At 37.1% G+C, this 115343-nt stretch carries 78 protein-coding genes, 2 tRNA genes and 2 pseudogenes (1 of these 82 running past the window's edge); 48 read left to right on the top strand and 34 right to left on the bottom strand.

The features are described 5' to 3' along the window. The 29 genes from rpoB to mgtE form a co-directional block, all read left to right on the top strand. A protein-coding gene (rpoB, locus tag ACN0U3_RS06200) for a DNA-directed RNA polymerase subunit beta (RefSeq protein ID WP_299206905.1) crosses the window boundary here: on the top strand, window positions 1–970 show its final stretch. It extends 2843 nt beyond the left edge of the window; the window shows 970 of its 3813 coding nt (coding positions 2844–3813); its start codon lies beyond the left edge, outside the window; it ends in the stop codon at window positions 968–970. Between the two features lie 33 nt (window positions 971–1003). Continuing rightward, window positions 1004–5290: a DNA-directed RNA polymerase subunit beta' gene (gene rpoC / locus ACN0U3_RS06195; protein ID WP_299206907.1), complete on the top strand. Its 4287-nt coding sequence runs from the start codon at window positions 1004–1006 to the stop codon at window positions 5288–5290. A 69-nt stretch (window positions 5291–5359) separates the two neighbouring features. Next, window positions 5360–5674 (top strand): DUF3467 domain-containing protein, encoded by a 315-nt coding sequence (locus ACN0U3_RS06190; protein ID WP_299206909.1) that lies wholly within the window; start codon window positions 5360–5362, stop codon window positions 5672–5674. Window positions 5675–5711: 37 nt separating this feature from the next. Then, window positions 5712–7115: a dihydrolipoyl dehydrogenase gene (lpdA, locus tag ACN0U3_RS06185; protein ID WP_417265555.1), complete on the top strand. Its 1404-nt coding sequence runs from the start codon at window positions 5712–5714 to the stop codon at window positions 7113–7115. Between the two features lie 67 nt (window positions 7116–7182). Beyond that, on the top strand, window positions 7183–8292 hold the full coding sequence (locus ACN0U3_RS06180; protein ID WP_417265554.1) for a glycosyltransferase: 1110 nt from the start codon (window positions 7183–7185) through the stop codon (window positions 8290–8292). Window positions 8293–8346: 54 nt separating this feature from the next. Next, window positions 8347–11790, top strand: coding sequence for a hypothetical protein (locus tag ACN0U3_RS06175; RefSeq protein ID WP_417265553.1), 3444 nt, complete (start codon window positions 8347–8349; stop codon window positions 11788–11790). 165 nt (window positions 11791–11955) lie between these two features. Next, window positions 11956–18396 carry a gliding motility-associated C-terminal domain-containing protein gene (locus ACN0U3_RS06170; protein WP_417265552.1) on the top strand — a complete coding sequence of 2147 codons (6441 nt, stop codon included), beginning with the start codon at window positions 11956–11958 and terminating at the stop codon, window positions 18394–18396. 42 nt (window positions 18397–18438) lie between these two features. Beyond that, on the top strand, window positions 18439–23532 hold the full coding sequence (locus ACN0U3_RS06165; protein ID WP_417265551.1) for an FG-GAP-like repeat-containing protein: 5094 nt from the start codon (window positions 18439–18441) through the stop codon (window positions 23530–23532). Between the two features lie 67 nt (window positions 23533–23599). After that, window positions 23600–25780, top strand: a complete 2181-nt coding sequence (locus tag ACN0U3_RS06160; RefSeq protein WP_417265550.1) for a gliding motility-associated C-terminal domain-containing protein — start codon at window positions 23600–23602, stop codon at window positions 25778–25780. Beyond that, window positions 25773–27173 (top strand): PorP/SprF family type IX secretion system membrane protein, encoded by a 1401-nt coding sequence (locus ACN0U3_RS06155; protein ID WP_417265549.1) that lies wholly within the window; start codon window positions 25773–25775, stop codon window positions 27171–27173. Before ACN0U3_RS06160 ends, ACN0U3_RS06155 begins: the two co-directional genes overlap by 8 nt. Before the next feature lie 18 nt (window positions 27174–27191). Beyond that, on the top strand, window positions 27192–29441 hold the full coding sequence (locus ACN0U3_RS06150) for an FG-GAP-like repeat-containing protein (protein WP_417265548.1): 2250 nt from the start codon (window positions 27192–27194) through the stop codon (window positions 29439–29441). A 433-nt stretch (window positions 29442–29874) separates the two neighbouring features. Beyond that, window positions 29875–30336 carry a division/cell wall cluster transcriptional repressor MraZ gene (mraZ, locus tag ACN0U3_RS06145; protein ID WP_299207161.1) on the top strand — a complete coding sequence of 154 codons (462 nt, stop codon included), beginning with the start codon at window positions 29875–29877 and terminating at the stop codon, window positions 30334–30336. After that, a complete protein-coding gene (gene rsmH, locus ACN0U3_RS06140; RefSeq protein ID WP_417265547.1) occupies window positions 30323–31252 on the top strand; it encodes a 16S rRNA (cytosine(1402)-N(4))-methyltransferase RsmH in 930 nt (309 codons plus the stop codon). The genes mraZ and rsmH overlap by 14 nt, the downstream gene beginning before the upstream one ends. Continuing rightward, a complete protein-coding gene (locus ACN0U3_RS06135; protein WP_299207163.1) occupies window positions 31239–31652 on the top strand; it encodes an FtsL-like putative cell division protein in 414 nt (137 codons plus the stop codon). The genes rsmH and ACN0U3_RS06135 overlap by 14 nt, the downstream gene beginning before the upstream one ends. A 2-nt stretch (window positions 31653–31654) precedes the next feature. Further along, a complete protein-coding gene (locus ACN0U3_RS06130; RefSeq protein WP_417265546.1) occupies window positions 31655–33760 on the top strand; it encodes a penicillin-binding protein in 2106 nt (701 codons plus the stop codon). Window positions 33761–33763: 3 nt separating this feature from the next. Beyond that, the gene (locus tag ACN0U3_RS06125) at window positions 33764–35227 is read left to right on the top strand and encodes a UDP-N-acetylmuramoyl-L-alanyl-D-glutamate--2,6-diaminopimelate ligase (RefSeq protein WP_417265545.1); all 1464 of its coding nucleotides are present in this window, start codon (window positions 33764–33766) and stop codon (window positions 35225–35227) included. Beyond that, window positions 35227–36471, top strand: a complete 1245-nt coding sequence (gene mraY, locus ACN0U3_RS06120) for a phospho-N-acetylmuramoyl-pentapeptide-transferase (RefSeq protein WP_417265544.1) — start codon at window positions 35227–35229, stop codon at window positions 36469–36471. Before ACN0U3_RS06125 ends, mraY begins: the two co-directional genes overlap by 1 nt. Continuing rightward, complete coding sequence (murD, locus tag ACN0U3_RS06115; RefSeq protein ID WP_417265543.1) at window positions 36471–37814, top strand: UDP-N-acetylmuramoyl-L-alanine--D-glutamate ligase; 1344 nt, start codon at window positions 36471–36473, stop codon at window positions 37812–37814. The genes mraY and murD overlap by 1 nt, the downstream gene beginning before the upstream one ends. Window positions 37815–37825: 11 nt before the next feature. Continuing rightward, a complete protein-coding gene (locus tag ACN0U3_RS06110; RefSeq protein WP_417265542.1) occupies window positions 37826–38266 on the top strand; it encodes a hypothetical protein in 441 nt (146 codons plus the stop codon). Window positions 38267–38332: 66 nt separating this feature from the next. Beyond that, window positions 38333–39502 carry an FtsW/RodA/SpoVE family cell cycle protein gene (locus ACN0U3_RS06105; RefSeq protein ID WP_299207170.1) on the top strand — a complete coding sequence of 390 codons (1170 nt, stop codon included), beginning with the start codon at window positions 38333–38335 and terminating at the stop codon, window positions 39500–39502. Between the two features lies 1 nt (window position 39503). Then, window positions 39504–40604, top strand: a complete 1101-nt coding sequence (gene murG, locus ACN0U3_RS06100; RefSeq protein WP_417265541.1) for an undecaprenyldiphospho-muramoylpentapeptide beta-N-acetylglucosaminyltransferase — start codon at window positions 39504–39506, stop codon at window positions 40602–40604. Then, window positions 40604–41962, top strand: a complete 1359-nt coding sequence (murC, locus tag ACN0U3_RS06095) for a UDP-N-acetylmuramate--L-alanine ligase (RefSeq protein WP_417265540.1) — start codon at window positions 40604–40606, stop codon at window positions 41960–41962. The genes murG and murC overlap by 1 nt, the downstream gene beginning before the upstream one ends. Then, entirely contained in the window at window positions 41959–42756 is a 798-nt protein-coding gene (locus tag ACN0U3_RS06090; RefSeq protein ID WP_417265539.1) for a cell division protein FtsQ/DivIB, read from the top strand. The genes murC and ACN0U3_RS06090 overlap by 4 nt, the downstream gene beginning before the upstream one ends. A 1-nt stretch (window position 42757) precedes the next feature. Then, on the top strand, window positions 42758–44029 hold the full coding sequence (gene ftsA, locus ACN0U3_RS06085) for a cell division protein FtsA (RefSeq protein ID WP_299207178.1): 1272 nt from the start codon (window positions 42758–42760) through the stop codon (window positions 44027–44029). Window positions 44030–44058: 29 nt separating this feature from the next. Then, window positions 44059–45639, top strand: coding sequence for a cell division protein FtsZ (ftsZ, locus tag ACN0U3_RS06080; RefSeq protein ID WP_417265538.1), 1581 nt, complete (start codon window positions 44059–44061; stop codon window positions 45637–45639). A 12-nt stretch (window positions 45640–45651) separates the two neighbouring features. Then, window positions 45652–46098, top strand: a complete 447-nt coding sequence (locus ACN0U3_RS06075) for a GatB/YqeY domain-containing protein (protein WP_299207182.1) — start codon at window positions 45652–45654, stop codon at window positions 46096–46098. Window positions 46099–46194: 96 nt separating this feature from the next. Beyond that, the gene (locus ACN0U3_RS06070) at window positions 46195–47115 is read left to right on the top strand and encodes a hypothetical protein (RefSeq protein WP_417265537.1); all 921 of its coding nucleotides are present in this window, start codon (window positions 46195–46197) and stop codon (window positions 47113–47115) included. Between the two features lie 162 nt (window positions 47116–47277). After that, window positions 47278–47961 (top strand): GOLPH3/VPS74 family protein, encoded by a 684-nt coding sequence (locus tag ACN0U3_RS06065; RefSeq protein WP_417265536.1) that lies wholly within the window; start codon window positions 47278–47280, stop codon window positions 47959–47961. A gap of 125 nt (window positions 47962–48086) precedes the next feature. Continuing rightward, window positions 48087–49439 carry a magnesium transporter gene (gene mgtE, locus ACN0U3_RS06060; RefSeq protein ID WP_417265535.1) on the top strand — a complete coding sequence of 451 codons (1353 nt, stop codon included), beginning with the start codon at window positions 48087–48089 and terminating at the stop codon, window positions 49437–49439. A 92-nt stretch (window positions 49440–49531) separates the two neighbouring features. Here the strand turns inward: mgtE and ACN0U3_RS06055 are convergent. From ACN0U3_RS06055 to ACN0U3_RS06035, 5 genes are all read right to left on the bottom strand, one after another. Continuing rightward, window positions 49532–49605: transfer RNA gene (locus ACN0U3_RS06055), tRNA-Asn, on the bottom strand. A 185-nt stretch (window positions 49606–49790) separates the two neighbouring features. Continuing rightward, entirely contained in the window at window positions 49791–50630 is an 840-nt protein-coding gene (locus ACN0U3_RS06050) for a universal stress protein (RefSeq protein ID WP_417265534.1), read from the bottom strand. Between the two features lie 63 nt (window positions 50631–50693). Then, window positions 50694–51035, bottom strand: a complete 342-nt coding sequence (locus ACN0U3_RS06045; protein WP_299207192.1) for a diacylglycerol kinase family protein — start codon at window positions 51033–51035, stop codon at window positions 50694–50696. 8 nt (window positions 51036–51043) lie between these two features. After that, entirely contained in the window at window positions 51044–51310 is a 267-nt protein-coding gene (locus tag ACN0U3_RS06040; RefSeq protein WP_299207194.1) for a NifU family protein, read from the bottom strand. A gap of 9 nt (window positions 51311–51319) precedes the next feature. Beyond that, window positions 51320–52372, bottom strand: a complete 1053-nt coding sequence (locus ACN0U3_RS06035; RefSeq protein WP_299207196.1) for an Mrp/NBP35 family ATP-binding protein — start codon at window positions 52370–52372, stop codon at window positions 51320–51322. 350 nt (window positions 52373–52722) lie between these two features. On the opposite strand from ACN0U3_RS06035, the gene ACN0U3_RS06030 reads away from it, so the two are divergent. The 3 genes from ACN0U3_RS06030 to recQ all read left to right on the top strand — a co-directional run bounded on the left by ACN0U3_RS06030 (window position 52723) and on the right by recQ (window position 58822). Continuing rightward, window positions 52723–55701, top strand: a complete 2979-nt coding sequence (locus ACN0U3_RS06030) for an N-acetylmuramoyl-L-alanine amidase (RefSeq protein ID WP_417265533.1) — start codon at window positions 52723–52725, stop codon at window positions 55699–55701. Further along, a complete protein-coding gene (locus tag ACN0U3_RS06025; RefSeq protein WP_417265532.1) occupies window positions 55701–56342 on the top strand; it encodes a hypothetical protein in 642 nt (213 codons plus the stop codon). Before ACN0U3_RS06030 ends, ACN0U3_RS06025 begins: the two co-directional genes overlap by 1 nt. 287 nt (window positions 56343–56629) lie before the next feature. Further along, window positions 56630–58822: a DNA helicase RecQ gene (gene recQ, locus ACN0U3_RS06020; RefSeq protein ID WP_417265531.1), complete on the top strand. Its 2193-nt coding sequence runs from the start codon at window positions 56630–56632 to the stop codon at window positions 58820–58822. A gap of 1301 nt (window positions 58823–60123) precedes the next feature. Here recQ and ACN0U3_RS06015 read toward each other — a convergent pair. Together ACN0U3_RS06015 and ACN0U3_RS06010 are read right to left on the bottom strand one after the other, a co-directional pair. Beyond that, entirely contained in the window at window positions 60124–62112 is a 1989-nt protein-coding gene (locus ACN0U3_RS06015; RefSeq protein ID WP_417265530.1) for a gliding motility-associated C-terminal domain-containing protein, read from the bottom strand. A gap of 569 nt (window positions 62113–62681) precedes the next feature. Beyond that, entirely contained in the window at window positions 62682–63869 is a 1188-nt protein-coding gene (locus ACN0U3_RS06010; RefSeq protein WP_417265529.1) for a M20 metallopeptidase family protein, read from the bottom strand. Window positions 63870–64066: 197 nt separating this feature from the next. On the opposite strand from ACN0U3_RS06010, the gene ACN0U3_RS06005 reads away from it, so the two are divergent. Then, window positions 64067–64705, top strand: coding sequence for an MBL fold metallo-hydrolase (locus tag ACN0U3_RS06005; RefSeq protein WP_417265528.1), 639 nt, complete (start codon window positions 64067–64069; stop codon window positions 64703–64705). Window positions 64706–64710: 5 nt separating this feature from the next. Here ACN0U3_RS06005 and ACN0U3_RS06000 read toward each other — a convergent pair whose 3' ends face one another. From ACN0U3_RS06000 to ACN0U3_RS05985, 4 genes are all read right to left on the bottom strand, one after another. Further along, a complete protein-coding gene (locus tag ACN0U3_RS06000; protein WP_417265527.1) occupies window positions 64711–66267 on the bottom strand; it encodes a hypothetical protein in 1557 nt (518 codons plus the stop codon). Window positions 66268–66697: 430 nt separating this feature from the next. Next, window positions 66698–66961 (bottom strand): hypothetical protein, encoded by a 264-nt coding sequence (locus tag ACN0U3_RS05995; protein ID WP_417265526.1) that lies wholly within the window; start codon window positions 66959–66961, stop codon window positions 66698–66700. A 51-nt stretch (window positions 66962–67012) separates the two neighbouring features. Continuing rightward, window positions 67013–69934: a ligand-binding sensor domain-containing protein gene (locus ACN0U3_RS05990; RefSeq protein ID WP_417265525.1), complete on the bottom strand. Its 2922-nt coding sequence runs from the start codon at window positions 69932–69934 to the stop codon at window positions 67013–67015. After that, entirely contained in the window at window positions 69931–70710 is a 780-nt protein-coding gene (locus ACN0U3_RS05985) for a LytR/AlgR family response regulator transcription factor (protein ID WP_417265524.1), read from the bottom strand. The genes ACN0U3_RS05990 and ACN0U3_RS05985 overlap by 4 nt, the downstream gene beginning before the upstream one ends. Window positions 70711–71158: 448 nt before the next feature. On the opposite strand from ACN0U3_RS05985, the gene ACN0U3_RS05980 reads away from it, so the two are divergent. Beyond that, window positions 71159–71428: a hypothetical protein gene (locus ACN0U3_RS05980; RefSeq protein WP_417265523.1), complete on the top strand. Its 270-nt coding sequence runs from the start codon at window positions 71159–71161 to the stop codon at window positions 71426–71428. Here the strand turns inward: ACN0U3_RS05980 and ACN0U3_RS05975 are convergent. Both ACN0U3_RS05975 and ACN0U3_RS05970 read right to left on the bottom strand, forming a co-directional pair. Next, entirely contained in the window at window positions 71385–72161 is a 777-nt protein-coding gene (locus ACN0U3_RS05975) for an alpha/beta fold hydrolase (RefSeq protein ID WP_417265522.1), read from the bottom strand. The genes ACN0U3_RS05980 and ACN0U3_RS05975 overlap by 44 nt on opposite strands. Then, window positions 72161–73453 (bottom strand): aminopeptidase P N-terminal domain-containing protein, encoded by a 1293-nt coding sequence (locus tag ACN0U3_RS05970; protein WP_299207264.1) that lies wholly within the window; start codon window positions 73451–73453, stop codon window positions 72161–72163. The genes ACN0U3_RS05975 and ACN0U3_RS05970 overlap by 1 nt, the downstream gene beginning before the upstream one ends. A 165-nt stretch (window positions 73454–73618) precedes the next feature. Between ACN0U3_RS05970 and ACN0U3_RS05965 the strand changes: the two genes are divergently transcribed. Then, on the top strand, window positions 73619–73936 hold the full coding sequence (locus ACN0U3_RS05965) for a hypothetical protein (RefSeq protein WP_299207217.1): 318 nt from the start codon (window positions 73619–73621) through the stop codon (window positions 73934–73936). Here ACN0U3_RS05965 and ACN0U3_RS05960 read toward each other — a convergent pair. Further along, complete coding sequence (locus ACN0U3_RS05960; RefSeq protein WP_417265521.1) at window positions 73933–75378, bottom strand: oligosaccharide flippase family protein; 1446 nt, start codon at window positions 75376–75378, stop codon at window positions 73933–73935. The two genes, ACN0U3_RS05965 and ACN0U3_RS05960, sit on opposite strands and share 4 nt — an antisense overlap. 132 nt (window positions 75379–75510) lie before the next feature. Here ACN0U3_RS05960 and ACN0U3_RS05955 point away from each other — a divergent pair, with 132 nt between their 5' ends. Beyond that, on the top strand, window positions 75511–76887 hold the full coding sequence (locus ACN0U3_RS05955; protein ID WP_417265520.1) for an aldehyde dehydrogenase: 1377 nt from the start codon (window positions 75511–75513) through the stop codon (window positions 76885–76887). Here ACN0U3_RS05955 and ACN0U3_RS05950 read toward each other — a convergent pair whose 3' ends face one another. The 8 genes and pseudogenes from ACN0U3_RS05950 to ACN0U3_RS05915 all read right to left on the bottom strand — a co-directional run bounded on the left by ACN0U3_RS05950 (window position 76888) and on the right by ACN0U3_RS05915 (window position 85088). Further along, the gene (locus ACN0U3_RS05950) at window positions 76888–77298 is read right to left on the bottom strand and encodes a PaaI family thioesterase (RefSeq protein WP_299207223.1); all 411 of its coding nucleotides are present in this window, start codon (window positions 77296–77298) and stop codon (window positions 76888–76890) included. Window positions 77299–77308: 10 nt separating this feature from the next. Next, window positions 77309–77788 carry a hypothetical protein gene (locus ACN0U3_RS05945; protein WP_417265519.1) on the bottom strand — a complete coding sequence of 160 codons (480 nt, stop codon included), beginning with the start codon at window positions 77786–77788 and terminating at the stop codon, window positions 77309–77311. Window positions 77789–77798: 10 nt separating this feature from the next. After that, window positions 77799–78635, bottom strand: coding sequence for a carboxylating nicotinate-nucleotide diphosphorylase (nadC, locus tag ACN0U3_RS05940; RefSeq protein ID WP_417265518.1), 837 nt, complete (start codon window positions 78633–78635; stop codon window positions 77799–77801). Between the two features lie 40 nt (window positions 78636–78675). Continuing rightward, the gene (locus ACN0U3_RS05935; RefSeq protein ID WP_417265517.1) at window positions 78676–79539 is read right to left on the bottom strand and encodes a hypothetical protein; all 864 of its coding nucleotides are present in this window, start codon (window positions 79537–79539) and stop codon (window positions 78676–78678) included. A gap of 65 nt (window positions 79540–79604) precedes the next feature. Next, window positions 79605–80561: pseudogene (locus ACN0U3_RS05930) on the bottom strand (OmpA family protein); the annotation flags it as partial. A gap of 192 nt (window positions 80562–80753) precedes the next feature. Next, a pseudogene (locus ACN0U3_RS05925) lies at window positions 80754–82025 on the bottom strand (DUF5723 family protein); the annotation flags it as partial. 207 nt (window positions 82026–82232) lie between these two features. After that, entirely contained in the window at window positions 82233–84404 is a 2172-nt protein-coding gene (locus tag ACN0U3_RS05920; protein ID WP_417265516.1) for a hypothetical protein, read from the bottom strand. Between the two features lie 114 nt (window positions 84405–84518). Further along, window positions 84519–85088, bottom strand: coding sequence for a ribonuclease HII (locus ACN0U3_RS05915; RefSeq protein WP_417265515.1), 570 nt, complete (start codon window positions 85086–85088; stop codon window positions 84519–84521). A gap of 289 nt (window positions 85089–85377) precedes the next feature. Between ACN0U3_RS05915 and ACN0U3_RS05910 the strand changes: the two genes are divergently transcribed. Next, on the top strand, window positions 85378–85740 hold the full coding sequence (locus ACN0U3_RS05910; RefSeq protein WP_417265514.1) for a hypothetical protein: 363 nt from the start codon (window positions 85378–85380) through the stop codon (window positions 85738–85740). A gap of 61 nt (window positions 85741–85801) precedes the next feature. On the opposite strand, the gene ACN0U3_RS05905 is transcribed toward ACN0U3_RS05910, so the two are convergent. The 3 genes from ACN0U3_RS05905 to ACN0U3_RS05895 are packed head-to-tail and all read right to left on the bottom strand — an operon-like array spanning window position 85802 to window position 89698. Further along, on the bottom strand, window positions 85802–87817 hold the full coding sequence (locus ACN0U3_RS05905; protein WP_417265513.1) for a thioredoxin domain-containing protein: 2016 nt from the start codon (window positions 87815–87817) through the stop codon (window positions 85802–85804). A 6-nt stretch (window positions 87818–87823) separates the two neighbouring features. After that, window positions 87824–88306, bottom strand: a complete 483-nt coding sequence (locus ACN0U3_RS05900) for an LEA type 2 family protein (protein ID WP_417265512.1) — start codon at window positions 88304–88306, stop codon at window positions 87824–87826. A gap of 3 nt (window positions 88307–88309) precedes the next feature. Then, window positions 88310–89698, bottom strand: a complete 1389-nt coding sequence (locus ACN0U3_RS05895) for a dipeptidase (protein WP_299207244.1) — start codon at window positions 89696–89698, stop codon at window positions 88310–88312. Between the two features lie 401 nt (window positions 89699–90099). Here ACN0U3_RS05895 and ACN0U3_RS05890 point away from each other — a divergent pair, with 401 nt between their 5' ends. After that, window positions 90100–92289, top strand: a complete 2190-nt coding sequence (locus ACN0U3_RS05890) for a choice-of-anchor L domain-containing protein (protein ID WP_417265511.1) — start codon at window positions 90100–90102, stop codon at window positions 92287–92289. Window positions 92290–92366: 77 nt separating this feature from the next. Here the strand turns inward: ACN0U3_RS05890 and gpmI are convergent, their stop codons facing one another. The 3 genes from gpmI to ACN0U3_RS05875 are packed head-to-tail and all read right to left on the bottom strand — an operon-like array spanning window position 92367 to window position 96678. Then, window positions 92367–93887, bottom strand: a complete 1521-nt coding sequence (gpmI, locus tag ACN0U3_RS05885) for a 2,3-bisphosphoglycerate-independent phosphoglycerate mutase (protein ID WP_417265510.1) — start codon at window positions 93885–93887, stop codon at window positions 92367–92369. Next, window positions 93874–94770, bottom strand: a complete 897-nt coding sequence (locus ACN0U3_RS05880; protein WP_299207250.1) for a sensor histidine kinase — start codon at window positions 94768–94770, stop codon at window positions 93874–93876. Before ACN0U3_RS05880 ends, gpmI begins: the two co-directional genes overlap by 14 nt. A gap of 3 nt (window positions 94771–94773) precedes the next feature. Beyond that, complete coding sequence (locus ACN0U3_RS05875; protein ID WP_417265509.1) at window positions 94774–96678, bottom strand: amidophosphoribosyltransferase; 1905 nt, start codon at window positions 96676–96678, stop codon at window positions 94774–94776. 189 nt (window positions 96679–96867) lie between these two features. Between ACN0U3_RS05875 and ACN0U3_RS05870 the strand changes: the two genes are divergently transcribed. From ACN0U3_RS05870 to ACN0U3_RS05855, 4 genes are all read left to right on the top strand, one after another. After that, the gene (locus ACN0U3_RS05870) at window positions 96868–100749 is read left to right on the top strand and encodes a gliding motility-associated C-terminal domain-containing protein (protein ID WP_417265508.1); all 3882 of its coding nucleotides are present in this window, start codon (window positions 96868–96870) and stop codon (window positions 100747–100749) included. Window positions 100750–100860: 111 nt separating this feature from the next. Beyond that, the gene (gene kbl / locus ACN0U3_RS05865) at window positions 100861–102057 is read left to right on the top strand and encodes a glycine C-acetyltransferase (RefSeq protein ID WP_417265507.1); all 1197 of its coding nucleotides are present in this window, start codon (window positions 100861–100863) and stop codon (window positions 102055–102057) included. Between the two features lie 93 nt (window positions 102058–102150). Continuing rightward, complete coding sequence (locus tag ACN0U3_RS05860; protein WP_417265506.1) at window positions 102151–103503, top strand: sensor histidine kinase; 1353 nt, start codon at window positions 102151–102153, stop codon at window positions 103501–103503. A 4-nt stretch (window positions 103504–103507) separates the two neighbouring features. Further along, window positions 103508–104200 carry a response regulator transcription factor gene (locus ACN0U3_RS05855; protein ID WP_417265505.1) on the top strand — a complete coding sequence of 231 codons (693 nt, stop codon included), beginning with the start codon at window positions 103508–103510 and terminating at the stop codon, window positions 104198–104200. Here the strand turns inward: ACN0U3_RS05855 and ACN0U3_RS05850 are convergent, their stop codons facing one another. After that, entirely contained in the window at window positions 104201–104890 is a 690-nt protein-coding gene (locus ACN0U3_RS05850) for a hypothetical protein (protein ID WP_417265504.1), read from the bottom strand. It abuts the gene before it with no gap. A gap of 114 nt (window positions 104891–105004) precedes the next feature. Here ACN0U3_RS05850 and ACN0U3_RS05845 point away from each other — a divergent pair. Together ACN0U3_RS05845 and ACN0U3_RS05840 are read left to right on the top strand one after the other, a co-directional pair. After that, window positions 105005–105078 (top strand) — tRNA-Arg (locus ACN0U3_RS05845). Window positions 105079–105350: 272 nt separating this feature from the next. Then, window positions 105351–105695, top strand: a complete 345-nt coding sequence (locus tag ACN0U3_RS05840; protein ID WP_417265503.1) for a hypothetical protein — start codon at window positions 105351–105353, stop codon at window positions 105693–105695. Between the two features lie 118 nt (window positions 105696–105813). Here the strand turns inward: ACN0U3_RS05840 and trxA are convergent, their stop codons facing one another. Both trxA and ACN0U3_RS05830 read right to left on the bottom strand, forming a co-directional pair. Further along, the gene (trxA, locus tag ACN0U3_RS05835) at window positions 105814–106131 is read right to left on the bottom strand and encodes a thioredoxin (RefSeq protein WP_299204850.1); all 318 of its coding nucleotides are present in this window, start codon (window positions 106129–106131) and stop codon (window positions 105814–105816) included. 148 nt (window positions 106132–106279) lie between these two features. Continuing rightward, the gene (locus ACN0U3_RS05830) at window positions 106280–108070 is read right to left on the bottom strand and encodes a MutS-related protein (protein ID WP_417265502.1); all 1791 of its coding nucleotides are present in this window, start codon (window positions 108068–108070) and stop codon (window positions 106280–106282) included. 34 nt (window positions 108071–108104) lie between these two features. Between ACN0U3_RS05830 and ACN0U3_RS05825 the strand changes: the two genes are divergently transcribed. From ACN0U3_RS05825 to ACN0U3_RS05810, 4 genes are all read left to right on the top strand, one after another. Beyond that, complete coding sequence (locus tag ACN0U3_RS05825) at window positions 108105–109019, top strand: DMT family transporter (RefSeq protein WP_417265501.1); 915 nt, start codon at window positions 108105–108107, stop codon at window positions 109017–109019. A 79-nt stretch (window positions 109020–109098) separates the two neighbouring features. Further along, a complete protein-coding gene (locus ACN0U3_RS05820) occupies window positions 109099–109467 on the top strand; it encodes a hypothetical protein (protein WP_417265500.1) in 369 nt (122 codons plus the stop codon). Between the two features lie 140 nt (window positions 109468–109607). Then, a complete protein-coding gene (locus ACN0U3_RS05815) occupies window positions 109608–110408 on the top strand; it encodes a FixH family protein (RefSeq protein WP_417265499.1) in 801 nt (266 codons plus the stop codon). Window positions 110409–110471: 63 nt separating this feature from the next. After that, complete coding sequence (locus ACN0U3_RS05810) at window positions 110472–112475, top strand: TonB-dependent receptor plug domain-containing protein (RefSeq protein ID WP_417265498.1); 2004 nt, start codon at window positions 110472–110474, stop codon at window positions 112473–112475. Between the two features lie 66 nt (window positions 112476–112541). Here ACN0U3_RS05810 and ACN0U3_RS05805 read toward each other — a convergent pair whose 3' ends face one another. The 3 genes from ACN0U3_RS05805 to ACN0U3_RS05795 all read right to left on the bottom strand — a co-directional run. After that, complete coding sequence (locus ACN0U3_RS05805) at window positions 112542–113648, bottom strand: serine hydrolase domain-containing protein (RefSeq protein ID WP_417265497.1); 1107 nt, start codon at window positions 113646–113648, stop codon at window positions 112542–112544. Between the two features lie 108 nt (window positions 113649–113756). Beyond that, entirely contained in the window at window positions 113757–114833 is a 1077-nt protein-coding gene (locus ACN0U3_RS05800; RefSeq protein WP_417265496.1) for a hypothetical protein, read from the bottom strand. Between the two features lie 147 nt (window positions 114834–114980). Then, window positions 114981–115343 (bottom strand): type IX secretion system membrane protein PorP/SprF (locus ACN0U3_RS05795; protein WP_417265495.1); only part of this gene is annotated, 363 nt, incomplete at its 5' end.

The following is a 115343-nucleotide window of genomic DNA, read 5'->3' as shown; positions in this document are numbered from 1 at the left end:
ATCAGCTGGGGTAACAAATAACTTTAGAGAAGAAATCATTAAAAAAGGATCCAAATTCTCTGAAAAAGCACTAAGTATTATCGATTATACAATCGTTAATCCTAGTAAGTGGACAGATGAGGATGACACCAATTCAATGATTCAGCGTGTTATTCACAACTTCACAATTAAAGCAAACGATTTATTAGGTAACTATAAACGTAAAAAATTCCACATTTCTGTTGGTGATGAATTACCTGCAGGTATCGTGAAATTAGCTAAAGTTTACCTAGCGAAGAAAAGAAAGCTTAAAGTTGGTGATAAAATGGCTGGTCGTCACGGAAATAAAGGTATTGTGGCAAACATTGTTCGTCAAGAAGATATGCCATTCCTTGATGATGGAACTCCAGTTGATATTGTGTTGAACCCGTTAGGGGTACCTTCACGTATGAACCTGGGTCAGATTTATGAAACTGTTCTTGGATGGGCAGGTCAGAAATTAAACGTGAAATTCGCAACGCCTATTTTTGATGGTGCTGAACCTTCAGAGGTAGCTGAATACTGTGATAAAGCAGGAATTCCACATGCGGGTAAGACTTACCTTTATGATGGAGGTACTGGAGAACGTTTCCACCAACCAGCAACTGTTGGGGTAATTTACATGTTGAAATTATCACACATGGTTGATGATAAAATGCACTCACGTTCGATCGGACCATACTCGTTGATTACGCAACAACCACTTGGTGGTAAGGCACTCTTTGGAGGTCAGCGTTTTGGTGAGATGGAGGTATGGGCTCTTGAGGCATTCGGGGCATCAAATATCTTACAAGAAATCTTGACTGTTAAATCGGATGATGTTAATGGTAGAGCAAAAGCTTATGAAGCTATTGTAAAAGGTGATAACCTTCCAAAGCCTGGTATTCCAGAATCATTCAATGTTCTTTTACATGAATTGAGAGGATTAGGTTTAAATATCAAGATGGATTAGTAGTCAAAGTTTAATTGAAAACACTTGTTTAAAATGGCGTATAAAAAAGATACTCAAAATACGGTGAAAGATTTTAATAAAATCACCATTTCATTGGCTTCTCCAGAACAAATTCTGGAGCAGTCAAGTGGAGAGGTTTTAAAGCCGGAAACGATAAACTACAGAACTTACAAACCTGAAAGAGATGGTTTGTTCTGTGAGCGTATTTTTGGACCTGTTAAGGACTATGAATGTCACTGTGGAAAATACAAAAGAATCCGTTATAAAGGAATCGTTTGTGACCGTTGTGGGGTTGAAGTTACAGAGAAAAAAGTACGTCGTGAACGTATGGGACACATTCAATTGGTTGTTCCTGTTGCACATATCTGGTATTTCAGATCTTTACCAAATAAAATTGGTTACCTTTTAGGTTTACCAACTAAAAAATTAGATCAAATTATTTACTACGAAAGATACGTAGTAATTCAAGCTGGTGTTGCGAAAAGTGCGGATGGCGAAGAGTTGGAGGTAATGCAATTCCTTACGGAAGAAGAATACCTGGATATCTTAGACGAAATCCCACAGGATAACCAATATCTTGATGATACTGATCCAAATAAATTCATCGCTAAGATGGGGGCTGAAGCTCTATTTGATTTATTGAAAGGATTAGACCTTCATCAATTATCATTTGACCTTAGACACAAAGCTAACAACGAAACTTCAATGCAGCGTAAAAACGAAGCATTGAAACGTTTACAAGTGGTTGAAGCAATGCGTGATTCACAGGATAGAATTGAAAATCGTCCAGAATGGATGATCATTAAAGTTGTTCCTGTTACTCCGCCTGAATTGAGACCTTTGGTGCCGCTCGATGGGGGTCGTTTTGCAACTTCCGACTTAAATGATTTATACAGACGTGTTATTATTCGTAACAACCGTTTGAAAAGATTAATTGAAATTAAAGCTCCTGAAGTAATTCTACGTAACGAAAAACGTATGCTTCAAGAATCTGTTGATTCTTTATTTGACAACTCTAGAAAATCGAGTGCAGTTAAAACTGAATCTAACAGACCTTTAAAATCATTGTCTGACTCATTAAAAGGAAAACAAGGTCGTTTCCGTCAAAACTTGCTAGGTAAACGTGTTGATTATTCTGCACGTTCTGTAATTTCTGTAGGTCCAGACCTTAAACTTCACGAATGTGGTTTACCAAAAGATATGGCTGCTGAGCTTTACAAGCCATTCGTAATAAGAAAACTAATAGAAAGAGGAGTTGTTAAAACGGTTAAATCTGCAAAGAAAATCGTTGATAAAAAAGAGGCAATTGTTTGGGATATTTTAGAAAACGTGATTAAATCTCACCCTGTTCTATTAAACCGTGCCCCTACGCTTCACCGTTTAGGTATTCAAGCATTCCAACCAAAATTAATCGAAGGAAAAGCAATTAGTCTACACCCTTTAGTGTGTACTGCATTTAACGCCGATTTTGATGGTGACCAGATGGCGGTGCATTTACCACTTGGTAATGCAGCTATTTTAGAAGCGCAAATTTTAATGCTTTCTTCTCACAACATCCTAAACCCTGCTAACGGTGCACCTATTGCTGTACCTTCTCAGGATATGGTTTTAGGTCTTTACTATATGACCAAGGGTAGAGTTTCTGATGAGGAAAGAACAATGCGTGGGGAAGGAATGACTTTCTATTCTCCTGAAGAAGTTCAAATTGCTTTAAATGAAGGTCGCGTAGATTTACACGCACATATTAAAGTTAAAACTGAAGTTCTTGATGGAAAAGGAGGGCTAGAACAAAAAATTATCGAAACTACTGTTGGACGTGTATTGTTCAATGAGATGGTGCCGAAAGAAGTTGGTTACATCAACGATGTTTTAACCAAGAAAGCACTACGTGATATTATTGGAGTAGTATTGAAAATTTCGGGTACTTCTCGTACTGTTCAATTCCTTGATGATATCAAAACTGTTGGTTTCGATATGGCCTTTAAAGGTGGATTGTCGTTCAACTTGAATGATATCGTTATTCCAAAAGAAAAAGAAATTTTAGTGGATAAAGCGAAAGCAAATGTCGCAGAGGTTATGGATAACTATAACATGGGACTAATCACTAATAATGAAAGATATAACCAAATTATTGATATTTGGACACGTACCAACTCTCGTTTAACGAACACTTTAATGGAACAGTTGAAAGCCGATAAGCAAGGTTTCAACGCCATTTATATGATGTTTGATTCTGGGGCACGTGGATCTAAAGAGCAGATTCGTCAGCTTTCTGGAATGCGTGGTCTTATGGCGAAACCTCAGAAATCTGGGGCTTCTAGTCAAGAGATTATTGAAAACCCAATTCTTTCGAATTTTAAAGAGGGACTTTCAATTCTTGAGTACTTTATTTCAACTCACGGTGCTCGTAAAGGTCTTGCCGATACAGCATTGAAAACAGCCGATGCTGGTTACTTGACAAGACGTTTAGTGGACGTAGCGCAAGATGTTGTTGTAAATGAAGTAGATTGCGGTACCTTAAGAGGTATTGTAGCAACTCCATTGAAGAAAAACGATGAAATCGTTGAACCATTATACGACAGAATCGTAGGTAGAAGTGCCGTACATGATGTATATGATGATGACGACAACTTAATCGTTGAAGGAGGAGAGTTAATTACTGAAGACGTTGCGAAAGCAATCGATGATGCGGGAATTGACGAAGTAGAAATTCGCTCTGTATTGACTTGTGAGTTAAGAAGAGGAGTTTGTGCTAAATGTTATGGCCGTAACCTTGCAACAAACCGTGAAGCTCAATTAGGAGATTCAATTGGTGTTGTTGCTGCGCAGTCGATTGGTGAACCAGGTACTCAGCTTACACTTCGTACATTCCACGTTGGGGGTACGGCCTCTAATATTGCGGATGAAAGCGACTTGAAAGCTAAAGCAAACGGTAAACTGGAAATCGATGAGTTAAGAACAATTACTAAAGTAGAAAAAGACGGAACGAAAAAAGAAATCGTTGTGGGTCGTTCTGCTGAATTGAAAATCATTGATAAGAAAACTGGTTTAGCAGCAATGACGGCTAACGTACCTTATGGTGCTGAAATGGTTACTGAAACAAATGTGGACATCAAAAAAGGTGATGTAATTTGTAAATGGGACCCTTATAACGCGGTTATTATTTCTGAATACAATGGTATTATCGAATTTGATAATGTTCTTGAAGGTATTACTTACCGTGAAGAGGTCGATGAGCAAACTGGATTTACTGAAAAGGTAATTACGGAAACAAGAGATAAAAAGAAAAACCCAACTATTGTCATTAAAAACAAGAAAGGTGAAGTCTTAAAATCATACCCAATCCCTGTTAATGCTCACGTTTCTGTAAAAGAAGGTGAAGAAATTCAACAAGGATATAGTTTAGTGAAGATTCCTAGAGTAGGTGGTAAAGGAGGGGATATTACAGGAGGTTTACCTCGTATTACTGAGCTTTTCGAAGCACGTAACCCATCTAACCCTGCTGTAGTTTCTGAAATTGACGGTATTGCTAGCTATGGTAAAATCAAACGTGGTAACCGTGAGGTGATCATCGAAGCGAAAACGGGTGAAACTAAGAAGTACTTAGTGCCTCTATCAAAGCACATCCTTGTTCAAGAAAATGACTTTGTTCGTGCTGGACAATCTCTTTCAGATGGTGCAATAACGCCAAAAGATATTTTGAATATTCAAGGGCCAACTGCCGTACAGGAATACCTAGTAAATGAGGTTCAAGAAGTTTACCGTTTACAAGGGGTGAAGATTAACGATAAGCACTTTGAGGTAATTGTTCGCCAAATGATGCTTAAAGTTGAAATTGATGATGCAGGAGATACACGTTTCCTTGAAAATCAAGCAGTGCATAAGGCTGATTTCATGGAGGAAAACGACAGAATCTTTGGTATGAAATACGTTGAAGATGCAGGGGACTCCCAAGAACTTAAAGTAGGACAGATTGTTTCTGCTCGTAGATTGAGGGATGAAAATACGCAGTTGAAACGTGAGGATGCTAAGCTTGTTGTTGCTCGTGATGCAGTAGCTGCTACTTCCAAACCGATGTTGCAAGGAATTACACGTTCTTCGCTTCAAACACAATCATTTATTTCTGCAGCTTCCTTCCAGGAAACTACAAAAGTGTTGAACGAAGCAGCTATTTCTGGTAAGGTTGATCACTTGTTAGGACTTAAAGAAAACGTTATTGTTGGACATAAAATTCCAGCAGGTACTGGTGTTCGTAAGTTCCAAAATTTACAAGTTGCTTCAACTGAAACTTATGAAGAGGCGACCAATAAAGAAGGATAAAACTAACTTCAAATAAATTATAGGCTATCAATTTTATATTGATAGCCTTTTTTTATTACCTTTATTCTTATGGAAAACAATAACAACAAAGACAATAAATTAAACATTGAGCTGCCCGAAGATATTGCTGACGGAGTATATTCTAACCTCGCTGTAATCACTCATTCACAGTCAGAATTTGTTTGCGATTTTGTTCAAATCATGCCTGGAATGCCAAAAGCTAAAGTGAGATCGAGGGTGATTATGACACCCGAAAATGCAAAAAGGCTGCTTCATGCATTACAAGACAATATCAGAAAGTTTGAAGAAAATTTAGGCACTATAAAAGATGGTAATAGTGATTTACCACCAATTAATTTTGGAACACCACCAACCGAAGCTTAAAGCGATTTTAATATAAAAAAATAAATATACATTTATCATGAGTAAATACGATGTAACTATCATTGGATCCGGACCTGGTGGATACGTAGCCGCAATTAGATGCGCACAATTAGGACTGAAAACTGCAATTATTGAGAAATACAATACACTTGGAGGAACTTGCTTAAACGTTGGATGTATCCCGTCTAAAGCACTCTTAGACTCAAGTGAGCATTATCATAATGCCGAAAACTCTTTCGAAGAGCATGGAATCAACCTGAAAGATCTTAAGCCTGACTTTAAGAAGATGGTTGAGCGTAAGAATAAAGTGGTCGACCAAACTTGTAAAGGGATTGATTTCCTTATGGATAAAAACAAAATCGATGTTCATCATGGAGTAGGTTCTTTCGTTGATAAAAACACTGTAAAAGTGATTGATGATAAAGGAAAAGAAAAGGAACTGAAAACAGATAAAGTAATCATCGCTACTGGATCTAAACCAAATTTCTTTAAAGGAATGGAGCCAGATAAAAAGCGTATCATTACTTCTACAGAAGCTCTTTCTTTAAACGAAATCCCTAAATCAATGATTGTTATTGGTGGAGGTGTTATTGGTCTTGAATTAGGTTCTGTTTATGCTCGTCTTGGAACTAAAGTTGAAGTAGTTGAATTCGCCGATTCTATTATCCCTACTATGGATGTAACTATGGGAAAGGAGCTAACGCGTGTGCTTAAAAAGTTGAAAATGAAATTCAACATGAAGCATAAAGTTCAAAATGTTGAAAATACAGGGAAAGGTGTAAAGGTTACTGCATTGGATAAAAAAGATAAAGAGGTTACTTTTGAAGCAGACTACTGTCTTGTTGCTGTGGGAAGAAAACCATATACTGAAGGTTTAGGCCTTGAAAATGTAGGAATCAAAACAACAGATAGAGGACAAATTGATGTCAATGAAAATCTTCAAACTGCAGTTGATAACATTTATGCAATTGGAGATGTTGTTCGAGGTGCAATGCTTGCACATAAAGCTGAAGAAGAAGGTACTTTTGTTGCTGAAAAAATTGCAGGACAAATACCTCATATTAATTACAACCTCATTCCTGGAGTGGTTTATACTTGGCCAGAGGTGGCATCAGTTGGTAAAACTGAACAAGAAATTAAAGCTTCTGGTATAGAATATAAAGTGGGTTCATTCCCCATGAAAGCACTAGGTAGATCTAGGGCTTCTGGAGATATCCAAGGGTTGGTTAAAATCATCACCAATAAAGAAACTGATGAGATTTTAGGTTTTCATATGATTGGCGCGAGAGCTGCCGATTTGATAATGGAAGGTGTTGTAGCTATGGAGTACAGAGCGTCCGCTGAAGACCTCGTGCGTATGTCTCACCCTCATCCTACTTATTCCGAAGCAATTCGTGAAGCAGCAATGGATGCAACAGGTGATAGATCAATTCACGTTTAGAAATAAAAATCAAAATAATATCAATGCCTCAAGTCATATCCTTGAGGCATTGTTTTTCTAAATTAAAATGTCAACTAATAAATGCCATATTGCTTATTTCTGTGCCTCCAAAAGTTGGGGTGGTCTTGAAATGAATCAACTGCGAAATGCGCAATGGATGAGTCAAAGAGGACATAAAGTCTTGATGATTGTACAGGAAAATAGCAAAATTCACCAAGAAGCAATAAATTCTAAATTGTCTATTGCTTTTGTGAATCAACACCGAAAATACTACGATGTTCTTAATGCAGTGCGGCTTTTTAGAATCCTTAAAAAACATAATGTTTCTCATCTTATCGTTAGAGATCCAAAGGACCTAAGTCTTACTGCTATGGTGAAATCCTGGCGTAAAGAAAAACTGTTTTTAGCTTACTTTATGGAAATGCAAATTGGAATCCCTAAAAGAGATCTGTTGCATACACAAAGGTATAAAAAAATTGATTTGTGGTCCTGTCCACTCCCTTGGTTGAAAAATCAAGTTGTCGAACTAACAAATTTCCCTGAAGAAAGAACAGTGATCATTCCTTCAGGCTTAGAATTAGAAAAGTATTTTAACGCTGTTGATCGACACACTGCTAAAGAATTACTTCAGCTGAACCCTTCTAATGACTACATCGGCCTCGTCGGGCGATTTGACATTCAAAAAGGACAGCTACTACTCCTTAATGCTTTCAATCAAATCAAAACTAGTATTCAACATAATCTTGTGTTTTTAGGAGAATCTACTCATGGAGAACAGGACGATTATTTAATGGAACTAAAGCGTTTTGTTAAGAATAATAATTTAGAAGATCGAGTCCACTTTAGACCGTTTAGAAAAGATGTTGAAACCTTTTATGCTGCAATCGACGTTTTTGTGATGGCAACAAAAGCAGAAACTTTTGGAATGGTAACCATTGAAGCAATGGCTTCTGGATGTAGAGTAGTGGGTAGCAATAAAGGGGGGACTGTCGAAATTCTTAACCATGGTGCTTACGGAACTCTCTTCGAATCTGAAGATGTAAATGATTTGGCTAATAATTTATTAAATTCGATACATGACACTGATTTTGAACCGAAAAAAATTATGGAAGCGTCAAAAAAATACGATGCAAATCAGGTATGCGAACTTGTAGAGGAAGCTTTGTCATGTAAATAAAATTATCTGATGGTAAAAGCACCAAATCAAAACTGAATTCGTTATCCCAATGGAATGAAATCTATTACAGGTATAAAATTATTTGTTTTCGCACTGCTTATCGTAGTTGCTGTTCCTGTATTGAGCCAAAATTCCTCACTGAGATGGAAAACTTTACAAGTCTCTAGTGACACCCTAATTCTTGATTCACTAACCATTTATCAAAATAGTCTGCAGGTTTTTTGTGGTGAAAAAAAACTTTCGAGTAGAGACTATTTTTTCAATGGAATTACCCGTGAATTTTATTTCGGAAAAGAATGTGCTGACTCGTTAGAATTGATGTATCGAGTGTTTAGTATTGATTTTCAAAAACCGGTTCAAACTATCGATACAAGTATGATTTATCGTGACGTAGGTGAAGTGCGTGACTATTACTTCAATCCTGTTGATCAACAAACTAATTTCTTCTCTGATGATGGAATCAAGAAGTCAGGAAGCATTTCTAGAGGGATCAGTTTTGGAAATGCACAAGACCTTTCGGTTAACTCCACACTAAATCTTCAATTGTCTGGTGAAATCGCTAATAATATGAATATATTGGCCACTGTTACTGACGATAACTTACCGATTCAGCCTGATGGAAATACCAATCAATTGCAAGAGTTTGATCAAGTGTTTATTCAGTTGTATGGAAAGGAATATAAAATCATTGCAGGTGATTTTTGGTTGAAAAAGCCGAGCGGATATTTTACAAACTATAATAAACGTGCCCAAGGATTGTTTGGACAGTATACTTGGGGAGATGAAAAATCTAAATGGACAGCTCAAGGAGCAGGAGCCTTATCGAAAGGTAAATTCGCTAGAAACACTATTCAAGGTCAAGAGGGAAGCCAAGGACCATACCGATTAAAAGGAAATGAAAACGAACCATTTATTATGGTGCTATCTGGTACTGAAAGTGTTTATTTAGATGGGAAATTACTGGAAAGAGGTCAGGAGTTTGACTATACCATAAACTATAACACTGCAGAAGTCATATTTACTCCTCGGCATCAAATAACAAAAGATGTAAGAATAGTGGTTGAATTTCAGTATACCGACCAAAATTACGCCCGATCCTTATTTCAAGGGAGTGTAGCATACGAAAGTGATAAATTTGATTTTTGGATGAACCTTTATAGTGAACAAGATGCCAAAAATCAATCTCTACAGCAAACCTTGAGTAATAATGATAAACTCTTGTTGGGAAGTATTGGTGACAGTTTACAGCTTGCCCGATCAAACGCCATTGATAGTGTCGGATTTGTTGACAATCAAGTTACTTATAAATTGGTAGATTCGTTGGGTATTGACTCTGTGCTAGTATATTCTGTAAGTCCTGACTCAGCGTTTTATAAAGCCACTTTTACTAATGTTGGAATGGGAAATGGAAATTATGTTTTTGACAAATTTACGGCAGTGGGACGCGTATACAAATGGGTTGCCCCAATTGGAGGTGTTCCACAAGGTGATTTTGAACCTTCTCGTCTGATTATTTCACCCAAGAAAAATGCCTTGATTTCAGTTGGAATAAATTACCGATGGAATAAAAAATGGAGGGTTATGTCAGAATTAAGCACCTCAAATAATGATGTCAATACTTTTTCAAGAATAGACAATGAAGACAATCGAGGGGTCGCAAATAAAACAACTATCGAGGGTGTTTTTAATTTGGGTAAGGACTCCTTGACGCCGTGGGCAATGACAACAGCCTTAGACTTTGAATATCGAACACAATTCTTTCAAGAAATTGAACGCTATCGAGGTGTTGAGTTCGATCGAGATTGGAACGTGCGAAATAAAAACTATTCTGGTCAACAAGTTTTGGCGAACTTGTCTGGAGGTATAAAGCATAGAGATTATGGAAAGGTCGAATTAAAAGGACAAAACTTTACTTTTGGTGGTGATTATCAAGGGAATCGTGCCCAGTTATTAGGAAATTGGAATCAAAATGGGTTTAGTGCGAATGTGAATGGGAGTTACCTGGTAAGCAAAACAGACAATGTAAATTCCTACTTACGCCATACTTTGGCTTTGAGTCAATCGCTTGGTCCGATAAAAATTGGGTTTGAAGATGACCATGAACTCAATCAATTTACTCAAGCAGATACTTTATTAATCACAGATTCTTACCAATGGTATGATTGGAAAGTCTATATCTCCAATGCCGATAGTTTAGAAAATAAATTTACAGTTTTCTACCGTGAAAGGTATGATAGAAAAAGTGATTCACTTAAGTTGGTGGATGTCGCCAAAGGACGAAGTGTAGGTGCAGACTATAATTGGATTACCAACAAAAGTAGCTCCTTGACGACTATGGTAAGTTATCGAATGCTTGAAATTAAGGATGAAAAATTGATTGATCAAACACCTGAAAATTCTTTTTTAGGAAGAGTGGATTATCGACTTAACTTGTGGAAAAATGCCCTTACAGCAAGTACATTTTATGAAGTTGGCTCGGGTTTAGAAGTGAAAAAGGAGTTTCTATACATTGAGGTAAACGCAGGACAAGGAGTTTATACTTGGATTGACTATAACAACGATGGTGTTAAAGACTTAAATGAATTTGAGGTAGCACAATACCAAGACCAAGCAAAGTATATTCGTGTCTTTACGCCAAGTAATGAGTATGTTAGAACTTATTCTAATGAGTTCAACCAAACCTTGTTTTGGAGGCCAGAAAGAATTTGGCAAAGTAAAAATGGGGTCTTAAAATTCTTGTCACGACTTTCCAATCAAACACGTTTTAGAGTCAATAAAAAAATGGGCAGTCAATCTAATGAGACTTATAATCCAATAGCAAGAGATATAGCAGATACCAGCCTGATTAGTTTTAATTCGACCATAAGAAACACACTTTATTTTAATCGTACAAATCCTATCTTTGGTGCTGATTACACATTTTCTGAAACAGCTTCAAAATCTCTGTTGGCCAATGGGTTTGATGCGAGGAAGATGACTTTTAATACGGTGTCGATGCGCTGGAATGTAATCAAAGGATTCACTATGAAATTGAATTCTGAAATAGGGCTAAAAGAATCAACAGCAGATTATACAACAGGTAGAAATTACGCTATTCAATATCACCATTTACAGCCTGAATTCATTTATCAACCCAATACAACTTTTCGTTTATCGGCAAGCGGAAGGTATGAAGAGAAAAGCAATGATAAATCAATGGGAGGAGAGAATGCGTATATTTCTGATGTAGGCCTTTCTTTAAAATGGAATCAGTTAGAGAAAGGAAGTTTAAGTGGGGAAGTGAAAATTGTTATTATTAACTATTCAGGGGTTCAAAATAACGCTTTAGCCTATGAAATGCTCGAATCTTTAAAACCAGGAAGAAATTTTACATGGGGTTTGAATTATCAAAGAAGCTTGTCTAAGAATCTACAAATCAACATCCAATACAATGGTAGGAATTCTGAGAACAGTAAGACCATACATTCTGGGGGGGTTGAAGTGCGTGCTTTTTTCTAAAACAGCTTTGATTCCTGCAAAAAAAAACATATTTTTACCATTGCTAACTCTACAGATTATTCACTTTGTAACAAATTGTTGTTAATAAATTACGGTTTTGGCAACCTTTTTTTAAGGAGCCACGTTTCAATAGTAGACACCGTATTAATCTTATGCACTACGATTATGAAAAATTTCTACCAAAACACATTAGCGTTCTTGTTATTTCTGTTGAGTATTTTTGTTTTTCAACAAGATGCAAAAGCCTCTCACGTGGCAGGAGGATATCTTCAATTTGAATGTACTGGTACACCAGGACAGTATTTAATGCGATTAATATTATACAGAGATTGTTCTGGAGTAAATCTTGGTCAAGGTAATTTAGGCGTTGATTTTACTAATAACTGCGGAGGCGTACCCAATAGACGATTTTTCGCTTCTTATGTTTCACATTCTGAAGTTTCACAAGTTTGTGTTCAACAAGCAGGGAATACGACATGTACTGGTGGTAATCTCCCAGGGTATGAAGAGTTCATTTATGAAGCAATTATTAATCTAGATGATTGTGATACGTGGACCGCTAGCTATAGCTTGTGTTGTAGAAATGGAACCAATAACTTAAATGGGCAACCAACTTTTAATATTACCACTCAGTTGAATACAGCCACTGATGATTGTAATACATCGCCAGTGGTTACTGCTCAACCTGAGCCATATGTATGTAATGGACAGCCAGTATCCTACAACTTAGGTGCTTATGAACCAGATGGTGATTCAATTTCTTATGCTTTAGTTTCTGCTACAAATAATCCAACAACTCCTTCAAATTACTCAGGAGGATTTAGTGGAACAAACCCAATTGCAGGAGTGAATATTGATCCCGTTACTGGAACAGTAACGTTTACACCCACCGTTAACGGACCCTATGTTTTTGTAATTCAAATGACCGAATATGATTCCAATGGAAATGTTGTGACGGTAACCAATTATGAATATCAAACCTATGTGGAGACTTGTAATAATGAATTGCCTCAACCTCCCTCAGCGACTCCTGGTGGTGGTGTTACGAATGTAACAGGTAGCATTGTTCAAACCGGACCCAATAGCTTAACTTTGTGTCAAGGCTTTCAAGGGTGTTTTGACGTGGTCTTTACAGATCCAGATCCGAACGACGTCTTAACAGTGACCTCTAATTTAGCAAACGTTTTACCTGGTGCAACAATTACAGAAACAGGTACTAATCCTTTAACGGTATCTGTTTGTTGGACACCAGTAACAACTTCTGGTACCGTTACGCTTAACTTCCTTGTTGAAGATGATGCTTGTCCTATTACAGGTCAAAATAACTATGGTGCCTCCATTAATGTGGTGAACCCAGGAGTACCAAGTGTTACAACAACAGACGAAACTTGTGGAGGAACTGACGAAGGAACTGCAACTATTACAATGTCAGGCGGTGTTGCACCTTTTACTTATAATATTTCCGGACCTCAAAACAACACGAATACCTCGGGTAACTTTACTAACTTACCGCCAGGTAACTATAACTATACTGTAAATACCGGAGGTGGTTGTGATGTGACAGGAACTTTTACTATTAATCCTGGTCCTCCACTTCCTGTTACCGTAAACTCTACTCCTTTATCTTGTAATGGAGCTGCTGATGGAACTGCTACTGCAACACCTACAGGGGGCTTGGCACCTTATGTTTATGTTTGGAGCCAAGGTGGAACACCTATAGGTCAAAATACACAAACTGCGTCTAACTTAGCTGCTGGTACTTATGATGTATCTGTAACAGACGACAATGGTTGTGTTGTTGTAGAGACAGTCGTTGTAACTGAACCTGATGTGTTAACGGGTACAATAACGCCTACAAATACCCTATGTAATGGTGATGCAACTGGACAAATCGACATATCAGGGGTTACAGGAGGAACACCAACTTATTTTTATAGCTTAAATAATGGTACACCTCAATCAGGAACTAATTTTAGTGGTCTTGCAGCAGGAAACCATCAGGTAGAAATTATAGATGATCAGGGTTGTTCACTTGTTCTAACAACAGTTGTTGGTGAGCCAGCTGTATTGAATTTAGTTTTAGACAATGTAGATGATGCCACTTGTGGTGCTAACTCAGGAGCAATTGATGTCACTGCTAGTGGAGGAGAAGGCCCATATAATTATGCGATAGGAGGTACAACTTCTTCCACAGGATCATTTACAAATATTGCGCCCGGAACTCATACAGTAATTGTTACTGATGATAACGGATGTACAGCAACTGTTACGGCAAACGTAGGTGCTGTGGCTACTCCAACAGCATTTGTGGATAACTTACAAGACTTAAGTTGTTTTGGAGGGAATAATGGAGAAGTTATTATTGGTACTTCTGGAGCTTTAGCACCCGTTTCTTACTCTTTAGATGGTGGTGCTGGACAAGCGAGTAATACTTTTTCAGGATTGTCAGCGGGGAACTACTCGGTTGAAATCACAGATGGGAATGGATGTACTGCCTCTGTAAGTTTTACAATTACCCAACCTCCGGTTTTAACATATACAACAGTTGCAACGCCTGCTTCTTGTGCGGGGAATTGTGATGGAGAAATTACAATTACTGCAACAGGAGGTACTTCTCCATATGAATATTCAAGTAATGCGGGGCTTTCTTTTGGAACTAATCCTACTTTGACCGGCTTATGTGCTGGTAATATTCAGGTGGTTGTGGAAGACAACAACGGATGTTTGTCTAACTCTACAGTTACAATTACTGAACCAACACCATTGACGGCTACCTTTGTAAATACAGACCCAGTGTGTAAGGATGGTTCTGATGGAACTATTGAAGTAAACGCTGCGGGCGGAACACCTACACCTGGATATCAATATAGTGTTAATGGAGGACCTTTACAGCCAAGTAACATACTCACAGGTTTGCCAGCAGGTAATCATGATGTAACTATTCAAGATGGAAATGGATGTGAAATTACTTCTACACAAACATTAATTAACCCTGCAGGTATTGATATTGATACCTTATCAATGACGCCTTCTAATTGTGGATTTAATGATGGAGAACTTGTGTTTACCGCTTCAGGAGCTAATCCTCCTTTCTTATACTCTTTAGACGGTTCGCCAAATCAAGCTTCTGGAACATTCTCAAATCAATTGGCAGGAGCATATCAAATTGTCGTAACAGATTTCTTGGGTTGTCAAGATTCGACGTACTTCGGTATTAACGATATCCAAATGGATGGAGACCTTGTTGGTACGGTAGATGTTTCATGTTATGGAGGAAGTGATGGTGAAGTGGAAGTAATTAACTATGCTGGTGCAGCACCTATTACTTTTGAACTAGACAATAGTGGGACAACGCAAACCAATGGTTCGTTCAATGGAATTTCAGCAGGTAACCATATTGTGACCATTTATGATGCAGGGTACTGTGTTTATACGGTTCCTTTTACAATTACACAACCAGATGAGATTGACTTTACAGCTAACGTTCAAGATGTTTCATGTAATGGTGGCGCAACAGGTGAGATTGAAGTAATTAATGTTACAGGAGGTACCACTGGTACGGGCCTTTATCAATACAGTATTGATGGTGGATTTGTTTTCCAGGCTTCAAACGTGTTTTCAGGTCTGACAGCAGGTACATATACTGTAATTGTGATGGATGATAATAACTGTATGAACTTTAAGACATTCACTATTGATGAAGCTACACCAATTACTTTTACAACAAATGAATTTGATTTAAATTGTAATAATGACAATACAGGGTTGTTACAAATAGTTGCAGCTGGAGGTGCAGGGAATTACTCATACAGTATAGATAATGGGGCAACATTCCAAGCAGGATTAACCTTTACTGGATTGGCCGCTGGAACATATGATATTGTTGTGGAGGATGGATCAGGATGTCAAGTGAACGGAACTGCTACCTTAACAGAACCAGCGCCATTAACAGCAAATTACCTTACCACTGATGCTGATTGTTTTGGAGTGTGTGATGGTGAAATATTGATTACTGCAGCTGGTGGGTCAACTCCATACAGTTACAGCATAGACAATGGTACAACTTTAACAACAAACAATAATATTACTGGAATTTGTGCAAGTACTTTTGATGTAGTTGTTAAAGATGATAATGGATGTTTGATTACTTCTACAGAGACCGTTAATGAACCAACGGAAGTAACTTTCACTTCTGCGGAAACACCATCTACTTGTAGTGATCCTAATGGAGAAATTACTATTACTGCATCTGGAGGTACAATAGGATATACTTATAGTATTGACAATGGAGCAACTTATGTTGGAGGAAATAACTTTACAGGTTTAACTGCGGGAACTTATGACCTTATGGTCTTAGATAACAATGGGTGTCCTGCGTCTGGAATTCAAACAGTGACAGATATGGCTTCTCCAAGCATCACAATGGTGACCAAGACAGACCCTTTATGTAATGGAGATGCCAATGGAGAAATTGTTGTAACAGCTACCGGAGGTACAGGTACTTTATCTTACACTTTAAATGGAGGTACGCCACAAGCAAGTGCTACAATAACCGGAGTGCCTGCAGGAACGCATACCGTGACTGTTACAGACCTAAATGGATGTACAGATACAGAAACTGTAACTTTAACAGAACCTGATCCGCTTGCATTCACATCTGTTCCAACAGACCTTACTTGTTTCGAAAATTCAACAGGGAAAATCAATGTTACTCCTTCGGGAGGTACACCTCCATATCAATATTCTTTTGATAATGGAGTGACTTTTGGAGCTTCACCTTCCAACAACTTTATTGCTGCAGGAACGTATGATATCGTTTTAAGAGACTATAAAGGATGTGAGGTGATGGGTACTGAAACTGTGACTCAACCAACGGAATTGTTAATCGACAATGTTGCAACGACTGATGCTTTATGTAACAGCTCTTGTGATGGTGAAATACAGTTAACAGTTTCTGGTGGATTAACTCCATATACATACAACTGGGTGCAAGGAGTTGCTGGAGCTTCTGATGATTTAGCTACAGGACTTTGCGCTGGGACTTATGACTTCATTGTTGAAGATTATAATGGATGTTTGGTGGATAGCTTTGCTGTTGTTGATGAACCAGATTCTGTTGAGATTACAAGTATAATAAAAGATGACATCACTTGTAATGGAGACTGTGATGGAGAAATTATAGTTAATTCGCCTACCGCAACTGAATATTCTATTGATGGAGGTGCAACCTTCCAAGCAGCTAATGTATTCAATAACTTATGTGCTGGTGACTTTGACATCATTGCTAGGGATATAGATGGATGTACTGTGGAAGCTACTGTAAACTTGTGGGAAGCTTTACCTATGGCGCTAACAATTACAGACGATACAACGGTGTGTCACGCTTATAACTACCAAGTAGTTGGTTCAGCTTCCGGCGGAATTCAACCGTATACATTCCAATGGGGGAATGGTGGTTCTGTTACTGATACACTTGATATTATTGCGACACAAACAGAAACATATTCTTTAGAAGTGTTTGACTATAATGGTTGTACTGTTCCTGCTGAAAGTATGACAGTAACGGTAATTCCTTTAGTTGATATTCTTGTTCTTCAAGACACAACTATTTGTCCTGATGGTACCGCAACATTAACTGCGCAAGGTATTGATGGACTACCCGCCTACGATTATGTATGGAGTAATGGTGAAACCGGAGCAATGATTTCAGTTTCTCCGTCGACAACAACAACTTATACAGCTACAGTTACTGACCAATGTGGAGATCAAGCTTCTGGCGATGTAGTTGTAGATTTACATGGACTTCCAACGGTATTGTTTGAAGGAGATGACCTAACGGGTTGTGTTCCTCATACTGTGAACTTCACAAATCTTACAAATGCTGCTGATGTAGGTGCAAATTGTATATGGACAATTAATGGTCAGACATTTACAGGATGTACAGATTTAGAGTATACATTTAATGCAGAATTCTGCTATGATGTTTCATTGCAAGTTGAATCTCCGTTTGGTTGTGTTAGTGATACCACGTTCCTCGACTATGTTTGTGTTGATGGATACCCTACGGCTGCATTCAGCTTTAATCCTACACACCCAACTTCTGTAAATAACATAGTTGACTTTACGAATACGTCTGTAGGAGGGGAAACCTATAACTGGAGCTTTGAAGGCGAAGGAACAACCAATGAGACAAATCCACGTATAACTTTCAGTAACGTTAATCAAGCAACTGATATTACCGTTTGTTTAGAAGCAATCTCTGAATATGGTTGTGCGGATGAGGTATGTCAGGATATTGAATTTAAAGACGAATTTGCAGTTTATGTTCCAAATACATTTACGCCAGATGACGATCAACATAATCCAACTTTCTATCCAGTATTCCCTACTGATAGTGAAATTCATGATTATCACTTAATCATTTTTAACAGATGGGGAGAAGTGATGTTTGAATCTTATGATTATAGAGTAGGTTGGAATGGAACGTACGGTGTAGGTTCTACAGAAATCGTGAAAGACGGCACCTACGTTTGGAAGATTAAAGTAACTGAAGGTGCGGATAACAAGCAAAGAGAATTTGTTGGACATGTAACTTTATTAAGATAAAACACGTAATTACTATAGGATAAAGAGAACTAAACACTAAATATGAAACTATCACCAATAACCTTAATTGTGCTTTTCTTCGGAATTGCACAATTTTCTATTTCACAAACCACCTGTTTTGAAGCAGATAATAATTTTGTTTTCGAAGGATCAAGCAGCGCAAGAAGCATTGCACAAGGAGATTTTAATAATGATGGAGAGATTGACATTATTATGGGGAATAGCCTTGGGGCTTCGCCAGACCCAACACTTCAGCGTCTCGTGTATATCGAAAGTACTGGAAGTGGAAACTTTGCAGCTCCGGTAAATGTATTAAGCGGTTCTCGTGTTTATGATGTTGAAGCTGCAGATTTAGATGGTGATGGAAACCTAGATGTTGTTCTTGTTAATTTTAACATGAATAGAGCTGCTGTACTCATGGGAAATGGAGATGGAACTTTTCAATCGCCAGTAGCTTATACTACTAATGCTGGACCAACAATCGTGCAGGTTGCAGATATTAATAATGATACTTATTTAGATTTTGCAATAATTACCAATTCAGGTAATGTTGATGTTTTTATAAATGATGGTACTGGAGTCTTCCTACCAAGTATTACCACGACTCTTGCTGGAGGTTCAAACCCTAAAGATTTTGCGTTGATTGATATAAATAACAATGGATTTATTGATGCTGTGACTGCCAACAATGGAAGTGGAAGTGCAACCGTATTGCTAGGGGATGGATCTGGTTCATTTACCGCTGATGCTACCTATACTACTGGTATTGGTGCGTCTGGAATAGTTGTGGATTATTTTAATGGTGATACTTATGCTGATATTGCAGTGGTTAATCAAGATGCTAATAATGTTTCTGTTCTTATAAATGATGGGTCTGGAGCATTCAGTCCTGCTGTCAATTATGTTGTTGACGAAGGTCCTTTAAAAGTGAAAACAGGAGACTTTGATAATGACGGTCTGAGAGATTTGGCAATCATCAACGGGATAAGTAATACCATGTCTACTTTAAAAGGAAATGGCGATGGTACTTTTGCTTCTCATGTTGCTATTTATGCAATGAATTCACCTGGTGATTTAGTGGTTGTTGACTTAGATTCTGATGGAAACGATGATGTTGTTCATTCTTGTCTGGTGGGAGCAGTAATGCCTGTATATTGGGGGTTGGGTGATGGAAGCTTTAAGCTTGGGAACATGGTTGATGTTGGAAATAGCCCAAGAGATATTACAACTGCCGATTTTGATGGTGACGGATTTAAAGATTTTGCTGTTGTAAATTATGATGATAACACAGCTTCGGTTTATATCAATGATGGAACAGGTCATTATTCATTTGGATATGATTTAGCAACAGGAAATAATCCTAGTTCTATAATCTCAGGTGATTTCAATGGGAATACTTTCCAAGATATTATCGTTACCAATTATACTGATGGAACGGCCAGTGTATTTATTAATACAGGAGGAGTTTTTGGAGCACCAACAACCTTGAACGTTGGGTCAGCACCATTGAAAATTAGAAAAGGAGATTTCAACAATGACTCAAATCTAGATTTATTTGTTGTTAATGAAGGAAATGAGGTTACTGTTTTACCGGGTAACGGGTCAGGTGCATTTTTAACTCCAATTGTTAAACCAACTGGAAGTGGAAGCCTCCCTTATGATATTGCTGTTGGTGATATAGACGGTGATGGGAATGATGATTTTGTTGTGTCTTTATCTGGAACCAATAAAGTGAGTATTTTTAAAAGTAGTGGAACAGACTTCGTTAGTACACAAAGAAATACAGGGTCTTCACCCTATGGCGTTGCCTTTGCTGATTTAACTGGGGATGCCCGACCAGAAATTATTGTTGCGAATAATGGTTCTGATAATATTATGGTTTTTTCGAATAATGGAACGGGATTGTTTGGGATGTTTCCTACAACCTATACTTCATCAGATACTAAACCAATTTCTATTACCACAGGCGACTTTAACGGAGATGGTGAAACTGATGTGGCAATCACACATTTAGTTTCTCTAAACTCTACTGGAAATGTTGTTTTTTATGTCGGTGATGGTACAGGATCATTAACTTTTGACAACAGACACCCTGTAGGAAGTAATCCAGTAAGTATTGTAGCAGATGATTTAGATAATAACGGAAGCCAGGATTTGGCTGTTGTGAACGAATCAGGTAATTATGTTTCAATCATGCTAAGTATGAGCAGTACACCTGTAATAACCGCAGGTGGGCCTTTAACATTTTGTGGTTCTGGAAGCGTAACATTAACTTCGTCCTATGCTGCAGAATACCTGTGGTCAAATGGGGAGACAACACAGTCAATTACGGTTTCTGCTGCAGGGAATTACTCTGTAACTACTTCTGCCCCTGGCGGTGGATGTACTGCGGTTTCCAACGTGCTTACAGTGACTCATTTAACCAGTCCTTCGCTTAGCTTTACAGGGAGTGATGAGATTTGCGTTGGTGGTTCAACTTCAATAACAGTTACTGGTGCTGATACTTACCAATGGTCTGACGCCCTCGGTACAAATGCAACCCAAACACTTAGTCCAATAGCTGATAAAACTTATACAGTTGTTGGTGAAATGTCGAATGGCTGTACTGATTCATTAGACATTACCATTACTGTTCACCCATTACCAGATGCCGATTTTAATACTTTGAATCCGCAATATTGTGAGACAAGCGGTGCTATTAATCTAACGCCTAATGTTTCAGGGGGTACTTTTTCAGGGCCAGGAGTTTCAGGCACAATTTTCGATCCTAGTACTGCAGGAGTAGGTACACATTCTATAGTGTATACAATAACAGACGGCAATGGGTGTTCAAATTCTTCTTCTCAGTCAGTAGAGGTGACTGCAGGTGGAGTCGATGCTACTTTTACCTCCTTGGCTTCTCAATATTGTGAAGATGATGCGATCATCACATTGGTCCCAAACACGAGCGGAGGAACTTTCTCAGGTGATGGTGTAACTGGAAATACTTTTGATCCTGGAGATGCAAATATTGGTGTAAATACAATTACTTACACTGTTTCTAGTGGTGGGTGTTCTGGGTCTACTTCTCAAAATGTAACAGTAAATGAAATGCCAGATGCTGATTTTTCAGGTCTTGCAGCAGAATACTGCTTAAATGATGGAGTGGTTGTCTTGAATCCTACAACATCAGGAGGAACTTTTACAGGTCCTGGTATCGCAGGTAATAATTTTAACCCTAGCACAGCATTGGTTGGAAGTCATACGATTGAGTATTCAGTAACTGTTAATGGATGTACATCATCCTCAACTGAGGCAGTCGAAGTGTTGCCTTTACCTAATGCTTCGTTTTCTGGATTAGCTGCAACATACTGTGTTGACGCTTCCTCTGTTGTTTTAAGTCCAGTAGAAGGCGGAGGAACTTTTTCAGGACCAGGAATCTCAGGCAATAATTTTGATCCAAACGCTGCTGGAGCGGGTACACATACGATTACTTATTCTGTAACGGGTGCCAACGGATGTTCTGCAACTGATTCTGAAACAGTAACGGTAAACCCACTTCCAAATGCCACATTCACAATTCCTAATGCTGTATATTGTGAAGATGTAAACACTGTTCCCTTAACACCGGTTCAAAGTGGTGGGTCTTTCTCAGGACCAGGAGTAACTGGCAGTAATTTCAATCCGAATGCTGCAGGGGCAGGCACCCATACTATATCTTATGTTCTTACTGTTGGAGGATGTACCTCAAATTCAACTGAGAGTGTAACCGTAAATGCCACTCCAACTACAAGTTTTAGTGGATTGAATCCTGCTTATTGTGCAGATGCATCAAGCACTACTTTAGTCGGCAGTCCAAGCGGCGGAACTTTTTCAGGACCTGGTGTGACAGGCAACACCTTTGACCCTAACAATGCAGGAGCGGGAACACATACTATTATCTATACCTATACTGATGGTAATGGTTGTCCTGCAACATCATCTCAAAATACGACGGTAAATCCTCTTCCTGTACTGAGCATTGGAGGATTAGCATCTGATTATTGTATCACCTCTTCTAGTGTGACCTTAACAGGGTCGCCAAGTGGTGGAACTTTTTCAGGTCCTGGTATTTCAGGAAATACATTTGATCCAGGTAGTGCTTTAGAAGGGGTTCATTCAATTACTTATGCTTATACAGATGGAAATGGTTGTTCTGCCGTTACCTCTCAAAATGTAGAGGTTAATCTCGAAAGCAATGCTTCGTTTACTGGATTATCTGGTCCCTACTGTTCATCTGATGATACAATTATTGCTTTGGTTCCTGTGGAGTCAGGGGGTGTATTCTCAGGAAATGGTGTAACGGGAAATAACTGGTCTCCTGCTGATGCAGTTATCGGTAATAATACGATTGAATATGAAGTAGGGTCTGGAGGTTGTGTAAATTCATCTAGCGTTGTTGTTGAAGTATTGGCTTCACCAAATCCAAGCTTTACTAATTTAGATGACGTTTATTGTAATAATGAACCTGATGTTACGCTTGTTCCTGTTGAGTCAGGAGGAGTTTTTACGGCAACTTCAGGTTTGACTGCAAATGTATTTCACCCTCAAATTGCGGACTTAGGAATAAATGTTATAACTTATTCAATAAACGATTCTAACGGATGTTCAGCGATGTCAACCGATACAGTAGAAATTGTAGCGGTACCTGTAAGTACATTTTCTGTGATTGATACAGTTTTTAGTGCCGACTTAACCGGAGGTTCTTATACTTATCAATGGATGAACTGTAAAGACAAAACGCCAATTGTAGGAGAGACAGATTCTGTACTGCATGTAGGGTTAAATGGTTCATACGCTCTCGTGACTTCTAATGGAATGTGTAGTGATACTTCTGATTGTGTGATTATTTACTTCGCAAGTTTGGATTCATACTTGGCTGAAAATTCTGTAAAAGTATACCCAAACCCCAATAATGGTCATTTTAAAATCGAAACAAACTTTGATGCTAAGATAGAAATCATTAACTCTGTAGGTCAACTTGTATATTTAGACAATAAAATTAAAGGGCAGACTGAAATAGATTTAGGAAATGAAATTGAATCAGGAATGTATATTGTTAAGTTGACAAGTAAAAATGGTGCTTCTGTTTATAGAAATGTCGTCGTAAGAAATTAAATGAATTAATCATTGTGGAAAATATTTAAAACAATTTATGCTGACACACTACATAAAAATATTGTTCATGTTGATTTTGACGGGCGGGGTCTATGCTCAGGACGCTGCGTTGACATCAGTTATTGGCCCAGCCGACGGTTGCGACCTAGGAAACGAAAGTATTTCTATTGTTGTGCTCAATAACTCCTCCATGCCGAACCCCATTCCAGGTGGAACAATTACTTTACATTATAGTGTAAATGGTGGCCCAACAGTTTCACAACCCTTAGTAGCCATGCTGAATACTGGGGCAACATGGAATTTTACTTTTGATGTTCCATCTGACTTCTCAACATGTAATTATGATTTTAATGTTGTGACTTGGCTAGAGTACGGAGCAGATGTGGATCCAACAAATGATACTTTATCTTGGGTGGTTCGAAATGATTGTACAATTGTGCCAGGACAAGTAGATTCAGATGAGCTCGTGTGTGATGGAATCAATAGCAATACACTGAATTTGAATGGTTGGCAGCATGGAACCATCACTAATTGGATTTACTCTGAAGACAATGGAGCAACTTGGAATTCAATTCCAAATACAACAACTAGTCACGGATTTAATAATTTGACCGACGAAACACAGTTTGCAGTGGAAATTGACGGAGGTCATTGCCCGAACGCTACCTCTGGCTTCGCAACAATTACGATTCAACCTACACCTGTTGGCGGAAGTCTAACAGGACCTGCAGCATTATGTATCTCTAGTGCTAATGGGACCATCGATTTGACAGGAAACTCTGGAGCTGTATTGGATTGGGAAACAAGTATAGATAATGGTACGACTTGGATAGGTATCGGAAATACGACCACACAAGAAAATTTTTCTGGACTCACACAAACAACAATGTATAGGGCTTTGATTGACGGAGGGGTTTGTGCGGATGTTTATTCAAGTATACACGAGGTATATATTGAAGAGGCTACAGTTGCTGGAACATTAGAAACAGATACACTTATTTGTGAAAATCAAGCGGTCAATTTGGTGTTGTCTGGAAATGTTGGTGCTGTTGATGACTGGGAAAGTTCTGTAGATGGAACAAATTGGAGTCCTATTACAAATACAAGTACTACTCACGGCACTGGTCCCTTATCTACTCCAACTTATTATAGAGTAAATGTGACTAATGGAATTTGTCCAGCTGATCAATCCAACCAAGTATTTGTTGACGTACAAGAAAATATTACTCCAGGCACTATTTCAGGAGGTACAGCAACATGTGCAGCGAACGCTTCAGGTGCGTTGACTTTAAATGGAAACAACTCTCCTGTTATTCATTGGGAGCAATCTACGAATCAAGGGGCTAATTGGAATATCATTTCCAATACATCAAACACAGAAAATTATTCCAGCTTATCTCAAACTACTTGGTATCGCGTATTAGTAGACGGAGGCGTTTGTAACGATCAACATTCTGATACGGCATTTATTGTCGTTTCACCAATTAGTGTTGGGGGTACGCTAACAGGAGATACTTCTATTTGTTATGGAGACCCTTTTACCTTATCATTAACAGGAAATGTCGGTGATGTGTCCTTCTGGGAAAGTTCTGCAGACGGTGTTTCATGGACGACAATCAATATTACCGATTCGTCGTATACAATTCCTTCAGTGACATCACCAAACTATTACAGGGTCATCGTAAAAAGCGGAGTCTGTGCAGAAGACACTTCTAACCAAGCCTTCGTTCAGGTGTTGTCTTTACCTGTTGTGGATGCAGGAACGGATGCGAATATCCTTCAAGGAGACTCAGTTGAATTAAATGGTAGTGGTGGAGTGCTAGCGCTGTGGTCTGCTGATTCGACATTAAGCGATACTACTATTTACAATCCTGTTGCGTCACCGTTGGAGACTACGGATTATTACTTAACTGTAATTAGTCTCGATGGTTGTTTTAATTCTGATACGGTAACAGTAAATGTAGGGCCTCCCATTCCACCTCTAGATGTGAAAAATTTGATCACACCAAACAATGATGGATTTAATGATACATGGATTATTGAAGGAATAGAGGCATTCCCTAACATGGCGGTTAAGGTATACAATATTTATGGAGTATTGGTTTTTGAAGATGAAGACTATAAAAATGATTGGGGAGGAATATACGGTAGTAAGTTATTGCCAAATGGAACCTACCTTTATATTGTTATGCCAGGTGGAACGGAGAATGTATTGAAAGGGAATTTAACCATTCTTGGAGATGAATAGAAAGGGCTTCATATCGCTTTTATTTGGTGTGTTTCTGATGTTTTCAGTGAACGCACAACAATTGCCGTTTTATAATCATAATATCATTAATCCGGTAGTGCTTAATCCTGCCTACGCTGGTGCATCTGGAAATTTGAATGCCTACTTGACACGTGGACAACGTTACATGGGGTACGGTTCAGGAGCAATCAATAATACTTTGTCATTGGAAGGTGAATTTGTTATTCCTAAGTCAGGATTTGGTTTATTAATTGGCCAACAGTCAGCTGGTATTCAAACGCAATTGAGTGCTCAGTTAAGTTACTCTTATATGTTGACATTGGCAGATGAACACAAGTTGAGTTTTGGTTTGAGTGGAGGTTACCTAGATAATCGTATCCGAATGGAGGAGGTGAATGTGCTCCATGAGAGCGACCCTTATCTTTATGGGATGAAAGAATATAGACCAACTTATGATTTTAACTTAGGATTGGCTTATTCTTGGGATAAAATGAAAATAGGTTTTTCTGTTCCTCAGTTAATTGGGAATAAAGTCAATTATTCAAAAGAAAATACCAGAGGATATTATGCGCTGGCCAGACACTTTATGTTTACAGCTTCGTATGATCTAAAATTCGCAGCTGACTCTAAATTGACTGTCTCACCTCATGGATTGGTGAGGATTGTTCCTGGTGCGCCAGTGCAATACGATATTACTGCTCATGTGGCATATGAAAATATTGGATGGTTTTCTGCAACCTATAAATCTGATTACGCAGTACAGTTTAATCTAGGATTTCATGTGCTCAAGCAATTGCATGTTGGTTATAGTTATGAATATGTGGTCGGATCTTTTAAAAACTATTACTCTGGTGTGAATCACGAATTCCTGCTGGGGTATACTTTCAAAGGTGGGCGTGGAAAAGATGTTGTTCGTCGTGTTGAAGTTCAAGTTCCTGATCCAGCTCTTCAGCGTGAAAATGAGGACCTGAAAAGGCAACTAAAAGCAAAAGAAGAAGAGCTGGAACGTCGTCTGAAAGAAATGTTAGCGCAACAACTTAAAGATGAGATTCAAGAAGATAAAACCAAAGAAGAACTCTATCGTGAAGCGGAAGATAGAAACGAAGTGCGAGAGGCAACAAATCACCACTTTATTGAAGTTGATGGTTCCGAATCTCCAGCAGGTTATTACGTAATTATTGGGGTGTTTGATGAGGAGAAAAACATAGTGAAGAATACCAACAGAATGAAATCTTATTTCCCAAATACTTATCATGTAATCAATACCTTTAATAATTATGGATACGTTGTGATTCATTATACAAAAGACATGGAAAGTGCTTATAATGCATTGATGAAATATAAAAAGGAGGTTGAGAAAGAGGTTTGGGTCCTTAAGTATAAAATGGAGTAATTCTTAAAGCTTAGTCAAATGAATGTCTTGCGATTGAAAGTGTTGATGCTTTTCCTGTTTATGATGGGGGTTGAAGGGGCTGTTTATTCGCAATTTAACTTTGTTTATAACGATTCCATTGTTGTTATTCATGATGCCGATACACTTCCTGTTGCTTGGGCTGGGGGTATGAGTCACCCTCAATTCTCAACAATTGATTTGGATTTTGATGGTGTAGAAGAACTTGTTGCATTTGAACTCGAAAATGGTATTGTCAATGTTTTCAAAAGGCAGCTACACGAAGGGAATGTTGTATATTCATATTGGCACAATGGAAGTTCGTTGTTCCCTAAAGGCCTGAGGTACAGAATGAAGTTGGTTGACTTCAACGGTGACGGGAAAAAAGATATTTTTACTTACACTTTAGGCGGAATTAAAGTATATAAAAATATCAGTAACTCAACTGATGGTGTTCAATGGGAATTGTATAAGGATCCAATAAAAAGTGTGGTCAACAATAATTTGGTTAGTTTATATGTTTCCTCAAACGACATTCCTGCTTATGTTGATGTAGATGGTGATGGAGATATTGATGTGCTTGCTTTTAATGTGTCTTTTTCACGGGTAGAGTGGCATAAAAACCTTTCTGTGGAGAATTATGGACATGCAGATTCCTTAATTTTTGAATTGGAACAGCCTTGTTGGGGAGACTTTGTTGAGAGTCCAACCGGAAATACCATCGAATTAAATAGTACAATGAGTCCATGTGGTACAACTCTAAATAAAGCTGGAGGTGCTGAAAGACACTCTGGAGGATCAATTTTAGCACTTGATGCAAATGCTTCTGGATTGATGGATTTGATTATTGGCGATATTGACTTTAATAATTTAACCTTGTTGATTAATGGCGGTAGTTCTCCCCACGATAATGCATTAATGGTAAGTTATGATGCGAATTTCCCGAGCGATGATGTTCCGTTGAATTTATCCAATTTCTTAACTGCTTATTACGAGGATTTTGATCTAGATGGAGTCAATGATTTAATAGTTTCTACAACTGTTTCGGGAACCTCTGATAACACAAAAGGAGTTTGGCTGTATAAAAACAATGGCATGAATAATCATCCAGACTTTCAATTTACAAGAGAAGATTTCCTTCAAGGGGATATGATTCAAAACGGAAAGGGAGCTATCCCTATATTCGTAGATGTAAATAACGATGGCTTAACCGACTTGGTTGTTGCCAATCAGTTCAATTATCGAGAAGCCTTGTCTAGTTCTTCAAGAATGAATTACTATATGAATGTTGGTTCTGCATCTGAGCCTACCTTTAAGTTGATAAATGAAAATTGGAATAATTTCGGAAATAGCGGATATAGTGGGCGAGTGAGCCCGGCTTTTGCTGATTTAGATGGAGATGGAGACCAAGATATGATTGTGGGTATAGCTAATGGACGACTTTATTATTATGAAAACTCTGGAGGAAGTGCTCCAATGAATTTTAATATTGCTCAATATCAGTTGTTGGATAATAATGGAGATCCAATCGTGGTTTCAAACAATGCAACTCCAGAACTTTTTGACTTAGATAATGACGGATTAGTTGATTTGGTTATTGGTCAAGGTAATGGTCCCTTAATTTATTATAAAAATATCGGTACAACAACTAGCTATTCTTTCGAATTGATCAATTCGAATTTGGGCCAGGTAGATTTAACTTCCTCTGAGTATATGCAAACTTTTGGTGTTCCTAGATTCGTGCGAAATAATGATACCACTTATCTCTTTGCAGGAAATCGAACGGGTACAATTTCGTTTTATGATGGAGTCGATGGTCAACTAGCTCCAGGGGATGCTTTTAACCTTGTTTCCTCTAAGTTTTTAAATATCGATACCCGAGGAATGTCAGCACCTGCAATAGGACAACTTCGAAACGACAATAGTTATGATTTTTTCGTAGGAACTGAAGTTGGAGGCTTGTGGAGTTATCGCCCAGGAGACACCACCTACCTGAATGTAAATAATGAACAAATACAGCCTGCATTAAAGCTTTTAATTTATCCTAACCCAACAAGAGGAGAGTTTGTGATAGCATTCGATGAACTTAATGGAGAAAGATATAATTTTCGTGTATTGGATCCGTTGGGACGAGAAATCACAGCCCAAAAAAACCTAAGCCAATCTGAGGTTTTTGTTCAGTTAGAAAATCCAACATCTGGAATCTACTTCGTTGAACTAACACTTATTCAAAGCCAAAAAAGAGTCGTTCGCAGGGTGGTAGTGAAGTAACCTCATTCACCATTCAATAAATTTTCAGATGGCCCTATTTGTGGTGAATTTATTTCCTCTTTGTCTTTGATTCTCCCAATATATTCTATTTGTCTAAAGTACATTTGCCACTCTTCTATAGGAGTCGTTTTGATCGTTTTTTTGATCAATAACCTTCTGGTTTTCACTATTTATTTCTCTTCTTCTAATAGTAAAAAAAAGCTATTGTGAATAAACCAATATTTTCATCTATTGTGAATGAATTATCAACAACGATAAAAATCTCCCACATTTTACCACTCTCATAAAAATGCCTATATTTGCTGTTAATGCAAGATTTAGGAGCGAAATTGTGTAACTTTTTGTAATCTTCTGCGTAAATAGTTTTCAACACTTGCATTAAAGTGGTAAAAAGTGGTAAAATTTCCGCTATTTTTACACATTATAAAAGTACATGGCAGGATTAGTAGGAGAATATGAAGTGAAATTGGACGCAAAAGGGCGTTTCTTATTTCCCTCTCACTTGAGAAGGCAACTGTCTCCTGCTGCCCAAGAAAGTTTTATGTTGAACAAAGGTTTTGAAGAGTGCTTGTCGCTTTACCCGATGAATGAATGGGAAAAATTGAGTGAATCACTGAGTAAAATCAATTTGTTCAAACCGAAGAATCGAATGTTTTATCGTTTGTTTCATCAGGGTGCAAAAGATGTATCTCTTGATAAAACAGGACGAATTTTGATTCCTTCGGCGCACATGGAACGCGTCGGTCTGAAAAAAGAAGCAATGTTAATTGCCTATAACGACCGAATTGAAATCTGGGACAAATCCAAATACTTCGAAATGATCGAAGAGAGCATGTCAGATTTTGCTGATTTAGCAGATGAAGTAATGGGTAATATAGGAAATGACGGAGAATAAAGATCAATACGAATACCACGTTCCAGTTATGCTTCAAGAATGTCTTGATGGTTTGGATATTCATCCAGATGGAATTTATGTTGACTTAACTTTTGGAGGTGGTGGACACGCTCGTGAAATATTCAAGAGGCTTTCGAGTAAAGGAAAGTTGATTGTGTTTGACCAAGATGTAGATGCGAAGAAAAACGCATGGACAGCACCAAACTTTCATTTTGTAGCCTCTAACTTTTCATTTTTGAAAAACCAATTACGTATGTTGGGAATTTCAAAAGTGGACGGGATTCTTGCAGATTTAGGGGTGTCATCTCACCAATTCAATGAACCAGAAAGAGGGTTTAGCATTCGGTCGGATGAAAAACTGGATATGAGGATGAATCAGCGAAGTGGTGATTCTGCTTTTGATGTTGTTAATGGGTATGATGAAGAGGAATTGCTGAGTGTTATTGGTAAGTATGGAGAGGTGAAGTCCCCCCGTCGAATTGCTCAAGCCATCTGCTTAAAAAGACAAGGGAATCCGATCGAGACTACAGGTCAATTGATTGAAATCCTAGAGCCGATTGCACCCAAATTCAAAGAAAATAAATTTTATGCCCAAGTTTTTCAAGCCATTCGTATTGAGGTTAATGACGAAATGAACGTCTTGGAAAGAATGCTTGAGCAAACTGCAGAAGTATTGAAGCCAAAAGGAAGGTTGGTGGTGATGTCATATCATTCACTAGAAGATCGATTGGTTAAGAATTATATGAAAAGGGGAAGTTTTGATGGGAAGATTGAAAAAGATTTTTTCGGAAATATTCTTAAGCCTTTTACAGAGGTAACGAGAAAGCCAATTGTGGCAAATGATGATGAATTAGAACAAAATTCTAGAGCAAGAAGTGCAAAGTTAAGAATTGCAGAGCGTAATGAAGGGGAATAATTACATATCGGACAGTAAGAAAGCGGCGAGGGTAAAGACGAAAAAGAAAAAAAGTCGTCTCGCTCAGGTCAGTAGAAAGCAATCTCAGTCATTGGTGCAAATCATGAATGGAGACTTTCTGACGAAAGGCTTTGTGTTGAATAACCTTAGCTATATTTTCTTCGTGATTTTCTTGATGATCTTGATGGTTTCTAAGGGATACTATGTGCATTCTTTGGCCAATGATATTTCAAAAGCAGAAAAAGAAGTCGGTGATATTACCGCGGATTATGTTGAAACAAAAGCAAAGTTAGAAGAGCTTACGAGAAGGACTCAAATGATTGAAAAACTCGCGCCTTATGGATTGAAGGAAACGATAAATCCGACAAAGGTGATTCGTGTTAAAAAAGAAGAGAAGTAAAAATGAAAATGCCCAAAGCAGTCATAATACGTACGTATTTGATCTACTTCATAGTAGTCATTGCAATGTTGGTGGTAATTGGTAAAACCTTTACCATTATTATTGATGGGCGAAATAATATCTTTACCTCATCGTCTGACAAGTTACAACAACGCTCTGCTAATGTTGAGCCCCGACGTGGAGAAATATTAGATGCGCGCTTAAATCCTTTGGTGACTTCGGTGGCTTTTTATGATATCTATATGGATCCTGTGACTGTTGAAGAGTCTGTTTGGAAAAAAGGAATCGGAGGGTTGTCAGTTGGGCTTTCAGAATTATTCCCAGAAAAATCCGCACGTGAATACGAAGAGTATTTAAGGCAGGCCCGTGCTCAAAAAAGACGTTATGTTTTGATACAGAAAAAAGTGACTAATGAAGTGAGGAAGAAGGTTCGTGAATTGCCGATTTTTGAAAAGGGGCGTTTTAAAGGTGGAATCATCGATAACAAGGCGACCATCATTAGAAAGCGACCTAACGATGATTTGTTGGCCCGTACTTTAGGGTATGTTAAATTCAATAATAAAGACACCCTGTATGTTGGGTTAGAAGGGGCTTACAATTCCTATTTGGCTGGGCAAAATGGAGTGATCATTGAGCAAAAAATATCCCATTCATGGAAACCAACAGGTACGGTTGTTCGTGAAGCGATCAATGGATATGATGTGGTGACTTCAATTGATAAAGACATCCAAGAAGTTGCGCATACAGAGTTGGAAAACCAATTGAAAATCAAAGGAGGTCGATACGGTTGTGCCATAGTTATGGATGTGAAGACAGGTTTTGTAAAAGCCATGGTGAATTTACAAAGAACCAAAGAGGGAGATTATGGTGAGATCTATAATCATGCGATCGGAACTAGAGAGGTGCCTGGTTCAACTATGAAATTAGCTTCCCTAATGGCAGCATTGGAAGATGGGAAAATTAAAATGACAGATACTGTGAATGCAGTAGGACGTTATGAATTTTATGATAGAAGTCTAAGGGATTCACGTCCGTGGGGATATGGAAAGGTTACCATCAAAGAGGCATTCGAGTATTCTTCAAACGTAATTTCGAAAGTGATTTTTGATAATTATAGAAAAGAACCTGGAAGATACATTGATCGGATGCATCAATTTGGGTTGACTCAGAAAACAGGAGTAAACTTACAAGGGGAAGTGGAACCGAATTTTTCTAAACCTGGAAGTTCACAATGGTGGGGAGGTTCTTTAGCATGGATGTCTATTGGTTATGAGTTCCAGTTGTCTCCTCTCGAATTATTGGCTTTTTATAATGCTGTCGCGAATGATGGAAAGTATATGAAGCCTCAATTTGTGACGAAAGTTCTTAACAATAGGAAGGTTGTTGAAGAGTTTGAGCCTGTCGTGAGGTACGAAAAAATTGCTAGTCAGTCAACCATTGATGTGATGAAAGAAGCCCTCGAAGGAGTGATGATTAATGGTACGGGTCGAAATCTAAAATCGACTTTCTTTAAAACTGCTGGTAAAACAGGAACTGCTCAGATAGCCAATAGGAATGAAGGGTATGGAGCCGAGGGAGAGAAAAAGTATATTGCATCTTTTGCTGGTTACTTTCCTGCTGATGATCCTATTTACTCTTGTATTGTTGTTATTGCTGCACCTACGGATGATATCTATGGAGCTTCTGTTTCTGGAACGGTCTTCTCTGCAATCGCCAATAAGGTTTATGCCTCTAGTTACAATTATCACAAGGCAGTAAATGAAAAGCCTTCGATTGCTTCGATTCCACATGTTCAAAATGGAAGTAGATACGATGTCAATACGGTTTTAAATCGTTTTGAAATCAAAAAAGAATTCAATGGGAATCAAGCCTGGGTAAAGGCTTCTGCTGTTGGTAATCAAAAAATATCTCTCGCCGATTTCCATATTGAAAAAGAAAAGGTTCCTGATGTTAGAGGAATGGGATTGAGTGATGCAATGTATTTGTTGGAAAAACAAGGAATGGTCGTTCGCTCTGATGGCTATGGAAACGTAGTGTGGCAGTCTATTGCTGCTGGAGCTCGATCGGTACAAGGTGGAGTGATTAAATTGAAATTAAAACCGAATTAAGAAGTGAAGAATGTACGCGACATATTATACGGAAGTTCAATTAAAGAGGTAGTTGGAACAACGGCTGTGGATATCAATGCTTTAGTGTTTGATTCTAGAGCGGTTATGCCGAATGACTTGTTTGTTGCCATTAAAGGGGCTGTTGTTGATGGACATGATTTTATTGATAAAGCCATAGCGAATGGTGCATCTGTCATCGTCTGTGAGGATAAACCTAAAGAATTGAATGGAAAAGTCAATTATGTTGTGGTTGATGATGCACATAAAACGCTTTCCGTTTTAGCCAATAACTTCTATGATCAACCTTCAAAAAAGTTAAAGTTGGTTGGGGTAACTGGAACCAACGGGAAAACGACAACTACAACATTGTTGTACAACTTGTTTATGAAGATGGGAATTCCTGTTGGATTGATTTCAACAGTTGTGAATCGCATCAATGATGTGGCTATTCCTACTGAAAGAACAACTCCTGACGCGGTAAGCTTGAATAAGCTTCTTGCAGAGATGGTTGAAGCTGGATGTGAATACTGCTTTATGGAGGTGAGTTCACATGCAATTCACCAAAACAGAACAGGAAGTCTACATTTCGCTGCAGGTGCGTTTACAAATATTACCCACGAACATTTAGACTACCATAAAACCTTCAAAGAATATATTCATGTAAAGAAAAAATTCTTTGATCAATTGCCTGCGGAAGCTTTTGCAATTACCAATGCAGATGATAAAAATGGAGAGGTTATGCTTCAAAATACAAAGGCAAGCAAGACCACTTATGGTTTAAAAAATGTAGCGGAGTATAAAGCAAAAGTTTTGGAAAATAACTTCTCTGGATTGGTGTTGTCCATCAATGGTACAGAGTTGTACACTCAGTTAATTGGAGATTTTAACGCTTACAATATCTTGCTGGTTTATGCTATTGCTGATCGATTAGTAGGAGATCCTTTGGAAATTCTAAGGGTTATCTCCGAGTTGAAGTCCGTAGAAGGTCGTTTTGAATATTATAAAAGTGAAACAGGGGTAATTGGAATCGTGGATTACGCCCATACTCCCGACGCATTAGAAAATGTGCTGAAAACCATAAAGAATATTCGCACAGGAAACGAAACTGTTTTTTCACTTGTTGGTTGTGGCGGTGATCGTGATAAAACAAAACGTCCAACAATGGCTGCTATCGGTTGTGAATATAGTGATAAGCTGATCCTTACTTCTGATAATCCACGGACTGAAGATCCGGAAAAAATCATTGAAGAAATGATGACGGGTGTGGGTGGTGAACACTTTAAAAAAACCATCAGCATCACCAATAGAAAAGAAGCGATAAAAACAGCGTGCAGTATGGCTGAGCCTGGAGATATTATTCTAATTGCAGGAAAGGGTCACGAGACTTACCAAGAAATTAACGGGGTTAAACACGACTTCGATGATCTGGAAATATTGAAAGATTTACTCATCAAATTCGAGAAATAATGTTGTATTACTTATTTAATTATTTAGACAGTTTTGACATCCCAGGTGCGGGTGTGTTCCACTATATCTCCTTCAGATCGGGAATGGCTTTAATCGTTTCTTTGATTATCTCGGTGCTTTTTGGAAATAAGTTGATAGGCATGTTGCGTAAAATGCAAATGGGTGAACAGGTGAGAGATCTAGGTCTTGAAGGTCAAAAAGAAAAAGAAGGTACGCCAACTATGGGGGGACTCATTATTTTGGGCGCTATCCTTGTGCCAACTTTGCTTTTTGCCAAGCTGACCAACGTTTACGTAATTACCATGATTATTGCTACGGTGTGGCTAGGTGTTATCGGATTTCTTGATGATTTCTTGAAAATGAGAAAGAAAAATAAAGACGGCTTAGCGGGTCGTTTTAAAATTGTTGGGCAAATTGGAGTGGGGGTAATCGTAGGGGCAATGCTCTATTTTCATCCAGATGTAAAAGTACATAAAGAAGTAGCCAGTACTTATGAGTTAAAACAAGGGGAGAGATTTGTTACTGATTCGCACAAGCAAAATCCGAATGAGGATGTGAAGTGGATTGAAACTCGCGACATGACCACAACAATTCCATTTGTGAAAAACAATGAAATCAACTACAATTGGTTCTTGGGTGAAAATTCAACAAGCTGGGGATGGTTAATCTTTATTCCAATTGTCATCTTTATTGTGATCGCAGTTTCTAATGGTGCAAACATGACGGACGGACTCGATGGTTTGGCTACAGGGACCTCTGCAATTATCGGAATTGCCCTGGCTGTACTGGCCTATGTGAGTGCTCACGTGCAATTTGCAGATTATCTCGATGTGATGTACATTCCTCATGCTGAAGAACTCGTGGTTTTTATTTCTGCCTTTGTAGGAGCGTGTATCGGTTTTCTGTGGTACAACTCTTATCCTGCAAAAGTTTTTATGGGAGATACCGGAAGTTTAGCCATTGGTGGGATAATCGCAGTATTTGCTATTGCCATTCGTAAAGAACTTTTGATTCCTGTTTTATGTGGTGTATTCTTGATTGAAAACCTCTCGGTAATTCTTCAAGTAGGTTATTTTAAATTAACGAAAAAACGAACGGGAGAAGGTAAGCGTATATTCTTGATGGCTCCGCTTCATCACCATTATCAGAAAAAAGGACTCCATGAAGCCAAAATTGTTACGCGATTCTGGATTGTAGGAATTCTTTTAGCTGTAATTACCATTGTTACTTTGAAATTGAGATAGTGAACACGTCAATTCAACATATCGTAATATTGGGCGCTGGCGAAAGTGGTGTCGGAGCTGCACTTTTGGCAAAAGCTAAAGGCTATTCTGTTTTTGTGAGTGATGCTGGAGAGATTAAAGATAAGTATAAGGCAGAATTGAACGAAAACGCAATTGAGTGGGAAGAAGGTGGACATACTATGTCGCGTATTTTAAACGCTGATGAGGTGATTAAAAGTCCTGGTATTCCAAACAGCAGTGCTTTGATAAAGAAAATCAGAAAAGCTGGCTTAAGACCTATTTGTGATATTGAATTTGCTGCACGATACACTAATGCAAAGTTAATCGCAATCACTGGGAGCAATGGGAAAACGACCACCACGCATTTGGTACATCATGTTTTGGAAACGGATGGAATGGTGGTGGAAAAAGCAGGGAATGTTGGAGTGAGTCTCGCGCGTAGCATTATCGAAGATAAAGCGGAATGTTATGTGATCGAATTGAGCTCTTTTCAATTGGAGGATATGTATGATTTCAAAGCAGATATTGCTGTATTGTTAAATATTACACCCGACCATTTAGACCGATATAACGATAGTATACTAGAATACGGTAAAGCAAAAATGAGAATCATTCAGAATCAAACAGAGGACGATGTATTCATTTATAATGCCGACGATCCGCAAATAAATAAGCAATTAGAAACGCATAAAATGAATGCGAAAAGTTACCCCTTCTCACTTGTTGATCAAACAGTAGAGGGTGGATTTTATAATAAAGAAGAACAAACAATAACCATAAAAAATAAGTTAACTATGTCGATCCATGATTTGGCCCTAAAAGGCAAGCACAATGTTCAAAACTCTCTTGTAGCTGGTATCGCAGGGAGATTAGTAGATATTAGAAAAGAGAGCATTCGTGAAAGTTTAGCCGACTTCACCAATGTTGAACACCGTTTAGAGTTCGTTGCTAAAGTCAACGGAATAGAATTCATTAATGACTCTAAAGCAACAAACATCAATGCCACTTGGTATGCTTTGGAAAGCATGACTAACCCAACAGTTTGGGTTGTTGGAGGAGTGGATAAAGGAAATGATTACGAAGAGTTGATTCCTTTGGTGCAAGAAAAAGTGAAAGCAATTATCTGTCTTGGAAAAGATAATTCTAAAATCATTGAAGCGTTTTCAGGTGTCGTTGATACCATTGTTGAAACTCAATCTCCTGTTGAAGCGGTTGGGTTTGGATATCAATTGGCGAAAAAAGATGAAACGGTATTGTTATCACCTGCTTGTGCAAGTTTTGACCTTTTTGAAAATTATGAAGACCGTGGTCAGCAGTTTAAGAACGCTGTTCGTTCACTTTAATTTTTAGAAAAATGGCAAAATCAATTGAAGACTTAATCAGGAATGCTCGAAGTTCCGCAGTTGAGGATTTTAAAAAGCGATTTAAACAAAAGTGGTTCAATGATGTACCTTGTTTTCACTGGAAAGAACTTGAAATTTCAGATGAACTTAAACCAATAGTACTCACTGATCATCCTTCGGTTTGGTTGTTTTCCTTAGATGACTCAAAGCAGTTCGATGATATTCAATGGGAGAAAAATGATGTGTATAGTATTCTTTATTTTGATTGGTTGAGCAAAGAACTTCCTGGAATTGAAGAGGAAAGAAAAGAAAATTGGTTTCAATACAATATTTCTCAAGGTTTGGGAATGTTGAATTATGGAGGTAAAGAACTTATTCTTTGTTATAACGAAGGTACAGAGTCATTCGCAAATGAATGGAAAATACATTTTGAAAAACACTTGAAAGTGTAGTTGATTACTTTGTGATCAGAAAAGTGTGCATTAATGCAAAGCAGCAACATTATTAAATTGATATAAGTGCAAAATATTTTTAAATACCTTAAAGGGGATAGCGTAATCTGGATTGTGACCATTTTATTTTTGGGGCTTTCTATGTTAAGTGTCTATAGCTTCGTGCCTATTCTGGTAAAAACAGAGGGGGGAAGTCCGTTTGGGTATTTGTTTAAACATGTTATTTATATTGGAATTGGCTTTGCCGCTATGTTTTGGGTTCATCGACAGAATCCTGTCTACATAGAGAAGCTGTCCAAGTTTATTTTTATCCTGGCCATTGCACTTCTTGTATTTACCTTCTTTTTTGGAGTGAGGGTGAATGACGCCTCGCGGTGGGTTCGTGTGCCTATTATTGGACTCACCTTTCAAAGTTCTGACTTTGCAAAACTAGCTTTGGTGATTTTCTTGTCTCGACGTTTGGTGAGTGGACGTGAATACTTTGATACCTGGAAAAAAAGTTTTACAGGTGTTATTATTCCTATTCTATTTATTTGTGCTCTTATTGCGAAGGACAACTTCTCTACTGCTGCCATTTTATTCCTTGTTTCCTTATTGTTATTGTTTGTGGGGAAATATCCAATATCGAAAATATTGGGAATCATCGGAACGGGAATTGTTGGAGTAGGTGTGATTGTATTGTTGCATCTGGCACTACCTGCAATGAATCTTCTTCCGCGCTTCGATACTTGGATGAGTCGTTTTTTTAAAGCCTATGGTGAGGGAAGTGGGTCGGTTGAGAATATGCAAGCCATTAATGCGCAGTTGGCTATTCATAATGGTGGTTATACTGGTGTTGGTGTTGGTGATGGTGATTTGAAACACTATACACCCGAAGCATACGCTGATTTCTTTTACTCTTCTTTTGTTGAAGAGTTTGGGTTGATTAGTGCAGTTGGGTTGATTTTTTTATACTTAATTCTCTTCTATCGCATTTTGAGAATTGGGCTGAATTCTAAAAATTTGTTTGAAACTTATTTGTCTATCGGGATAGGTTTGCTCCTATTGACACAAGCTATGGTGAATATGTTTGTTTGTACTGGACTTATGCCTGTAACTGGGCAAAACATGCCTTTCCTAGCAATGGGAGGTTCGGCAATGGTGATGAGCTGTGTGTCACTGGGAATTGTGCTAAGTATTGCCAGAAAAAACAATCCAGAAGGTGAATCTTTAAACACAATAAATAAAACGAAATAATATGAGCATAGAAAGAGTCATTATTTCAGGAGGAGGTACAGGAGGTCATATCTTTCCAGCCATTGCTATTGCTAATCGGATCAAGAAAGAATATCCTAAGGTTGATATTTTATTTATTGGTGCCGAAGGGAAAATGGAAATGAAAAAAGTTCCCGAAGCTGGATATAAAATTGAAGGTTTATGGATCAGCGGTCTACAGCGTAGGTTAACAGTGAAGAACTTGACTCTGCCTTTTAAATTGCTTTCTTCTTTAATGAAGGCGAGGAGCATTATTAAGAAGTTTAATCCCGATGTTGTTATCGGTGTAGGTGGGTATGCTAGCGCACCAACTTTAAGGATAGCCAGTATGCTGAAAATCCCTACTATCGTTCAAGAACAAAATTCTTTTCCTGGAAAAACCAACAAAATTCTTTCTAAAACAGTGACAAAAGTTTGTGTTGCTTATGAAAATTTAGAGCGCTTTTTTCCTGCTGAGAAAATTGAGCTAACTGGAAATCCTGTTCGGAAAAAGGTGGTCGAAATCGATGGGTTAAGAGAAAAAGGATTTGAATTCTTTGGTCTCCATTCAAACCAAAAAACCATCTTGGTTGTAGGAGGGAGTCTGGGCGCCAAAACACTCAATGAAAGTTTTGTAAATAGACTCAAAGAGTTGCAGGATAAAAATGTACAACTGATTTGGCAATGTGGAAGCTATCAATTCGAAGAAATGAAAGCCCTAACTGCAGAATTGGACATGAATGGTATCGTGTTAACTCAATTTATTAATGAAATGGAGTTGGCTTATGCTGCTGCAGATGTAATTATTTCTCGTGCTGGTGCAATTGCAATTTCTGAATTGTGCATCATCGGTAAACCAATGATTTTAGTGCCTTCACCTAATGTCGCAGAAGATCATCAAACGAAGAATGCAATGGCTTTAGTCAAAGATGAAGCTGCTGTTTTGGTAAAAGATAATGAGGCAAGAGAAAAATTGGTTCCGCGTGTACTGGAGTTGCTAGAAGATGACACTGAGCAAAAGAAGTTGTCAGAAAACATTTTGAAAAAAGCAATTGCTAATGCAGATGAACGCATTGTAAATGTTGTGAAAAGTATTGTTTCGTAATGAACTTGAAATATTCAAATATCTATTTTATTGGGATCGGTGGTATCGGTATGTCTGCACTTGCTCGTTATTTTAATCAAAAAGGGATAGCTGTTGCAGGATACGATAAAACAGAAACACGACTAACTCAACAATTAGTACAAGAAGGAATTTCAATCCATTATGAAGATCTAGGTGCAAAAGTAGGTGACTTAGTCGGTGATGTAACTTCGACATTAGTGGTTATAACACCAGCAGTTCCTCAGTCGATGAAGGAATTAATATTCTTGCAAAACTCAGCTTACGTGATTAAAAAGCGGGCAGAAGTTTTAGGGATTATTACGGCGGGATATAAAACCTTAGCAATTGCAGGAACTCATGGTAAAACAACGACCTCTACCATGTTAGCACATGTTTTGTCTTCGACCGAAGCAAAATGTAATGCTTTTTTAGGGGGTATTAGCGCTAATTTCAATTCAAACTTATTGATTGAAGAGTCAAGTCCATGGATGGTGGTTGAAGCAGATGAATACGACAGAAGTTTTCTTCAATTGAAGCCTTATTCATCCATCATTACATCGACTGATGCAGACCATTTGGATATTTATAAAAGCAAGGAAACATTGGTTCAGGCTTTTGAAGAGTATGGACAGCTGACCTCTCCAGATGGAAAGCTAATTCTTCATGATTCTGTTGATGTTTGCAAAGAGTTACCTCATTTTACTTATGGTATCGGAGAAAATATAGATGTCGATTACAAAGGGCAAAACCTTAGAGTGGAAAACGGCCATTTTATGATGGATGTTCGAACACCGACCCAATTTCATGAAAATATTATCTTGGGCCTACCAGGAATTCACAATGCTGAAAACGCACTTTCTGTAATTGCGCTGTGTGAATCGATGGGTGTTGATTTGGAGGAAATTCGTACTGCCTTTGGTAGTTTTAGAGGGGTGAAAAGGCGTTTTGAATTGGTGGCAAGGAATGAAAACATCATTTATATTGATGATTATGCACACCATCCTACGGCTATAAATGTCTTATTGGATTCTATTCGTTTAATTTATGAGGATACGCCAATTTACGTTGTTTTTCAACCCCATTTGTTTTCACGAACAAAAGACTTTATGCAGGAATTTGCAAGATCTTTAGACAAAGCAAATGAAGTGATTTTAATGCCGATCTATCCAGCTCGTGAAGAACCGATAGAAGGAGTGACAAGTGAAGCATTAAGCAAGTTAATGCAAACAAAAGTAAGTGTTCAGCAACCTGAAACAGTGCTCCAATCACTAAAGAAAATAAATTCAGGAATCATCCTTACGGTCGGAGCAGGAAATATTGATCGACTTGTTGAACCCATTAAAACAATGCTGTTATGAAGAAAATTCTCAAAATAGTAGTTTTGGTGGTCATTTTTGGTGGAACGGTATTCTTGTTGATTGCTGCAAACCAAAAGGTAAATCAACAGTCAATGAAGTCTCCTGTGATTGATTTAACTGTTCAAGATGGGATTTCTTTGCTGACAGAAAAAGAGCTTTTAAATGAGTTGTATACCTTGCGTTTGTTTCGTGATGGACTCAAAAAGAATGAGTTAAAGATTCAAGAAATTGAAGCCTATTTAGAAAATATGAATGAGGTTTTAACCGCAGATGTTTACACCAATTTAGATGACCAATGGCACATCGATGTTAAAACCAGAAGACCTATTGCTAGGGTTATAGCCAATGGTGTGGATGATTTTTATATTGATAATGAATTTCAGTTGATGCGTTTATCACCTTATGCTAAACCAAAAATACTTGCATTCACCGGGTTAGAGCAACTCATTAGTGTTGAGATGGGTTACGATGAAATAATTAACAATGATAGTTTGAAAACTAAATCAAAGATGGATCAAATCTATCGTATTTCGAGCTATGTTTGTAATGATGCATTTTATAATGCGCAAATTGTACAGGTTCATTACACAAAAAAAGACGGTTTTGTGTTGATTCCTAGAGTGGGAGAGCACAGAATTATTTTTGGAGCAGCGGAATCAGATGAAATGGTGGAAGACAAGTTTAGAAAGTTATCCACTTTTTATGATGAAGTGATCCCCTACGAAGGATGGAATAGATATGAATCAATCAATTTGAGGTTTAAAGATCAAATTGTAGCAAAGAAAAAAGAATAAGATGTCGGATATTATTGTAGGACTTGATATTGGAACAACAAAGATTGCTTGCTTTGTTGGACGTAAAAATGAACATGGAAAGATCGAAATTCTTTCGATGGGAAAAACAGAATCTCATGGGGTAACTCGTGGGATGGTTTCTAATATTGAAAAAACAGTGAACTCAATTAGAGAAGCTGTTAGGCAGGCGCAAGAAAATGTTGAGGGAGATCTGACAATTGGTGTAGTGAATGTTGGAATTGCTGGACAACACATTAAAAGTTTACAACATCGCGGAATTTATACCCGTAATTCTAATCAAGATGAGATTTCACAAGCAGATATCGATGCATTGATTGATGATATGTACAAGCTGGTCATGGAACCAGGGGAAGAAATTATTCACGTTTTACCACAAGAATACATTGTTGATGGTGAAAAAGGAATCATTGATCCGATTGGTATGTCTGGTGTAAGAATGGAAGCTAACTTCCACATTATTGCAGGGAGAATTGCAGCAGCAAAGAATATCCAAAAATGCATCAATAAAGCAGAACTAGAGGTTGAAGAAACCATTCTTGAACCATTGGCAAGTGCTGCAGCCGTTCTTTCAGATGAAGAAAAAGAAGCTGGTGTTGTCTTGGTAGATATTGGTGGTGGAACAACTGATATTGCTATTTTCCATGAAGGTATTATCCGCCACACTGCCGTTATCCCATTTGGAGGGAACGTAATTACAGATGACATCAAAGAAGGATGTACTATTCTTCAACGTCAAGCTGAAGCTTTGAAAGTGAAATTTGGAAGCGCTTTGGCAAGTGAAAGTCAAGAAAATGAAGTGGTGTGCATCCCTGGATTAAGGGGGCGTGAACCTAAAGAGATTTCTATTAAGGCATTGTCTGGGATCATTCAGGCACGTATGGAGGAAATCATCGAACACATCTATTACGAAATTAAAAATTCAGGATATGAGAAGAGACTCATTGGTGGAATTGTCGTAACAGGTGGTGGTGCAGAATTGAAAAATATTAATCAATTGTTTGAGTTTGTAACAGGTATGAACTCACGTATTGGTTACCCGAACGAACATTTGGGGCAGTCTGCAACCAATGAAATATTAACAAGTCCAATGTTCGCAACGGGTGTAGGACTTGTGTTAAAAGGTTTTGAGAGCAATGATCGTCAAAAACGTTCTATTGCAGCGGTGAAATCGCACTCAAAACGTACAAAAGGATCCTTCTTTGATAAGCTGCTTGAAAAAGGAAAGAGCTGGTTTGAAGAAGACGTAGAATAATTAATTTACAACCATAAATAACAAAGAATATGGAATTTGATATCCCAAAAGACCAATCGTCAATCATCAAAGTAATTGGTGTTGGTGGTGGTGGAAGCAACGCCGTAAATCACATGTACAACCAAGGGTTTGATGGAGTAGACTTTATCGTATGTAATACAGATAGACAAGCTCTTGATATTTCTCCTGTACCTTATAAAATTCAACTTGGACCTTCATTAACTGAAGGACGAGGAGCAGGTTCTATTCCTGAAATTGGGATGAATGCGGCGATTGAAAACATAGAAGACATTAAAGAATTACTCGCTAATAACACTAAAATGGTTTTTGTTACTGCCGGAATGGGTGGTGGAACAGGAACTGGAGCTGCCCCTGTAGTGGCAAGAGTGGCAAGAGAGCTAGGAATATTAACGGTTGGAATCGTTACAGTGCCTTTTAATTTTGAAGGTAGAAAACGTCGTCAACAAGCTGAAGAAGGCTTGGAGAATATGCGTGAAGCGGTAGATACTTTGTTGGTGATCAACAACGAACGTTTGCGCGAGATTTCAGGTAACCTTACTCTAGGAAATGCATTTGCCCAAGCAGATGATGTATTGTCTACCGCCGCTAAGGGAATCGCTGATGTGATTTCTGTTACAGGTGCAATTAATGTCGATTTTAACGATGTGAATACTGTAATGAAGAATAGTGGTGTTGCCGTAATGGGATCTGCAATTGCTGAAGGTGATAACCGTGCAATTGAAGCAGTTCAGTCGGCATTGAGCTCGCCATTGTTGAATGATAACGATATTTCTGGTGCAGAGTATGTGTTGTTGAACATTACTTATGGTACCAACGAAGTGTTGATGGATGAAATTTCTGATATTACAGATTATATCCAAGATGCTGCAGGTTCAACTGCCGATGTTATTTGGGGGCATGGTTATGACGAGACTTTAAATGAATCCCTTAGCGTTACGATTATTGCAACTGGATTTAACCAGTCTCAATCACCTGTAACGGGTTTTGAAAAGGCGCCTGAAAAAAAGGTGCAAGTTTTAGAAGAAGAGAAAAAACAAGAAATTACAACTCCGTTGACAAGTGCTATTGCTCAGAATCAATATAAAGAACCGGAGGAAATAGAACCTTACATCAAATCTAATGATACGTCAAATGACGAGGTAGATGAGGAGTCTTCTGCTTCAACAATGAACTGGGAGGTAAAAACTGTTGTTCCTAACGAAGAAGTAAAAAAAGAAGAAACAACAACTTCTACTTCTGGAGAAAAGAAAGAAGAGGTGAAACGCTTTTTCTTAGATGATGAAATGGATGAAGACACTTCTTTTGAGGGAAACGTTAAGTCTAATGAATTGACCATTGAAGAACAGCAAAGACGTACGCAAGAACGCATGGAACGTATTCGTAATTATACGTCTCACTTGAATAGTGCCGAAGGGTTGAGTGAGCTGGAAAGAGAGCCTGCATTCAAACGTAGAAAGATTGATTTGGATGATCATGTGCGTTCTTCAGATGATAATACATCGCGCTACGAAGTTACTGACCCAAAGAAAAATGACAATAATACCACTCTTCGTGGTACAAATTCATTCCTACATGATAATGTAGATTAAAATAGAAATTCAATGAGTTTAACAGAAAAAATAAGCCAAGATATTAAAGAAGCAATGCGCGCCAAAGACAAAGAGAAATTGGGTGCACTTCGTGATATCAAAGCCAAACTTTTGAATGAAGCAACTTCTGGACAAGGAGAGGTGGATGAAACAAAAGAGAACAAAGTCATAATAAAACTGCATAAACAACGTATGGATTCATACAATGTTTATGTGGAACAAGGAAGAGAAGACTTAGCAGAAACTGAATTGTTTGAAGCGAAAATTATTGAAGCTTATATGCCGAAAATGATGAGTGAAGAAGAAATCAGATCAAAAGTGATTGAAACAATAGCTCAAGTTGGTGCTTCTGGACCGCAAGACATGGGGAAAGTAATGGGAAATCTTACTAAAGCCCTAGCAGGAAAAGCGGATGGAAAAATAATTTCAACTCTTGTAAAAGAAGAGTTAAATAAATAGCCAGAATTTTATTTGTTAATTAAATCGGTTATAAAAAGACCTCTGCGTTTACCTCGGCAGAGGTCTTTTTTCTTTAAAAAATAAAATTGAACGAAAATGCAATTTCGATTTAAGTCTTTTACAATAGTTTTTCTCTTGTTCTGTAATGCTCAGATAAGTAGTGCACAGTTGCTCGATAATTCCTCAGGAAAAGCATTTACAGACCAACCTTATTTTAATGAGAAAATCATTAAAAAAAATAAAATAAAAACCATTTCAGGAGGATTTATCCATTATAAACTTGGAGATATATTAAGGGAAACCGATTACTTTCGTCAGTATACTTTTAATGAGAATGGGCAGCTGATAAAACAACTGGAAAGTCGCCAGGTAGCTAAAGGTCAAGATACTTTAGTGAGTATTTATGAGTATGATGAAAAGGGGAACTTAACCGCTTTAAGACAGCGTGACCAGTATGGCTTCTATGCCTACATATACGAATATGATGATGAAGGACGTGTTGTTAATGAAGAATACCGAAGAAACATAAATAGAAACACTACTAGTGTCACCAATTTTAAATTGGGAAGAGAGTTTACTGTGTCCTCTGAACGTTCGTCATATGCTAATTATGAAGGTCAGCAAAAACGTACAATCTATAATAGCTACGATATTCCATATAAAGATGTTTTCACCTACTATGATGAAACAGGACTAGTTACTCAAGAGGTTGAACGCTTGCACAGGACTTCGGGTACCAAAACAACGACTTATTCGTACAATGAGAAAAATCTATTGGATAGTATATCAGTGCGCTCGAATACACCCGGTGTTCAAAATAGAACTTTTGTTTTTGGCTACGATGAGTTTGATAACCTTGTGAAGAAACAGGAATACAAGAATGACGAGTATATTACTCAATACCAAGTGATTTATCACGACGAAACGATGTTAATTAATGATGTGCTGATTCAAAACATCGCAACGAACTTTATAATGGTGCTTGAACTGAGAAATTACACGTTTTTTGACGAGTAATTTGTGGTTAGATTTTTCAGTTATCCTTGTTTTTTTACTCCGAATTTAATCGGATTTAGATCCCGTTTTTGTTTTTAGGAATTCCATAATAGCTTCAAATTGTGACTGTTATGTTGTTTGTGGTTCGGTATTTTTGTTTTATCTTGTTGTAAAATTGCAAATATGGAACTCACTACCACCGAAAAATTCCTTTTATTGGCCCATCATCCTCGCAAGAAGGGGTTTGTCTCACCTTTTAATTATATTAAGCTGGGTTATGCTGCATGTGTTTATATGGAATTGGCCCTCTTAGACAAGATTAGTATCAAGAAACGTCGGATTTTTGTGAAAAGAAATGATGTTGAAGTCAAACACCCTTTTCTGAAAGAATTGTTGGAGGAGGTGAGTAATAAGAAGAACCCCAAAGTCCTTAAAAGTCGATTGTTGAGTATTTATAGAAAACGGTCTTCTAAATTATGGGAGCATTTGGAGGAAATGGAAGGTAAGTCTTTGGTCCGTGTTGAGCACAAACGATTTTTAGGTCTGTTTCCATATAGAAAAAGTGTCTTGACCAATACGCTAGCACAGCAAATCCTTATTTCTGAATACAGAACTAAACTAAAGTATCTGGATGATTTAGATAATGAGGACAGGGGGTTGATTGGATTGATTGATGTTTGTAAACTTTACCCTACAATATGTCGTAAAAAGAAGGAGCGTAAGGAATTTGAAAAAAACGCAAAAGAAATAGTTCAAAATTGGCCTGTAAAAGAAAGTATTGGTGATGCAGTGAATCAAGTTTGTAAAATTACTACGGCTACAATGTTTCTAACGGTATATTACGTATATGGAAGATCTACGGTTTGATGCTCTATATTTATTTGACTGTTGCTATGATTTTTAATGACTTCCTTATTTGTAGGTTTTTGTGTAATCAATCTGTTTTAGTTTAATATCTTAGACACTGTGTAAAATGTTATTGATAACCGTATATGGACCAAGCAATAGATGAATTGAAATCAGATTTGATTTCTTTGATTAGAATTAAAGAATGGAAGACTTTAAAGTATGAACTTGAAAAGCTTGAAGCTGTTAGTGTTGCTGAGCTTTTTAAAGATTTCTCTGAACGCGATAAAATCATTATTTTTAGACTGCTAGATAAGCAGCAAACAAAAGAGGTATTTAAACTTCTTTCGCACACAAAACAACAAGAGATCATTAATGGATTGGCAGTGAATGCAGCAAAAATTGCGCGACTGCTAAATGATTTGGAGCCAGATGATAGGACCGCTTTTTTGGGTGAGCTCCCAGGAGAAGTTACGCAAAAACTAATTAAAGAGTTGTCTCCTGAGCAAAGAGAAATCACCAATCAATTATTGGGTTATCCGAAGGACAGTATCGGTCGACTGATGACAACTCAATATGTTGCGGTTAGGCCTGAATTCACAGTTGCACAAACCTTCCAACATATCCGTGAATATGGTCAAGATGCTGAAACCCTCAATGTAATTTATATTGTAGATGCAGATTGGAATTTGATCGATGATTTAAAAATTAAAGACCTTATTTTGGCCAATCCAGAACAAACAATGGAGGAGCTAATCGATTATCAATTTGTTTCTCTTAGTGCTTCCGAAGATCAAGAGGAAGCTATTAAGGTTTTTAAAGATTACGATAGGGTGGCTTTGCCTGTTGTTGGTCGAGACGGTGTATTGCTTGGAATTGTAACTTTTGACGATATCATGGATGTTGTCGATGAGGAATCTTCAGAAGATTTCCAAAAGTTTGGTGCGTTTCAGAGTGCAGTAAATAATCCACTTAAAGCACGTGTTTTTGATTTGTATAAAAATAGAGTGGTTTGGTTGGTGGCCTTAGTGTTCATGAATTTATTTTCTGGCGCAGCTTTGGCCAGTTTTGAGAACGTTATACAATCTGTGGTTGCTTTGGTGTTTTTTCTACCGCTATTGATTGATAGTGGTGGGAATGCTGGTTCTCAAACTGCGACTTTAATGATACGTTCTTTGGCCATGGGGGACGTTAAACTGTCGGATTGGTATAAATTAATCGGAAAAGAGCTTTTGGTTTCTTTGTCTTTAGGAATTACAATGGCTGTAGGGGTGTCTTTGGTGGCCAGTTATCGCGCTCCCGAAGTTGTTATTGTAGTTTCCCTTACAATGATTCTTACCGTGCTGATGGGAAGTGTTGTTGGTCTGTTATTGCCTTTTATTTTTACCCGACTTAAACTTGATCCTGCAACAGCAAGTGCTCCTTTAATTACCTCTATTGCTGATATTAGCGGAGTGTTGATCTACTTCAGCATTGCTAGTTGGTGGTTTGGTTTCTAAAAGTATCCAATAAGCTTAATCCCCAAATTTTCAACTTCAAATGTTCATTAAAAGCAAAAAGAGCTTGCCGTAAAACGACAAGCTCAATTTTGCTCCCCCTCTAGGACTTGAACCTAGGACCCTCTGATTAACAGTCAGATGCTCTAACCAACTGAGCTAAGGAGGAATATATTCTTTAAAAAGATATTCTATTTCATTTTGCGGTTGAGATTTTTTATTCGTTTATAAAAGTCATTTTCTCGACTGCGACTGCAAATATAGTCAATTAATTTCTTTTGAAGCAAGCCTTAGGCGAAAAAAATTCAAAAAAAAAATCAACTTTTTTGCAATGTTCAGAATATCAAGTGAATATTATCTTTGAGCACGGATGGTAAGTATTGGTAAGGTGCTTGATTTCATAAGATCGCTCGTTACAGAACCGTTAAAAAGTCGAGCCAACCCTCTTCGCCCATGAGTTACTGTTGTAACTAAATCTGCATTTACACGATGAGCAAATTCGTTTATTCCAATTTGGACAGACTCGGCTGCGTATACGTGACAATCGTAATTAACCAAGCCATTTTCTTTAGCAAATGATTCCATTGAATCTAACATCGGTCCAGAGAAAAAGAAATCATCACGTGTTATGATTCTCACTAAGTCGACTTTTGCTTGTAGAAGTTCAGCAATTTCAGCGATTTTTCTAAAAGATGTAACCACGCCATCTCCAAAATCACTTGCAAAAACAAGTCGCTCAAATTTCGGGTCCAGAACTTCATCTCTCGTAGTTAAAACTGGTGTTTTGGAAAGTCGAACAATTTTATCTGTGTTACTTCCGATAAAAAAGTCGTTAACATACCCCGAAGAACCATGTGTTCCCATTACAATTAAATCAATATCATTCTCTTTTGCCTGTTTAACGATAGACTCATAAACTCCATCATATTGAATTGCTTTAGCTACGTTTACTCCTTCTAGAAAGTCTTGACTTAATAATTCTTGAAAATCCATTTTCACTTTCTTTAGAATAAATAAACCTTCTGCAATATCTTGTTGTGATTGACCAGGAATAATCCCTGTTTCATACACAGGCATAGAAACCACATGGAGAAAGTATATTCGGGCGTCAAATTTCTTGGCTAGGTTAGCTGCTAGTTTAGCAGCATTTAATGCATATTCAGAAAAGTCCGTAGGTACAAGTATCTTTTTCATAATCTTAATTTTCTAACAAGATAATGAATTTTTATTAAGTAACCCAGAGCGTTTTATCTGACTTTAATCATTAAATAAATAGGAATAAAAAATCACTGCACCTATAATGGCTGAAAATATTGAGGCAAGCAAAACTGCTCCAGCACATAGGTCCTTGATGAGTTTAATTTGAGGATGTTCTTTTTTTGAAATGAGATCACAGGTTTTTTCTATTGCAGAATTGATTGTTTCGAGCGAGAGGACCAATCCACTGCACAACAAAATAACCAACCAATGGATGTTTGAAATGTCTAAATATAGACCTGTTGCTATTACTAATAGAAATACAGCAAATTGAATTCTGAAATTACGTTCCGAACGGAACATTTGAGATAAACCACGAAATGCATGATTGAAACCAAGCATGTCGTGGTTTATTTAGATATTTCTTCTGTTTGATCAACAGCTTCTACACGAAGTACTTCTGGAGCAGCTTTTTTTATGGCCTCTTCTAAACCAGCCTTTAATGTCATAACGCTCATAGAGCAATCACGACAAGCACCAAGTAAACGGACGCGTACAACTTTCTCTTCGGTGATTTCAACCAATTCCATGTCGCCTCCATCTTGTTCTAAAAACGGACGCAATTGCTCTAATGCATCATTCACTGTTTTCTTTAATGCTTCCATTCCTTCGGTCATGTTAAATGTTTACTTTGTTATCTCTACAAACTTACGAACTAATTCGTCAAAAGCCTCAGAAACAACTGTGTTTTGTTGCATTACCGCCGGTCTTCCAATATCTCCAGCCTCTCGAACACTTTGAACTAAGGGAATATGACCTAGGAAACGTTGATTCATCCCCTTGGCTAAATTCTTCACTCCATCTCTACCGAAAATGAAATATTTGTTTTCTGGAAGTTCTTCTGGTGTGAACCAAGCCATGTTTTCAATCAACCCTACGATTGGAACCTTTATGGTGTCCAGCTGGAACATGTTTACTCCTTTTCTGGCATCTGCAAGTGCAACCTCTTGTGGTGTTGATACAATAATGGCCCCGTCTAGTGGAATGTTTTGTACTAAGGATAAATGAATATCTCCTGTCCCTGGGGGTAGGTCAATTAATAAATAATCCAACTCGCCCCAATGGGTGTCTGTGAACATTTGAGTAAGTGCCTTTGATGCCATTGGCCCCCTCCATACTACTGCGTCGTCTTGCTCCGTAAAGAACCCGATTGACATAATAGAGATTCCATAAGATAGAACAGGCGCCATTTTTGTCTCGCCTTCTACATTGATGGAGGCAGGACGGTCTCCAACCACATCAAACATCGTTGGCATAGATGGACCATAAATGTCAGCATCTACTATACCTACTTTATATCCTGCTTTGGCTAAGCCACCTGCTAGATTTGCTGTAACTGTTGATTTACCAACTCCACCTTTTCCAGATGCAATGGCAATAATGTGTTTAACCTCTGGTAGAACTTTTCTGCGCGAACCTTTTGCTTCAGCAGACATTCCTTTTACATTGGTTTCTACTTCAATCTCATCTCCTAAAATTCGCTTTAAAGTAAAAGAAACTGCTTCTTGCATTCTTTTTCTTGCATGCATTGCAGGATTGACAACGTTTACATTGAGTGATATTTTGTTGCCTTCGATTTGTAAATCTTCAATTAAATTTTGTGAAACTATATCCTTTTTAAGGTCGGGTTCTATTACATTTCCCAACGCTTCTAAAACTTTATCTCTTGTGATTTCCATAACTCGTTATTTGTACATCAAAATTAGAGTTTTATTCTTGTTTTACACCTAAATGTCCGAATAAAATTAATTCCTTCTAAGAAAGTCCAACTTCAATTGAAATGCTTATTTGAAGCTTTCTTTTACACCAACCAATTAAACCGTTTTTGAGTAGCATTATGAAAATTATAAAGAATGAAGTAATCCTAATTTATAATTATATGCTTGAATAAGATTAAATGATATAATAAATTCCTCTGGCTGGAATGAAATAAGAAAATTAACTAAAAAAGAGATTTAAGTGAAATTTTAACACGATTATTAAATTATGTTTTTTAAATTTATCCCACTAAACTAATATTAATACTACAATGAAAATCAGTACGCTACTATTGCTGTTTTTTGCTCCATTTTTAATCTTAGGGCAAAATTTATCTTTTAATCAAGCTTATATAGATCATCCAAACGTTCCTGAAGGAGTTTTAGAAACAGTTTCTTGGACAAGAACCCATATGCAAAATATTGATGAAACTTATGCACCGTCGTGTACAGGTATGCCTAGTCCTTATGGTGTGATGGGTGTTTTTGATGATGGTGCTAACTATTATAAGCAAAATGGAAAATTAATTGCCCAACTTTCAAACATTACTGTCAGTCAACAAAAAGCAGATGTTGACCTTCAGATTAAAGCCTATGCTGCTGCATTTGAACACATATACCTTCAGCATGCTGGTTTGCCAGCTGATCAAAGGATTTATAATACATTAATTAAACTCTCTGAAATTCCTGATTCAGGAAGAGTAAATCTTTATGCAAGAGATGCACAGGTTTTTGAAATTATGCGTTACCTAAAAGATGTTGATTTTGCACAGACCCATGGTTTTGCACCACATAACTTAAATCTAGAACAGGTGTTTGGAGCAAGCAATTATCAAGTGCTTTCTGCACCTCAAGTTAATTTTACCCCAACTGGAATTGAAATAGAATCAGGGTTATCCTATATGCCTAATTCAGGATCAACGAATAAATCTGTAGGATATGGTCCTGCTTTATGGGTGCCAACTCCATCTTGTAATTATAATTCTAGAAATGGTACGGTTGTTCAGGCAATTACCATCCATACGATTCAAGGGTCTTATGCAGGGGCTATTTCTTGGGCTCAAAACTGTTCTGCAAATGTTTCTTATCATTATGTCATTAGATCTAGTGATGGTCAAATAACCCAAATGTTAGAGGAGTATAAAAGAGGGTGGCATGTTGGAAACTCAAACTCTATTGCAATTGGCTATGAGCATGAAGGCTGGGTGAACGACCCTAGTTGGTATACCAATGCCATGTATCAAAGTTCTGCTGCTTTAAGTAGACATATTACAACAAAGAATCATGACGCAAATTTAAAACCTGTAAGAACATATTTTGGTAATTCAACTTCAGGAATTAATACCCTTGGTGCATGTACACGTATTAAGGGACACCAACACTTCCCCAGCCAGTCGCACACAGATCCTGGTATCCATTGGAATTGGGAAAAGTATTATAAGTTGGTCAATGCCAATCCAAGTATCACTACAATTACCAATACAAGCGGTAACTTTTATGATTCTGGAGGAGCGTCAGGAAACTATGGAGATGATGAAAGAAAATTATGGTTGTTTGCTCCCAATGATGTGAGTTCCTTAACAATGAACTTTACTAGTTTTGATTTGGAAACCAATTGGGATTACCTTTTTGTTTATGACGGTACAACAACTAATGCTCCTCTGATTGGAAAGTACACAGGAACAAGTGGTCCTGGATCAGTAACTTCCAACAATGGAACGCTCTTGTTTGAGTTTAGATCAGATTGTGCAACTGGAAAGCCAGGCTGGTCAGCAACTTACTCTTCTGTTCCGGTGACACCCCCAGATCATATTTCACCGAGTACAGCAATCAATATTTCTAACGGTTGGAAGACAAGTAATTTTCAAGCTGATTTCGTGGATGAAGATGATGTAGATGGAGCTGGTGTTGAAAAATCGCTGTATCATGTAGGGTATTTATCGAACGGACACTGGACGGCAAACCATGAAAGAGGATTTATTTATGATGGGTTTGACGGAACATCGCTAAATTCAGATTGGACAGTGGAAGCTGGAAGCTGGGGGATGAGCAACGGTAAACTAGTGCAAACAGATGCAAGTTTACACAACAATAATGTTTACATTCCTTTGAACCAGAGTTTGTCGAATAACTACCTCTATCATTGGAAAGGTAAGTTTGGAGGTGCTGTCGGAAACAGAAGAGGAGGACTTTATATTTTATGTAGTGATCCTACTGGAATTGAAAGAGGTGACTCTTATTTTATTTGGTTTAGAGTAGATGATAACGCAGTGCAATTCTATAAAGTTGAAAACAATGTTTTTGGACCTCCATTGATTAATGTTTCACATACAATTGATGCCAACACAGAGTATGATTTTAAACTTAGTTTTGATCGAATCTCTGGTAAAATGCAAGTGTATATTGACGATGAACTGATTGGAACTTATGTTGATCCCGACCCTGTAGGAACGGGTGATTTTGTTTCTTTCCGCTCTGGAAATGCAACTATGGAGGTGGATGATTTCACTGTTTACCGCTCTCGATATCCTTCCGTTGATGTTCATGTGGGACCAACAGTAGGCGATGACATAAGAATGGAGAATCCAAATCCAAACACGAGTTCGGGCCGGGTAATGTCTATAATAAAAGACAATGCTTACAATGTTTCAAATATACACACCGAGTTGGTGGATGTAGATTGGACAGCTCCTGTAGACTTAGTCATTAATGATGGTACGAGTACCGATATCGATACAACTTATACTCCGGTTATTGATGCCAACTGGGGTACAGCTAACGATCCGAATTCTGGAATCGTTGAGTTTGAAGTTGCGATTGGAACAACTGCTGGAGATGATGATGTCGTAGCATGGTCAAGCAACGGATTGAATACTACAATATCACACTTGCTCGCAAATCCTATTTATAATCAAGTGTATTATGTCTCTGTTAAAGCTGAAAATGGAGCCGGATTAATTGCAGATTCGTCTAGTAACGGGCAAAGGTATTTAGATAATTTAAGTGTTCCTTTGTATGGGCCAGAAAAGGTTTCTATTTATCCGAATCCAGCGACTGAATACATTCTTTTTAAAGATGTTAAACAGGATATGAGTGTTGCGATTTACGATATGAAAGGACAGCTTGTATTGCGCTCCATGATTGGACCAAATGAAAATCAAATTGAAATTGGGGATTTCTCACAAGGAGTTTATAATTTAGTATTAACTTTAGGGAATCAGTTAGTCGTTAAAAAATTAATTAAGAAATAATGAGAAAAATTTGGATGTTAGTCCTTCTTGTTGGTTTGTTTTCGTGTGAAAATAAAGATGCAGAACAAGAAGTTGAACCGGTTGAAAAAGTGAAAGAAGAAGTTGTTATTGGAGAAGCGGAGGAAGAAGAAGTTTCTTACCACTTTGACGATGAAGTCGCTTTTGCTAGAATGGCATATAAAGAAATGAGTGAAGGTCGTTATGATTTATTGACGCGATATACTTCAGGTAAAATTCTTTTCTCACCTTATGCTTACATCGATACAGCTACTGCTAGAGAAGTGACTATCGAAGAGATAAAGGCAGGAACAGATGAGGTGCACTTTTGGGGTGTCCAAGATGGAAGTGGGGACTCTTTATTGATGTCAACTCCTGAGTATCTTAATCAATACATTTTTGGAGTGGATATTCTTGGAGCAGAAGAGTTGAGTATTCAAACTTATGAAGGAGAAGCGCCTAAGGCTTATGGAAGTGAACTTCATAATGTACATCAACTTTATCCAGAAGCTACTTTTGTAGAATTTTATATCGCTCCATCAGAGGAGGGGTACTTGGACTGGAAAGCTTTAATATTTGTTGTAGAAAAACAAGGTGAAGATTATTTGCTCAAGGCAATTATTCACAACCAATGGACAACATAGGAGCTTTAATTAGTGTTTGATTTAATATTTCTAGAGGTGATCCCATTGATTTGGTGTTCACCTCTTTTTTTTGACCTTAAACCTCATTATTTAAGCATTTAACTACAATGGTAGATGGTTAAGTTTTTCTTAATACCACAAGTTTTCAAACGATTAGTCTTTGAAAATCACGCTTTCATCCCCCTGATAATGTCTTATGGCGATAGACTTTGAGAAGTATTTACTTATTTCTTAAATTCGTATTGCCTTTTTTTTGTATATTTAAGAGAAGAAAAATCAGTTATATTATGTCTGTTGCAGAAGTTTCGGAGTTAAATCTTGCCTTGCGTAAGTATTTTGGATATGATCAGTTTCGTGGTGATCAAGAATCAATCATTAATAGTATTCTAGACAAAAAGAATACTTTTGTCATCATGCCTACCGGGGGTGGGAAGTCAATGTGCTATCAATTGCCCGCTTTATTGTCAGAGGGAACAGCTATTATCGTTTCACCTTTGATTGCTTTGATGAAAAATCAAGTCGATGCCATTCGCAATGTCAGCGAGGACGATTCTGTAGCACATGTTCTCAATAGCTCCCTATCAAAGACGGAGGCAAATAAAGTTAAAGAGGACATTAAAGCAGGGAAAACAAAATTACTTTATGTTGCACCTGAATCTTTAACCAAGCAAGCGAATATAGATTTTTTTACTTCTGTAAAGATTTCATTCTTTGCTATTGATGAAGCCCACTGTATTTCTGAATGGGGTCATGATTTTAGACCTGAATACAGAAGACTACGTGAGATTTTTGAAGCCATTTCTGATGTTCCTATTATAGCGTTAACTGCAACAGCGACGCCAAAGGTTCAGCAGGATATTCAAAAGAACTTGAACATGGTGGATGCCGATGTGTTTAAAGCTTCTTTTAATCGAGATAATTTATATTATGAAGTTCGACCCAAGAAAGACGTCGAAAAAGAAATTATTAAGTACATCAGAAAGAGAAAGGGTAAATCTGGAATTATTTATTGCCTTTCACGAAAAAAGGTAGAACAACTTTCTGAAGTTTTACGTGTCAATGGAATTAATGCATTGGGGTATCATGCCGGAATGGATGCTGCCACACGTGCAAAACATCAAGACGCTTTCCTGATGGAAGATTGCGATGTAATCGTTGCTACAATTGCCTTTGGAATGGGAATCGATAAACCAGATGTTCGTTTTGTGATTCACCATGATATTCCTAAGTCTTTAGAAAGTTACTACCAAGAAACTGGTCGTGCCGGAAGAGATGGTGGAGTGGGCGAATGTGTAGCTTTTTACGCCTATAAAGACATTGAGAAATTAGAAAAATTCCTCCAAGGAAAACCTGTTGCTGAACAAGAAATAGGAAGACAGTTGTTGTTTGAAATTGTATCCTACGCCGAAACCTCTATTTGTAGAAGAAAATATTTACTTCATTACTTTGGTGAAGAATATGATGATTCGAAGTGTTCTGAAATGTGCGATAATTGTCGAAACCCGAAAGAAAGAACAGAAGGAAAAGAAGATGTGTTGAAATTGCTTAACGCTGTAATTGAACTGAAAGAAATGCAAAGGGCAAATCATATATGTTCTTTCCTATATGGAGAAAATACAACAGAAATAAAATCCTATAAACACGACTTGTTGCCTTCGTTTGCCGCAGGAAAAGACAAAGATAAAGTGTTTTGGAATGCTGTGATTAGACAATCGCTTGTTGCAGGTTTAATTTCTAAAGATATTGAAACCTATGGCGTGATTAAAATGACAGAACGTGGACATGATTTCATAAAAAAACCGCATTCCTTCATACTTGTTAAAGAACATGATTATTCCCTTGATGAAGACGAAGGTGATATTGTAAGCGGTGGCGGAATGAAAGATGCTTTTGATGAGGTGTTGTATCAAGGTCTGCTTGACTTGCGTAAGCAAATTTCGCGGGATAAAAACATTCCACCGTTTGTGATCTTCCAGGAGTCCAGCTTGAAGGATATGTCCTTCCAATACCCAATTACAAAGGAAGAACTGGTTAATATTCAAGGTGTTGGTCAAGGAAAAGCACGTAGATATGGTGCCCCCTTTCTAGCTTTGATTAAAGAGCATGTGGAAAGCAACGATATTGAACGTCCACAAGATTTAGTGGTGAAGTCTTTAGTGAATAAATCTGGATTGAAAGTACAGTTAATTCAAAATATCGACAGAAAACTTCCTTTGGAAGACATTAGTTCTTCACAAGGTAAATCAATGGATGAAATTATCGATGAAATTGAAATGATCGTTAACTCTGGAACCCGTGTAAACATTAATTATTATCTGGACGAAATTTTAGATGAAGATAATCAAGAGGAGATTTATGATTATTTCTCTGAAGCTGAAACAGACTCTTTGAAAGAAGCTTACGACGAATTCGATGGTGATTACACAGAAGAAGAATTGCGTTTGATGCGCATTAAGTTTATGTCAGAAATGGGGAACTAATTTACTGTTTGATCTATAGTTAGTTTAGTAAGTGGTAAAAGTATTGGAGTAAGTTGTTAGAGTGAAATAATTTGCGTTCCATTCAGAGATACCTTCAGGCCTTGTGGTTCTTAATTTATTCCCCTAAACTACACAAATCCTTCTTTACTTATTTCATAGTAAGGTACACACGACCTAGAATGGGTCAACTATTTTTAACCCCGTGTAAGCGAAGGGCGATTTGGGGTTATGAACTCAATCGATGACTCCAGTAGTGAAACCACTTAAGCTCTATTCCTTGACAAATGGTTTGCGCTGTATTGGGACGCCGATGACACGGATGCTTTGGGCTTACGCAGCAGAACTGAAAGCAACGCGGATAATCACGGATTTTCACCTTAGGTGAATTCGGATAATCACGGATTTCTTGCGTCATGGATCCTAAATATTGTCATATCTTGAAATTAATAATATACCATATTTCATAAAGCTCTGTTTTGATGGAGGATTGAAGTTTAACTCTAAATTTACTGGTAAAGTATTGGATACGCATTTAATTTTAATTAACTTAAAATCAGTCTCTAAACATGTAAAACTGCACACGACCCAGAACGGGTCAACTGTTGATAACCCCGTGTAAGCGAAGTGCAACTCTGGGTTATGAACTCAATCGATGATTCTGTTAGTGAAACCACTTAAGCTCTATTCCTTGACAAATGGTTTGCGCTGTATTGGAACGCCGATGACACGGATGCTTTGGGTTTACGCAGCAGAACTGAAAGCAACGCGGATAATCACGGATTTTCACCTCAGGTGAATTTGGATAATCACGGATTTCTTACGTCATGGATCCTAAATATTGTCATATCTTGAAATTAATAATATACCATATTTCATAAAGCTCTGTTTTGATGGAGGATTGAAGTTTAACTCTAAAATTACTGGTAAAATATCGGATACGCATTTAATTTTAATTATATGAAAATCAATCTGCTGGTCATATAAAACTACACACGACCCAGAATGGGTCAACTGTTGATAACCCCGTGTAAGCGAAGGGCGATTTGGGGTTATGAACTCAATCGGTAATTCTGTTTTGGCGGCATTTTTATCGCGAAGCAATATAAAAATGATGACAAAACAATTGTAAGCAGAGAGACTGTAAAGAATTTTGTGTTTTTAAAAACAAAAGAGCTGAAATATGCCAATTTAATCATTCGTAACTGATTAAAGACAACCCACGCTACTGCGAGAAAGGTGGGAGAGCTTGCGATGCATTGAGCTGGTTGAAATATCGAATCCTATCTCGTAGTATGAAATTATTATTTCCCAAAAACCTGAACAAATCCATCCTTCCGCACCTCACATTCCGTAACCTCACAATCCACAGTCTGCTTATCCAAGGCAAAAGAAATGGTATAAAAATAAGTGCCATCTGTGACAAAGTCTCCATTTTCAGCTGTTCCATCCCACAGTTTGTGCGTTCCTTCAACAAGCTCACCCTCATTTTCAAAAACCACATTTCCCCAGCGGTTCAAGATGCTTAATTTATAACTTACAGGAAGATTCACTTTAACATTGAAAAAGTCGTTGGTGCCGTCATTGTTGGGAGTAAAAACATTGGGTAGTTGTGCTACTAAACTATCGTAAACAATAATTGTAAATGAGGTGGTGTCTGCACAAATACTATCGTTTCTCCATGCAATAAGTGCTATATCATAAACGCCTGAAGTGTCAGTGTAAAACCCAGAAAAAGCATTGCCTTGGTATTCTCCATTCAACCACCAACTGTAATCTGTGGCGTTTTGTGATTGATTGCTTAAATTGATTTGTATAGGCGCTGTTCCAGATTTTGGATAAGCATTAAACTGTGCAACGGTGCTTATAATTGGCTCAACATAGATTAATGTATCATTACTGCAACCAAATTCATCAATATAAAAAACGGTATAATCTCCAGCGGATAGACCTGTAAAATCATTGCTCGAATTAGGACTTAAGGTATCTCCGTTGGGGTTTACCGCTCCTAACTGAAAGAGGTTGTTTGGCAAATCTTCTAAAACAATTTTACCGGTTGAAAAACTACAAATCGACCGAAACATTTTAGCATTTAACTCTTGCGGTCGAGAGACACCGATACGAACAGGTTTGACTACCGAACAGCTATCAGAGTTCCATATTCTTACGGTGTAAACTTGACTTTTGTCTCCTGTGAAAACTGGATTAGGACAATCTGTGCAACTTAAGTCGTCAATAGCAGCAGAATCTGAAATGGCTGTCCATTCGTAACCTGTGTTTGACCCTGACGAAACCCCGCCTGTAGCTTGAAGTTGTAGCGTTTCCCCATAGCAGATGGTAGTGTCGGGGGTGAGAGTGGTGGAGAAAGTGTCGCAGGGGGAGGTGTAGGTGAGGAAGAGTTGGTTAATTACATTTGTTCTTGGACCCTGAGTTGATTGATACTCGAATTTTACTTCAATAGGCGCATTGACTATATAGTCTTTTATATTAGCTATGACATCTGAACCAATCATTAAGGAGTCTGAAGTATCGTCAGTTAATCCATGTAAAACATTGTTTTCATAATAAAAATTGCCTGAAGGACTTGAGCAGAAAACAGGAGGGGAGTTAAATTCATTCCCCCCAATAAGACCTATTGGAAATGAATTGACATAAACAAAGCTTCCATCTCCTACTGTATCACAAATAGCTCCTGTATTTAATGCTAATGCAACATCCTTTGATAAATCAATTTCATTTGACGGTGTTATTGTATAGTTAATAATTGCTTTACAATCTTGATCGTTGATAAAAATATCTAGTGCAGTTTCCTGCATGGTGTTATTTTGATACAGTATAAGGATGTAATACTCCCAATATACTGGAAAACCAATTTGATGTGGTGGGGCAATATTAATAACCGATTGATTTTGAATGGAGTTTAAGTCTGAAATATCTTTTACCAAGGTTACATAGTCCGCATCTGAATTAGGTATTCCTTCAGATTCAATAAATTTATTTTGAAGTGAATAACTTGTGTCTAAAAAAACAGTAGTTCCGTTTATTAATAATGGAAGCTCTCCTGGAAAGTTTGGCTGATTGCTCCATTTTGTTGCTGAATAAAAAAGAAATGCTTTTCTGATTATTGAACCTGATGGTATGTTCAAAAGTATAGTTCCAGTGTTCTGAGAAAATGTGGGATTGTACCCTCCACCTGTCACTCCACCATAAAAATTATCAGAATAGTAGTGAATTTGTTGAGAGAAACAACTTAGATTTATTGTAAAGAATAAAAATAGTAGAATTCTATTCATGCTATTTATTTTTCGGAAGAGCTTTGTTGAATGATTATTCTGCTATCCACAAGTTTTCTTAGGTACTTAATTTCCTCTTTCATTTGATTAATTATTTCCTCATTAGACTCTCGATGCGTACTTTTATTACTCGAAATAATAAGTAGTAAGTTACAATAATATAAAATTAAAATCAAAATGAACGTTAAAATAGTTTTGTTGTAAACAAGCCCAATTGATCCAACTAAAATTTCGAAGGCAAGCTAACGAGAAAGGTGTAAGTAATAAAAAAACGATTGAGTTTTAATTGAATGATAGCCAGCCTGCTGGTCATAAAAAACTGCACACGACCCAGAATGGGTCAACTGTTGATAACCCCGTGTAAGCGAAGCGCAACTCGGGGTTATGAACTCAATCGATAATTCCGTTTTGGCGGCATTTTTATCGCGAAGCAAAATAAAAATGATGACAAAGCAATTGTAAGCTTAAGCGTTGCTTACCCACATAGCGTATGTCCGAAGCTTACTATTCTTAGAACTTGAGACTCATCAGCTCAGAATCTCTAAGCTTATTTAATCATGTGTAATGGATTAAAGACACGCCATCACCATCATTTGCATTCCAACTTTTAATGCTTCGTGGTCGATGTCGAATCTAGCGTTATGAACGCCATGAACAATTCCTTTTTCTTCATTGCGAACTCCAATTCTAAAAAAACACGTAGGAATTTCTTGTGCATAAAATGAGAAATCCTCTGCTGTTAAGCGAATAGGTAGGTCATGTACATTCTCTTTTCCCAACCAAGCATTTGCTTTGACGACAAATTTCCGTGTTAAATCCACATCATTTTCTAAAAATGGATAGCCTTTACTGATTTCTACAATCGCTTTTGCACCATGGGCTTCAGCAATGAGCTCTGCTTGTTTTATTATTTGCTTTAAAGCTTTTGCCCGCCATTCTTCATTCATTGTTCTGAATGTTCCTTTAATGTGAACTTTTTCTGGAACAACATTAGTTGTGCCCAATCCTTCGAAGTGTCCAAAGTTGAGCACGCAAGGGATTTTCGGATCACATTTTCTACTCACAATCTGTTGAAGTGAAGTAATGATTTCAGCACCGACTAAAATACTATCTATCGTTTCATGTGGCGTGGCACCATGTCCACTTTTACCAATGATGTCAATGTAAACCTCATCACAGGAAGCCATGTACAATCCTTCTTTTGTTCCTACTTGTCCAACAGGTAAATCAGGGAAAACATGTAAGGCATACATTTCCTTAACCTTAGGATTGTCTAAACAACCTGCTTTGATCATTAAGCTTGCTCCGCCTGGATTTTTCTCTTCTCCTGGTTGAAAAATCAACTTTACAGGATCTTTTAATTCATCTTTTAGTTGAAAAAGAATCTCAGCGGCGCCTAATAAAACTGAAGTATGAACATCGTGTCCACAAGCATGCATCACTCCTTTGTTGGTCGAAGCATAAGGAACATCATTCATTTCTAAAATTGGAAGAGCATCAATATCTGCACGTAAACCTATACATTCTTGGTCTTTCGAATGGTGATTGCCCCTGATTATTGCGACAATTCCAGTATCCGCAATTTTGGTTTCGTGGGGAATACCAATTTGAGTGAGTTGTTTTGAAATGTATTCCATGGTATTGTACTCCTCGTACGATAGCTCGGGATGCATGTGTAAATGCTTTCTGTATCCAACTACTTTATTAAATAGAAGTTCTGTTTGTTGGGTGACGTATTGCTGCTTGCTCTGATTCATCTTTTCAATGTTTGTATGCAAATTTCTAGGTCTAATGTCAAATAAAATTATTCCCAAGACTAAAATAAGAAGCATTCTATAATAGAAAATGCTTTTTTACGAATTTAATGTTTATTTGAGCAACAAAGATGCTAATTTTGAGATGAAATTATGAATAAAGTAAAACATCGCTTTTATTTACATTAAAGATTTATAAAATGAAAATTGTAAAGTTTACCTTCAATCCAATTCAAGAAAATACTTACCTCGCAATAGATGATGAGAAAAACGTGGTGATTATTGATCCTGGCTGCTACTTTGAAGAAGAGCGTCAGTTGCTAAGAGACTATATTAGCAAAAATGAATTGAAGGTTTTGGCTTTGTTGAATACGCATGGACACTTAGACCATATTATGGGGAATGCATTCGTGAAACGTGAATATGGCGTTGATTTGTATTTACATGAAACAGATGTGGTTACATTGCAAATGGGTGGAAGAAGTGCTCAACTTTATGGTTTGAATCTTTTTGAAGACTCTCCAATGCCTGATGTTTTTATCAAGGAAGGTGAAATCTTGCAATTTGGAAAAATGTCTTTCCATGTTATTTTTGGCCCAGGTCATGCGCCAGGTCATGTTGCTTTTTACAGTCCGGAAAACAAGTTGATTATTAATGGCGACATTCTATTTAAAGGCAGTTACGGTCGTGTAGATCTTCCGGGAGGTGATTTTAATCAACTGAAACACACCATTACCCAAAAACTCTTTACCTTACCAGATGACACACTTGTGTATACAGGGCATGGTGAGGAAACAACAATAGGGGAAGAGAAAAAAAACAACCCAATATTGTGGTAAATCCATTACGCCGACTTTGCTAAAAAAGCTTCTCTTTTGACCAGATGAAATGGTTTGTTTTTTACTTTCGAGGTCAGCCAAACATGGAAGTCAAAATATTCAAATGCAACAGATTCAAAAGGGTCGTTTTTCAGCGCTTCGATTTCACTTTCAATGTTTTGTAAAAGCTGTTCTATCTCGTATTTATCTTGAGCGTTCGAAATTTTTGTTAAGTGCTTTAAGAAAATTGTTTCGAATTTAAAAGTTCTCTTACGCTTAGATAAAAAACGTTTAGTGTTCTTAATGGCATAGGGTAGAAGTATGTTGTTTTTAAGTTCAAAATGTAGGAGTAGATTAACCAAGTGTGCAAATGAAACAATGTCTTCTTTTTGATCCAATTCCTTGCTGTTTAAAATGAGGTTTATCCATTTCAAACTTTGATTAAATTCATCTTTACCAAAATAGGCAATCGACATGTTGAATGCCAAATAGGCTTTTCTTGAAGGGGTTAATTCTGCGTTGTATTGTTCCATTCCTTTTTTAATTTCTGGAGCGAGTGCAATGGCTTTGTCAAAATTTCCTTCATGGTTCAGTATTTTTAATTCTATACTGTTGATACTAGAAAATAACTTGATCGCTAGGTCCTCAGTTAGGCTAGATTTTAATGCGTTGGGTAAAGCTTTAAGTTCATTGAGGTAGGTGTGAATGGCTTTGTTGTTACCGTTTTTTGCCTCTAAATGAATGATATTTGTAAGAATTGAAAAGTATTGATTTGGATACTTTTTAAATTGACCATTGTTATTCTTGAAATGAGATAAATTTTCTTTCAGCATATTTAAAGAGTTTTCATGCTCTAAAATGGCGAAATAATAAGCACTTTTAAAGTGATAAATGAGGTATTGGTTTTCAAAAGATATGTTTTTTGGTTGCTTAATAGCTTTATAGGCATCATAGATTTTTTCATATTCGAAAACATCTTCTTTCGATCGTACTTGACCTGTTTGATTTAAAAGAACAAACAACTGACTTTTTACAAGCCATAGGTTGTTGTAGAAATCTTGTTGATTGGTTAAATCTATGCTTTCTTCAGCGTGCAATTTTAAGGTTTCATAGTTTGCATTTTGATAACCACGAGTTTCTATAATTCGCTTTTCTTCATTTGCAATTTGTAAAAGAATTGCAATTTTGTTGTGTTTCTTAGCGAGTCTTTTGGTCTTTTTTATTTCTCTATTGGCATGGTCATAAAGTCCTTTGCTGTAAAGAATTTTAATGGCATGCAGCATCGTATATAGTTGAGCGTCTATGTCATTTTTCGCGTGAAAGGCATCTAGAGCACTGATGATTTGTTCGTAGAGTCTGTTTTTGGTAATTGGAAATTGATTCAGAAAAGCCTCTCCTTTAAAATGAGTGTACAAAGCTTCTTCATCGAATTCTTCTTGTTGATCAATAAAATCAAAAATTCTAATTCCATTGTTCACTTCTCCAATGGTATGTCGGGAAGCGTAAATTTTGAAATACCTTTTTTCGCTCTTAGTAAGGCTCTTAATGAGCTCGTATAATGCGGGTGAAGCTGTTTTTGACATTGTGTTCCAGTATTAGTTCTTTATCAATATAGCTTATATAATCATGTGATTTTTAATTAGATGGTGAAGTGAAGGTTTTATTGATTGACCTGTATATATATTCGAGTTTAAGAATCTTGTTTGTTTTTGTTTCCAAGGTTGAAAACAAATGAGTGTAAACAGTTTTACATAACTTTGTATTTCAGCACAATATACTTCTGTAAAATTGATTCCTCCTTGCACTCCCCGATAAAACCTGACCTGGTAAAAAATAAAAGTAACCATTGATAGAGGTGCCGTCCAGACTTTCGACTGAATCTGTTTTTGACCTGTGCCTTAAGGTGCAAAGAATTGGCCTTCAACCTGTAACTATAGAAGGTTTGAGGAAAAATTAATCATAAAAAAAAGCTATCCGAATAGATAGCTTTTGGTATGTTTAAAGGTGTAAACCTTATTTTTTCTTTATTTTACGATCGTCGTCTTCGTCTCTATTAGGATCTGTAATTGTAAAAGTAGAATCGCTTCTTACACCATCACCAAAAGATCCACGAGTGTTAGACTTGTTTGTATAATCGTTATCATCTCCAAAATCTTTAGTTAATTGAAAGTCTTCAGACAATTGATTATTGTTCATGTTTGGACGAATTTCTTCTTTCTTACAACTTGAAATTGTGAAGAGTGTAAAGCCAATAAAAATGTAAATGTATTTTTTCATGACGACGGGTTTTTAGTAAATCGTATTATCAAATATATAATAATTAGTCAGTTATCCCAAATATTGTTTCATTATTTTGAATGTAACGACAGTTCCATTGAGTAAACGGTTATTTTCTTTGATTTGGTGGGGACCTATCATCTCTATCGAGCGTTCAGAAATTTTTTGAAGTAATTCTATTCGACCTTTAGCTATAATCATTCCTTGTGACCTGTGGTTGTCAAGGTCTTCTTTCTTGTTGGTTTGCGAGTTTTCTATTCCTACACCATTGTCTTTAATTTCAATGCGAATATGGTCGAAGTGGTCTGAAATAATAATTTCAATTTTTCCTTTTCTGTCTTTTAATGGTAAGACACCATGAATAATACTGTTCTCAACAAAAGGTTGAAGAAACATGGCTGGTACCTTTAATACTTCCGTTTCTACTCCGTCTTCAATTTCAATAGCATAATCAAAGCGATCTATAAACCGCATACTTTCCAAATCTAAATAGAGCTTTAATCGCTCTATTTCATCCGATAGAGCTACCATACCGTCTTCATGGTATGAGCTGTCTAGGTTTTTACGAATGAGCTTCGCGAATCTAGAAAGGTATTTATTGGCTGATTTTGTGTCTGAGGTGTTAATGTAATATTGTATCGAATTTAGCGCATTGAAAATAAAGTGTCTATTCATACTTGCATTCAAAGATTGCTGTTCGAGTTTAGAAAGTTTGTTCTGAAACTCTAATCGCATTTGATAATTCTTATTGTCAAGGCGTTTTGTTCGTGCCCTATCTATGGTTAAAATGATGAAGATAATGACTCCTCCTACAATAGCAAAGAACCACCAAGTGAGGTAAAATGGAGGAAGCACTTCAATAGGAAGTTTGAAAACCGAGAAGGTTTGATTGTTACCGTTGCTTACTTTGAATTTAAAGGTGTATTGACCTGGAGGGAGATTAGTGAAACTGGCATTGGGGTTTTTAGTTGCTCTTGTCCATTCGCTGGAAAATCCTTCTAAGAAGTAACTGTACCTTAAACTACCTGGATTGGTCATGTATATTCCATCAAACTTAAAAGAAAGGTTTTTATCTGCATATTTGATGCTTAGTTTTTCATCGTTATTTTTTTGACTTAATGTGTAAACGCGTTTATTACTGAGCTCTTTATTGTTCACAATAATTGAGGTTAATTGTAATTTCGGCAAGGTGTTCTTGATGAGCGATGATCGAATACTGAGATCCATTTTCATTAATCCTGAAGCTGTTCCAAACCACAGGTATCTGTTTTTTTCTAAAAAATTTGAATTTAAGTTCGTCTCTAAATCGATTAGACCAGCAGTGATTCCATAACGATAAATAGTGTGATTGTAGATATTTATTTCATAGAGTCCGTTATTGGTTCCAACGAACATAATAGAATCGTATTTTTGCAAAAAGTTTACAAACTCTAAACCTTCTTCCTTTTCTAGATAGAAGCGTTCAAACTCTCCTTTATTTTCAATAAATAAACCACTTTCTGTACCGACCCATAAACTTCCTTTGTCGTCAAGTTCGATACAGTTAATTCCGGAATCAAACTGTTTGCGCCGAATACTATCTCCAATTAACTTGTAGATTCCACTAGGTGCAGCCGCATAAAAAGACTTTTCATCGTTTTCAAAGTCTCTTAGGTTTGGAGCTTTATTGAGGGGGTGAAAAGCGTTGATCGTTTTGTTTTTAGCTTTGTCAAATAGAATTCCTCCTTCTGTAGTACTGATTAAAAACGTAGAATCATCAATAGAATGTATTCCTCGAATCCTATTGGAGGGCAGATTATCTTCTTCTATGTAAAAACTACTAAATTTCTTGTAGTTGTAAGAAATCAAACCATAGTTTGAAGCAAATAGAACGAGATCTTTATCGCTGGCAATTTGCCACACAGGGCTGGTGATAAAATCAATCTTTTCAATTTTCCCTTGCGGGTTGACTTTAAACACCCCTTGATCTATAGTAGAAATCCATTTATTGTTATAGGAATCTATCTCCATGGCAATGATGATATCACTAGGATATCCACTGCTGCTATTATAGTAGGTGAATATTTCATCAGTAAAACGAATTAAACCTTTACCGTTTGTTCCTATCCAGATATTATTTTCAGCATCTTCAAAAATAACATCTATATCATTCGAAGGTAAACCTAATTCCTCGGTGATAGTTAATGTATCCGTTTCTTTGAGTACTAATATGCCATTTCGTGAATTGATCCATTTGGATCCGTTGTGGTCAACAATTACATTTCTAAATAAAAAATAATGGTCTTCAATCAGTGGACTTATTTTTCCTTTTGTTAAGTCAACATTGTAAAATGTTCTGTTGAATGATGTGGCCAAAAGCCTTCCATTGTATTGGGTAACTCCCGAAAAAGAGATGTCGTTGGAGTGGTCTATTAATTGCGATTTTTCACCGTCAAATGAATACAATCCTGTACGCGTTGCTAAGTATATCTTTTCATTTACTTTCGTGAGACTTCGTATTCTTAGCGGACTTCCTTTTATGTGTTCTAAGGTGTTTTTTTTGGCGTTCAAGACAAATAATCCAGCTCCATTGGTGCCTATATATAGGGTTGAATCAATTTCGGCAAATCCTGAAACATCCTCTAATATATTAGGATCAGAATAGGGGATTGAAGTAAAGGAATTGTCATTTTTTTTTATAGAAATACCTTGTGGATGACCTATGTATAGAACTCCATTGATGAATTGGAGTTTAGTTATTCTATTGTTGAGTAAGCCGTTGTTTCGACCAAAGTTTTTAAAATTTTCACCATCAAAACGTGCTAATCCACCATAGGTTCCTATCCATAAATAACCCGCATCATCTTGTGCAATAGTGTTGACTTGTGATTGAGGTAATCCTTTACTGGTGTTGTACTGGATGAATGAAAATCTTTGGGCCAGTACTGTTCCTGAGAAAAAAAGTAGAACAATTAAAACTAGAATTAACCTCATGCTTTACCTTTAATGGTTTTTAAAAAGGCACTTACTCTATTGCGAGCAACAGGGAGTTCAACATCGTTCTTTAACAAAACTGAATATCCGTTTTCACTGATGTATTCTTTGATCATATCCAAGTTGATGATATAGGATTTGTGGATTCGGTAAAACTTTAGGGAGTTTAAAATCTCTTCGTACACTTTTAATGTTCTGGTATCTAGGTAACGTGTACCATCTTTAAAGTAAATCATGGAACAATTCCCACTAGCTTCGAGATAGGCAATATTATCATCTTCAACAATTTTCACTCCTTTAGTATGGGAAATAGCAATGCGGTTGGTTGCTTTATTGTGTATTAAACGATCGGCCAAATTTTGAAGCGCGTTGAAGTAATTATCGTAGTTTTCAGGGTGCTTTGTGAATGTCTCTTTGGTAGCAATGAGCTTGTCAACAGCTGTTCTTAAATCATCTTCGTCTATGGGTTTTAAAATGTAATGTACAGCATTGGTTTGAAAAGCACGAATGGCATAATCTTTAAAAGCAGTAACGAAAACAACTAAGAAATTTCTGTTCTCCAATCGCTCCAAAAGGTCAAATCCTTCTGAACCACTGGGCATTCTAATGTCCAAAAAAACAACATCTGGCTGTGCGCTTTTAATGATACTTTCAGCTTCATCTATATCACCTGCTTCGCCTATTACATCAATTTCAGGACAATAATTTTCTAGCATGATTGCCAGGTTCTTTCTTGCTAAGTCTTCATCATCTACAATAATTGCGCGTAGTTCCATTTTTCGTTTGTTTTGAACTAAAATAAGAATAATTTAAGATTAAATAATTGATAAGAAATTTTTTCTCATGTAAAGTAAGTGTAAGATGAATGCATTTGATGCAATTTTCACTTTACATGTTTCCGTTGGTTTGCTGAAATAATCCGTTGAATCAATGGTTAGGTGTGTTAAGGTTTTTGAATCTGAAGATTAGTTCTTAAAGCTTATATTGATAATGAATTCTTAAAATTATAGTTATGAAAAATCAATACAAAAATCAGATGAGCGTAGATCTTTGGGTGTTTAATGATAATGGCAATTAATGTGCCGAAATTTCAACGAATTGAATTACAGTGGAGAAATAGAGGTTTTCGTCTTTAACAATTGGAGGTTCGTCTAATAATTGGAGCTTTAGTTCTTTATAATAAAAGCACCTGTTACTTTTGTTATAGAACCAAACTTAAAACTGATGCTAGTTCCTAATGTGAATTCACCAGATGCACCAAAGGTAAAATTGATCTCCAATAAGTTGATTATTGAGACATCAATTAATTCGAAATTTAATTATGCCCTTTCTAAACCCGATGGTTCTGTTCTTCAAAAAGGAATTTTTGAAGAAGAGGTTGAATTAAATATCGAAGCGTTAGAAGCAACCAATTGTATGCAATTAGATCTATTCGACGGAAACCAACATTTCACTTATAACTTTGTTGTTCCAAAATCTGATTCAAAAGAGTAACTACTTCATCAGTTGATTCATCATGACCCATATGGCCAATATCTGTGATGAGTCTATAATTAACCCCTGTTTTTTCTGCTGTTTTCAGCATGTCTCCTGCGTCAATTAATGGATCAAATTCACCTTGAATTACATGTGCCTTTTTTCCTAATATTTTCAAAACTTCTGTTTTATCTTCACGGTCCCGCATGGCATATAAGGTCTGAACAATTGCTTCTTCATCCATGTTGTAAGCGTCTTCGATGAGGTGATTGATTTGTGTTTCAAATCGTTCAGGTTTATGATAAAGACGAGGAATTGCTTCTTTTAAAAATAAAATCTTACTGTACTGTACAATTTTAGCGACTCTATTTCTATCGGATTTCTTAGCAAGTGGGTCTGCCCATGGATGAGAATGCAGTAAAACAACTTGGTTCAGTTTTAGATGCTCATCTTCTGCAAGGTGCAGCGCTGTGTAGCCTCCCAACGAATGACCAACTATTGAAAATTTCTCGATGCCTATATGTTCCAGGGTGATCTTTACCCACTGGGTAATGAGTTCCAGACTTAAATCTTCTTTGGGAAGTATTGATTCTCCATGACCTGGAAGTTCAATGCAAATGGCTTTAATGTTTGGTAAGCCCTGAATTACCTTGCGCCACATGGCGTTGCTTTCCAAAAAGCCATGCAAAAAAACAACAGGATAGCCTTCCCCGACTATCCTGTAATTTAATGTGTTTAAATTCTTATTCATTAGCTATTCATGTAGTCTTCAACTTCATCTGCTTCTAAAGGTAAACCTGGCATCATGTTGATGGGGGCTCCTTTTTCTTGAACAATTAAGTCATCCTCTAAACGTATTCCTAAACCTTCTTCCGGAATGTAGATTCCTGGTTCACATGTAAATACCATTCCTGCTTGGATGGGTTTGTGGTATAACCCTGAATCATGAGTGTCTAACCCAATAAAGTGAGATGTTCCGTGCATAAAGTATTTTTTATATGCAGGCCAGTTTGGATCCTGATTTTTAATGTCAGTTTTATCGATTAATTTAAGTTTTAGCAATTGTTCTTGCATCAACAATCCTACTTCTTTATGATATTCTGGAATTAAAGTTCCTGGAACAAGTAGTTTTTCCGCTTCTTTTTTTACATGAAGAACAGCATTGTAAACTTCTTTTTGACGCGGTGTGTATTTACCGTTTACGGGTACAGAACGCGTTTGATCTGCTGCGTAATTAGCATATTTTGCACCAAAGTCCATTAGAATCACCTCTCCATCTTTACATTCTTGATTGTTTTCAATGTAATGTAAAACACAAGCGTTTTTCCCAGATGCAATAATTGGGGTATATGCAAATCCGTTGGAGCGATTTCTAATGAATTCGTGGATGATCTCTGCTTCAATTTCATGTTCCCATACTCCTGGTTTGATGAACTTTAATACACGCTTGTAGGCTTTTTCTGTAATATCACAAGCAGTCTGCATTAAATCTAATTCGATGTCCTCCTTAACACTGCGGATTTCATGTAAAATAGGTGCGCTTTTATGTACTTGATGTGCTGGATAACGTTTTTTACATTCAATGATGAATCGGTCTTCTCGTGTTTGCGTTTCAGTGTTTGCGCGTAAATGTTCGTTGGTATTGAAATAAATCCCTTCAGCTTCCGCCATCATGCTATTGAAAATCGTATCAAATTGATCTAACCAATATACCGTTTTTATTCCAGCGGTTTCAAATGCTGCCTCTTTGGTTAACTTCTCACCCTCCCAAACGGCTATGTGATCGTTTGTTTCTTTTAAGAATAAAACTTCACGGTGCTTTTCATCTGATGCGTTAGGAAACAATACTAAAATGCTTTCTTCTTGATCAACTCCCGATAAATAAAAAATATCTCTGTGTTGCTCAAATGGCATTGTGCTATCTGCACTTATTGGGTATATGTCGTTAGAGTTAAATACCGCAACCGTATTTTCCTTCATTCTTTTTGTGAATTTTGCGCGGTTTCTCTCAAATAATCTTTTGTCTATTCTTTCGTATTTCATTGGTTTGTATTTTTTACTTATTGCTAATGTTAAGCGCATTTGTATTGTGTTTGGGCAAGATATAAAATCTAGTGGGGAATTTAAAGAAATGTGGTCTTTTTATCACTACGTAAATAGATTACGTTCTGTACTTGTAAGTTTGTCATGTAATTAAAAACAAGAGATATGAAAAATGCTTTTAGAAATATGACGATTCAGCACATTCAAATTGAAGAACGTACACAGTTGGCCGAGGTTGAAGTTCAATTTGTTCAAGATAAAGTGTTTATTGAAACAGTATTGGTTTTAGGCCCTACAGAATTAAACCAACTTTTCGCAAAATTAAATAGTCAAGGTGTTTCCATTGATCTAAGCGAAGATTTTGAGTATTATTCAACACCTCAAGGAATGTTGTATACTTTAAACTTCAGTAAACGAAATTGGGACCAAATTGAAATTGAATACTTTTCACCAAAGCAACCGGTGAGACAAATCAGAGCTTAGGCTTCTGCCTTAGATTTCAGTAATCCTAAAATGTCTTTAATATTAATTAGTTTGAGGAGGAAGAGTAGAAGTACGCCGATAATAATCGTTGTAATTAAACTCCAAAGCACTCCAAACTTTTCGTTTAGGATGAATGCGGTGAAAGTATAGATTCCGGCCAGAATACAAACCCGAATGATGGTTGGCCAATGAATAGAAAATTGAAAAACTTTCATCACTAATCCTAGTTGCAATAAAGCAGTTGCAGATTGCGTAATTACGGTTGCAATTGCAGCACCCTCAGCCTCCATTCTTGGAATTAAAATAAGGTTTAGACCGATGTTTACTCCAATTCCAATAAGTGCCATCCTATTGAGTAAACGTAAACTATTGTTTGCTGTTAAAAGTGTTCCAAAAACATGAGAAAGTGAAAGGGGAATGAAACTCAGAATTAGCCATATAAAGACCTGGCTTGAAGCATCTATATTGTTTTTGTAGATCAGCGAAATGGTCAGCTCGGAATTGATGGCTAACCCTACACCGACCACAATAGCAACCCCGGTCAATAGTTTTCCCGCCATTTGAAGAATAGGTTGAATGATAACTTTTTCACTAATCATGCGAGAAAACATTGGAAGTAGAATTCCTGCCACTAAAAAGGCAAACATATTTACGGCATCTAATAACCTAAAACCTTGGGCGTAAATTCCTGCTTGTTCTTTTCCATTGGGCAGCATTCTTTCAATCATCACTGAATCCATTCGTGTATAGAGCATCATAAGTAGAATCAGAATGGCAAACGGTGTGCTTTTTTTTAGAATGGCAATCGAGAATACTTTGTTGGCTTTTATTCGGATTTTTCCAATTTTCACCCAAGTCAATAATAATCCAACGATCAAAGTTGATGCATAAGCAAAGGTTTGAGCGTAAATGAACCATTCTATTCTGAATGCTTGTGAGGTAAAACTTCCGTAAATTAGTAACAGTGAAATGATGATTAGCAATAAACGATCGAGAATAGAGAGTAAAGCATCAATTTTAAACAAATGAAGTCCTGCGAAATTACTTCTAAGGTACAGGATCAGCCCAGCTAGAATTTGATTGAACACAAAAAAACTCAACAAATACATTTCTTGATCAGAATACCCAACAATCAAAGCAAAACCGATGGTGATAATGAGGTATAGAATACCCAACATCATTTTTAGTCCTAGGTATGAACCGATATATTTTGTTAGTGAGGTGGGGTGTTGCGCTGTGTTTTTGGTGTTATAATTCGTAACTCCAATGTCGAGAAACATATTGAATAAGAAAGAAAAGTTAAGCAAGGAAAAGTACATTCCATAGGATTCAGATCCAACTATATTTTGCACTTGAACATCTATCCCAAAAATGTAGAATGGTTTGATGAGCACATTCAATAGGATGATGAATAATAAATTGCCGAGGAATTTCTTTTGCATGCAAGGACTTCTTATTTTTAAGCCAAGACAAATATAATAAAAGGAATGATTAAGATTTTACTCTTTCTCAGAACTATGTGAACCAAGTAGATGAAAGAAGTGTTATTAATATATAAACCTTAACTTTATAATATGGAGCATGAGCAAATAACAGAATTGATAAAAGCACAGAATATTTTCTTCAATACGAATTCGACAAAGGAGATAAAGTTTAGAGTGAAACAACTCAAGCAATTAAAAACTGCTTTGAAGAGTAATGAAGAGAAAATGTACAAAGCAATTTACAATGATTTTAAAAAATCAAATTTTGATGCTTTTACCAATGAGTTAGCGTTGGTGTATTTAGACATTGACGAGGCTGTTTCCAAAGTGCAAAAATGGTCTAAACGAAAGCGGGTAAGAACTAACTTATTGAATTTTCCAGCGAAGAGTTATATCTATCCAGAGCCTTTAGGGACTTGCTTGGTAATTGGAGCATGGAATTATCCTATTCAACTTTCTTTTGCTCCAGTTGTGGCTGCAATTGCTGCTGGAAACACCGTGGTGTTAAAGCCCAGTGAGGTGCCTTCTGAAACAAGCAATATTATTGCAGAAATTGTCAATTCTAATTTTGAGTCATCATTTTTCCATGTTGTTGAAGGAGGGGTTGAGGTCACCACAGATTTGCTAAGCATGAAGTGGGATAAGATCTTTTTTACGGGAAGCATAAAGGTGGGGAGAATCGTTTATCAAGCTGCTGCAAAACACTTAACGCCGGTAACTTTGGAGCTGGGAGGGAAGAGTCCAGCATTTGTTTCTAAAAACTGCAATCTAGATGTTGCCGTGAACAGAATTGTCTGGGGGAAATTTTTGAATGCTGGTCAAACTTGTATTGCTCCAGATTATATTTTGGTTGAATCTTCAATTCAAGATGAGTTTTTACAAAAAATGAAGAACAGAATTCTAGAAATGGATTTTGCATTGAAGAATGAAAATTATGTTCAGATCATCAACGACGCCAATTATGATCGTCTTAAAGGGTTGATTGATGAAGAAAAGGTATACTTTGCCGGTGATTTTGATCCAGCCACGCGATATTTTCCGCCTGTGTTGATGAAGAATGTTGATTTCTCTGATCGGATCATGGAAGATGAAATTTTTGGTCCTATTTTACCGGTTATTCCTTATGAAGATTTGTCTTGGGCCATTCATCAGGTGAAAAAACAGCCTAAACCTCTGGCGTGCTATATGTTTTCAAACAACAGTTCATACAAAACCAGAATTATTGATGAAATTTCCTTTGGTGGAGGGGCTGTAAATGATACAATCATGCATATTGCAAACAGTCAATTGCCTTTTGGTGGGGTAGGAACTAGTGGAATGGGAAGTTACCATGGAAAGGCTGGGTTTGATACTTTTACACACCATAAAAGTATTTTAAATAAGGCAACTTGGTTGGACCCAAGTGTGAAATACCCACCTTATTCACCCAAGAAATTAAAACTGATCCGCTGGATTATGGGAGTGTAATTAAGGTGTCCAGTCCTTGTCAGAAATATGTACAGTGCCTTTAAAAAGCGCAATCGTTTTCTGGTCTTGATTGCAAACGGTAACTTGATAAACACCAATGGTTTTTCCTCTGTTTAATTCTTTGCAGGTAGCGACTAAAATGTCCCCAGTTTTTGCAGGGCGAGTGTGTGAAATAGAGGTTTCTATACTCACGCATTGTTTTCCGTGTGCGTTTGCAGCGAATGCTAAAGCCGAATCTGCAAGGCTGTAGGATATGCCTCCATGGGCAATTAAAAAACCGTTGACCATTTCTGGAACAACGGTTGTTTTTAGTATTGAATAACCAGGTTTAATATCTACAACTTCAATGTTCATCCATTGAGAAAAAGCATCTTTTTCCATCATTTTTTGAACAATTGATTTGGCCTCCATAGGTTATTAATTAATCGATAAAGGCTCTATTCATCAAAGCGATAAGTGCAATGCCAACAATGAAAACATTTGTTGCCAAATCTTCTTCCATCACAGCTCCTGTTTCATCTGCACCACTGATTTCATGGACAAGGAAAGAAAGCATCATGGGTTGATTACATAGACTATTGATTAAGTCTTCATCATCGGTTTCCATATATTCATCTAAGGTTTGAATATATTCCTCTTGAAACTCATCGATAATTGTTTCGTCAATTTTTTTCATTTTAACGCCTTGCATCGCTGCTGCTTCAGAAAAAATATTGAAATAATAAATAAGATAATCCAAAAGACTATCATTTTCATATTCAATTGCGGAAGATAAAATGTATCCAACAAAAACATCTTGTGCAAGTACATGCGTTTCAGATAGTTTTTCTAAACTGTCTTCGGTTAATCCATCAATTTTCAGAACTGCTTCTGTAATGTATTTCTCTGTAATTTGTGCCATTCTTTAATTGTTAAGAGTAAATTGCTTTTAGACTTAAATCCATTGATTTAACAGAGTGTGTAAGTGCTCCCGAAGAAATGTACTGGATTCCAGTTTCTGCATAACCACGAATGTTGTCTTTGGTTATTCCTCCCGACGCTTCTGTTTCAATAGTGTTTGGTATTTTAGGAAGAACAGCTTTGATTTGCTCTGGTGTAAAATTGTCGAGCATAATTCGATCAACATTTCCTACTGCTAAAACTTCATCAAGCTCTTTCTCATCACGAACTTCAATTTCAATCTGGATGTCCAAATTATTTTTTTTGAGGTAATTATTTGCACTCACGATGGATTTTTCAATTCCCCCAGCGTAATCAATATGGTTGTCTTTTATCATGATCATATCATACAATCCAAAACGGTGATTGTGCCCTCCTCCAATTTTCACAGCCCATTTTTCTAAGGCACGAATTCCTGGAGTGGTTTTACGTGTGTCTAGGAGTTTAGCATGTGTTCCTGCAATACTGTCAACAATCGATCTTGTTTGTGTTGCAATTGCACTCATGCGCTGCATGAAATTAAGGACTAAGCGTTCAGTAGCAAGAATTGATCTGGATTTACCTTCGATTTCGAAAACGATATCACCGAACTTTACTTTTTCACCATCCTGAATATACTGGGTGATTTTTAGCGTGGGATCGTAATGATGGAAAATCTTTTCAGCAAGTTCAACTCCAGCAATTACTCCATCGTCTTTTACAAGTAATTTTGCTTTCCCTACTGCATTTTCAGGTACACAAGAAAGTGAAGTGTGGTCTCCATTTCCTAAATCTTCTTTAAATGCAAATTTTATTATTTCGTCAATCATGGTACAAAATTAATTAGAAAAATGGATTGCCCTCTTTTGCTTACTTGTTTTTCCATGCGATATCGGTTAAAACCCGATATTCAGCTTCATTGCTTCCACCAACAACGGTAAACTCTATGTCTACTGGGCGAAACTTATACTTGTCCAAATTGTTTAATAAGTCTTCTATGAATGGTGTCATTTCATCAATACGAAGTGCTGTGGTGTAACGTTCCTGATTTTGTGGTTTGTTCTCACCCAAGAGAATAAACAAATTATCGGCTTTAATAACACTGATGAAATGCGTTTGAAATTCACCTGATCCATTTAAAATTTTGTTTACCTTTTCTAAAGAATGATGTTCAGTTGCAATGTTTTTCCAATTTTCGAATTCTATTTGGGTATAATCTTGAGCTTTTCTTGTTTGGGTAATTACTGGCATGTCATCATTATAAAGCGTACGCTTTTCAATATAGTTGGTGATGTTAGAATCTATCCAAACATCAGCAAGTTCTATAAAAGCAATAAGCTTTTGGTCTTCAAGGTAGTAGTTTCTTTCTCCTTGTGGTCTGAAATTACCATCAATGAATTGCTCTGTAATTTTCATTGGAAAACCATCTTCGTTTAGGAAGGCTGAAACTTGAATGAATTCTGAACCATGGTCCTTAGTTTGCTTTTCCCAGCGAAGTGATTTTACAACACGCGATGGATCAACTCGCTCATCGATTTCCATGATTTTTTTTGCATTTGGATATTGCATAAATGCAACTTGATTTGGATGGTCTTCTCCTTCTTCAGAAGAAAGTGTTTCTTCAGTTTCTATGGCGTTGTTTTCTCCAGCTTCTGCAATTTTTTCTTTTTGATCGCAAGATAGGGTAAGGCCTGTAAGGAGTATAAAGAATAAGAATACTTTAATGTTTTTCATCGTTTTTTTATATTAAAAATGTCCGTGACAAACCTGCCACGGACATTAAAATTAATAATATTTATTTATTTAAAAATAATTGTCATCTCAACACGTCTGTTGGCTTGTCTACCTTCTTTCGTGTCATTTGACTCTATTGGTTGTGTTTGACCGAAGTAAAGAACAAATAATCTTTCTTTTTCAATTCCTCTTTCAATCATGAAGTCCCTTACAGACTCTGCACGTTTCTTCGAAAGAATTAAGTTGCTTTGTGCGTTTCCAACATTGTCTGTGTGACCCGCAATTTGTAAACTCCAGTCTTCTTTCTTCAACAATACTTCTGCAAGTTCATTCAATGATTCTATAGATTCTTGCTTGATTGTTGCACGAGCAGTTTCAAACTCTAGATTGTCAAATGCAGTTTTAAGAATTTCTTGAACTTCTTCGTCGATTTCTGGACAACCATTGTTTTCAACTGGACCAGGCGTTTCTGGACAATCATCATCTTTATCTGGTACACCGTCTCCATCTGTATCAGTATAAGGACAACCGTTGTTTTCTTTCGGACCAGGTAAGTTTGGACATTCATCGTCTTTGTCTAAGATACCGTCACCATCTGTGTCTGGCCATGGACAACCGTTGTTTTCTTCAGGACCTGGTATTTCAGGACATTCATCCAAGAAGTCTAAAACTCCATCTCCATCGGTGTCAGGACATCCATTGTATTCTTTTGGACCAGGTACATCTGGACAAGCATCTTCGAAATCAGGAATACCGTCGCCATCAGTGTCAGGACATCCGTTGAATTCAGCTAAACCAGCCTCATTTGGACAATCGTCATCTTTGTCTGGAATTCCGTCTCCGTCAGTGTCAGGACATCCATTGAATTCCGCTAAACCAGCTTCTTCTGGACATTCGTCATCTTTATCTGGAATACCATCTCCGTCTGTGTCAGGACATCCGTTGAATTCAGCCAATCCTGGCGTCATCGGACAATCGTCCTCAGAGTCTTGAATTCCATCACCATCCGTATCAGGACATCCTCTAAACGCCCATACTCCCGGTACATCAATACATTCGTCTTTTTTGTCGGATACCAAATCATTATCAATATCACTTGGATGACCATAAAGTACAGGTACACGCAGGCCTGCATAGAACCCAGCACCTCTCACTTTTCCTCCTGGGAATAAAGTTTTTAAATCAGGTACCCCAACAGTTAGAGGACCTAGGCGCAATCCTAATCCTGCTCTAAATCCTGCATGTGGATTATAGGATAGAGGGACACCCACACCAGCCCACTTAAAATCGTAAGTTGGAGTCACCGAGAATTGGTTCATCATACGAACGTTTGTAGCATTCGTTTTTGGGTTAACATTAATGTATGCTGTAGCATTCACATAAAAGTCCTTGTAGATGTTGTAATCAAACTGAAAACTAATTGCCGTTGGGGTATTCATGTAATAGGTTTCAGAAGTGTCTTCACTGGCTGTCCAATCAGGATCATTTTGGATTAAACTATCAACAATTTGAGTGAATTGCCCTGGTGTTTCAGCATCATCAAAAATGGTTAAATCTAGTTGTGTAGTGTTTACACTAAAGTTTCTACTTTTATCTGCTTTGGTGAATTGCATTCCTCCGAAGTCAAGTAGTGAGAACCCAGCACGAATTTTATACTTGTTACGGTCTCTTCTCCAAATGTTGGTTTCACCGTCCATGTCGTATTTATATTCTTTCCAATCAGGTCTCCATTCGTAAACAACTCCCAAATCAACTCCTATTCCTAACTTTGAAGTCAATTTATAGAAATCTCCAAAAGTCGTTGTTCCTGAAGTGTTGGAAAAATATTGATTTATATTCTCAGAATACCCAAAGTTAAAATCACCACGCATTGTTGTAGCCGTATCCTTGTTTAATAATTCGAAGTCTAAATCTTTAGAGTAAACATAAGAAGAAGCAATCCCTTGGTTGAATTTTAAACGTCCTCCAACTTTCCAGAAATGTTCACCTTCATCTGCTAAAACTTGCGCATAATTAACTCCATATTCGGCCCATGCTAAAGCATTTTGAGACAGTAATGAACCGTCTATTTTTGTGCTCCAAAGAGGATTGTAATTTAAGCCTTCCTCTGCAAGTTTTAATACTTGTGGGTTAATTTCATCTAAATTGTTTATAAATCGCAACTTTGCAGAGAACCCTACAGCTATCTTTGGGTTGATGTGAAACATGAAATTCAAAATATCTAGCTGAGAACTCATAGATGCACCCCGGGCTTTAGCATTTGGATCATTGTAGTCTTCTATGTCATGAAAGTAATTCTCGTACAAGTTCGGTGTACTTTGCCATGCAGTGTCTTTTCTTAAGGAATGCAACCAACTTCTTTTAGGCAGAATACTAGCGTCAAAATATTTAGCATTTTGCCAAACATCAACATTGACACTAAATAGGTTAACATCAACCATGAATCGGTTGTCTACTATCGATGCCGGTTGGAGGTCGGCCCCCATGATTCCAGCGTAATTACTATGGATAACTCCAAGGTAATTTTGAGCCTTTGAAGTAGGGATGTTGAGTAACAAAAACGCAAAAATCGTTATTGTCAAAAACTTAATTTTCTTCATAAACCTGTAGTTTAGTGTTTCGTAATGTGTTTCTTAAATAGAGTAATCTCTAGGACAAATCTAATAAAAGCAATTAGAAATACGACTTTGAGACTAGTATTTATTCTTATAACAAATAATTGATTGGGCAATTATCGTATAAGTGTAAAGTGTATTGTCGTTTTTATTGAAGTAGGAAATCGTTTTATTTCTACCTTCTTTTGGAAAGCCTTCAAGTGTTTCTCCTAGTTTGTTAAATGCATGGATCTTGTTTTGAAGATAATCAAAAACAACACTTGTTTTGCTTGCTGAATGGTAGTCGAATGTACCTACTTCGTTGAATGGTAGTTGTTTACTGTAAAGAATTTCATTGTCATGATTAAATACCTTGAAATTGTTGCCGTTAGAAATGATAAAGTATTCAGCGTTGACTTTAAATAACTGACCGTTATCAATGAGTCGAGCATCTTTGTTTTCTACTCCTTTTATATCTGAGACTTGACTGTAAACTTTTCCGTCCTTCTGAAAATAAGTGATTACTCGTCCCTTATATTTTATCGCATGTTGAACTGTCGTTTTACCGATTAGTTGAGCCTTAGCAGGTGTTTCTAGGTATCCGAGGTACTGTTGAAAGTCAGCGTTAACAGCCCACACCCTTAAGTTCCCCTTAATGTTTAACGCATAAGGAGTTGAAACGATTCCTTCTTTTCCAACCTGAATGATGTTCAGTTCAAGACCAGCGCTGTTCAACATGATGATTTCTCCTTGTTGGTTACCAATTAAAAAACGTTTGGTCCCATTCCATACAAATTCACTGATCCCCGTTGTTAAATCGTGCTCTGATTGGTAAGGGAAACCTCCTACATCATTTCCGTTTAAATCAATTAAATGAATTTGTCTTTTTGTACGGAATAAGAATTGGTGTTTGTTGTTATTGAATACATCCACCACCATAACTTCTCCTTGAATTGGAGATTTAACATCGCCTTGCCATAGGGTCTTGCCATTTGGACTTACAAGTTCATACTTCCCTGATTGGTCATGACTTAAAACAGAGGTGCCATTCCTTAAATGATCAGTGATTGGAACTAATTTATAAGTTTCATGCTTCACCGAGGTTGACCACGTTGTTTTATCAGCAATGTTTAATTGTTCACTTGGCGGTTGTGTATTCACCTCAAACATGAGGTTGTTTTTCCATGTTAAACTGGCTTTTTTATCCATTGAAATGTCACGCATATTAACATGGGAAGGGAGTCCACCAAAAAACTGTTCTTGACGGTCTGGACTCAAAGCTAAAGTTTTTCCTAGCTGGTAATTAACCAAAATCTTTCGGGCAATACTTTTTGATTCAATAAATAAGACTTTATCTTCAATTTCAATAACATAAAATCGGGACTTTTCCTTTAAAGGGAAGTCATGGGTAAGTTGAAAACCACTAAATGAGTGCATGTCTTCTAAAACAAGTACAGAATCCTCGTTTTTAGATTGTTCGATTAAAATTAAGCTTGGGGTTTGTTGTGAGCGATAATCGCTTACCAAAATATGGTGTCCTTCGTAATCAATAGTCACATAACCTTTATCAACCCATAAATTCATAGGGCCATCTTTAAAAATAGAATCTTTGCTCGCTGCAAAGAAACGCTCTTTAAATAAATAGGATGAGCTTGAATGCGGAATGACAGAGGAGAAGATTGGAATATCTTTTACCGCTTCACCATACACCGCGTTGGGTTCGCTAGATCTGTATTCGAAAAATCCTTTGCTCAAATTGTATACATCTGTTCGTTTCCATTGTTGACCAAGATTCACCCAAAAATTTGCAGAGGCTTTTTTATCACCTTCAAGCAAAAGGTTTTTAGTGAGTTTATTTTCACAGTATTGGTAATCTTTTGAAATCATTAGGTGTCTACCTTCAAATTTATAAGTAACATCCTTTAGTTTGAAAAAGGAGTTGATGTGGGCAGCCTCAGCGCTTTTCCATTTACTGTCTTTTTCGAAAATAATAATCGCACGATTACCGCTTGCATAAATTTTCAATCCTTGATAAGGCAAAGAGTCAAGAGCTGGTAATGTGAGGGCTAAGGGGTTACCTTTAATGGCTTCAAAGTAATTGGCATCTTTTGTTTCCTCAAATTTATTAATCAGTAGTATGGATTGATCTTCATTGCAAAAGACGTTCTCCGGATTTACAGTATTGTCTACATTAATCCATAACTCATAACTTGAATAAGCAATCCAAGCAATGGCAGACAATACTATACTGATAAGAATAAAACGCTTCATCCAATTATTTTTTTCAAAACTAAGGCTTAAAGATAAACAATCTCACTGCTTTGATGAATTTTATTAACGAATTAATGTTCTTTTGGATAATACAGTTGAGATTTAAGAAAAGAATTAAAGCTTAAATGTTTTTCTGTGATATTTTGTTGCTCCGTATTGAAGAACAGCAGCTTTGTGCGCCTTTGTTGGATAGCCCATGTTTTTTTGCCAATCATATTCTGGATGTTCTTTGTGAATGTTTTGCATAAATTCATCCCTAGCTTCTTTGGCCAGGACTGATGCAGCAGCAATGCTAAGGAATTTAGCGTCACCTTTAACAATGCATTCATGTGGAATTTCAGGGTAAGGATTGAATCGATTCCCGTCGATCAATAAAAGCTCTGGCTTTTGATTTAATCCATCAACGGCCTTATGCATGGCTTCAAAACTGGCGTTAAGAATATTGATCTCATCAATACGTACTTGGTCTATAAAGGCAACCGAATAAGAAAGAGCCATTTCTTTTATGAGAGGGACCAATTGCTGACGTTTTTTGGCGCTTAATTGCTTTGAGTCATTTAAACTTGGTAGAATACAGTCTTTAGGGAGAATTACAGCAGCAGCAACCACTGGTCCAGAGATGCATCCTCTTCCTGCTTCATCGCATCCAGCTTCTATTTTGTCTTCTGTGAAAAATGGGTTCATATTGTTTGTTTTTATTACGGTGAGTAAATATAAAAATCTATCTCAGTATTTAGAATTATTCAATTTGAATCGTTTCTAAAAGAGATTTATGAATTTTTGTATTGAGTTTTCCTTGTTTTGACTTACATTTGAAGAAGACTAGTGCGTTTAATTTGATGTTTTAGCCTAGTATTTACCATCGTGGCACATGTTTTGACCGAAGGTTATTAAATAAATAAAATAAAGAAGTTAATTTGTAGATGCAACTTTTTATCCGCATATTTAGTCTTCTTTAAAAATAAATAGAGTTATGAAAAAAATAATTACACTTATCGCAATAATGTTTTTCGCTTTAGTGAGCTTTGCTCAAACTGCTAAAGTAGAAGGAGATAAAGATCTTTTGAAAGCCAATCTCGCTAAAAAAGAAGTTATTTTTGTTATGCCAAGTGAAATAACCTCTGAAACTATTGATAAGTCAGCTCAATATTATACTGATTACTTCACAGTTGAGTATAGTGATGAAACTAAGGTTGCTAAAATATTGCTGATTTCTGATGCAGAAAGTGACAGAAGGGTAATCATGAGATTTTTACTTTCTTCTGGAGTTAGAACCATCCAATTCGATGGAAATGATTACACCATCATGGAGTTTTACTCAAACTTTTTAGAATAGAAACTTAAGCTTAAATTGAATATAGAAAGGCTTTTCGAAATTATCGGAAAGCCTTTTTCTTTTATCCCTTTAATATTGAAAGTGCTTCAGTTATTTCTTGAGTAGGTGCTTGACAAGCAAAGTCTTCGCAAATGTAAATGGTGCTCTGTTGTGTAAATGCTTTGTCTTGCAAAAACGGAGTAGTCACTTTATTCCCGCCACCGTAAACCACATTTGGAATATAGCTTTCGCCCAATTCGTATCGAATTTGTACGGCGTCCTCACCTGTGATGGCTACTTCATGAAAAGGCTCGGTATATGAAAGTGCCAATAATGCCCAGTTAGAATATCCAGCGCCATACCTTGGCATTTGATCGTATACATTGGACAACATCTGCTTCGACATCTGAACATATTTATCAGAATGGTAGAGTTTACCAAGTTTGAATAAATTGTGCGCCATCACACTGTTGGAAGCAGGAATAACATTGTCATTGACCTCAAGCTTTCGAGTGAGCAATTCTGTATCCTTATCTGTGAAAAAGAACATTTTAGACTGCTCATCATAAAAATGATCGGTCGTAAAATCCAATAATGTTTTGGCAAGGTTAATCCACTTCTGTTCAAATGTTGTTTCGTGAAGTGTGATAAAGGCATCAATAACATGAGCGTAATCTTCCAAAAAACCATTGATTTTTGATTTTCCATCTTTTCGTGTTCGGTATAGGTGCCCGTTGTCGTTGTTCAATTGATGATCGACCAACCAATTTGCTGTTTTTTTTGCTTCATCGATATAGTTCGTGTTTTGCAATGCTAAACCAGCTTCTGCTAGTCCTTTTATGGTCATTGCGTTCCAGGAAGTTAGTTGTTTGTCATCCAAACCTGGATGAGTTCTTTGGTCTCTAACTTTATTTAGCTTTTGATGTGCAAGTTCTAATTGTTGTTCAAATTTTATGAGCGACATTCCTTTTTCACTGCACCATTCTTCCTTTGTAGACTTCCTTAAAAGAATATATTGATTATCCTCCCAATAGCCCACATCGTTTACATTATAGAATTCACTAAACCAATCAAAATCTTCTTTTAAAACATCTTGGAGCTCTGTCTTTGTCCATGTGTAAAACTTCCCTTCTACGCCTTCAGAGTCAGCATCTAATGCCGAATAAAACCCATGGTCTTTATGGCGCATTTCACGCATCATCCAAGCTATGGTTTGGTCAATTACATCTTTGTAAATTAACTGATTGTCGTGTTGATAGGCTTTCGCATAAACAGACAAAAGCTGTCCGTTGTCATAAAGCATTTTTTCAAAATGAGGAACCTTCCATAAATGGTCAACGGAGTACCTTGAAAAGCCACCTCCTAATTGGTCATAAATTCCGCCCAAAGCCATTTTTTTTAGCGATTTATGCGCGTGGTTTATTGCTGTTTGGTCGTTTAATTGGTAACCATAACGCAATAGAAATTCGAAATTATTTGGCATGGGAAACTTTGGGGCTCTGTTATCACCACCCTCTTCAAAGTCAAAGATTTGCTTCCATTTTTGAACCATCTCCGTTAATGTAGCAGGATCGAAATCTTGTTTTGGTTCCACAACTTCAACCAATTCTGAATTGATGACCCCTTCGGTGAGTTGTTTTGCATATTCCTCAACACGTGGTAAGTCTTCTTGATAGGTTTTCCATAGTTGTTGAATGATCTCCATCCAATTGTTTTTGGGGAAATATGTTCCGCCAAATATTGGACGACCATCAGGAAGCGCAAAACAGTTCAATGGCCAACCTCCTTGTTGGGTCATGAGTTGTACAGCGTTCATGTAGATTTGATCTACATCAGGACGTTCTTCTCTGTCGACTTTAATACACACCAAGTATTTGTTCATGAGTTCTGCCACAGCTTCATCTTCAAAGCTTTCGTGTTCCATGACATGACACCAGTGACAAGCAGAATAACCAACGCTAATCAAAACAAGTTTCCCTTCGTCCTTTGCTTTTGTAAAAGCTTCTTCACTCCATTCGACCCAATTTACGGGGTTGTGTGCATGTTGGAGAAGGTAAGGACTACTTGAATTGATTAAATCGTTGGTGTATTTTTTCATTGTATTTTAAAAGTTTAAAAACTGACCTAGGTTTATGTCTAAGTCTTTGAGGTTGATCTTTTTAGTTTGGTCAATGTGTTTTCTCACGGGAATTCCAACAACTGAAGCTTTAAGGACTCCCTCTAGTCTTAAGTTTACAGTTCCACCCGTAGCAATCTTCATTAGGGAAAGTAGAACTCCTTTTTCTAAAAGTACTTCTACCGGAACATTGTCTAGGGTAGTGGTCTTCCTTTTCATTTTGTATTTCTGAAGAAGCTGAGCATTTCCAATATACTTGTCGTTGAGGTAGAGTTTAAAAGAAGATTTTCTCACTTTCAAATTATAGCCATTTGGATTGTAGGCCGAAACATCAATGTTAAAAGATATTTTTTCTTTGTTTAATTCATCTAATTTAAAATTAGATACGCCTTTGAATTCTGGATCCTCTAGACATCCTGTAGTAATAAACAGGACAGATAATAATACGACTAAGTACTTGAAGTTTTTCATATATTACTTGTTTAAGTTTGCAAATTCTTCATAAAAATAAGGGATCGTTTCAATTCCTTTATAGAAGTTGAATAAGCCATAATGTTCGTTCGGCGAATGAATAGCATCACTGTTTAATCCGAACCCCATCAATACTGTTTTCAATCCTAATACCTGCTCAAACAATGCCACAATTGGAATACTTCCTCCGCTTCTTAAAGGAATAGGTTTCTTTCCAAATGTTTTTTCCATTGCATTACTTGCAGCTATATAACCCTTAGAGTCGATTGGGGTTACAGCTGGCAAGCCACCATGGTGTGGATTTACCTTAACTGTTACAGATTCAGGAGCGATACTTTCAAAATATTGCTTAAACAATTCCGTAATTTCATCTGGATCTTGATGAGGTACCAAACGCATAGAGATTTTCGCAAAAGCTTTTGAAGGCAATACTGTCTTGGCTCCTTCACCAATGTATCCTCCCCAAATTCCATTGACATCTAGTGTTGGACGAATTGAACTTCGCTCTCTTGTCGTGTATCCTTCTTCACCTTGCACAGCATTGATTTTGATTGAAGCTTTATACTCTTCTTCATCATAAGGTGCACGCGCCATTTCATTTCTTTCTTCCTCGGTTAATACTTCAACTTTATCATAAAAACCAGGGATAGTAATTTTGTGTTTATCGTCTTGCAATTGCCCAATCATATCTGATAAAACATTGATTGGATTTGCTACAGCTCCTCCATAAAGTCCAGAGTGTAAATCTCTGTTTGGACCTGTTACTTCTACTTCTACATAACTTAAGCCTCTTAAACCAGTTGTAATAGAAGGCACATCATTCGCAATAATTCCAGTGTCAGAAACCAAAATAATATCTGCTGCTAAACGTTCTTTTTGTTCTTTGATGAAAATCGCTAAGTTTGGACTACCTACTTCTTCTTCCCCTTCAATCATGAACTTAGCATTACATGGAAGTTCACCATTTTTACTCATCGCTTCAAAAGCTTTGATGTGCATAAAAACTTGCCCTTTGTCATCACAAGCTCCCCTTGCAAATATTGCTCCGTCAGGATGAATGTCTGTTTTTTTAATGATAGGTTCAAATGCAGGAGAGTCCCAAAGTTCGATAGGGTCAGCTGGTTGAACATCGTAATGGCCATAAACCAATACTGTAGGTAATTTTGGGTCTATAATTTTCTCTCCGTAAACAATTGGATGACCTGCAGTCTGACAGATTTCAACTTCATCTGCTCCGGCTTCTTTCAAGTGTTTTGCAACGAGTTCTGCTGCTGATTGTACATCGCTTTTATTCGCTGGATCTGCAGAAACAGATGGAATACGAAGTAATTCAAAAAGTTCGTCTAAAAATCTTTGTTGATTATTGCTTATAAAATCTTGTGTCTTTTTCATTGAAATTCTTTTTCTGTAAAGTTAAAAAATTAAACATAAACACCTTGCAGGTACAATGGTGTTAGAACAGAATGCAGTCAAAATTGTTTTTACTGTTCTCAAATAGAGCCAAAATTATGAACTCTAGGGCGTTTCGTTTTAGCTTTTAAAAAACCGCTATACATCAAATCTTCACCTATTTTTTAATAGAAAGTTTTATTCTCATGAACCCCTATATGTTACTTTTTGTCTTCAGTGATTCTGCTAATTCATTTTTTAGGTGTTAAAAAGAAGGGTAATTCTCTATCGCACAAGAGTCAATTTATACCTGGTGCTGTTCTGTTTGCGAATAATATTTATATTCATGCAACTTTATAGACATGCATAGAGTCTAATGAATACGACATAAATAATTCAAGAAGATGAAAAAGCAATTTTTACTCACATTTATAGCAGCCCTATTGATGGTCTCATCAACATTTTCCCAACAAATAAACTTGGTGAATCCAACGATGACACCAGTTCAAGCCGTTGAAGATGTACTCTTAGGTGCCGGAATTAATGCATTTAATATTACCTATAATGGGTCTGCAGTAAATGCAAACACCGCCCAGCAATCGGTTCGTCAGTTTAATAATGGTACATCCAACTTTCCGATTTCACAAGGAGTATTGTTGAATACCAATTCTGCTCCTGCTGTTACAGATGCGGATTTACAAGCCATTACCACAAGTAATCCTACCAATGGAGTTGTAATTGAGTTTGACTTTGTACCTTCAGGAGATACGCTTTCGTTTAACTACGTTTTTGCTTCTGCAGAATACACTTCATTTACATGTTCAAATTATAATGATGTATTTGGGTTTTTTATTTCAGGACCAGGAATTAATGGGCCTTATTCGAATAATGCAATAAACATTGCAACCGTTCCAAATTCTGCAAATATTCCTGTAGGTATTAATACTGTTAATAACGGAACAAATGCTGATGTTTCAGGTAACTGTGCTTCGGCAGACCCTAACTGGCAAGCCAATAATGTTTATTTTACAACCAGCTATACTGCCGCCTTTGCAAATATTCCTTCATCACCTTCTTATAATGGAAGTACTGTTGTTTTACCTGCGAATTCAGGCCTAACCTGTGGTGATACTTTTCATATTAAAATGGCCATTTCAAATGTTTCTGATACAGGTTTCGATTCAGGAGTGTTTTTAGAAGCCAACTCATTCTCTTCAGGAGGTGTAGACATTAGCATTGAAACCAATACCGCAGCCTCAGATAGTCTGCTTTTTGAAGGGTGTACAGAAGGAACAGTTCACTTTACACGTCCGCCAAATCAAACAAGTGATACATTAATAATTTATTTTGATGTTACAGGAACTGCAACTCAAGGAACAGATTTTCCTAACTTGGCTCCTGGTGATAGTGTAGTGTTCTACCCTGGGCAAGACTCTATCGTGTTGACTATTAACCCAATTAATGACAATACCTTTGAAGGACCAGAAAGTGTGATTATTTCTGCCTTTTCGGTAACGGCCTGTGGGGATACCGTCTATTCGGAAGGAATTATATGGATAGATGATGAACCCTATTCTACTGTGACCTCAACCGATACAACTTTGCTTTGTGCTAATGATAGTGTGCCTTTATGGGCGACCACTGAAGGAGGTTTCCCACCTTACACTTACTCTTGGAGTAATGGAGAAACTGGAGCCAATACATTTGGTAGTGTATGGGATAATGGAATGACAGAGTTTATCGTGACCTCCACTGATGCCTGTGGTTTTGAATATGTGGATACCGCTCGTGTTCAACTGAACCAAACTTTGAAAATTGATTCTCTGGTACAATATCCAGCTAATTGTGGAATGGCAGATGGAGCAGTCGTTGGGTTTGGTCATCAGCCTGGATATACGGGTACACCTGTATTTACTTGGCAAGGACCAGGAGCAAACAATCCTTCGCAGGTAAGTGCTTCTGCATGGCCAAATAAACCTTCTGGTTGGTACTACTTTACGATTACAGATGATGTTTGTAGTGTTACGGATAGTATCTTTTTAGAGCAAAACCCACCACCAACAGCTAGTTTTGATGCTGATCCAGAAATGGGAGCGGCTCCTTTAGATGTTACGTTTACGAATACTTCAGATCCTGCTTCGTCTTATGAATGGGACTTTGGAAATGGACAAACTGCAAGTGTAAACGACATGAGTACACAATATTCAACTTATTTAGAAGAGGGAACTTATACGGTTACTTTGACTACAGTTGAAGGTGCTTGTACTGATCAAGCTTCGAAAGTAATAACAGTTTTACTTCCGTTAAACTATGATATGCCGAACGGATTTACGCCAAACGGAGATAATCAAAATGATTACTTCACAATCAATGCCCAAAACGCTATGGCACTAGAGATTGTAATCCTAAACAGATGGGGTAACGTTGTCTTTGAAAGTTCTGATGTAGACTTTAAGTGGAATGGTAACGTAGATAACGGAGACGTGGAATGTGCCGATGGAGTATATTTCTATAAATTTAAACTGACTAACTCTTCAGGTGAAGAAATTGAAGAACATGGATTTGTTCACTTGTTTAGAGGCGAGAAAAAATAATAACTTACACAGTGTAGCCTAAAAAAAAAGGCTGTCTAATCTTAGACAGCCTTTTTACGTTATATAAAAACCTTACCTTATTGAATTAAATCTTTTCCTGTCATTTCTGAAGGAAGAACCAAGCCCATTCTGTTTAAGAGGGTCGGTGCAACATCAGCTAGTATTCCGTCTTGAATTTGCAATTGTTCCTCTGTAACATAAACAACTGGAACAGGATTTAAGGAATGAGCTGTATTGGGTGAGCCATCAGGGTTAATCGTCATGTCTGCATTTCCATGGTCAGCGATAACCATAATTTCATATCCATTTGCTTGTGCTGTTTTGATGACTTTATCTAGGCAACTGTCAACTGTCTCCACAGCTTTGATAATTGCAGAGTAAACTCCAGTATGACCAACCATGTCTGGATTAGCAAAGTTCAAACAGAAAAAATCAGGGGTATTATCGTTGATTTCTTCTGTTATTTTTTCGGTTACTTCAATGGCGCTCATTTCAGGTTGTAAATCATAAGTAGCGACCTTTGGTGAATTCACAAGAATCCTTTTTTCACCTTCAAATTCAACTTCTCTACCTCCAGAGAAAAAGAATGTAACATGCGGATATTTTTCTGTTTCGGCAATTCGAACTTGGGTTTTTCCTGCAGCTTCAACTACCTCTCCTAAGGTGTTTTTTAGGTTATCTTTTTCGAAAATTACACCAACATTTTTGAAGGTGTCATCGTAAGAGGTCATTGTTAAAACATCAATGGATAAAGGTTTCATCTGATATCCTTCAATTGCTTTTTGATTCAAAACTGTTATGATTTCTCTTGGCCGATCTGTCCTGAAGTTAAAGCTAATGACAAGATCTCCATTTTCTATCTGAGTGTTTTCATCTCCATGGTTTATAACAGAGGCCTTGATGAATTCATCAGTAACTCCTTCGGTATACCAATGCTCAAATACATTGTCTACAGTATTGAAACGTTGACCTTTTCCAGAAGTCATTAAGTTGTATGCTTGTTCTACACGTTCCCATCTTTTATCCCTGTCCATGGCATAGTATCTACCAATGATACTTGCAACTTTCACAGGGGTGTTGGCGATGTGTTGTTCAAGGTTATTGAAGAAAGTTCTTCCACTCTTTGGGTCACAATCTCTGCCGTCTGTAAATCCATGGATGTAAACTTTTTTTAAATCAAACTGAGTGGCCATATCACAAAGTGCATGTAAGTGTTTTTGTGAGCTGTGAACACCACCTTCTGAAACCAAACCAATAAAATGTACCTTTTGATTCTGATTCTTCGCTTTTTTCATGGCGGCCTGAAGAATATCTATGCCAAAGAATTCTTTTTCTTCAATCGATTTATTAATTCGGGTAAGTTCTTGGTAGACAATTCTTCCTGCTCCAATGTTTAAATGGCCTACTTCCGAATTTCCCATTTGGCCATGAGGAAGCCCTACGTTTTCTCCAGAAGTTAATAAAGTCGCATTAGGATACTCTTTCAGTAATCCATCCATTACTGGTGTGTTGGCGTTATAAATAGCATCAGACTGGCTTTTGTCGCCAATTCCCCATCCGTCAAGGATGATGAGTCCAACCTTTTTATCGTTTTTCATCTCGCGTAATTTTAAAATGCGAGCCTTGTGGTTTATTGGGGAGATAGCTTATGGTATCTCCATGAAATTTAACAAGGCTCTTGACAATAAATAATCCGAGACCAGTTCCTTTTTGATCTCTCGTTTCTTCATTTCCTAGTCGAACAAACTTTCCGAAAACATCATTTTTATATTCTGCTGGAATACCTTTTCCTTTATCTTTCACCCCCCAGATAATTAGGTTTTTTTCTCTTTTGAGGTAGACCTCTATTCCGGGAGTTTCTCCGGCATATTTAAAGGCGTTTTCTAAAAGGTTATGCAAAACGGTTTCTATTATGAATAAATCAACTCTACAGATGATTCCTTCTTCAACTTGAAGGTTTACCGAAGTTCTGTTTTCAGACCACTTATTCGTAATTCTGGTGATTTCTTCACTGAGGTTATGCTCTTCAAAATTGAGTTGTAATCGGTGATTTTCAATGCGTGTTGCTGTTAGAATATTCTCAATCATGTCCTCCAAACGGATGTTCTCGGCAATAGCATGTCGAATTAAATCTTCTTGCTGCTCACGTTCAAGGTTGCTTCTTTTTAGTAAGGTCTGAAGGTAGAGTTTATTCGAAGTAAGGGGCGTTTTTAATTCATGGGTTACCGACAAAAGAAAGTTGTTCTGTCGTTTAGACATCCGCATTTCCTTTTGTATCGAACTTCTGATTTTCCAAAGGCCAAGTAATAATATCATAAAGAAAACAAAGCCTTCGCTTGTAATCATGATGATTCTCTTTCTTTGAGACTCCGGTGTATTGATCTCAGATGAAAGTTCTATTAGGTGATAGCCCCACCAAACAAACTGAAGGACAACATAAACTCCTAAAATATAGAAAAATATTGCCGTTTGCCTTTTCATGATTTAACTATAAGCCCTGTTCGTATTTCCTTCGATGTAATTCATAAATGCTTTATTGACTACTTTGTTTCCGCCTGGGGTTGGGTAATTTCCGGTGAAATACCAGTCACCTTTATTGTTTGGACATGCTGTATGAAGGTTTTCAATTGTTTGGTAAACAATCTCAAGTTCAGATTTCATTCCAACAGGTGTAAGTAATTCAGCAATTTTCTTTGAAATTTCGTCTGCAGTAAAGGGCTCGTAAATTTCTTTTACATAATTTCTGATTTGTTCCTTTGGATAAAGCGCTTGTTCTTTACATTTTCTGTAAACATCATCGATGATATATGCTTTTCCTCTTTCTTTTAACAATTCTATTGCAGCTTCAAAGGCAATAAATTCGCTCATTCTTGCCATGTCAATTCCATAACAATCCGGATAACGAATTTGTGGTGCAGAAGAAACAACTACAATTTTCTTTGGCTCTAAACGGTCCAGAATTCTTAAAATACTTTGTTTCAAAGTGGTTCCACGAACAATAGAGTCATCAATAACAACAAGGTTGTCCTCATTGCGCTTAACGGTACCGTAAGTGATGTCATAAACGTGAGCAACCATATCATCTCTAGAATCTTCTTGAGTAATGAAAGTTCTTAGTTTCGCATCTTTAATGGCGATTTTTTCGAATCGTGTTTTACGGGTTAAGATTTTGCTTAGCTTTTCATCAGACATTTCGCTTCCCAAGGCTTTGATCGCTTCCATTTTTTCAATATTTAGGAAGTCCTCTAAACCTTTCATCATGCCGTAGAAGGACATTTCAGCAGTGTTTGGAATGAAGGAGAAGACAGCGTTGTCTAACTCGTTGTTGATGCTTTTTATGATTTGCGGAATCAATAACTGACCCAATAATTTTCTTTCGTTGTAGATGTCGTAATCATTTCCTCTAGAGAAGTAGATGCGTTCAAATGAACATGCTGCTCTCGTTGTAGGTGTATTGATTTCTACTTCGGTAGTTTTTCCATTCTTTTTTACAATTAAAGCGTGTCCTGGAGTGAGCTCCTTAATATCTTCCTTCTTTAAGTTGAATGCAGTTTGTATCACTGGACGCTCAGAAGTAACCACACAAATTTCATCATCTTCGTACCAAAACGCTGGACGAATTCCTGCAGGGTCTCTCAAAACAAATGCATCACCATGACCAAGAAGTCCCGACATAGTATAGCCACCATCCCAATCTTCAGAGGCGCGTTTTAATATTTTTTGAATGTCTAAACTTTCGGCAATTTTAGAGGTGATTTCTCTGTTGTTGTAACCTTGTGTTTTATAGTGTTGGAAAAGTTGTTCATTTTCTACATCCAAGAAGTGCCCAATTTTCTCCAAAACAGTAACTGTATCTGATTTTTCTTTTGGATGCTGACCTAAGTTTAATAGGACATCAAATAGTTCGTCTACATTGGTAAGGTTAAAATTTCCAGCAACCACAAGGTTTCTCGTCATCCAGTTGTTTTGACGAAGAAAAGGATGACAACTTTCAAGATTGTTTTTTCCTGAGGTACCATAACGTAGATGTCCTAAAAAAAGCTCTCCTGTGAAACCAGCATTTCTTTTCAAAAACTCAACATCTTTTAATTTCTCTGGATGTTCCTCTCCAATTTCTTCCAAACGCCTGTTGATGTTTGTAAAGATTTCTTGAATTGGTTTTGAACTGATAGATCTACTGCGTGAAATGTAGCGTTCTCCTGGGCTCATGTCTAACTTTATGTTAGCTAGTCCAGCACCATCTTGGCCTCGGTTGTGCTGTTTCTCCATCAACAAATACATTTTGTTTAAGCCGTAAAAAGCCGTTCCGTATTTATCAATGTAATATTCTAAAGGTTTTTTTAAACGAAGAAGTGCTATACCGCACTCATGCTTAATTGCATCACTCATGGAATTGTTGTTTTTTCTTGTGCAAAAATAGTTTATTAATCTCTTTTTACCGCATAATTCTCATATTGTGTCGAATTAAAATTCATAAAAGCAACGAAACTCCTTTTGAAACTGTCTTTATTCAGGATGAAATAATGAGATTTAACACCATAATTTAATTTTAACTATTAGTATTTGTATATTTGAAATATGGGTCGATTGATATTCATGTGTTTGTTTATTAGCTTTTTAGCCAATGGTCTTTTGGCTCAAGGGGAGGATGTCTGGTTTGAACCCAACAGAGGTCAATGGGACAGTAAGATTCTGTATAAAGTTGGATTAGTAAAAGGTGATTTTTTTGTAGAAAAGGACAAGTTTACGTTTGCACTTTCAGATTTAGGAGATGTCTACCACGAAGCACATACAGGCGGAAGTGTTGATCGTGTTAGCCATCATACAATTCATAGTCATTTTGTTAACTCCTCATGGCAAGGTGAAAAAATAGAAAAAGATTCCTCAGAGTTTTATGAAAATTATTTTTTGGGCAGTGACAGCTCGAAATGGCAATCTCGTATTCATTCGTATAAAATGATTGAACTATTGGATTTTTATCCTGGAATTGATTTAATCCTCGAGAGTTCACCAGAAAAAATTAAATATTCTTTTAAAGTAAGTCCTGGAGTTGACCCCAGTGTTATTCAAATTTTCTACGAAGGAATGGATGGGTTAAAGGTAGATGAAAACCAAATTGAAATTCAAACCCGATTTGGTTCTATTTTTGAAAATGATTTAATGGTTTGGAATGCATCAAAAGTTGAAGAGGACACGCCGGTTGCTGCAAAATTTATAGAGAATAACGACACGGTCAGCTACTTTTTTCCGAATGGTTATGACTCAACAAAGACTTTAGTTATTGATCCAAGTTTAACTTTTTCGACTTTTACAGGTTCTACTTCTGATAATTGGGGATTTACTGCTGCTCCAGATAATGATGGAAACCTATATGCTGGTGGAATTGTCTTTGGAACTGGTTACCCGGTTTCAGTAGGAGCCTATGATGAAACCTTTAATGGAGGACATTCTTTTTACAAAATAGACATTGGAATCAGCAAGTTTTCAAGTGATGGATCGAACTTATTGTACTCAACATATATCGGTGGAAACGGAAATGAAACACCAAATTCTATTATTACCAATGACCAAGATGAATTGTATATTCTTGGAATAACTGCATCATCGAACTTTCCCTTGTCAGCAAATGCATATCAAACAACATTTAACAGTGGAACAATTACCACTCAAATAGCAATCCAGTTCAATGGAACAGATATGATTGTTTCTAAGTTAAGCGCCGATGGAACAGCTTTGTTGAATAGTACTTATCTTGGAGGAACGAAAAACGACGGGTTGAATGTCAGTACTTTAAATTATAATTATGGAGACGTTTTTAGGGGTGAAATAATTTTGGACAAGGCTGGAGATGTTTTGATTACCAGTTCAACACAGTCTTCAGATTTTCCAATTGTGAATGGAGCGGATGCAACTCTAGGGGGAAATCAAGATGCAATAGTCGCAAAGATGACTCCGGATTTATCCTCTTTGATTTGGTCTACCTATCTAGGAGGAAATCAAGATGATGCCGGTTATTCCATTCAAGTGGCATCAAATAACAATATTTTTGTAAGTGGTGGGACGAAATCTCCAGGGCTGCCATTTGCAGGAGGACATACAGCCACTTTTCAAGGGGGTCAAGCAGATGGATTTGTTGCCGAGTTGGATGGAACAACTTCAGCAATATTGAACGGGACTTACATCGGTACAAATGCTTATGACCAATCCTTCTTCGTGCAATTGGATCAGTCAGACAGGGTGTATACCTTCGGACAAACAGCTGGCTCAATGCCAATTACTCCAGGGGTCTATTCGAATCCCAATTCAGGACAATTTATACGACAGTATTCACAAGATTTATCGACTCTAAATTGGTCAACGATTGTAGGAGGAGGAAATGGGGTGGTAGAAATTTCGCCCACAGCATTTCTAGTTTCAAATTGTAATGAAATATATTATACAGGTTGGGGAGGACAAACCAATCAATCTGTTCAAGCCACAGGAAGTACTTCAAATGGGTTTCCAACAACTGCAGATGCATACCAGACCAATACAAATGGGAACAACTTCTATATTGGTGTGCTGTCTGAAAATGCAACGGCACTTAATTATGGTACCTACATGGGAGGAGTAGCCAGTAGCTATAATCATGTGGATGGAGGAACAAGTCGATTCGATAAGCATGGTAGAATTTATCACGCCGTTTGTGGAGCTTGTGGAGGAAATTCAAATGGATTTACTACCACACCAGGTGCGTATTCTGAAACCAACAATAGTTCAAATTGTAATTTAGCTGCTTGGAAATTTGATTTAGGGGCGATTTATTCAGCGACTTCTCTTCCTGAGCCTTATATATGCTTGCCTGATTCTGCGCATTTTTCAAATGATTCTGAAAATGGAAGTGCTTACTTTTGGGATTTTGGTGATGGATCTACAAGCACGGCGTTTGAACCGAGTCATTTTTATCAAAATACAGGAACTTATGAGGTGATGTTTGTCGTTAGTGATGTAGAAGGATGTTTTGAATCTGATACCAGTTATTTAACGATTGAAATAGGAGACTTTAATGGGGCGGTTGTTCAACCTCCAGACCCTGTTTGTCCGGGAAGTCCTTATGGGTTGGAGGCTTCAGGAGGATCTGTTTACGAGTGGTCACCAGCCAGCTTTTTAGATGATCCCACAAGTCCAACACCAATCGCAACTGTAGATGAAACAACAGAATTTACCGTAATTGTTTCTGACACATGTGGAACAGATACACTTACGCTAACCTTGGAGGTATTTGAAGGTGTGAGCGAATCAATTGATGATTTAGAAATATGTAAAGGAGACACTGTTCAGTTATGGGTTACTGGAGGTGTTGATTATTTATGGTCTGCATCAAACCCAAATGCAATTATTGGAGCAGTAGATGAGGATACAGTTCTTGTTGCTCCAGAAGTAGATGTGGATTTTATTGCAGAAATAACCACTGCAGAGGGATGTATATTAACTGAAGTAATACATGTTGTGGTGGTGCAAGATGTTCCGGCTCCAACTGTAGAGGACACCATTCGGGTTTGTCAGGATGAGTCTGTAGATGTTTTTGTTGAAGGAGCACCAATAATTTCTTGGTCACCCAATATTGAAATCAATACTGTTACTGGACCTGCAGTGACTATTTCCGCAACAGAGAGTCGTTGGTATTATATCGACTTTACAAATGTTTGTGGAACAGTTCCCGACAGTATTTATATAGATTTGCAAGAGGTGTTTCCGCAAGCAGGAAATGATACAATCGTTTGTCCAAGAGAGGTGGTTCATCTTTGGGCGAGTGGAGGAGTGGCTTATCAATGGCTACCAGCGCATAGTGTTGCATCACCAAATGACTCTATAACTACAGCACAACCAGATTACGCGACTACTTATACTGTAATTGTAAGTGATGAATATGGTTGTTCTGCCACAGCGGAAGTAGAGGTGGATCATTTTCCTGAGCCTATTCTTCATGTTAGTTCTGATTATTTTGGATTTACAGGTGATGAGGTGCCGTTGTCGGCTATTGGGAGTGGTTCGGGAGGTATTTATTCATGGTCACCAACAGAATATTTGTCGTGTGTGAATTGCCAAGACCCTATTGCTACGCCACCACAATCAATGGTTTATACTGTTACTTATGTCGATGAAAATGGGTGTAGAGCAAGTGATGAGGTGGCGATTAAATACGAATCTTTGATCTATGTTCCCAATACATTTACACCGAATAATGATGGCTTTAATGATGTTTTTATGGTTCAAGGAGGAAATATTGTAGACTTTGAAATAATCATTTTTAATCGATGGGGAGAAGTGGTTTACGAAGGGGCCTCCATTGAAGAAGGTTGGGACGGGACTTACAATGGTCATGTTTGTCAAGACGGAACCTATGTTTGGAAGATTATTTATGAAGATACGAAGTTGGTCAGAAAAGAAATTGTAGGTCATGTTAACCTTCTGCGATAGCTTATAAGCACTAACTTATAACCCACTTGAGTAAGCCTGCTCTTTTCTCCTGTAAAACCTTCATAAATAGGGCGGAAATGATTAGCTTTGTTAGAAACAAAAATAAAGCAGATGTACGGAAAAATAAAAGATCATTTAGCAAAAGAACTAGAGCAAATTAAGGTTGATGGCGTTTATAAGAGAGAGCGTGTTATCATTACGCCACAAGGCGCTGAGGTTAAGGTTAGAAACGGGAAAGAAGATGATGTCGTAATCATGTGTGCAAATAACTATCTTGGATTATCTTCTCACCCAGAGGTCATTCAAGCTTCAAAAGACACATTGGATTCTCACGGTTTTGGAATGTCTTCTGTACGTTTCATCTGTGGAACACAAAATATTCATAAAGAATTAGAACAAAGAATTGCAAAATTCTACGGAAAGGACGATTCTATATTATATGCTGCTGCTTTTGATGCCAATGGAGGTGTTTTTGAACCTCTTTTTGGTGCTGAAGATGCAATTATTTCTGACGAATTAAACCACGCTTCAATTATTGACGGAGTGCGTTTGTGTAAAGCACAACGTTACCGTTATAAACACAGTGATATGGCGGATTTGGAAGAGCAATTGAAAAAAGCGCAAGATCAACGTCATAGAATTATTGTCACAGATGGGGTTTTCTCTATGGATGGTGACTTCGCTAAGATGGATGAAATTTGTGATTTAGCAGATAAGTACGACGCTTTGGTGATGAGCGATGAGTGTCATTCAGCTGGGTTTATTGGAAAGACTGGACGTGGAGTTCCAGAATATTACAACTGTATGGATAGGGTAGACATCATTACCGGTACACTTGGGAAAGCGCTAGGAGGTGCTATGGGAGGATACACTGTTGCTAGTCAAGAAGTGATTGATATGTTACGTCAACGTTCTCGTCCATATTTATTCTCTAATTCATTGGCTCCTTCTTTAGTTGGTGCATCAATTAAAGTATTTGATATTTTAGATGGAAGTACAGCCTTGAGAGATAAGTTAGAGGAAAACACAAAGTACTTTAAAGAAGCAATTGTTAAAGCTGGATTTGATATCGTTAAAGGAGATTCTCCAATTGTACCAATTATGCTTTATGATGCTGCTTTATCACAAGAGTTTGCTGATCGTTTGCTAAAAGAAGGTGTTTATGCTATTGGATTCTTTTATCCAGTTGTACCTAAAGGAAAAGCAAGAATTCGTACGCAAATTTCGGCAGGGCATACCAAAGAACATCTAGACAAAGCGATTGCTGCTTTCATCAAAGTGGGTAAAGAGCTTAAGGTAATTGACTAGTCTGAAATAGTTGGTCTTAATGGCCAGCAAATTAATTATATACTTTTACTGAGGTTTGCATTGTTTTAGTGTAAATCTCAGTATTTTTAAACCATGAATAGAAAAACCATTAATGCGGTAATTATAATCGGTGTACTGTCGATTTTTAGCATACTTATGGTGCAGGTTATTTGGATTAATAGAACTATTCGTGCTCAAAAGGATGCTGTAATTCTTCAGGAACGACAAGACAGTTTAAACGTTCGTCAGTTTGAAGAATCGGTTCGCGTAGCGTTAAGAAATGCTGTCGAAGAGATTGGAACCCATTACGTGGATAGTTCTGATATTTACGGGGCAGTTAAACAGAAAAGCTCAAATTACTTCTTGGTAGACATCAACGAGAATTTGCACCCCTATTATTTAGAACAGTTACTTAAGCGAACCTTTTACGACCACAACATTACGCAAAACTTTCAATATGGAATTTACGATTGTTATAATGACAGTATTGTTTATGGAAATTTGATTCGATTTAGCCGAGACTCTCTATATGCACCGGCAACAGACACTACACTTGGAGTGACTTCACCAGAATTGTCTTGGAAACGAGATGGACATTATTTCACTGTTTATTTTCCAGAATTACTTTCACAGCCTACAGATAGTTTGATTGTTGAAAAATCACCTTGGCTATATGTGGCTTATATTGTTGGGATATTACTGATCTTTTTCGCCTTTTCTATCTCTGTTATTATTCGACAAAAAAGGATATCAGAAGTAAAAACTGATTTTGTGAATAACATGACCCACGAATTAAAAACTCCTATTTCAACAATTGGATTGTCAAGTGAAATGTTAATGACTTCAGATTTTACTAAAGACCCAGAGCGATTGAAAAAATATGCTGAAGTAATTTTTAAAGAGAATAAACGTTTGGAACAACAGGTAGAGCGGGTGCTAAACATGGCAAAATTAGACCGAAATGAGCTAGAATTACAAATTGAACGAATTGAAATTCACGAACTAATTGAAGAGGTGGCAGACAGTTTTAGATTTAATCAAAGTATGTCGGGCGGTGAAATTAATCTTGATTTAAAAGCAGAAGATGATGTTGTAGAAGGGGATATGGTACACATTACGAATGTACTGTTCAACTTAATGGATAATGCAGTAAAGTATTCTGTTGATGCTCCCCAGGTTAAGATTATTACAGAGAACAAAAAGAACGGAATAGAGGTGAAGGTTCAAGACCAGGGAATAGGCATTTCGAAAGACCAGATAAATCAAGTTTTTGAACAGTTTTATCGTGTGCCCACTGGTGATCAGCATGATGTAAAAGGATTTGGTTTAGGATTGTATTATGTTAAGTTAATTGTGGATAAACACAAAGGGAAGATCAGCTTGAACAGTATACCAGGAGAAGGAAGTACATTTACGATTTGGCTTCCACAAACAAATAAAAACTAAAGTTATGAAACCAAAAATATTGCTCGTTGAGGACGATACCAGTTTAGGATTTGTTATTTCAGATCAACTCAAAACGGAAGGATATGATGTTACATTAGCTTCTGATGGAATGGAAGGTTTCAAAAGGTTTAACGGGTCAAAATACCATTTGTGTATTTTCGATGTAATGATGCCGAAAAAAGATGGATTCAGTCTTGCCGAAGATGTCAGAAAAGTGGATAAATCTATTCCTATTTTGTTTTTAACAGCAAAGTCGATGACAGAAGATAAGGTGAAAGGGTTTAATGTTGGTGGTGATGATTATTTGACCAAACCTTTTAGCTCTGCTGAACTTAAAGCACGTGTTCGAGCCTTGTTAAAACGTGTAGATATCACAATCAGTGAGGGAAATGAGGACGAAATGAAATTTGGAAATTTAACTTACGATTTATTAAATTTCACTTTAACAGGACCTGGGTTTGAAAAAAAGCTAACAAAGAAGGAGGCTCAAATTCTTAAAATGTTAGGGAAGTTTGAAAACCAAGTTGTACCTAGAGAGCTAGTGCTAAATGCTGTTTGGGGAAAAGATGATTACTTCGTAGGAAGAAGCTTGGATGTTTTCATTACAAAACTCCGAAAATATTTAGCAGAAGACCCAAGGGTTACCATCGAAAATATCCATGGTATAGGCTTTAAATTAACTGTGGAAGAGGATTAACTACCGCGTTAAAGAACTTAAGATTGAACTTCCCATAAATTTACCTTTGTGATCATAGGACTCAGTTTTTACAACACCAAATCCTGGTAAGAACCATGATACACTTGAGTAAGTTCTGCTAATGATTTTGTTCTCCACCTTGGTGTCTTGAGTAATTTTTAGACATTGAAAAGTACCTGCTTCAGTTTCTACAGTTTCTAAACCTTCTATTTTTCTGTTAATGGTAGAGATTTTAATGCTCATGACAACCATTCCAGAAGTCGCCGCTGCAATATTGATGTAACCATCTTCTAATTCAAATTCGAGGTTTTCACTGGTTGGAAAGTTGATCATTGTCCCTTCCATTTCAACTTCCATACTGTTAAGTGATTCTACTGTCTCTGAAGGAATCATTTGACTCATGTCCATTTTGTAAACGCCATCTTCACATACGATTTCTGTTGACCCTTTGTTTAGGGACTCATCCTTCTTGTCGAAGGTTTCCACTTGTATTTCCCAAGCGTTTTTTGATCCGGTATGATTGGTGTTTAAAACTTCGTATTGAACAAGACCTGATTTTTTTCCTTTTTTATTGTAGTTCGTCATCTCCCATTTTGTACCTTTTTTAAGGTAATCAGCACTCATACACTCTTGAGCAAAAATTGAAAATGAAAATATAAGGAACAGCAAAGTGAATAATATTGATTTCATGGTATATAATGTTGTTTATTAAGTTTCTAAAAACGAAGATATAATTTATTCACTTAATTTTTTAACAATTGAATATTATTTTACTTTTGTATTTCCTTTCAATCAGGAAAATATGGCTCCGTAGCTCAGCTGTATAGAGCACTGGATTTCGGCTCCAGCGGTCGTGGGTTAGAATCCCTCCGGGGTCACTAAGAGTAAAAGCCTAGCACGTAGTGCTGGGCTTTTTTCTTTTTTCAGTAGTCTGAAAGTTTGCAAAACTTTCAAGCGGATGAAAAAAGAAAAAAGGCTAATGTTCTGAAAGAACATAAGGCTTTTACTCGGACACATCGACAGGCTCAGTGCAGCGCTTCGGAGCTCAAAGGGATCTTTAATCCCAAGTTTGCAAAACTGTCTTGAAATAGAATTGTTACTCAAATTATTACCTTTATCTTCGATAGACATAAAATTCAAAGAACAAAAAATGAGAACAACGATCCTTCTTGCAACACTTTTATTTGTAACATTTCTTGCGAGCAGTTGTAAAAAGTGCAATAAGGAAAATCCCACTGCTCGAATTTTAAATAACGGAACTTCTAGTGTGGATATGCAAATTACAGCTTCGGATGGGAGTATTGTTACGATATTTGAGTTAGCCAAAGATGGAATTCACCCCTCCAAAGAATACGCATCAGGATCTACAACCATTCAGTATACTATTGAAGGTGTTGAGCAAACAGACGTTTTTACGTTGAATACTTGTACCAGTTATGACATTACAATTAATAGCAATAACGAAATCGTCCTTTTTTCACAAGAGAAAAAATAAAAGAATTCATTTTTATGAGAGCTTTAGCGCCTTTCATTGGGGAAGAGGATCATTAAACAGCAATAAAAAAGCCTCACTATTGAGTGAGGCTTTTAAAATGTTATGTGAAAGATGCAGATTACATAATCGCTTCTAACTTACTAACTAATTGCTCTTTTGGAACAGCTCCAATAGATTTGTCTGCAACTTCCCCATTCTTGATAAAAAGAACTGTTGGAATGTTACGTACACCAAACTTTGCTGAAACTCCAGGGTTAGAATCTACATCTACTTTACCGATAATTGCTTTTCCTTCAAATTCATTGTGCATTTCATCGATGACTGGGCCGATTAATCTACAAGGTCCACACCATTCAGCCCAAAAGTCTACTACTACTGGTTTATCTGATTTCATTACGATTTCATCAAAGTTCGCATCTGTTATTTCTACTGCCATAATTATTTGTTATTTCTGGTTTATTATTATTTTCTTGTTCTATTCTGTAAACAGTTTATAAATATAATTGTTCATCCTCAGTTTATCAAACTTTTTGCCAACTGTAATTTCGCGACACTTTGTCATTGAAAGACAATAAGAAATGCTGTTAATTGTCTATAAGTCCCATTTTACGGAGTAAAAAGCTAGCGTTCATGTTTTTTGCCACCCCGTTACGAATACAATAATCAAAGGAAATATCATCGCCATTTATTTCTGTGTCAAAATATTTATTGACCACACTGCTATATACATTCGCCAATTGGGTGAGTGATAAATCGTGAGTAGCAATAATTCCTCTTGCTTGTAGTTGATTTAGTTTTTGTAAAAACTTTGCTGACCCTTCTTCTTTGTCTTTCGAATTGGTTCCTTTTAAGATTTCATCCAAAATGATAAATACTTGCTCACCTCTTTCAATTGCATCAACAATAAAACGCAACCTCAATAGTTCTGCATGAAAATATGATGTTTCATCTTTTAAGTCATCACTGGTTCGCATGCTTGAGTAGAGTTTCATATCTGGGAAAATAAATTCAGATGCCATAACGTGGAATCCTGCTCTTGCTAACATTAAATTGACTCCAATACTGCGTAAGAATGTACTTTTTCCTGCCATATTTGGACCGGTAACAATTGCGAATTGTTCGGTAGGTGCTAGGTTGAAATCATTACTGACCAATTTCTTCAATGGAATAATAGGGTGTCCTAAGTTAATCAGTTTAATTTCTCCGTTTGATGATTCTGTCAATTGGGGAACAGTCGTGTTTTCTTTAAAGTTAAATCTAAAGTTTGCTCCGCTGATTAAACCTTCCATTTCATAGACTATATCTTCCCATTTCTGAACATGAGAAGAGTAATTGTTTTTCCACTTTTTTATTTTAATTAAGAGGCGTAAGTCCCAAGCCAAGAAAAAATTTAAGACGATAGCCACCAAAATATTATCCCTAAACTCAGCTTCTTTCACCAACTTCGATAACTCTGTTAAGCCCTGTTTTGCATTCTTTTCTTCTTGAAATAAAATGGTGTAATATGAAATCAGTAACTCAGATGAAAAGTCTTCTTTCTCCATGATGGATAATTGATTGCGCATAGCCTCAATGCGTTTTCCTACCTTTGATAAAGATTTGTGTAAACGATTGCTTGTTTTTAAGACTTGGCGAATGGGCAACAATACCAGAACCAACCCAAGTGTAAATTGAATTCCATTGATGAAGTCAAAATAATAGGCTATGCTAATTCCAAAGGCGATTATGGGCAATATGAAGCGCATGCTGTTCATCCATGATTGAACAGGGTACTCTTCTGTATTAAGTGTAGTGATGCTAACCTCTGTAGCTTCTTTTTCTAGAGAACTTCCGTGGGCTAAATAATTCTGATACCATTCATTCTTCGACGAAAGCTCATCAATGGCCTCAGCACTTTTTAGAGGAGCGTTGGTTCCGTTAAGCAATCTTTCAACCAAGGTTTCTTCTCCCTTTTTTGTAACCGTTCTGTTGAAAAATTGAAAGAAACTTCCCTTTCCAAAGATGTCCATATCATAACTGAAAGAATGATTAGGATTGATATATTCCTTCCCATCATCAAAATTCGAGAAATCATGTTGACTGGCTTTAATCTCATCTTCATTGATGCGAATCAAGGCTTTCACATAGTTCAATTGATCGGTGTTTTCAGCGCTTTTTCGAACAAACACTAAAAACAATACTACTGTTGCAATTATACCGAGTGCAGAAAACCCACCATATGGATAGGTGAGATAGGCCAAAATACCAATTGATAAAAAGGAGATCAGCCTTACAAAAACCCAAATTTTAGCGCGTTGTGAATACTTCTTTAGTTCTAAAGCGAGTATTTCTAATCGTTTTTTATAAAATGCTGTTGAATAATTTTCTTTTGTCATCTTCTGTCAATATTCTAATTCTATCTTTGCCCAAATGAACAAAGGAATCCTGTATATGATACTTTCTGGACTTTGCTACATTGTAGTAAATGTCTTGGTAAAGATTTTGGGTCAAGGCCCTGATCAAACCATCATTTCAGGTTTACAAAAATACCCAATCCCTGAAATAATCCTATTTAGATCGATCATAACATTTGTGATTTGTTATGCAGTAATCAAAAGTAAAGGAATTCCACTGTTTGGAAATAATAAGAAATGGTTGGTAATAAGAGGGGTGACAGGGACAATAGCTCTAACCTTATATTTTTATACGCTTAATCATTTGCCCATTGCCATAGCAGCAACGATTCAATATTTGAGTCCAATATTTACAGTGCTTTTGGCCATTTTTATTTTAAAAGAACGAGTGAAATTGATCCAAGGCTTATTTTTCCTCATTGCATTTCTTGGAATCGTTTTTATCAGTTTTTCAAAGTATTTGAGCGAAGATGAATCAATATCAATGATAAATCCTTGGTGGATTGTAGTAGGAATATGTTCCGCCGCCTTTGCGGGTATGGCCTATAATGCCATTGCGAAGTGCCGCTATACAGATGCTCCGATTACAGTGGTTTTTTATTTTCCTTTGATCGCTATTCCTATAATGGCTATATTAACTGCTTTTGAATATGTTGTTCCTCAGGGGAAGGAGTGGGGGATTATTCTGGTCATCGGTGTGTTTACTCATATTGCACAAATTTTTGCTACCAGATCTCTGCATTCTGCCAATACTGCAACGGTTACACCTTTCAAATATTTGGGTTCTATTTATGCTTTCGTATTGGGCTTGTTTTTATTCGACGAAGTACTTTCTTTATATGCCATTGCAGGAATGTTCTTAATTATCGTGGGTGTACTTGGAAATACCTACTATAGAGCACGAACGATTAAAAAAAGTGGTCAGGTTTAGTGTGAATTGACAAAAGTGATAAAAGTCATACTTACTCTTTATTCTGTCATGCCTTTAATTTATTATATTCGTAGCAGAAATGAAAAGGATAATATCCATAGCGTTACTTTCAATATTGTTGAGCTACTCGTTCAATCAAGTAGGTATTTTTATTGAATACGTTTCGGATATTGAAACATTTACTGAGTTGTATTGTGAAAATAAAGACAAACCGGAAATGCAATGTAATGGTAAGTGTCACCTGGCGGATCAATTAGCAGAGAACGAAGAACAAAAACAGAGAAAAGAAGTTACTTCACCGACTGAAATTATCCTTTATTTCTCGCCTTCAAATGTAGAGGTAAGTGAAGAAAAAGAATTCTGTATTGAGAGAAAATTTAATTTCTATTATAATCCGAACTTAAGTGACGGAGCAGCATCACTCATTTTTCAACCACCTCAGGTATAATTTTTCTAATCGCAAGCAGTGTTTAAGCGGAGTATTTGCATACTTCATAATTACTGCTACCCCAAATTATTATTAAAATCCATCAGTCCTTTGAAAACAAGGGGATTCGTATGGGCTATACATTATTAAAAATTAGAAAAATGAAAAAGATATTGATATTATCATTGGTTGGTGCTTTTGTGTTTGCATCATGTAAAAAAGACAAAACAGATGAGCCAACAACTGGAGGGACAGCACCTGTGAGTGAATATACCTTGTTAAAGAAAGATACTACTGCTAATGATTTAGTGGTTGAATTATATGCAAAAACAGAAACTATCGAGGTTGGTTATGCAAAACTATATGTGAAGGTAAAGAATTTCGCTGGAGATGCGATTGAAAATGCAACGCTTGCATTTATGCCAGAAATGGATATGGGAAATATGCAGCACAGCAGTCCTTTAGAGCAGCCAGTATTTAATTCTAACACGAAAATGTATGAAGGTATGGTTGTGTTTACAATGCATTCAGGATTGGGAGATTGGACTTTGGATGTTGATGTAAACGGAGAAATCGTGACTTTTCCGGTGAATGTCTTAGATTCACAAACAGGGACCAAGTATGTTGGGTCTTATACTGGGACTGATGCTGAAAAGTACATTGTAACGCTAGTAAAACCATTTGATTGGAAAGTCGGGATGAACGCTGTTTCTATCATGGTGCATAAGAAAGAATCAATGATGTCGTTCCCTGCTGTAGACAATTTCACCATTGAAATGGATCCTCAAATGATTTCAATGGGGCACGGTTCTCCAAATAACACTTCTCCAATTAGCGTTGGAAATGGTTACTATGAAGGTCAAGTAAATTACACAATGACTGGAGATTGGAGGTTGAACTTTCTACTGATGAGTGCCGGAGATACAATTGTTGAAAATGCTTATATAGACATTCTGTTTTAATCAGTATGCAATTTTAAACCTCGTTTTTTTAATCGAAAACGAGGTTTTATTAAAACAATTGAAATGAAGAAATCACTCTTTTTTTTAACGCTGGTTGTAACCAGTGGGGTTGTTTTTTCTCAAGACGATACTTTGACTTCTGCTCAAAACTATAAGGAGATAGTTATTCAAGGTCAAAAGAAAAAAAACAAAGACAAAACAGCATTACAGCTTCAAGCGTCAACAGATAAACTGCTGAGTACAACACCAGGAATAACATTGATAAAGCGTGGAAACTTTGCGTTAGAACCAACAATTAGAGGCCTGAATGCAGGGCAAATCAACACGACGATTGATGGTATGCAAATGTTTGGGGCATGTACTGACCGTATGGATCCGATCAGTTCGTATATCGAACCCACGAATCTTGAAAAAATACAATTGAGTACCAACTTAGATGAAGGACAAACAGGAAGCGCTATTGGTGGAGGAATCAACTTTGCCTTAATGAAAGCGCAATTGGGTGCTCCGACGAAGTTCAGTGGGAAAGTAGGAGCCGGCTACCAAACCAATGCCAATAACATTCAGACTTTAGGTACTTTTCAATACAGTACGAAACGCTGGGCCTTATTGGTGAATGGAATTTATAGAAAAGCCGATAATTATCATGCCGCAAATCGTAAGGAAGTTTTGTTCTCTCAATTTGAAAAATGGAACGCTGGTGCAAACTTAATGATTGCCTTAAACGAGAAAAATAGACTTGCTTTAGACTATATTCAAGATGAAGGATACGATATTGGTTATCCTGCTTTGACTATGGACGTTGGATTTGCTAAGGCATATATTTCTGCTCTAACCCATACGTTTGAAAACAATTCGAATGTGCTAAGGCGTATTGAAACCAAATTGTTTTTCAACTTTATTGATCACGCAATGGACGATACCAAGCGTCCTGCTGAATTGGTGCCTATGCACATGGATATGCCTGGAACTTCCCGCACTTTCGGTATGTATAGTAAAGCAAAACTGATGATGGGAGCTAAGCATTTAGTTTCCTTGCAAGTGAACGCTTTTCAAAATGATTTACATGCAGAAATGACCATGTATCCTGATGTTGGTTCGGAAATGTTTATGCTGACGATTCCAGATGGTCAACGCAGAGCTATCGGGTTAACTCTTGCAGATAAGTGGTTGGTGAATGCTAAGTTTAAAGTTTCCTACGGAGGAAGACTTGAGCTTAACTTGTCTGATATTACCACTGAAATAGGTCATCAAACCTTAACTAGTTTTTATGGTGGAGATGCATTTCAAACAAGGTTGACTGGGAATGTGTTTGCACAGGTTGAGTATAAAATAAACGAAAAGCATGGTCTATTTGGTGGGGTAAGTTATGGACAACGTGGACCTTCTTTACAAGAACTCTATGGTTTTTACCTATTTAATCGTGTAGATAATCATGATTATCTTGGAAATCCTGATATTTTAAATGAAACGGCATTAAATGCAAATTTTGGGATGAGCTTTAAGTATGAGCAATTGGCCATTTCAGCAGAAGTTTTTGCGAACTCATTCTCCAATTATATCACAGGTTTGGTTATTCCGGCCTATAGCAATATGACCATAGGGGCCGATGGAGTAAAGCAATTTGATAATATTCCGGGTGCATTATTGACTGGTGGAGAAGTGAGTTTGAAATGGCAGCCCATTCAGCGTTTGTCACTGCAGTCTGTGAATAGCTATACCTATGGTGTCGATAATGACGGTGGATATTTGCCTTACATTCCTCCATTTAAATCTGTCAACTCAGCTGTGTATGATTTAAAAGGATATAAAATTAGATTAGAACATGTTGGTGCGTTCGCTCAAAACAATGTAGATACCGAGCGCTATGGTGAACACACAACTCCAGCGTTTAACTTAATGAATATTGGCGTTCATAAGCACTTTCAGCTAAAAGAAACAAAATCGTTACATGCTGAGCTTGGAGTAGAAAATGTTTTTGATACGCCCTACTACGAACATCTTGACGTGATGAAAATACAACGTCAAGGGGTGAATCTCGTGATGAAAGTCACATTTGTTTTTTAGATATAACAGCCTCGAATTAATTATTCGGGGCTGTTTTTTTCTAAATGAACCTTTTTTCCTCTTAATTTAATTAATGATTTGATTGATCTTCTCCCACATTTCATCATGAAAAACTGTAGGAACCAGTGAAGTGTCAGGGGCTTCTCCCATTCTGATTACAACAAGGTCTCTACTAGGAACAATATTTAAGTATTGGCCGTTTTTCCCAATCCCTGCATATAAATCTATTGGTGCATGTTGTGAAAGTGGTTGATTAAATGATCCTGGAAAGCCAGGAAATACGATTGATGACTTCCCATTCAACCAAAATAGATATCCATAGGATGGATTTAAAGTTTGCGATGTATTGGTCATTGCATTAAAGTAATTTTGATCTTGCATAACTTTAGTCGTTGACCATTTTCCATTATTTAATAACAACAAACCGAATCGAGCTGCATCTCTTGCTGTACTGAGGTAAACAACTTTCCCGCTAACAGGTACCCACTGTCCATTCATACCAATTTTAGAGGATAAGTTTTGATGGGTGAAATCATTGTATGAAAGCCCTGAAGCATTACTAATCACTGATTCCAAAAGTGTGTAAGGCGCGTTGTAGTAATACCATTCACCACCAGCATCGATTTTGTACTGTAGACAGCTCGGACTTGTACAATCATGACTTGAAGCGTTATAATCTAAACCTGTTGTCATAGTGAGTTGATGTTTAATGGTAATTAAGCTTTCTTTTTCTAAGGGAGCGCTGGTCCAGTTTTCTCCTAGGTAGTCTGATGTTTTATCGTTAATGTCTAGAAGGCCTTTCTCTTGCGCTATGCCGGTTAAAAAGGCAGTGATTGTTTTTCCAGCTGATGCCCAATACCAATTGGAGCTTTCGTCAAAAGGAGCATTGTTTAGAATGTTATTCCCCCAATATTTTTCAATTACAATCTTTCCTCTGTGTAATATGATGAACGCCCTTGTACCGTTTTGAGATAAGTGATTGTACAATTCAGTTGTATCTACAGAACTCCAATTCAAATCATTCATATCTTGTGTTTCCCAAGCGGTGGAATTCAAATCTGGAAAATAGTATGAAGACACATTCCCTGGGGTGCTGTTGTCTTCGAGTGTAGGTTGATCCTTTTTACAAGACAACGATAAGCATGCAACAAGAATAAAAAGTATGTTTTTCATCGCGGTGTTTTATTTGTTATGATCAGCTGTTTTAAAGCTTTTCTATCAAAAATAAACTTTTCATCCTGATTTACAATAGATTAGTTTGCTGTGGATTACTTTTTTAATCTACTTCATTTCATCTTTCCCTTTAAACTCAGCTTTTCCGGGTAGTTTTTTTGGTTTGGGTTTACCCAGCATCAAAGAAAGATGAGATTTTAAAATACGTCCCATGTGTTTGTATTTTGAGAACCGTTTGGTGTTGTGATATGCATTCAGATCTGCGGCCAATGAATTGATTTTTTCTGGCGTTGATAATTCTTGATAGAGCATTGAATCAAGCAATCTGTTGAGTCGGGCTAATGCTAATTTATAACGTCGTTTCATCAAAGTGCGCTCTTCATAACGGTATTGTTCTACCGTTTCTGGGGTTAAGAGCTGAATGCAGAAGTCAATGATTTTATTGTTTTCCTTATAATATTGAGGAAGGTAGTGGTTTTTCCGGCCTTCATATGCCGTTTGGTCAAAATCAATTGGTCGAACACGGTATTGTTCTTTGTCGAAATCTGGAGTAATTGCAACAACGTAATTGTAGGAACGCATATCTCCAAGAAGCATGACAAAACACCTTTCGTTGAACTTCACAAACTCTTTGGCCATTCCTGTGGGGTAAAAGTTAGGAGAATCCATATATTGCTCCATAAATTTGTCTCCTGGAATTCCGGCAATGTGCGCCTCTACAAGGGTGTTGCCGTCGACCATATAATCAATACGGTTAGGAGAAAGAATGTGTTCTAACTCCAAGCCATAAATTCTAGATGCATCTGCTTTCTTGATGTAAAAATAATCGTGATGATCGTTTAATTTGTTTACAATTTTTATTCTGAAAGGATTAGAGTTACCAAACAAGCAGTAGTCAATTTGTCCTACAGTTAAATGGCTTATGATTTCAGTATCTCCTCCTGTTTTTAATTCTGCATAGATTTGTCTTAGACCGAGTAGAATCTCATCTTTTAGTGACATGTCATAAATCACGCTTTCCCAAAATGTGTTTTCACCATTGGCATCGTAAACAGGAGTGCTGTCATTCCAACGCAACATATCCTCGTAAGTTACCGCAATGGAGTCTTCACGTCCATACTTACGAAGGTATTTTCTTAAGCTTTGATTAATAGGGTATGGGGGCTTCTTTTTTGAAATATCCATGCAGGAAATTGAGTTTTAGTTTGATAAAGATCTTCAAGTTCAAATATACATAGAATTTAAGAGCTATAAAAAAAGTAAAGGAGTCCTATTGAGACTCCCTTACATTCAAACAAATAAAGTAGTTGTTAAACCATAAAACTACTCTTCCTAAAAAGATGGACACGAAACCGTTCTAAAACTTGGACGTTTCGTTTTACAGTTCAAGTCGAATCCTAAAGAAACTTCGTGTGAACCTCCTGAAACTCCGTTGTTTAGCTTGGATACTGTTACATCGTAACTATATCCAACTTTTATTGTTCCTGTGTTTACTCCTAATGATAATATAAATGCATCTCTTGAACGGAACCAAGCTCCTGCCGTAAATGCACCGTATTTAATATATGTTCCTAACATCAATTCCATAAATCCTTGTTGGTATTGATAAATAACGTTGGGCATAATTGATGTCTCATTGGTGTACTGTGATTTCCCTCCAAGTGGAATACTCGCTCCCATGTGACCAGTCAAACG

Origin of the sequence: Brumimicrobium sp. (assembly GCF_048268645.1) — a bacterium.
GTDB lineage: Bacteria > Bacteroidota > Bacteroidia > Flavobacteriales_D > Crocinitomicaceae > Brumimicrobium > Brumimicrobium ulvae.
Note: the sequence above shows the minus strand (reverse complement) of the source record. Positions and strands in the feature narration are given on the sequence as shown.

Coding starts and splice junctions, on each gene's coding strand:
- rpoC (WP_299206907.1), top strand. CDS start 1,004: ATGGCGTATAAAAAAGATACTCAAAATACGGTGAAAGATTTTAATAAA.
- ACN0U3_RS06190 (WP_299206909.1), top strand. CDS start 5,360: ATGGAAAACAATAACAACAAAGACAATAAATTAAACATTGAGCTGCCC.
- lpdA (WP_417265555.1), top strand. CDS start 5,712: ATGAGTAAATACGATGTAACTATCATTGGATCCGGACCTGGTGGATAC.
- ACN0U3_RS06180 (WP_417265554.1), top strand. CDS start 7,183: ATGTCAACTAATAAATGCCATATTGCTTATTTCTGTGCCTCCAAAAGT.
- ACN0U3_RS06175 (WP_417265553.1), top strand. CDS start 8,347: ATGAAATCTATTACAGGTATAAAATTATTTGTTTTCGCACTGCTTATC.
- ACN0U3_RS06170 (WP_417265552.1), top strand. CDS start 11,956: ATGAAAAATTTCTACCAAAACACATTAGCGTTCTTGTTATTTCTGTTG.
- ACN0U3_RS06165 (WP_417265551.1), top strand. CDS start 18,439: ATGAAACTATCACCAATAACCTTAATTGTGCTTTTCTTCGGAATTGCA.
- ACN0U3_RS06160 (WP_417265550.1), top strand. CDS start 23,600: ATGTTGATTTTGACGGGCGGGGTCTATGCTCAGGACGCTGCGTTGACA.
- ACN0U3_RS06155 (WP_417265549.1), top strand. CDS start 25,773: ATGAATAGAAAGGGCTTCATATCGCTTTTATTTGGTGTGTTTCTGATG.
- ACN0U3_RS06150 (WP_417265548.1), top strand. CDS start 27,192: ATGAATGTCTTGCGATTGAAAGTGTTGATGCTTTTCCTGTTTATGATG.
- mraZ (WP_299207161.1), top strand. CDS start 29,875: ATGGCAGGATTAGTAGGAGAATATGAAGTGAAATTGGACGCAAAAGGG.
- rsmH (WP_417265547.1), top strand. CDS start 30,323: ATGACGGAGAATAAAGATCAATACGAATACCACGTTCCAGTTATGCTT.
- ACN0U3_RS06135 (WP_299207163.1), top strand. CDS start 31,239: ATGAAGGGGAATAATTACATATCGGACAGTAAGAAAGCGGCGAGGGTA.
- ACN0U3_RS06130 (WP_417265546.1), top strand. CDS start 31,655: ATGAAAATGCCCAAAGCAGTCATAATACGTACGTATTTGATCTACTTC.
- mraY (WP_417265544.1), top strand. CDS start 35,227: ATGTTGTATTACTTATTTAATTATTTAGACAGTTTTGACATCCCAGGT.
- ACN0U3_RS06110 (WP_417265542.1), top strand. CDS start 37,826: ATGGCAAAATCAATTGAAGACTTAATCAGGAATGCTCGAAGTTCCGCA.
- murG (WP_417265541.1), top strand. CDS start 39,504: ATGAGCATAGAAAGAGTCATTATTTCAGGAGGAGGTACAGGAGGTCAT.
- murC (WP_417265540.1), top strand. CDS start 40,604: ATGAACTTGAAATATTCAAATATCTATTTTATTGGGATCGGTGGTATC.
- ACN0U3_RS06090 (WP_417265539.1), top strand. CDS start 41,959: ATGAAGAAAATTCTCAAAATAGTAGTTTTGGTGGTCATTTTTGGTGGA.
- ftsA (WP_299207178.1), top strand. CDS start 42,758: ATGTCGGATATTATTGTAGGACTTGATATTGGAACAACAAAGATTGCT.
- ftsZ (WP_417265538.1), top strand. CDS start 44,059: ATGGAATTTGATATCCCAAAAGACCAATCGTCAATCATCAAAGTAATT.
- ACN0U3_RS06075 (WP_299207182.1), top strand. CDS start 45,652: ATGAGTTTAACAGAAAAAATAAGCCAAGATATTAAAGAAGCAATGCGC.
- ACN0U3_RS06070 (WP_417265537.1), top strand. CDS start 46,195: ATGCAATTTCGATTTAAGTCTTTTACAATAGTTTTTCTCTTGTTCTGT.
- ACN0U3_RS06065 (WP_417265536.1), top strand. CDS start 47,278: ATGGAACTCACTACCACCGAAAAATTCCTTTTATTGGCCCATCATCCT.
- mgtE (WP_417265535.1), top strand. CDS start 48,087: ATGGACCAAGCAATAGATGAATTGAAATCAGATTTGATTTCTTTGATT.
- ACN0U3_RS06050 (WP_417265534.1), bottom strand. CDS start 50,630: ATGAAAAAGATACTTGTACCTACGGACTTTTCTGAATATGCATTAAAT.
- ACN0U3_RS06045 (WP_299207192.1), bottom strand. CDS start 51,035: ATGCTTGGTTTCAATCATGCATTTCGTGGTTTATCTCAAATGTTCCGT.
- ACN0U3_RS06040 (WP_299207194.1), bottom strand. CDS start 51,310: ATGACCGAAGGAATGGAAGCATTAAAGAAAACAGTGAATGATGCATTA.
- ACN0U3_RS06035 (WP_299207196.1), bottom strand. CDS start 52,372: ATGGAAATCACAAGAGATAAAGTTTTAGAAGCGTTGGGAAATGTAATA.
- ACN0U3_RS06030 (WP_417265533.1), top strand. CDS start 52,723: ATGAAAATCAGTACGCTACTATTGCTGTTTTTTGCTCCATTTTTAATC.
- ACN0U3_RS06025 (WP_417265532.1), top strand. CDS start 55,701: ATGAGAAAAATTTGGATGTTAGTCCTTCTTGTTGGTTTGTTTTCGTGT.
- recQ (WP_417265531.1), top strand. CDS start 56,630: ATGTCTGTTGCAGAAGTTTCGGAGTTAAATCTTGCCTTGCGTAAGTAT.
- ACN0U3_RS06015 (WP_417265530.1), bottom strand. CDS start 62,112: ATGAATAGAATTCTACTATTTTTATTCTTTACAATAAATCTAAGTTGT.
- ACN0U3_RS06010 (WP_417265529.1), bottom strand. CDS start 63,869: ATGAATCAGAGCAAGCAGCAATACGTCACCCAACAAACAGAACTTCTA.
- ACN0U3_RS06005 (WP_417265528.1), top strand. CDS start 64,067: ATGAAAATTGTAAAGTTTACCTTCAATCCAATTCAAGAAAATACTTAC.
- ACN0U3_RS06000 (WP_417265527.1), bottom strand. CDS start 66,267: ATGTCAAAAACAGCTTCACCCGCATTATACGAGCTCATTAAGAGCCTT.
- ACN0U3_RS05995 (WP_417265526.1), bottom strand. CDS start 66,961: ATGAAAAAATACATTTACATTTTTATTGGCTTTACACTCTTCACAATT.
- ACN0U3_RS05990 (WP_417265525.1), bottom strand. CDS start 69,934: ATGAGGTTAATTCTAGTTTTAATTGTTCTACTTTTTTTCTCAGGAACA.
- ACN0U3_RS05985 (WP_417265524.1), bottom strand. CDS start 70,710: ATGGAACTACGCGCAATTATTGTAGATGATGAAGACTTAGCAAGAAAG.
- ACN0U3_RS05980 (WP_417265523.1), top strand. CDS start 71,159: ATGCTAGTTCCTAATGTGAATTCACCAGATGCACCAAAGGTAAAATTG.
- ACN0U3_RS05975 (WP_417265522.1), bottom strand. CDS start 72,161: ATGAATAAGAATTTAAACACATTAAATTACAGGATAGTCGGGGAAGGC.
- ACN0U3_RS05970 (WP_299207264.1), bottom strand. CDS start 73,453: ATGAAATACGAAAGAATAGACAAAAGATTATTTGAGAGAAACCGCGCA.
- ACN0U3_RS05965 (WP_299207217.1), top strand. CDS start 73,619: ATGAAAAATGCTTTTAGAAATATGACGATTCAGCACATTCAAATTGAA.
- ACN0U3_RS05960 (WP_417265521.1), bottom strand. CDS start 75,378: ATGCAAAAGAAATTCCTCGGCAATTTATTATTCATCATCCTATTGAAT.
- ACN0U3_RS05955 (WP_417265520.1), top strand. CDS start 75,511: ATGGAGCATGAGCAAATAACAGAATTGATAAAAGCACAGAATATTTTC.
- ACN0U3_RS05950 (WP_299207223.1), bottom strand. CDS start 77,298: ATGGAGGCCAAATCAATTGTTCAAAAAATGATGGAAAAAGATGCTTTT.
- ACN0U3_RS05945 (WP_417265519.1), bottom strand. CDS start 77,788: ATGGCACAAATTACAGAGAAATACATTACAGAAGCAGTTCTGAAAATT.
- nadC (WP_417265518.1), bottom strand. CDS start 78,635: ATGATTGACGAAATAATAAAATTTGCATTTAAAGAAGATTTAGGAAAT.
- ACN0U3_RS05935 (WP_417265517.1), bottom strand. CDS start 79,539: ATGAAAAACATTAAAGTATTCTTATTCTTTATACTCCTTACAGGCCTT.
- ACN0U3_RS05920 (WP_417265516.1), bottom strand. CDS start 84,404: ATGAAGCGTTTTATTCTTATCAGTATAGTATTGTCTGCCATTGCTTGG.
- ACN0U3_RS05915 (WP_417265515.1), bottom strand. CDS start 85,088: ATGAACCCATTTTTCACAGAAGACAAAATAGAAGCTGGATGCGATGAA.
- ACN0U3_RS05910 (WP_417265514.1), top strand. CDS start 85,378: ATGAAAAAAATAATTACACTTATCGCAATAATGTTTTTCGCTTTAGTG.
- ACN0U3_RS05905 (WP_417265513.1), bottom strand. CDS start 87,817: ATGAAAAAATACACCAACGATTTAATCAATTCAAGTAGTCCTTACCTT.
- ACN0U3_RS05900 (WP_417265512.1), bottom strand. CDS start 88,306: ATGAAAAACTTCAAGTACTTAGTCGTATTATTATCTGTCCTGTTTATT.
- ACN0U3_RS05895 (WP_299207244.1), bottom strand. CDS start 89,698: ATGAAAAAGACACAAGATTTTATAAGCAATAATCAACAAAGATTTTTA.
- ACN0U3_RS05890 (WP_417265511.1), top strand. CDS start 90,100: ATGAAAAAGCAATTTTTACTCACATTTATAGCAGCCCTATTGATGGTC.
- gpmI (WP_417265510.1), bottom strand. CDS start 93,887: ATGAAAAACGATAAAAAGGTTGGACTCATCATCCTTGACGGATGGGGA.
- ACN0U3_RS05880 (WP_299207250.1), bottom strand. CDS start 94,770: ATGAAAAGGCAAACGGCAATATTTTTCTATATTTTAGGAGTTTATGTT.
- ACN0U3_RS05875 (WP_417265509.1), bottom strand. CDS start 96,678: ATGAGTGATGCAATTAAGCATGAGTGCGGTATAGCACTTCTTCGTTTA.
- ACN0U3_RS05870 (WP_417265508.1), top strand. CDS start 96,868: ATGGGTCGATTGATATTCATGTGTTTGTTTATTAGCTTTTTAGCCAAT.
- kbl (WP_417265507.1), top strand. CDS start 100,861: ATGTACGGAAAAATAAAAGATCATTTAGCAAAAGAACTAGAGCAAATT.
- ACN0U3_RS05860 (WP_417265506.1), top strand. CDS start 102,151: ATGAATAGAAAAACCATTAATGCGGTAATTATAATCGGTGTACTGTCG.
- ACN0U3_RS05855 (WP_417265505.1), top strand. CDS start 103,508: ATGAAACCAAAAATATTGCTCGTTGAGGACGATACCAGTTTAGGATTT.
- ACN0U3_RS05850 (WP_417265504.1), bottom strand. CDS start 104,890: ATGAAATCAATATTATTCACTTTGCTGTTCCTTATATTTTCATTTTCA.
- ACN0U3_RS05840 (WP_417265503.1), top strand. CDS start 105,351: ATGAGAACAACGATCCTTCTTGCAACACTTTTATTTGTAACATTTCTT.
- trxA (WP_299204850.1), bottom strand. CDS start 106,131: ATGGCAGTAGAAATAACAGATGCGAACTTTGATGAAATCGTAATGAAA.
- ACN0U3_RS05830 (WP_417265502.1), bottom strand. CDS start 108,070: ATGACAAAAGAAAATTATTCAACAGCATTTTATAAAAAACGATTAGAA.
- ACN0U3_RS05825 (WP_417265501.1), top strand. CDS start 108,105: ATGAACAAAGGAATCCTGTATATGATACTTTCTGGACTTTGCTACATT.
- ACN0U3_RS05820 (WP_417265500.1), top strand. CDS start 109,099: ATGAAAAGGATAATATCCATAGCGTTACTTTCAATATTGTTGAGCTAC.
- ACN0U3_RS05815 (WP_417265499.1), top strand. CDS start 109,608: ATGAAAAAGATATTGATATTATCATTGGTTGGTGCTTTTGTGTTTGCA.
- ACN0U3_RS05810 (WP_417265498.1), top strand. CDS start 110,472: ATGAAGAAATCACTCTTTTTTTTAACGCTGGTTGTAACCAGTGGGGTT.
- ACN0U3_RS05805 (WP_417265497.1), bottom strand. CDS start 113,648: ATGAAAAACATACTTTTTATTCTTGTTGCATGCTTATCGTTGTCTTGT.
- ACN0U3_RS05800 (WP_417265496.1), bottom strand. CDS start 114,833: ATGGATATTTCAAAAAAGAAGCCCCCATACCCTATTAATCAAAGCTTA.